This window comes from Bacillus sp. 9.4, assembly GCF_055486415.1.
In genome coordinates this window covers 461,374-576,716 of the sequence record NZ_JBVFMU010000002.1, presented here as the reverse complement: position 1 = coordinate 576,716, position 115,343 = coordinate 461,374, and the positions used below count along the sequence as shown (strand labels likewise).

Annotated in this window: 119 protein-coding genes and 4 riboswitches (2 of these 123 only partly in view); of the genes, 87 read left to right on the top strand and 32 right to left on the bottom strand. The window is 42.2% G+C overall.

Annotated elements, in window-relative coordinates:
* A protein-coding gene (locus tag ACZ07B_RS09450; protein WP_123373476.1) for a DUF6044 family protein crosses the window boundary here: on the top strand, positions 1–540 show its end. Its footprint begins 1,155 nt before the window's first position; the window shows 540 of its 1,695 coding nt (coding positions 1,156–1,695); its start codon lies off the left edge, out of view; it ends in the stop codon at positions 538–540.
* Positions 541–552: 12 nt separating this feature from the next.
* Positions 553–1,566 (top strand): glycosyltransferase family 2 protein, encoded by a 1,014-nt coding sequence (locus tag ACZ07B_RS09445; protein ID WP_123373477.1) that lies wholly within the window; start codon positions 553–555, stop codon positions 1,564–1,566.
* 23 nt (positions 1,567–1,589) lie between these two features.
* On the opposite strand, the gene ACZ07B_RS09440 is transcribed toward ACZ07B_RS09445, so the two are convergent.
* The 3 genes from ACZ07B_RS09440 to ACZ07B_RS09430 form a co-directional block, all read right to left on the bottom strand.
* Positions 1,590–3,425, bottom strand: a complete 1,836-nt coding sequence (locus ACZ07B_RS09440; RefSeq protein ID WP_124059790.1) for a DNA ligase D — start codon at positions 3,423–3,425, stop codon at positions 1,590–1,592.
* A 3-nt stretch (positions 3,426–3,428) separates the two neighbouring features.
* Positions 3,429–4,313: a non-homologous end joining protein Ku gene (gene ku / locus ACZ07B_RS09435; RefSeq protein ID WP_440615922.1), complete on the bottom strand. Its 885-nt coding sequence runs from the start codon at positions 4,311–4,313 to the stop codon at positions 3,429–3,431.
* 87 nt (positions 4,314–4,400) lie between these two features.
* The gene (locus ACZ07B_RS09430; protein WP_464877128.1) at positions 4,401–6,803 is read right to left on the bottom strand and encodes a putative bifunctional diguanylate cyclase/phosphodiesterase; all 2,403 of its coding nucleotides are present in this window, start codon (positions 6,801–6,803) and stop codon (positions 4,401–4,403) included.
* Positions 6,804–6,983: 180 nt separating this feature from the next.
* Here ACZ07B_RS09430 and ACZ07B_RS09425 point away from each other — a divergent pair, with 180 nt between their 5' ends.
* The 4 genes from ACZ07B_RS09425 (at position 6,984) to rsgI (ending at position 10,861) form a co-directional block, all read left to right on the top strand.
* Positions 6,984–7,649, top strand: coding sequence for a DedA family protein (locus ACZ07B_RS09425; RefSeq protein ID WP_041518224.1), 666 nt, complete (start codon positions 6,984–6,986; stop codon positions 7,647–7,649).
* 47 nt (positions 7,650–7,696) lie between these two features.
* Positions 7,697–7,800: riboswitch (yybP-ykoY riboswitch) on the top strand.
* A gap of 105 nt (positions 7,801–7,905) precedes the next feature.
* Entirely contained in the window at positions 7,906–8,700 is a 795-nt protein-coding gene (locus ACZ07B_RS09420) for a TerC family protein (protein WP_418910463.1), read from the top strand.
* Between the two features lie 263 nt (positions 8,701–8,963).
* Complete coding sequence (gene sigI / locus ACZ07B_RS09415; RefSeq protein WP_003245855.1) at positions 8,964–9,719, top strand: RNA polymerase sigma factor SigI; 756 nt, start codon at positions 8,964–8,966, stop codon at positions 9,717–9,719.
* Complete coding sequence (gene rsgI / locus ACZ07B_RS09410) at positions 9,716–10,861, top strand: anti-sigma-I factor RsgI family protein (RefSeq protein WP_216999339.1); 1,146 nt, start codon at positions 9,716–9,718, stop codon at positions 10,859–10,861. Before sigI ends, rsgI begins: the two co-directional genes overlap by 4 nt.
* A gap of 10 nt (positions 10,862–10,871) precedes the next feature.
* Here the strand turns inward: rsgI and sspD are convergent, their stop codons facing one another.
* The gene (sspD, locus tag ACZ07B_RS09405; protein ID WP_003218568.1) at positions 10,872–11,066 is read right to left on the bottom strand and encodes an acid-soluble spore protein SspD; all 195 of its coding nucleotides are present in this window, start codon (positions 11,064–11,066) and stop codon (positions 10,872–10,874) included.
* 130 nt (positions 11,067–11,196) lie between these two features.
* Positions 11,197–11,898, bottom strand: coding sequence for a transcriptional regulator HtpK (htpK, locus tag ACZ07B_RS09400; protein WP_464877127.1), 702 nt, complete (start codon positions 11,896–11,898; stop codon positions 11,197–11,199).
* Between the two features lie 170 nt (positions 11,899–12,068).
* On the opposite strand from htpK, the gene htpX reads away from it, so the two are divergent.
* From htpX to ACZ07B_RS09380, 4 genes are all read left to right on the top strand, one after another.
* Positions 12,069–12,965, top strand: coding sequence for a protease HtpX (gene htpX, locus ACZ07B_RS09395; protein WP_003232513.1), 897 nt, complete (start codon positions 12,069–12,071; stop codon positions 12,963–12,965).
* A 173-nt stretch (positions 12,966–13,138) separates the two neighbouring features.
* Positions 13,139–14,488, top strand: coding sequence for a Ktr system potassium transporter KtrD (ktrD, locus tag ACZ07B_RS09390; protein ID WP_003244672.1), 1,350 nt, complete (start codon positions 13,139–13,141; stop codon positions 14,486–14,488).
* A 144-nt stretch (positions 14,489–14,632) separates the two neighbouring features.
* On the top strand, positions 14,633–14,788 hold the full coding sequence (locus tag ACZ07B_RS09385) for a hypothetical protein (RefSeq protein WP_003232510.1): 156 nt from the start codon (positions 14,633–14,635) through the stop codon (positions 14,786–14,788).
* 2 nt (positions 14,789–14,790) lie between these two features.
* On the top strand, positions 14,791–14,964 hold the full coding sequence (locus ACZ07B_RS09380; protein ID WP_216999334.1) for a hypothetical protein: 174 nt from the start codon (positions 14,791–14,793) through the stop codon (positions 14,962–14,964).
* 43 nt (positions 14,965–15,007) lie between these two features.
* On the opposite strand, the gene ACZ07B_RS09375 is transcribed toward ACZ07B_RS09380, so the two are convergent.
* Positions 15,008–16,030, bottom strand: coding sequence for an acyltransferase family protein (locus ACZ07B_RS09375; RefSeq protein WP_153255971.1), 1,023 nt, complete (start codon positions 16,028–16,030; stop codon positions 15,008–15,010).
* A gap of 252 nt (positions 16,031–16,282) precedes the next feature.
* Between ACZ07B_RS09375 and kinE the strand changes: the two genes are divergently transcribed.
* The 3 genes from kinE to ACZ07B_RS09360 all read left to right on the top strand — a co-directional run bounded on the left by kinE (position 16,283) and on the right by ACZ07B_RS09360 (position 19,208).
* Positions 16,283–18,499, top strand: a complete 2,217-nt coding sequence (gene kinE / locus ACZ07B_RS09370; protein ID WP_216999332.1) for a PAS domain-containing sensor histidine kinase — start codon at positions 16,283–16,285, stop codon at positions 18,497–18,499.
* Positions 18,496–18,993, top strand: coding sequence for a methylated-DNA--protein-cysteine methyltransferase (ogt, locus tag ACZ07B_RS09365; RefSeq protein WP_070548878.1), 498 nt, complete (start codon positions 18,496–18,498; stop codon positions 18,991–18,993). The genes kinE and ogt overlap by 4 nt, the downstream gene beginning before the upstream one ends.
* Before the next feature lie 89 nt (positions 18,994–19,082).
* Positions 19,083–19,208 (top strand): hypothetical protein, encoded by a 126-nt coding sequence (locus ACZ07B_RS09360; protein ID WP_003232500.1) that lies wholly within the window; start codon positions 19,083–19,085, stop codon positions 19,206–19,208.
* Between the two features lie 33 nt (positions 19,209–19,241).
* Here ACZ07B_RS09360 and mtnA read toward each other — a convergent pair whose 3' ends face one another.
* From mtnA to ACZ07B_RS09345, 3 genes are all read right to left on the bottom strand, one after another.
* Entirely contained in the window at positions 19,242–20,303 is a 1,062-nt protein-coding gene (mtnA, locus tag ACZ07B_RS09355) for an S-methyl-5-thioribose-1-phosphate isomerase (protein WP_464877126.1), read from the bottom strand.
* Between the two features lie 7 nt (positions 20,304–20,310).
* Complete coding sequence (gene mtnK / locus ACZ07B_RS09350) at positions 20,311–21,504, bottom strand: S-methyl-5-thioribose kinase (protein WP_021479416.1); 1,194 nt, start codon at positions 21,502–21,504, stop codon at positions 20,311–20,313.
* A 92-nt stretch (positions 21,505–21,596) separates the two neighbouring features.
* A riboswitch (SAM riboswitch) is annotated at positions 21,597–21,753 on the bottom strand.
* A gap of 83 nt (positions 21,754–21,836) precedes the next feature.
* Positions 21,837–22,616, bottom strand: coding sequence for a carbon-nitrogen family hydrolase (locus ACZ07B_RS09345; protein ID WP_003232495.1), 780 nt, complete (start codon positions 22,614–22,616; stop codon positions 21,837–21,839).
* 94 nt (positions 22,617–22,710) lie between these two features.
* On the opposite strand from ACZ07B_RS09345, the gene mtnE reads away from it, so the two are divergent.
* The 5 genes from mtnE (at position 22,711) to mtnD (ending at position 27,190) form a co-directional block, all read left to right on the top strand.
* Positions 22,711–23,907, top strand: a complete 1,197-nt coding sequence (mtnE, locus tag ACZ07B_RS09340; RefSeq protein WP_464877125.1) for a methionine-glutamine aminotransferase — start codon at positions 22,711–22,713, stop codon at positions 23,905–23,907.
* A gap of 38 nt (positions 23,908–23,945) precedes the next feature.
* Positions 23,946–24,046, top strand: a riboswitch (SAM riboswitch).
* 84 nt (positions 24,047–24,130) lie between these two features.
* Positions 24,131–25,348 (top strand): 2,3-diketo-5-methylthiopentyl-1-phosphate enolase, encoded by a 1,218-nt coding sequence (mtnW, locus tag ACZ07B_RS09335; RefSeq protein WP_464877124.1) that lies wholly within the window; start codon positions 24,131–24,133, stop codon positions 25,346–25,348.
* Positions 25,345–26,052: a 2-hydroxy-3-keto-5-methylthiopentenyl-1-phosphate phosphatase gene (gene mtnX / locus ACZ07B_RS09330; protein WP_003232486.1), complete on the top strand. Its 708-nt coding sequence runs from the start codon at positions 25,345–25,347 to the stop codon at positions 26,050–26,052. The genes mtnW and mtnX overlap by 4 nt, the downstream gene beginning before the upstream one ends.
* Entirely contained in the window at positions 26,010–26,639 is a 630-nt protein-coding gene (locus ACZ07B_RS09325) for a methylthioribulose 1-phosphate dehydratase (RefSeq protein WP_464877123.1), read from the top strand. The genes mtnX and ACZ07B_RS09325 overlap by 43 nt, the downstream gene beginning before the upstream one ends.
* A 14-nt stretch (positions 26,640–26,653) precedes the next feature.
* A complete protein-coding gene (gene mtnD, locus ACZ07B_RS09320) occupies positions 26,654–27,190 on the top strand; it encodes an acireductone dioxygenase (RefSeq protein ID WP_464877122.1) in 537 nt (178 codons plus the stop codon).
* A 40-nt stretch (positions 27,191–27,230) separates the two neighbouring features.
* Here the strand turns inward: mtnD and ACZ07B_RS09315 are convergent, their stop codons facing one another.
* On the bottom strand, positions 27,231–27,551 hold the full coding sequence (locus ACZ07B_RS09315; protein ID WP_003232481.1) for a YkvA family protein: 321 nt from the start codon (positions 27,549–27,551) through the stop codon (positions 27,231–27,233).
* Positions 27,552–27,753: 202 nt separating this feature from the next.
* Here ACZ07B_RS09315 and spo0E point away from each other — a divergent pair, with 202 nt between their 5' ends.
* Both spo0E and ACZ07B_RS09305 read left to right on the top strand, forming a co-directional pair.
* Complete coding sequence (gene spo0E / locus ACZ07B_RS09310; protein ID WP_464877121.1) at positions 27,754–28,011, top strand: aspartyl-phosphate phosphatase Spo0E; 258 nt, start codon at positions 27,754–27,756, stop codon at positions 28,009–28,011.
* Positions 28,012–28,096: 85 nt separating this feature from the next.
* Entirely contained in the window at positions 28,097–28,528 is a 432-nt protein-coding gene (locus ACZ07B_RS09305; protein ID WP_029317716.1) for a hypothetical protein, read from the top strand.
* Positions 28,529–28,555: 27 nt separating this feature from the next.
* Here ACZ07B_RS09305 and kinD read toward each other — a convergent pair whose 3' ends face one another.
* On the bottom strand, positions 28,556–30,076 hold the full coding sequence (gene kinD / locus ACZ07B_RS09300) for a sporulation kinase KinD (protein ID WP_072557174.1): 1,521 nt from the start codon (positions 30,074–30,076) through the stop codon (positions 28,556–28,558).
* 192 nt (positions 30,077–30,268) lie between these two features.
* On the opposite strand from kinD, the gene mhqR reads away from it, so the two are divergent.
* Positions 30,269–30,706: a MarR family transcriptional regulator MhqR gene (gene mhqR / locus ACZ07B_RS09295; RefSeq protein ID WP_003232475.1), complete on the top strand. Its 438-nt coding sequence runs from the start codon at positions 30,269–30,271 to the stop codon at positions 30,704–30,706.
* A gap of 39 nt (positions 30,707–30,745) precedes the next feature.
* Here mhqR and motB read toward each other — a convergent pair whose 3' ends face one another.
* From motB to clpE, 3 genes are all read right to left on the bottom strand, one after another.
* The gene (motB, locus tag ACZ07B_RS09290) at positions 30,746–31,531 is read right to left on the bottom strand and encodes a flagellar motor protein MotB (RefSeq protein WP_003232473.1); all 786 of its coding nucleotides are present in this window, start codon (positions 31,529–31,531) and stop codon (positions 30,746–30,748) included.
* Positions 31,503–32,315, bottom strand: coding sequence for a flagellar motor stator protein MotA (gene motA, locus ACZ07B_RS09285; RefSeq protein ID WP_003238984.1), 813 nt, complete (start codon positions 32,313–32,315; stop codon positions 31,503–31,505). Before motA ends, motB begins: the two co-directional genes overlap by 29 nt.
* A 384-nt stretch (positions 32,316–32,699) precedes the next feature.
* A complete protein-coding gene (gene clpE / locus ACZ07B_RS09280; protein WP_464877120.1) occupies positions 32,700–34,799 on the bottom strand; it encodes an ATP-dependent protease ATP-binding subunit ClpE in 2,100 nt (699 codons plus the stop codon).
* A 362-nt stretch (positions 34,800–35,161) separates the two neighbouring features.
* Here clpE and ACZ07B_RS09275 point away from each other — a divergent pair, with 362 nt between their 5' ends.
* The 5 genes from ACZ07B_RS09275 (at position 35,162) to queF (ending at position 38,858) form a co-directional block, all read left to right on the top strand.
* Positions 35,162–36,205: a YkvI family membrane protein gene (locus ACZ07B_RS09275; protein WP_464877119.1), complete on the top strand. Its 1,044-nt coding sequence runs from the start codon at positions 35,162–35,164 to the stop codon at positions 36,203–36,205.
* A 138-nt stretch (positions 36,206–36,343) separates the two neighbouring features.
* A riboswitch (PreQ1 riboswitch) is annotated at positions 36,344–36,388 on the top strand.
* A 129-nt stretch (positions 36,389–36,517) separates the two neighbouring features.
* Positions 36,518–37,177, top strand: coding sequence for a 7-cyano-7-deazaguanine synthase QueC (queC, locus tag ACZ07B_RS09270; RefSeq protein WP_032725593.1), 660 nt, complete (start codon positions 36,518–36,520; stop codon positions 37,175–37,177).
* Positions 37,170–37,619, top strand: a complete 450-nt coding sequence (queD, locus tag ACZ07B_RS09265) for a 6-carboxytetrahydropterin synthase QueD (RefSeq protein ID WP_003232462.1) — start codon at positions 37,170–37,172, stop codon at positions 37,617–37,619. The genes queC and queD overlap by 8 nt, the downstream gene beginning before the upstream one ends.
* The gene (gene queE, locus ACZ07B_RS09260; protein ID WP_124059801.1) at positions 37,612–38,343 is read left to right on the top strand and encodes a 7-carboxy-7-deazaguanine synthase QueE; all 732 of its coding nucleotides are present in this window, start codon (positions 37,612–37,614) and stop codon (positions 38,341–38,343) included. Before queD ends, queE begins: the two co-directional genes overlap by 8 nt.
* Before the next feature lie 17 nt (positions 38,344–38,360).
* Positions 38,361–38,858, top strand: a complete 498-nt coding sequence (gene queF / locus ACZ07B_RS09255; RefSeq protein WP_017417658.1) for a preQ(1) synthase — start codon at positions 38,361–38,363, stop codon at positions 38,856–38,858.
* A 571-nt stretch (positions 38,859–39,429) separates the two neighbouring features.
* Here the strand turns inward: queF and ACZ07B_RS09250 are convergent.
* Complete coding sequence (locus tag ACZ07B_RS09250; protein WP_007410449.1) at positions 39,430–39,798, bottom strand: winged helix-turn-helix transcriptional regulator; 369 nt, start codon at positions 39,796–39,798, stop codon at positions 39,430–39,432.
* Between the two features lie 168 nt (positions 39,799–39,966).
* On the opposite strand from ACZ07B_RS09250, the gene ACZ07B_RS09245 reads away from it, so the two are divergent.
* The 4 genes from ACZ07B_RS09245 (at position 39,967) to ACZ07B_RS09230 (ending at position 43,835) form a co-directional block, all read left to right on the top strand.
* Positions 39,967–40,713 carry an SDR family NAD(P)-dependent oxidoreductase gene (locus ACZ07B_RS09245; protein WP_464877118.1) on the top strand — a complete coding sequence of 249 codons (747 nt, stop codon included), beginning with the start codon at positions 39,967–39,969 and terminating at the stop codon, positions 40,711–40,713.
* Positions 40,714–41,360: 647 nt separating this feature from the next.
* Positions 41,361–42,560 (top strand): spore protein YkvP, encoded by a 1,200-nt coding sequence (gene ykvP, locus ACZ07B_RS09240; protein WP_464877117.1) that lies wholly within the window; start codon positions 41,361–41,363, stop codon positions 42,558–42,560.
* A gap of 15 nt (positions 42,561–42,575) precedes the next feature.
* Positions 42,576–42,803, top strand: coding sequence for a LysM peptidoglycan-binding domain-containing protein (locus ACZ07B_RS09235; protein WP_003245197.1), 228 nt, complete (start codon positions 42,576–42,578; stop codon positions 42,801–42,803).
* A 96-nt stretch (positions 42,804–42,899) separates the two neighbouring features.
* On the top strand, positions 42,900–43,835 hold the full coding sequence (locus ACZ07B_RS09230) for a glycosyl hydrolase family 18 protein (protein ID WP_326213999.1): 936 nt from the start codon (positions 42,900–42,902) through the stop codon (positions 43,833–43,835).
* Positions 43,836–44,161: 326 nt separating this feature from the next.
* Here the strand turns inward: ACZ07B_RS09230 and ACZ07B_RS09225 are convergent, their stop codons facing one another.
* Entirely contained in the window at positions 44,162–44,308 is a 147-nt protein-coding gene (locus ACZ07B_RS09225) for a hypothetical protein (protein WP_268549751.1), read from the bottom strand.
* Positions 44,309–44,563: 255 nt separating this feature from the next.
* On the opposite strand from ACZ07B_RS09225, the gene ACZ07B_RS09220 reads away from it, so the two are divergent.
* Positions 44,564–44,854 carry a YkvR family protein gene (locus ACZ07B_RS09220; protein ID WP_123373498.1) on the top strand — a complete coding sequence of 97 codons (291 nt, stop codon included), beginning with the start codon at positions 44,564–44,566 and terminating at the stop codon, positions 44,852–44,854.
* 120 nt (positions 44,855–44,974) lie between these two features.
* On the opposite strand, the gene ACZ07B_RS09215 is transcribed toward ACZ07B_RS09220, so the two are convergent.
* Positions 44,975–45,160: a YkvS family protein gene (locus ACZ07B_RS09215; protein WP_003232446.1), complete on the bottom strand. Its 186-nt coding sequence runs from the start codon at positions 45,158–45,160 to the stop codon at positions 44,975–44,977.
* A 165-nt stretch (positions 45,161–45,325) separates the two neighbouring features.
* On the opposite strand from ACZ07B_RS09215, the gene ACZ07B_RS09210 reads away from it, so the two are divergent.
* The 5 genes from ACZ07B_RS09210 to pfeT all read left to right on the top strand — a co-directional run bounded on the left by ACZ07B_RS09210 (position 45,326) and on the right by pfeT (position 50,597).
* Positions 45,326–45,520 (top strand): hypothetical protein, encoded by a 195-nt coding sequence (locus tag ACZ07B_RS09210; protein WP_003218622.1) that lies wholly within the window; start codon positions 45,326–45,328, stop codon positions 45,518–45,520.
* 298 nt (positions 45,521–45,818) lie between these two features.
* Complete coding sequence (locus ACZ07B_RS09205) at positions 45,819–46,445, top strand: cell wall hydrolase (RefSeq protein WP_216999304.1); 627 nt, start codon at positions 45,819–45,821, stop codon at positions 46,443–46,445.
* Positions 46,446–46,562: 117 nt separating this feature from the next.
* Positions 46,563–47,900, top strand: coding sequence for a sporulation protein YkvU (gene ykvU / locus ACZ07B_RS09200; protein WP_003245552.1), 1,338 nt, complete (start codon positions 46,563–46,565; stop codon positions 47,898–47,900).
* A 50-nt stretch (positions 47,901–47,950) separates the two neighbouring features.
* Entirely contained in the window at positions 47,951–48,448 is a 498-nt protein-coding gene (stoA, locus tag ACZ07B_RS09195) for an endospore biogenesis thiol-disulfide oxidoreductase StoA (protein WP_216999302.1), read from the top strand.
* 235 nt (positions 48,449–48,683) lie between these two features.
* Complete coding sequence (gene pfeT / locus ACZ07B_RS09190; protein ID WP_268549750.1) at positions 48,684–50,597, top strand: metal-transporting ATPase PfeT; 1,914 nt, start codon at positions 48,684–48,686, stop codon at positions 50,595–50,597.
* A gap of 37 nt (positions 50,598–50,634) precedes the next feature.
* Here the strand turns inward: pfeT and ACZ07B_RS09185 are convergent, their stop codons facing one another.
* The gene (locus ACZ07B_RS09185; protein WP_014476643.1) at positions 50,635–50,838 is read right to left on the bottom strand and encodes a hypothetical protein; all 204 of its coding nucleotides are present in this window, start codon (positions 50,836–50,838) and stop codon (positions 50,635–50,637) included.
* Between the two features lie 165 nt (positions 50,839–51,003).
* On the opposite strand from ACZ07B_RS09185, the gene papB reads away from it, so the two are divergent.
* From papB to splB, 8 genes are all read left to right on the top strand, one after another.
* Positions 51,004–52,098 (top strand): di/tri-peptidase, encoded by a 1,095-nt coding sequence (papB, locus tag ACZ07B_RS09180; protein WP_464877116.1) that lies wholly within the window; start codon positions 51,004–51,006, stop codon positions 52,096–52,098.
* A gap of 281 nt (positions 52,099–52,379) precedes the next feature.
* The gene (locus tag ACZ07B_RS09175; RefSeq protein WP_141949439.1) at positions 52,380–53,345 is read left to right on the top strand and encodes a LacI family DNA-binding transcriptional regulator; all 966 of its coding nucleotides are present in this window, start codon (positions 52,380–52,382) and stop codon (positions 53,343–53,345) included.
* 62 nt (positions 53,346–53,407) lie between these two features.
* The gene (gene glcT / locus ACZ07B_RS09170) at positions 53,408–54,274 is read left to right on the top strand and encodes a glucose PTS transporter transcription antiterminator GlcT (RefSeq protein WP_003218635.1); all 867 of its coding nucleotides are present in this window, start codon (positions 53,408–53,410) and stop codon (positions 54,272–54,274) included.
* Between the two features lie 228 nt (positions 54,275–54,502).
* Positions 54,503–56,602 carry a PTS glucose transporter subunit IIABC gene (gene ptsG, locus ACZ07B_RS09165; protein ID WP_029727001.1) on the top strand — a complete coding sequence of 700 codons (2,100 nt, stop codon included), beginning with the start codon at positions 54,503–54,505 and terminating at the stop codon, positions 56,600–56,602.
* A gap of 97 nt (positions 56,603–56,699) precedes the next feature.
* Positions 56,700–56,966: a phosphocarrier protein HPr gene (locus ACZ07B_RS09160; protein ID WP_003154654.1), complete on the top strand. Its 267-nt coding sequence runs from the start codon at positions 56,700–56,702 to the stop codon at positions 56,964–56,966.
* Positions 56,966–58,678, top strand: coding sequence for a phosphoenolpyruvate--protein phosphotransferase (gene ptsP / locus ACZ07B_RS09155; RefSeq protein WP_003218638.1), 1,713 nt, complete (start codon positions 56,966–56,968; stop codon positions 58,676–58,678). Before ACZ07B_RS09160 ends, ptsP begins: the two co-directional genes overlap by 1 nt.
* 90 nt (positions 58,679–58,768) lie before the next feature.
* Positions 58,769–59,008, top strand: a complete 240-nt coding sequence (gene splA, locus ACZ07B_RS09150) for a splAB operon transcriptional regulator SplA (RefSeq protein ID WP_003218644.1) — start codon at positions 58,769–58,771, stop codon at positions 59,006–59,008.
* 77 nt (positions 59,009–59,085) lie between these two features.
* On the top strand, positions 59,086–60,114 hold the full coding sequence (splB, locus tag ACZ07B_RS09145) for a spore photoproduct lyase (RefSeq protein ID WP_464877115.1): 1,029 nt from the start codon (positions 59,086–59,088) through the stop codon (positions 60,112–60,114).
* On the opposite strand, the gene ACZ07B_RS09140 is transcribed toward splB, so the two are convergent.
* Positions 60,107–60,808 carry a GNAT family N-acetyltransferase gene (locus tag ACZ07B_RS09140; protein ID WP_024571337.1) on the bottom strand — a complete coding sequence of 234 codons (702 nt, stop codon included), beginning with the start codon at positions 60,806–60,808 and terminating at the stop codon, positions 60,107–60,109. The two genes, splB and ACZ07B_RS09140, sit on opposite strands and share 8 nt — an antisense overlap.
* Positions 60,809–60,942: 134 nt before the next feature.
* Between ACZ07B_RS09140 and mcpC the strand changes: the two genes are divergently transcribed.
* The 3 genes from mcpC (at position 60,943) to ACZ07B_RS09125 (ending at position 65,234) form a co-directional block, all read left to right on the top strand.
* Positions 60,943–62,910 carry a methyl-accepting chemotaxis protein McpC gene (mcpC, locus tag ACZ07B_RS09135; RefSeq protein WP_464877114.1) on the top strand — a complete coding sequence of 656 codons (1,968 nt, stop codon included), beginning with the start codon at positions 60,943–60,945 and terminating at the stop codon, positions 62,908–62,910.
* A 137-nt stretch (positions 62,911–63,047) separates the two neighbouring features.
* On the top strand, positions 63,048–63,914 hold the full coding sequence (locus tag ACZ07B_RS09130) for an NAD(P)-dependent oxidoreductase (protein WP_015715802.1): 867 nt from the start codon (positions 63,048–63,050) through the stop codon (positions 63,912–63,914).
* A gap of 429 nt (positions 63,915–64,343) precedes the next feature.
* Complete coding sequence (locus ACZ07B_RS09125) at positions 64,344–65,234, top strand: Vgb family protein (protein WP_464877113.1); 891 nt, start codon at positions 64,344–64,346, stop codon at positions 65,232–65,234.
* Between the two features lie 337 nt (positions 65,235–65,571).
* Here ACZ07B_RS09125 and ACZ07B_RS09120 read toward each other — a convergent pair whose 3' ends face one another.
* On the bottom strand, positions 65,572–66,345 hold the full coding sequence (locus ACZ07B_RS09120; RefSeq protein ID WP_024573418.1) for a CAP domain-containing protein: 774 nt from the start codon (positions 66,343–66,345) through the stop codon (positions 65,572–65,574).
* A gap of 336 nt (positions 66,346–66,681) precedes the next feature.
* Here ACZ07B_RS09120 and ACZ07B_RS09115 point away from each other — a divergent pair, with 336 nt between their 5' ends.
* Complete coding sequence (locus tag ACZ07B_RS09115) at positions 66,682–68,805, top strand: peptidoglycan D,D-transpeptidase FtsI family protein (protein ID WP_464877112.1); 2,124 nt, start codon at positions 66,682–66,684, stop codon at positions 68,803–68,805.
* Positions 68,806–68,968: 163 nt separating this feature from the next.
* Positions 68,969–70,789 (top strand): sporulation histidine kinase KinA, encoded by a 1,821-nt coding sequence (kinA, locus tag ACZ07B_RS09110; protein ID WP_014476652.1) that lies wholly within the window; start codon positions 68,969–68,971, stop codon positions 70,787–70,789.
* A 9-nt stretch (positions 70,790–70,798) separates the two neighbouring features.
* Here kinA and ACZ07B_RS09105 read toward each other — a convergent pair whose 3' ends face one another.
* A complete protein-coding gene (locus ACZ07B_RS09105; RefSeq protein WP_014476653.1) occupies positions 70,799–71,980 on the bottom strand; it encodes an aminotransferase A in 1,182 nt (393 codons plus the stop codon).
* Between the two features lie 201 nt (positions 71,981–72,181).
* Positions 72,182–72,343, bottom strand: coding sequence for a hypothetical protein (locus ACZ07B_RS09100; RefSeq protein WP_130572300.1), 162 nt, complete (start codon positions 72,341–72,343; stop codon positions 72,182–72,184).
* Between the two features lie 203 nt (positions 72,344–72,546).
* On the opposite strand from ACZ07B_RS09100, the gene cheV reads away from it, so the two are divergent.
* Positions 72,547–73,458: a chemotaxis protein CheV gene (gene cheV / locus ACZ07B_RS09095; protein WP_014476655.1), complete on the top strand. Its 912-nt coding sequence runs from the start codon at positions 72,547–72,549 to the stop codon at positions 73,456–73,458.
* Between the two features lie 43 nt (positions 73,459–73,501).
* On the opposite strand, the gene ACZ07B_RS09090 is transcribed toward cheV, so the two are convergent.
* From ACZ07B_RS09090 to ACZ07B_RS09075, 4 genes are all read right to left on the bottom strand, one after another.
* Positions 73,502–73,966 (bottom strand): YkyB family protein, encoded by a 465-nt coding sequence (locus tag ACZ07B_RS09090; protein WP_086343783.1) that lies wholly within the window; start codon positions 73,964–73,966, stop codon positions 73,502–73,504.
* Between the two features lie 125 nt (positions 73,967–74,091).
* Positions 74,092–75,384: an MFS transporter gene (locus ACZ07B_RS09085; protein WP_464877111.1), complete on the bottom strand. Its 1,293-nt coding sequence runs from the start codon at positions 75,382–75,384 to the stop codon at positions 74,092–74,094.
* Between the two features lie 75 nt (positions 75,385–75,459).
* Positions 75,460–75,954, bottom strand: coding sequence for a L,D-transpeptidase family protein (locus ACZ07B_RS09080; RefSeq protein ID WP_072174092.1), 495 nt, complete (start codon positions 75,952–75,954; stop codon positions 75,460–75,462).
* A gap of 56 nt (positions 75,955–76,010) precedes the next feature.
* Positions 76,011–76,871: a metallophosphoesterase gene (locus ACZ07B_RS09075; RefSeq protein ID WP_003232400.1), complete on the bottom strand. Its 861-nt coding sequence runs from the start codon at positions 76,869–76,871 to the stop codon at positions 76,011–76,013.
* Between the two features lie 142 nt (positions 76,872–77,013).
* Between ACZ07B_RS09075 and fadH the strand changes: the two genes are divergently transcribed.
* The 13 genes from fadH to ACZ07B_RS09010 all read left to right on the top strand — a co-directional run bounded on the left by fadH (position 77,014) and on the right by ACZ07B_RS09010 (position 86,777).
* Positions 77,014–77,778, top strand: coding sequence for a 2,4-dienoyl-CoA reductase (fadH, locus tag ACZ07B_RS09070; RefSeq protein WP_014476659.1), 765 nt, complete (start codon positions 77,014–77,016; stop codon positions 77,776–77,778).
* Positions 77,779–77,841: 63 nt separating this feature from the next.
* A complete protein-coding gene (locus ACZ07B_RS09065; protein ID WP_124048358.1) occupies positions 77,842–79,065 on the top strand; it encodes an EAL domain-containing protein in 1,224 nt (407 codons plus the stop codon).
* A gap of 645 nt (positions 79,066–79,710) precedes the next feature.
* A complete protein-coding gene (locus tag ACZ07B_RS09060; RefSeq protein WP_003218671.1) occupies positions 79,711–79,950 on the top strand; it encodes a YkuJ family protein in 240 nt (79 codons plus the stop codon).
* Positions 79,951–80,059: 109 nt separating this feature from the next.
* Positions 80,060–80,578 (top strand): ribonuclease H-like YkuK family protein, encoded by a 519-nt coding sequence (locus ACZ07B_RS09055; protein WP_128737812.1) that lies wholly within the window; start codon positions 80,060–80,062, stop codon positions 80,576–80,578.
* Between the two features lie 133 nt (positions 80,579–80,711).
* A complete protein-coding gene (gene abbA, locus ACZ07B_RS09050; protein ID WP_010886502.1) occupies positions 80,712–80,909 on the top strand; it encodes an AbrB antirepressor AbbA in 198 nt (65 codons plus the stop codon).
* A 137-nt stretch (positions 80,910–81,046) separates the two neighbouring features.
* Positions 81,047–81,490 (top strand): cyclic-di-AMP-binding protein CbpB, encoded by a 444-nt coding sequence (cbpB, locus tag ACZ07B_RS09045; protein ID WP_003218674.1) that lies wholly within the window; start codon positions 81,047–81,049, stop codon positions 81,488–81,490.
* 147 nt (positions 81,491–81,637) lie between these two features.
* Positions 81,638–82,519 (top strand): transcriptional regulator CcpC, encoded by an 882-nt coding sequence (ccpC, locus tag ACZ07B_RS09040; RefSeq protein ID WP_003232387.1) that lies wholly within the window; start codon positions 81,638–81,640, stop codon positions 82,517–82,519.
* A gap of 111 nt (positions 82,520–82,630) precedes the next feature.
* A complete protein-coding gene (locus tag ACZ07B_RS09035) occupies positions 82,631–83,107 on the top strand; it encodes a flavodoxin (RefSeq protein ID WP_014476664.1) in 477 nt (158 codons plus the stop codon).
* Complete coding sequence (locus ACZ07B_RS09030) at positions 83,097–83,990, top strand: WD40/YVTN/BNR-like repeat-containing protein (protein ID WP_088325781.1); 894 nt, start codon at positions 83,097–83,099, stop codon at positions 83,988–83,990. The genes ACZ07B_RS09035 and ACZ07B_RS09030 overlap by 11 nt, the downstream gene beginning before the upstream one ends.
* 15 nt (positions 83,991–84,005) lie before the next feature.
* A complete protein-coding gene (locus ACZ07B_RS09025; protein ID WP_464877110.1) occupies positions 84,006–84,461 on the top strand; it encodes a flavodoxin in 456 nt (151 codons plus the stop codon).
* Positions 84,462–84,565: 104 nt separating this feature from the next.
* Complete coding sequence (dapD, locus tag ACZ07B_RS09020; protein WP_003218680.1) at positions 84,566–85,276, top strand: 2,3,4,5-tetrahydropyridine-2,6-dicarboxylate N-acetyltransferase; 711 nt, start codon at positions 84,566–84,568, stop codon at positions 85,274–85,276.
* Positions 85,277–85,345: 69 nt separating this feature from the next.
* Complete coding sequence (locus ACZ07B_RS09015; protein ID WP_464877109.1) at positions 85,346–86,470, top strand: N-acetyldiaminopimelate deacetylase; 1,125 nt, start codon at positions 85,346–85,348, stop codon at positions 86,468–86,470.
* A 61-nt stretch (positions 86,471–86,531) separates the two neighbouring features.
* On the top strand, positions 86,532–86,777 hold the full coding sequence (locus ACZ07B_RS09010; protein ID WP_003232382.1) for a YkuS family protein: 246 nt from the start codon (positions 86,532–86,534) through the stop codon (positions 86,775–86,777).
* Between the two features lie 36 nt (positions 86,778–86,813).
* On the opposite strand, the gene mscT is transcribed toward ACZ07B_RS09010, so the two are convergent.
* Entirely contained in the window at positions 86,814–87,617 is an 804-nt protein-coding gene (mscT, locus tag ACZ07B_RS09005; RefSeq protein ID WP_464877108.1) for a small-conductance mechanosensitive channel protein MscT, read from the bottom strand.
* A gap of 236 nt (positions 87,618–87,853) precedes the next feature.
* On the opposite strand from mscT, the gene ahpA reads away from it, so the two are divergent.
* The 3 genes from ahpA (at position 87,854) to rok (ending at position 89,954) form a co-directional block, all read left to right on the top strand.
* Positions 87,854–88,396, top strand: coding sequence for a biofilm-specific peroxidase AhpA (gene ahpA / locus ACZ07B_RS09000; RefSeq protein WP_003245371.1), 543 nt, complete (start codon positions 87,854–87,856; stop codon positions 88,394–88,396).
* Between the two features lie 70 nt (positions 88,397–88,466).
* The gene (gene ykuV, locus ACZ07B_RS08995; RefSeq protein ID WP_032725606.1) at positions 88,467–88,913 is read left to right on the top strand and encodes a thiol-disulfide oxidoreductase YkuV; all 447 of its coding nucleotides are present in this window, start codon (positions 88,467–88,469) and stop codon (positions 88,911–88,913) included.
* A gap of 465 nt (positions 88,914–89,378) precedes the next feature.
* The gene (gene rok / locus ACZ07B_RS08990) at positions 89,379–89,954 is read left to right on the top strand and encodes a transcriptional regulator Rok (protein ID WP_003232378.1); all 576 of its coding nucleotides are present in this window, start codon (positions 89,379–89,381) and stop codon (positions 89,952–89,954) included.
* 40 nt (positions 89,955–89,994) lie between these two features.
* Here rok and cse15 read toward each other — a convergent pair whose 3' ends face one another.
* Positions 89,995–90,960, bottom strand: a complete 966-nt coding sequence (cse15, locus tag ACZ07B_RS08985) for a spore protein Cse15 (RefSeq protein ID WP_021479381.1) — start codon at positions 90,958–90,960, stop codon at positions 89,995–89,997.
* A gap of 136 nt (positions 90,961–91,096) precedes the next feature.
* Between cse15 and ACZ07B_RS08980 the strand changes: the two genes are divergently transcribed.
* The 16 genes from ACZ07B_RS08980 (at position 91,097) to sipT (ending at position 107,484) form a co-directional block, all read left to right on the top strand.
* On the top strand, positions 91,097–91,696 hold the full coding sequence (locus ACZ07B_RS08980) for a molybdenum cofactor guanylyltransferase (RefSeq protein WP_014479670.1): 600 nt from the start codon (positions 91,097–91,099) through the stop codon (positions 91,694–91,696).
* A 50-nt stretch (positions 91,697–91,746) separates the two neighbouring features.
* Positions 91,747–92,766, top strand: a complete 1,020-nt coding sequence (locus tag ACZ07B_RS08975; protein WP_041335765.1) for a molybdopterin-synthase adenylyltransferase MoeB — start codon at positions 91,747–91,749, stop codon at positions 92,764–92,766.
* 17 nt (positions 92,767–92,783) lie between these two features.
* Positions 92,784–94,076, top strand: a complete 1,293-nt coding sequence (locus ACZ07B_RS08970; protein ID WP_464877107.1) for a molybdopterin molybdotransferase MoeA — start codon at positions 92,784–92,786, stop codon at positions 94,074–94,076.
* Positions 94,037–94,558 (top strand): molybdopterin-guanine dinucleotide biosynthesis protein B, encoded by a 522-nt coding sequence (mobB, locus tag ACZ07B_RS08965; protein WP_003232370.1) that lies wholly within the window; start codon positions 94,037–94,039, stop codon positions 94,556–94,558. Before ACZ07B_RS08970 ends, mobB begins: the two co-directional genes overlap by 40 nt.
* Positions 94,558–95,031 (top strand): molybdenum cofactor biosynthesis protein MoaE, encoded by a 474-nt coding sequence (locus tag ACZ07B_RS08960; protein WP_015715811.1) that lies wholly within the window; start codon positions 94,558–94,560, stop codon positions 95,029–95,031. The genes mobB and ACZ07B_RS08960 overlap by 1 nt, the downstream gene beginning before the upstream one ends.
* Positions 95,024–95,257 (top strand): molybdopterin converting factor subunit 1, encoded by a 234-nt coding sequence (moaD, locus tag ACZ07B_RS08955; protein WP_014476678.1) that lies wholly within the window; start codon positions 95,024–95,026, stop codon positions 95,255–95,257. The genes ACZ07B_RS08960 and moaD overlap by 8 nt, the downstream gene beginning before the upstream one ends.
* A 223-nt stretch (positions 95,258–95,480) precedes the next feature.
* Positions 95,481–97,238: an ABC transporter ATP-binding protein gene (locus ACZ07B_RS08950; protein WP_212129524.1), complete on the top strand. Its 1,758-nt coding sequence runs from the start codon at positions 95,481–95,483 to the stop codon at positions 97,236–97,238.
* Positions 97,239–97,249: 11 nt separating this feature from the next.
* A complete protein-coding gene (locus ACZ07B_RS08945; RefSeq protein WP_134155353.1) occupies positions 97,250–99,064 on the top strand; it encodes an ABC transporter ATP-binding protein in 1,815 nt (604 codons plus the stop codon).
* Between the two features lie 109 nt (positions 99,065–99,173).
* On the top strand, positions 99,174–99,869 hold the full coding sequence (gene yknW / locus ACZ07B_RS08940; RefSeq protein WP_130572305.1) for a YknW family membrane protein: 696 nt from the start codon (positions 99,174–99,176) through the stop codon (positions 99,867–99,869).
* Between the two features lie 4 nt (positions 99,870–99,873).
* On the top strand, positions 99,874–101,007 hold the full coding sequence (locus ACZ07B_RS08935; RefSeq protein ID WP_217002525.1) for an efflux RND transporter periplasmic adaptor subunit: 1,134 nt from the start codon (positions 99,874–99,876) through the stop codon (positions 101,005–101,007).
* A complete protein-coding gene (gene yknY / locus ACZ07B_RS08930) occupies positions 101,008–101,700 on the top strand; it encodes an ABC transporter ATP-binding protein YknY (protein WP_124059814.1) in 693 nt (230 codons plus the stop codon). It abuts the gene before it with no gap.
* Positions 101,697–102,890 carry a sporulation-delaying-protein transporter subunit SkiZ gene (gene skiZ, locus ACZ07B_RS08925; protein WP_185184304.1) on the top strand — a complete coding sequence of 398 codons (1,194 nt, stop codon included), beginning with the start codon at positions 101,697–101,699 and terminating at the stop codon, positions 102,888–102,890. Before yknY ends, skiZ begins: the two co-directional genes overlap by 4 nt.
* Before the next feature lie 279 nt (positions 102,891–103,169).
* Positions 103,170–103,925 carry a DeoR/GlpR family DNA-binding transcription regulator gene (locus ACZ07B_RS08920; protein WP_014476685.1) on the top strand — a complete coding sequence of 252 codons (756 nt, stop codon included), beginning with the start codon at positions 103,170–103,172 and terminating at the stop codon, positions 103,923–103,925.
* Positions 103,922–104,833, top strand: a complete 912-nt coding sequence (gene pfkB / locus ACZ07B_RS08915; protein ID WP_217002524.1) for a 1-phosphofructokinase — start codon at positions 103,922–103,924, stop codon at positions 104,831–104,833. The genes ACZ07B_RS08920 and pfkB overlap by 4 nt, the downstream gene beginning before the upstream one ends.
* Positions 104,834–104,847: 14 nt before the next feature.
* Entirely contained in the window at positions 104,848–106,758 is a 1,911-nt protein-coding gene (locus tag ACZ07B_RS08910; RefSeq protein WP_217002522.1) for a PTS fructose transporter subunit IIABC, read from the top strand.
* A 144-nt stretch (positions 106,759–106,902) separates the two neighbouring features.
* Positions 106,903–107,484, top strand: a complete 582-nt coding sequence (sipT, locus tag ACZ07B_RS08905; RefSeq protein ID WP_003232348.1) for a signal peptidase I sipT — start codon at positions 106,903–106,905, stop codon at positions 107,482–107,484.
* 34 nt (positions 107,485–107,518) lie between these two features.
* Here the strand turns inward: sipT and ACZ07B_RS08900 are convergent, their stop codons facing one another.
* Positions 107,519–107,788: a hypothetical protein gene (locus tag ACZ07B_RS08900; protein WP_003232345.1), complete on the bottom strand. Its 270-nt coding sequence runs from the start codon at positions 107,786–107,788 to the stop codon at positions 107,519–107,521.
* Positions 107,789–107,968: 180 nt separating this feature from the next.
* Between ACZ07B_RS08900 and ACZ07B_RS08895 the strand changes: the two genes are divergently transcribed.
* Complete coding sequence (locus ACZ07B_RS08895) at positions 107,969–109,591, top strand: ABC-F family ATP-binding cassette domain-containing protein (RefSeq protein WP_003232344.1); 1,623 nt, start codon at positions 107,969–107,971, stop codon at positions 109,589–109,591.
* 56 nt (positions 109,592–109,647) lie between these two features.
* The gene (locus ACZ07B_RS08890) at positions 109,648–110,559 is read left to right on the top strand and encodes a ketopantoate reductase family protein (protein ID WP_217019655.1); all 912 of its coding nucleotides are present in this window, start codon (positions 109,648–109,650) and stop codon (positions 110,557–110,559) included.
* A 33-nt stretch (positions 110,560–110,592) separates the two neighbouring features.
* On the opposite strand, the gene ACZ07B_RS08885 is transcribed toward ACZ07B_RS08890, so the two are convergent.
* The 3 genes from ACZ07B_RS08885 to mreBH all read right to left on the bottom strand — a co-directional run bounded on the left by ACZ07B_RS08885 (position 110,593) and on the right by mreBH (position 113,177).
* Positions 110,593–111,825 (bottom strand): aminopeptidase, encoded by a 1,233-nt coding sequence (locus ACZ07B_RS08885; RefSeq protein WP_024572116.1) that lies wholly within the window; start codon positions 111,823–111,825, stop codon positions 110,593–110,595.
* A gap of 109 nt (positions 111,826–111,934) precedes the next feature.
* Positions 111,935–112,069, bottom strand: a complete 135-nt coding sequence (locus ACZ07B_RS08880; protein WP_003238865.1) for a protein YkpC — start codon at positions 112,067–112,069, stop codon at positions 111,935–111,937.
* Between the two features lie 100 nt (positions 112,070–112,169).
* On the bottom strand, positions 112,170–113,177 hold the full coding sequence (mreBH, locus tag ACZ07B_RS08875; protein WP_024572115.1) for a cell shape-determining protein MreBH: 1,008 nt from the start codon (positions 113,175–113,177) through the stop codon (positions 112,170–112,172).
* Between the two features lie 283 nt (positions 113,178–113,460).
* Here mreBH and abhA point away from each other — a divergent pair, with 283 nt between their 5' ends.
* From abhA to ACZ07B_RS08860, 3 genes are all read left to right on the top strand, one after another.
* Positions 113,461–113,739: a transcriptional regulator AbhA gene (gene abhA / locus ACZ07B_RS08870; protein WP_003244728.1), complete on the top strand. Its 279-nt coding sequence runs from the start codon at positions 113,461–113,463 to the stop codon at positions 113,737–113,739.
* Positions 113,740–113,928: 189 nt separating this feature from the next.
* The gene (gene kinC / locus ACZ07B_RS08865) at positions 113,929–115,215 is read left to right on the top strand and encodes a two-component sensor histidine kinase KinC (RefSeq protein ID WP_217019654.1); all 1,287 of its coding nucleotides are present in this window, start codon (positions 113,929–113,931) and stop codon (positions 115,213–115,215) included.
* Between the two features lie 15 nt (positions 115,216–115,230).
* Positions 115,231–115,343 carry the beginning of a gamma-glutamylcyclotransferase family protein gene (locus ACZ07B_RS08860; RefSeq protein WP_130572310.1) on the top strand. It continues 715 nt past the right edge of the window, so 113 of the gene's 828 nt are visible here — the first part of the coding sequence; it begins with the start codon at positions 115,231–115,233; the stop codon falls past the right edge of the window.

Below are 115,343 nucleotides of genomic sequence, written 5' to 3'. Positions count from 1 at the left end.
CTGATGGTGTTGGCGCCTTTTAATGAAGAATATACGTATGGCGTTCATTACAACGCGCCGACATTCAAGGAGTTTTATGCATCGGAGCAATTCAAAGAGATTAAGGAATATATCGGACGTCCTCAGGATTCGTACAGGGTGGCGAGCATCGGGCTGCATCCGTCTATCGCCCAATATAACGGCTTTTATACGTTAGATACGTATAACAATCTGTATCCGCTCTCATATAAATATGAATTTAGGAAAATCATCGAAAAAGAGCTGGAAAAAAATGCTCGGCTGAAACAATATTTTGATGAATGGGGCAGCCGCTGCTACCTTTTTGTCGATGAACTCGGTAAACGATATGATTTCAAAAAGAACTCGAAGAAAACGATCAACAACCTTCAATTAAATACAGATGTATTTAAAAAAATGGGCGGACGGTACATTTTTTCTTCAGTTCCGATCATGAATGCTGAACAAAACCATCTCGCGCTCGTAAAGACGTTTGACCATAAAGATTCCGCCTGGCGCATTTATTTATATGAAACAAGATAAGGAGGATATCGATTGAAACAGTCACAGCCAGTATTAACCATCGTCGTCCCGTGTTTCAATGAAGAGGAAGTGTTTCAAGAAACAAGCCGTCAGCTGACAGAGGTTGTAGATGATTTAATTGAAGAAAAATTAATTGCTGAAGACAGTAAAATTCTGTTTGTCGATGATGGCAGCAAAGACCGCACTTGGGCTTTAATTGCTATGGAGAGCATAAGAAACAAGAAGGTTACCGGCTTAAAATTAGCCTGTAATGTCGGCCACCAAAAAGCGCTTTTAGCCGGACTGCATAAAGCGAAGAATAGGTCAGATTGCGTCATTTCGATCGATGCTGATCTTCAGGACGATATCTCTGTGATCCGGGATTTTATGATGAAATATCATGAGGGCTGCGAGATCGTTTACGGTGTACGCCGGAGCAGAAAAACCGATACCTTTTTCAAGCGCACGACCGCGTTAGGGTTTTATCGTCTCATGAATAAGCTTGGGATTAAATTAATTTATAATCATGCTGACTTTCGTTTAATGAATAAAAGGTCCCTTGAAGAGCTTGAGCGTTATCCGGAAGCGAATCTGTTTTTAAGAGGTATTGTCCCCATGATCGGCTTTAAATCGGCCGAAGTTTTGTATGACCGCAAGGAACGCTTTGCTGGCAAAACGAAATATCCGCTGAAAAAGATGCTATCCTTCGCTTTTAACGGGATTACTTCATTCAGTGTCGCACCAATTCGATTCTTTACGCTTTTAGGGTTTGTTTTGTTTTTCCTCAGCGCTGTGGCAGGGGTTGGCGCGTTTATTCAAAAGCTGCTCGGCCATACGAATGCAGGCTGGGCGTCTCTCATCATATCCATTTGGTTTTTGGGCGGGCTGCAATTGATGGGAATTGGCATCATCGGAGAGTATATTGGAACGATTTTTTCTGAAGTGAAAAGACGGCCGAAATACGCGATTGATATTGATTTGTATAATGAGCAGCTGAGCCCGCTCCAGCGCCAGGAAAAAGAGCGGTTGGAAAAAAAGTACAGTTAAACGGAAAGAGCTGACTTCATTAGTCAGCTCTTTTTCTTCAACTGATGCAATATGGCGCTAAGCGGCTCGTCTTGCGGGTTGCGGTAAAAATCAAAAAATGGGCAGCCCTGCTTCTTAATTCGATCGATGACCGTATCAATTGTAAACAGAGCGGGTGTTAAAGATGATTGCACCTCATGCCAGTAGAGCGGGGCTGCGACAGTCCCAAGCTCATTTCCTCTCGTCGAATAGGGACAGATAATCGTTTTTCCTTCTGCGTGCTGCAAATAATCAAGATACAATTTGCCGTGTCTGTTTTTAATCAAGCGTTCAGTGGTAAATAGCTCGGGAAATGCATTGGTGCAGTACTCTGCGATCAGCTGTGTAAATTGGCGTGTTTCTTCATACGTAAATGCCTCGGGAGACAAGGGAATATAAAGCTGGATGCCTTTGTTGCCGGACAGCTTCGGGTACGATGTGATGCCAAAGGAATCCAACAGCCGCTTCAGTTCATTTGCGGCCTGCACGGCCATAAGAAAGTCATCTCGCGAAGGAGGGTCTAAATCAATGACAATCTCAGCCGGACGCCTGCTTTTAATGGTTTGAAAAGGAACGTGAAACTCCAAAGCAAGCTGGTTGCAAAGCCATAGCAATGTAGACATATCCTCACAGACAATATGTTCATGGCTCCCATCATAGAAAGATTGAACAAAATCCGGCGCATAGTCCGGCTTGTTTTTTTGGAAAAATGATTCGCTCCTAGATCCATGCGGATAGCGGATGACGGTGACAGCACGGTTTTTCAGAAATGGGAGCAGGTAGTCACTGACTTCAATCATATACTGAATAAAATCTTCTTTTGTTTTTTTATTCTTTTCAAATATGATTTTATCCAGGCTTGTGAACTGGAGCTTTGGGTGAACGGGTTTGGAGTGTCGTATGACTTGCGCATATGTGCATTCGGTCCAGTCCATTTGGAATTCGAAACCGATAAACGATACCTCTCTTAATGTACCTTGGAGAATTGTTAAGTATTGAACAGCTGCACAAATCGAAGGTTCAAGCGTAAACTCGCCTGAGGGTGTTTGATGTCCATGCTGTTCCATAATCTTGCGTATAGCGCTTTTTTCCTCATCGCGCATTCCGTGCGAGACAGAGGCAATCGGTGTCATTATTCCGTTTTTTAATACCGATACCGTCAGAAACCCGTTATTAGGGTTGAATCCTGTTATGCAAACATAAGCTTGTTTAAAGTTTTTATATTTGAGCCAATCGGACGACCGCTTCTTTTCAAGCCATTTGCTGTTTGTTTTCTTCGCTACAATTCCTTCTCCGTCATATTTTATTACCATCTCCCAGAGTTGATCAAAATGATCATAACAGGGAATGGATTGAATGGTTTCTTTTGCGTAAGGATTTGGAGATGCAGGAAGCTTTGCTGCGGATATGAGATCATGCAGCGATTTTTTGCGGTCCAAATACGAAAGAAACGTTACATCTTTTCCGCTTCGCTCTAACAAATCAAAGGCGAGAAAGCAGCACGGCCGCGCGTTTGCCGATTCCTGAATCTTGTCTGGCCTTTTCAAACGCCCCCGCACTTGAAGGTGTTCAAAATCTGCACGACAAGGATTCACCAAACATACGATTTCACCATCAAGTGTCAGCGGAAGCTCTTTTTCCATGTGCTGAAAGGCAGTTTTGGCGAATTGTGTGATTTCAGGGAAGGTGCTGCTGAGCTCCACACCATTTCTGCTGGTTAAGGTCACACCTGAAGAATGGATGCGGAGAATACAGCGGTACCCATCATATTTTACTTCGTAACGCCATTCTGCTCCGATTGGCGGTGACGAAGTTAAGACCGGCTGCATGGTAAACGCCATGGGCTATGACGTGCCGGAGGCTTTTTTTCTAGTTGTTTTTTGTTTTTTATCTCCGGCTCCTTTCGGTTCAGCGGCTTGTGCAGGTGCGGCAGCCGGTGTCTCCCGGTTCGGCCTTCTGGTTCTGTCGATGCTGGCTTGCAGAGCGCTTACCAGGTCAATGACATCTTCACGAGGTGGCGCTTTATCAGGAGTGACAGCCGTTTCTTTATTTTCTAGCTTGTCGTTGACTCTTTGCAGCAGCGCCTGTCGGTACGTGTCTTCATATTTCTCAGGCTCAAACTCAGCAGTCAGTTCATCTATTAATGTGATAGCAGTTTGCAGTTCCTTATCGTTTACATTCGATTGATCAGGTACACCTGGGACATGAGCGGCGCTTCTGACCTCATCCGGATAATGGATAGACTCCATGACGATACAATTTTCATAAACGCGGAGAATCGCCAGCTGCTGCTTTGACCTGATTGTCAAATTGGCGATACCGATCTTTCCGGTTGAGCGCAGCGCCTCACGAAGCAGGGTATAGGCCTTCGTCCCATTATCCCCGGGGCCGACAAAGTAGGAGCGGTTAAAATAAATCGGATCAATTTCCTGAAGCTGAACAAAGTCAACAATCTCAACCGCTTTCTCCTCATGCTCCTGTTTTAAGCTTTTTAAATCTTCGTCCGTCAGCACTACATATTTCCCTTTTACATATTCATATCCCTTCACAATTTCATCAGGACTAAGAGTTTTTTCGCAATTTGTGCAAACTTTCTCGTATTTGATTGGTGCGTGATCCTCTTTATGGAGGCTGCGCAGTTTAATATCTTTATCTTCTGTGGCCGCATATAGCTTGATGGGGATGTTTACTAATCCAAAGCTGATCGATCCCTTCCACATTGTATGCATATCGATAAACCCCTTTTTTTCTTTAGTGTGAAGAGAAGGAGTACGATTCATGTGTAGTAACTTATGGGTGAAAAAAAGCCGGCGCACTTATTGCGACGGCTGTTCAGTAATGAATTGTTCGAGCTGTTCCGGAGGTATTGGCCTGCTGAAAAAGAAGCCCTGCAAATGGTCGCAGCCTTTTTCAAAAAGAAGCTGCTTTTGAGCTGCATTTTCCACACCTTCGGCAATCACCTGCAAAGACAGCTGATGCCCCATGGCAATAATAGCTCCGGTAATTTGCTCTGATTTAGGATGGGTCTGAATATCGTCAATAAATGATTTGTCAATCTTCAGCCTGTGAATCGGGAAGTCCTTCAAATAGCTAAGAGAGCTGTGACCAGTACCGAAATCGTCAATACTGATTCTGATTCCTAATTCTGTTAGGGATGACAAAACCTTTTTGGAGTGATCGAGATTGTCCATTGTCATGCTTTCCGTCACCTCCACTTCAAGAAGCTGCGGAGGAAGCTGGTATTTATTAAGCGTATCCTTGATGAGGGGAATCAGATCTTTGGATTGGAACTGTCTGGCGGAAATATTAATGGCGACAGAAAGATCATAGCCTTTGTCATGCCAAATCCTTGCCTGCTTGCATGCTTCATCTATAATCCACTTTCCGATATCAATAATAAGTCCCGTTTCTTCTGCAACACCGATGAATTCTCCGGGCGGACGCAGTTGCCCGTCTGGTGTCACAAGGCGTATCAGTGCTTCTGCTCCTGTCATTTTTTGTTTTTTCACACTGAATTGCGGCTGATAATGCAAGACAAATCTATCGTTTTCGATTGCTTCTCTGAGTACCATCTCTTGGTTAAGCTTGACGGTTTCTTTGTTGCCGATTGAAAAAGAATAGTATCTGTATTTGCTTTTGTTTCGTTCTTTAGCCGCATACATCGCCATATCAGCCTTTTTCATCAATTCAAGGCCATCCGTCCCGTCTTTTGGAGATATCGCAATCCCGATACTGACAGATGTGACAAGGGTGTGATCTTGAATTTTGAAAGGTTTTTTGAATTTTTGGATAATTTTTCTTGCTAAAACATCTGCTTCGCCTGTTCCTGTATTGGCGTCTGTTAATATAATAATAAATTCATCACCGCCAAGACGGGCGATAAATCCGTTATCAGGGACTACAGATGACAGGCGTTTAGCTGCAAACTGAAGCAGTTGATCACCGACATTATGCCCTAATGCATCGTTAATCACTTTAAACCGGTTTAAGTCGAGAAAGAATACAACGGTGTTATAATGCAAGGAATGCTCGCGATTCAGCACCTTTGTTAGATGAGAGATGGCATGTCTTCTGTTAGGTAAGTCTGTAAGCGAATCATAATGAGCCATTCTATGGATTTCTTTTTCTGCTTTGTACTGCTTCGTCATGTCTTTGCAAATGACATAAATGCTGTCTAGTTCCTGATTGACCTCAACAGGTATGAGCGTAATATTTAAGTGAAACTGGCCTTTTTCAGTGATAAGCTCGCTATCGCTGTTCATCGCTTGTTTATCTTTTTTAACTTGCTCAAAAAGGCGCTTAATCTTCTGTGATGTGTAATTCCTCCAGTCATGCATGCTGAAGCCAAATTTGCTGATCATTTCCTCACCAGCGTGATTGGAAGATATTATGTCTCCTTCTAATGATAAAATAAAGATTGCATCAATATTGTGGACGATTAAAGACTGAAATCGCTGTTCGTTATCCTTTATGCGTTCGCTCTGTTTAATAAACTTTCGATCTGCATGGGAACTGAATAACAATAACGTTTGGATACAGAAAATAATTAAAGTAACAAAAATTGACCAATGAAACGTTTGTACCTCCATATGGCTTCCGGGCGGAGCCATGTCCTTATGGAAAGTTGCCGCAAGCATCCCTGTGTAGTGCATGCCCGAAATCCCAATACCCATTACAATTGAACTGATGACTTTATAGAATATAAGATGCTCAGAATGTTTTTTCACGGCCAAGTCAAAGAATATTTTTAACGAGACGAAAGAGGCTGCAATCGCAATGATAATTGAAACTGTAAATAAAATCGGTTCGTAAATAATCATTACCCGGGAAATGGCAGACATTCCGATATAGTGCATAGAAGCAATAGATGCGCCAAGCACAACTGATCCGGTAAGCAGTCTGTAATATGTAAGAATGTGCCGGCTGACAAAATATAATGACACAAATGATCCCGAAACAGATGCGCCAATGGCTGCCATTAAAGGCATGAATTCATATTCCATCGGCATTTCCATATGGACGGCCATCATCCCTACAAAATGCATTGACCAAATACCGAATCCCATAATAAGTGAGCCGCCGATCAGCCGAATTTTACTTTTTAAGCCTGTATTGATGGTGACTTTCCTGGAAAGTTCAAGGGAAATATACGAGGCGGTACAGGCAATTAGAATAGATAAACATATGAGCGTCGTATTATATGTAGCGTGTATTTCCAAATGGAGATTCCCCCCGTATCGTGTGTTCCAGTCTTGTTGACTCTCTTTATTATCGGCTGCTTAACCGCAGAGTTTCAGCCTTCAAAACGATAGAAATACGAGGGAGATCTATTTTTAGTTCAACTGACCGTGAAAAATGTGTTAAAATCATCTTGACGTTTTCCGAAAAAACAAAAATGTATGATACATAAACATGAAACAAGGGAGTTGGTGGCTATCGAAGAGCTGGTTATGTCATGGATAGAAGCATTTAAAAGCTTATCTTATTTTGGAATATTTCTAGCGCTCAGCATTGAGTTTATCCCTGCCGAAGTCGTCTTGCCGCTTGCGGGCTATTGGGTATCTAAAGGCGATATGACACTTGCCGGCGTTGTTTTGGCAGGATCGCTTGGGGGAGTGGCCGGTCCGCTTACGCTGTATTGGATAGGCCGGTACGGAGGAAGGCCGTTTCTTGAACGTTTTGGAAAGTATCTCTTTATTAAACCTGAAGCGCTTGATAAATCAGATAAATTTTTCAAAAAACATGGGGGCTTTGTCGCGTTCAGCGGGCGTTTCTTGCCTGGCATCAGGACATTGATTTCCATACCGTGCGGAATTGCAAAAATGAATGTTTGGGTGTTTTCGCTTTATACATTCATTGCTATGCTTCCGATTACATTTGTATATGTTTATCTCGGTGTGAAGCTCGGTGAAAATTGGAAGGAAGTCGGCTCTATTCTTGATCAATACATGCTTCCGATCGGGATAGCGATTTTGGCGCTGTTCCTGCTCTACTTACTGTTGAAAAAGAGGAAGAAACGCACGCATTCCGAACAATTATCTGTATTTTTAAAAAATAAACGTTGACAAATCATTGCGCTGCGCATATCATTGACGTATAAAATCATATTTCTTGAAATCCCAAAGGGGAGTAGCGTCCGGAATGTATTCCGGAAACAAAGTCGTCATTTCATGGATTGTATCCATCGGCTTTGTTGGCATGCCTGAATTCATGTCTAGCAAGACCTTTGCCTTATGTCGGCAAAGGTCTTTTTTGCATGGTCCGGCCGGCATAAGATCGGATGAAGAGAAAGAAAACAACTTTTTTGGGAGGGTATCATTTATGGATGCAGCATTATTATTAGAGTATGGTTGGGTTCTTCTCGTCTTGATCGGGCTGGAAGGGATTTTAGCCGCCGATAACGCGCTGGTTATGGCGGTAATGGTAAAACATTTGCCGGAGGAAAAAAGAAAAAAAGCGTTATTTTATGGATTGGCAGGGGCTTTTGTTCTGCGATTTGGCTCTTTATTCGCCATTTCATTTTTGGTCAACGTATGGCAGGTTCAAGCGATTGGCGCGATCTATTTGCTGTATATCTCAGCAAGCCACTTATTGAAAAGATATGTATTTAAGAAAGAAGACACACATAAAGAGACAAAGCAAAGCGGTTTTTGGCCGACTGTTTTAAAAGTTGAACTGGCAGATATCGCGTTTGCTGTTGATTCCATCTTAGCAGCAGTAGCGCTGGCGGTTACACTTCCTGGGACATCACTCCCGAAGATCGGCGGACTTGACGGAGGACAATTTCTCGTCATTTTGGCCGGCGGTATCATCGGACTGGTGATCATGCGGTTTGCGGCTTCCATGTTTGTGAAGTTATTAAAGGAACGTCCAAGCCTAGAAACAGCAGCCTTTGTGATTGTCGGCTGGGTCGGAGTGAAGCTTGCTTTATATACGCTTGCCCATCGCGACATAGCGGTTGTTTCTGAGCACTTTATCCATTCTGGAACATGGAAGCTGATATTCTGGGTAGTCTTAGCAGCAATCGCGGTTTGCGGCTGGTTTATGTCAGGTGGGAAAAAACAGCCGGAGGGCGCACAAAACGAACAAAAAAACAGCACCCGTGAACGGGCGTAATCTGAAAGACTCTGCTTAAAAGCAGAGTCTTTTTGTGTTTGAAGCGTTTTCATAAGCGAAATAAAATAACATTTTTATAACATCTTTGTTACAAAAAACACGCATAAAACCCCCTTAATTCTATAGAAAGGCACGAAATCATGTATAGGACGTCAGAATGGTTTGTCATAATTGAGACATTGGAAATCAATATTTCTTTTTCTCCTTTGCGAATCCCTATCAAATTAGCTATCATTAATGAGTAGTTATAGGGAGGAACTGAGGTGAAACCAGTGCTTAGCCTTTTGTTTAAATTGGGAAAAAAGAAGCAAACACTTGAAAAAGCTGTTGAGAGTATACAAAAAGGCAATAAAGATCTGCAAAATGAATTAATACAGCAATATAAGCCATTTATCGCAAAGACGGTTTCATCCGTTTGTAAACGATATATAGATGAAAAAGACGATGAGTTCAGTATTGGACTGATCGCGTTTAATGAAGCTATAGAAAAATATTCACCTGAAAAAGGAAATTCTCTGCTCGCATTTGCTGAGCTTATTATAAAAAGAAAAGTCATTGATTACATTAGAAAAGAAGCCAGAAGCGCACAAAATATAAATATCGATTTACAGGAAGGAGACGATCAGGAGTCATCACAAAGCCTGATTGAAGCCGAGCTTTCCATAGATGAATACCGCCGTCAGATTGAACAGGAGCAGAGGCGGGAGGAAATCCTCTATTTTCAAAAGCAGCTCAAGGATTATGGTTTATCGTTTAAAGAACTGCTTGAAAATTCTCCAAAGCACACGGATGCAAGACAAAACGCCATAAAGGTGGCAATGACGCTTGTTGAACATGAAGAATTGGCCGCTATCCTGTATACAAAGAAGCAGCTTCCAGTCAAACAGCTTGAACAGCTTGTCTCTGTAAGCCGAAAAACGATTGAGAGAAACAGAAAATATATTATTGCGATGTGTATTATCATTACGGGTGATTATATTTATTTAAAAGATTATCTTAAAGGGGTGCTGCACTCATGAGAAGAGGGATTATAGTAGAGAAAAATAAAAAATTCGTCACGTTGCTGACCCCTGACGGACAATTTTTAAAAGCCAAAAATGATCGACACAGCTATGAAATCGGAGAAGAAATCATGCTTCCGAGTGAAACACGCATGGGCAGAAGGGCCAGCTTTTTTGATTTTTTTAAACTGCGCCCTTTCAAAATGGGGATTTTTACGATGACTGCTATTATGCTTTTTATTTTTATAGTTCTCCCCGTTTTTTCTAATAATAAGGCCTATGCGTATATGACAATCGATATCAATCCAAGCGTCGAAATGGCGTTAAACAGCGATTATGAAGTGATTGAACTGACGCCTCTAAACGATGAGGGACAGAAAGTCGTGAATGATATAGATGATTGGGAGAAGACTGATTTTAAAAAGGTGATTGACGATATTATAACCGACTGCAGTGAACACGGGTATGTAAAGAAATCGAAAGAAATATTGATTTCCACTGTTTATGAAAACACAGAAGACAATACATATAAAAAGGCTGTGAAAAAACAGCTGAATGATGTGACTGAAAAATATAAAACGACATACCGCATGGAATCTCTCGAGTCAGATATGCAAACGAGGGAAAAAGCGAAGAAAGAAGGCGTCTCAACAGGCAGCTACATCAAATCAAATGAAAAGAATGACAATAAAGATTTAAAAGATGACTCCAGCAAACCATCCGGGGAAGAGGATCAAAAGAGTGATGAAAATGAGGATGAAAACACCGATCAAACTGACACCCAGGACAGCAAGCAAGGAGATAATGAACAGCTGAATGATGCGGATTTCGGAGACCAGAAAGAAGATAAAGCGGATGACCAGATTGATGATAGTGACAAAGATAAAAAAATAAAGGAATCAGATGAAAACACAAATACCGAAAAAGATGGGGACCATGAGCAAACCCCAATACAAGATCCTCAAGATAAAGGAAATGAAAATAACGGCGCTGACAAGGGCCAAAGCCAATATCACAGGGACTGGAACAATGGTGAACAAGGCAAGAACCGTTCTTCGTCCAGAAGGGATAACGCTTCAGACCGACGTAATCCAAACGGCTACAGCAGTGATAATAATTCAGCTCAAAATGAAGATTCGCCGAGTGCCCCCGGCGAATAAAGACCTGAATTTATTTAGTTGTGCCATTTAATTGTGATTGTGCTTGCTGTACCAGCCGCTTTGTCATTTCTCCGCCTACAGAGCCGTTAGCGCGTGCGACTGTATCAGAACCAAGGTTCACACCGAATTCTTGAGCCACTTCGAGTTTAAATTGGTCTAGTGCCTGCTCCACCCCTGGAACAACGAGTTTATTTCTGCTCGCCATCTTTTTCATCTCCTTTTTCGATAAAGAAATTCTTAACGCGTATTTAGTTTGAAATATACGGGGTTTATTTATGCTGGCAATTGTTGTGGAGAAAAATAAAACCCCGGCCTCTGAGCCGGGGTGACGCAGACTATAGAATGTCTGCTGTCATTTTATGTGCGGTTGCCTGAATATGGAACGTCAAAATGGAGAGGACTGTAATGGCGATAATTTGTCTGATTTTAAGCCATTGGCTGTCATTCAGTTCTTCAAAACGGTGACGGAGACGCTCTGTCTCCTGTTCGGCGATCTCCTGCAGATTTGATTCTTTCATAGAAGGAGTATCTTGGTGATGGATGGCATCAAGCACATATGCACAGCTTTCATAATAAGCAATCGGGCTGATGACATCATCAGATCTGTCTGAGATTGTGTTAAAGGCCACTTTTAAAATAGCCCGTATGTGTTCAAAGTCATAAATGGATTTTAAATCACGTACAATTAAAAGAATAACTGCCTGTTCAACTGAGTATTTTTTGCCCAGCTCAGGGTGTCCGATCAGATCTTTGATATCACGCTTTACCCAGTTTTGAATCGCGGTTGACTTTAACGAAGTCAGCTCGCATAAGTTGCCAAGCTCTACGATTTCATTTGTAGAAAGACCGTATTCTTTTTTCCGTTTTTTTCGTACATATCTTGTAAGAAATTCAGGAATTTCTAGATGATTGGCTGCTTTTTCTGCTGACATGTTCGCTGATTGGACGAGAATGTCGAGCGGGCTATGTTCTCCTTGTCCTTTTAGGGAATAGAGCAGCCGCACCATATCGGTTCGAGAGAGTTTAAAAATGTTCATTGTTCACCTCTTTAAACAATTTGACGCGGATATAGGTCTATGTATAAGTTCAAAATTCAAGCGTCAGCAAATTACATTAACATCATACGTCGAATTCCTTGCATTTTCAAATGGATGTTTTATAATTTAAATATACGGGTTCTTTTGAACTTAAAATAACGGAGGTTGTTATGGCGAAAAGAATTTTTCTGTTTATTCTAACGAATATTTTGGTGCTTACAACAATCGGGATCGTTTTGTCTGTTTTAAGCTCTGTTACAGGAGTCGGGACGTACTTTACAGCTGATGGCGGTATCGATCCAATGGCGCTTCTTGTGTTCAGTTTAGTCGTTGGATTTGTCGGTTCCTTTACATCTCTTGCGATGTCCAGATGGATGGCAAAGACGATGATGGGCGTCAGAGTGCTGAATCCGAAAAAACACTCGCTCAGCTATGAGGAACAGCAATTGGTTGATCGTGTTCACAGATTAAGCCGCTCTGCCGGTTTAACGAAAATGCCGGAAGTCGGGATTTACCGTTCACCTGAAGTAAACGCGTTTGCGACTGGACCGTCAAAACGCCGTTCACTTGTCGCAGTATCGTCAGGGCTGCTGGAGCAGATGGATGACGCAGCGGTTGAAGGTGTGCTTGCCCACGAGGTCGCGCATATCACAAATGGTGATATGGTAACAATGACGCTTTTACAAGGTATCGTTAATACTTTTGTCGTCTTTTTATCGCGTATCGCCGCTTGGATAGCAAGCCGTTTTGTCAAAGAAGATCTAGCGCCGATCGTTCATTTTATTGCAATGATTATTTTTCAGATTGTCTTTTCGATACTTGGCAGCCTGGTTGTGTTTGCGTATTCACGCCATCGTGAATTCCATGCTGACAGGGGAGGAGCGGATCTTGCCGGCAAGGACAAGATGATTCATGCGCTGCGGACGCTTAAAAGCTATTCTTCCCGGATTATGGAAGACGATCAGACAGCTGTCCAAACGTTAAAGATTAATGGCAAGAAGCGCTCTTCACTTTTCTCTACTCACCCTGATTTAGATGAGCGAATCAGACGGCTGGAAGCTAAATAATACAAACACATTGTTCCTCTGAGAGAATTCTCAGAGGTTTTTTATTTTATCCATTGACTAAAATCATAAAAAAATAAGCAAGTTAAGAAAATGTTTCGTAAAAGCCTTTAAAAATGGACCTAATATCTTTAGAATAATTACCGTACTTAAAAAGAGAGGCAGAAGGATTTTACATGAGATTAAAGTTTGGAAAATTGATACAGGCCTTGTCACCGGCCCAGCTGATCGCATTATATTATTTTCTTGCAGTTACGGTGGCCGTTATATTGCTGAGTTTGCCGGCGGCCCATAAACCGGGGGCGGATTGGACGTTTATTGATGCGCTTTTTACAGCTGTCAGTTCAGTCAGCGTAACGGGGCTGACGGTTGTTGATACAGCTGATACATTCAGCACCATAGGCATTTTTATATTAGCATTTGTTCTGCAATTTGGCGGAATCGGAATTATGACGCTCGGAACGTTCATTTGGCTGATCATGGGAAAACGAATCGGGCTGAAAGAACGAAAACTGATTATGGTTGATCAAAACCAATCCCAGTTTTCAGGAATTGTCAATCTGATGAAGCAGGTTCTTTTTCTGATCTTGTGGATTGAATTTTTTGGCGGGCTGATACTCGGCACATATTTCTTAACCTACTATGACTCCTATCAGGAAGCTTATTTACACGGATTTTTTGCCAGTATCAGTGCAACGACAAATGGCGGATTTGATATTACCGGTAATTCGATGATTCCATTTCGCCACGATTACTTTGTGCAGTTTATTACAATGCTTTTAATTATATTTGGAGCGATTGGATTTCCCGTGCTTGTTGAAGTAAAGGATTTCCTGTTTTCAAAGCATCGGCGTTATCCATTTACGCTTTTTACAAAGATCACGACGATTACGTTCGGCTCACTTGTCTTGTTTGGAGCCATTGGCATCTTTGCCCTGGAAGCAAACCATGCGTTCGCAGGAAAATCATGGCATGATATTTTGTTTTTGTCCCTGTTTCAATCAACGGCAACCCGAAGCGGGGGGCTGGCAACAATCGATATCAGCCAATTATCAGATTCCACACTCTTTTTTATTTGTGCGCTGATGTTTATCGGAGCGTCGCCAAGCTCAGTTGGGGGAGGCATACGGACAACGACTTTTGCTTTGAACCTTCTTGCGCTGTTTCATTTTGCCCGCGGCAATAAGGCCGTAAAGGTATTCAAACGGGAGCTTCACCCTGCTGACTTGATGAAGTCGCTTGTTGTCACGATGATGGCGATCCTGCTCGTTTTTGGCGCGACACTCATTCTGACCATTACAGAAAAACATTCCCTGCTGGAGCTTTTGTTTGAAGTGTGCTCGGCATTCGGTACAACCGGTCTGTCGCTTGGAATTACGGCAGATTTGAGCAGTGTTGGAAAATGTGTCATTATGATTGTCATGTTTATCGGGCGAATCGGCATCCTGACCTTCCTGTATCTGATCGGAAGAAAGGAAATTGAAGCGAATTATCACTATCCGAAGGAAAGAGTGATTATCGGATAGGCAAAACACCGCATATTTTGCGGTGTTTTTTGATTGCCAAAAAAAAGATGTGTGCCTCCTGTTCAGTTGGAGAACCTAACTTCGACAGGTGCAATTTATGCTCCTGCATCTTGAAATGTCTGAAAACTGGCGAGGAGGATTCGTATGAAGCGCAAAGCTGAAGTGAATGAAGCCATTAAAAATAACAATACACCTACCGAGAGCATGGACCCCAATTCATATAAGACACAATATCATGACGACCCCAATTTTAGAGGGGCAAACCGCAATTCCAAACAGGGCCAGCAGGGAGGCATGTAATTGTGAAGAAAAACCGTCATAGCAGAGACATGCAAAATCATAAAAAGCCTATGAATAAAAAGGTGCTGGAGGAAGAATTCTCAAGTGAACTTGGGGATTACAATGCCGGAAAGATCATCGAAACGCTGGAAGTCACCAAGCCTGAAAAGAAAAAAGAAAAAAACAAAAAACAATAATAAAAAAGACCTCTTAGGCGGCGTCCGCTTAAGAGGTGCTTTTCTATTTTAAATAAGCATTTTTGCCCGTTCCTCTGACAAATTGCAATAAGCTGGTCATCCTCAGCTCAATGAAGGGCTGAGCGACTGTCTTAACAAAGTTGCTGGAGAGGACTGATGTCAGGGCTGCTGTTAAAAGCAAGAGGATCACTAAGCTTTGATAGTCAGTAAGCCAATCCTCAAGCCCGACCTGCCGCAATGTTTTAATAATAAACCCGTGAAGCAGATACACGTAAAATGTCCGGGTTCCCCATTTGGTAAAGAAATACCGTTTTTGCGGAACGAGCGCTAAAAAGCTGAAGGTTGCCGCAAAGGCGAGTACATACCAGCCGATTCGGGATAGTCCGCTTACCAGGGTAACGTCTCCAAATGAAGAATACGGTTTTGAACCAAACAGAAAAGAATAGTCAAAATCGATGCCCCAGCAGATGACGAATACTGCGGCAAGCACTCCGAGCGCAATTTGTTTGCCGCGTTTTGATCTCAATAAATCAAAATGATGTTTATTTAAATAAAAACCGACAAGGAACATCGGTAAGAATACGAATGTCCGTGACAAGCTCAGCGTGCTGCTGACAAAGTCCAGATAACCGATTAGCACGGCGATTCCGCAGCTGACAAACAGCGCCCACTGCTTTGAAAGCTTTGAAAAAGGATATAGGAGCAGGTTCCAAAAGAATAAGCTTACAAGAAACCATAACGACCATTGCGGATCAATCGGGTTCACATTTGCCATGCTTTCATCTTGCATAATGTAATAAAAGACGGAATAAATGATTTGGAAAATCAAATACGGAATAATCAGCTTGACCGCCAGCTTTTTTACATATCCCGCCCGTTTAAAGCCTTTCGCGAAATAACCGGATACAAGAATAAATGCAGGCATATGGAATGTGTAAATGAACTTGTAGAGGTAGAGCATAAAATGATTATCATTAATAAAGGAACGAAGGATATGACCGAATACAACAAGGAATATCAATAAAAATTTTGCGTTATCGAAATAACTGTCCCGCGATTTACTCATAGCATCACCTTCTCTTTCATCAGTCACTAAGAGATTATTCCCTGCTGGTACATATTTTAAAATAAAAGATGAAAAAGGAATCTAAAAAAATGCTGATTGTTAGGTCGATGTAAAGTGGCGGTAAGGATCGTAGAAAATGTCTTCGTAATGTAATGGCGCTGAAATTTTCTGAAATTTATAGGGCAAATGAAGGAAGTTCCCGCATTTTGTAGAAATATTGAGGGATAGGTTTTGAAGAAGGAGTGTACATGCATGGAAACTCTTGGTGTCCAGACAAACACGGAGCTGCGAGAGGAACTGAATCGCCTCAAAGAAGAAAACGCGCGACTGAAAAAGGAATTGAATCAGCATCAAGTGATTGTCAACAATACGCTCGATGCTATTTTTATTTGTGATAACGAAATGCGGATTGTTCAAGCAAATGAAGCAACAGAAAGGATGCTTCAAGTTGACTCGGAAGATTTGAAAAAGCGTTCTGTTTTGGATTTTTTGTTTTCAATCCCAAAGGATGAACTGAATCTTGCCGTAAAGAAGTTTTTTAAAAAAGGTTTTCTGTGGAAGGAGGTTCCGATCAGGCTTGATTGCGGGGCAACAAAATACATAGAGTTTCTGGCCAAAAGAGGCATTGGTGAGGATTTCTTTTTTGTTGTCATGAGGGACATATCTTCTAAGAAGATTCTGGAGCGGGAATTCTCTATGAATGAACAGCTTTTTAAGGACTTGTTTGACAGAGCAGTTGACGGAATCGTCCTGTTTGATAAAGATGGCGGTTTTATTGATGCCAATTTGTCCTTTTGTAAAAGCTTTGAAATCAATCATAATGAGCTGTCTCATTTATCTTTGTATGAGTTCATAGACAGCGGCTCACGAAAAGATTTTGACAATATATGGAAGGCTCTCAACCGCAAGGGAAAAGCGAAGGGGGAGCTGCCTGTCAAGCTTCGTTCAGGAGTTCAAAAACTATTTGAATTCACGATTACATCAAACATCATCAGCGGTTTTTATATGTCCATTATGAGGGATATCACAGAGAAGCGGTCTATGGAGCTGCAGCTCTTTAAAAGTGAGGAGCGCTTCAGAGAAATCTTTGAAAATGCGATGGACGCCATAATCATCTGGTCGAATGACGGAAGAATCGTAAAAGCGAATCAATCAGCCTGTAAAATTTTTGAGCTGCCGATGAATTTGCTGTTGAAAAGAAAGCTGTGTGATTTTCTCGTTGACTCGCAGCAAAAATACAGCATAACGAAAAGGAAATACGCAAAATACGGAGAGATCAGAGAAGAGCTGCTGTTTCAAATGGGGAACGGGCAGTTCAAAGAGCTTGAATTTACTTCAAAACGGACAATCCTTGAAAATCAGCATTTGACGATCTTAAGAAATGTAAGCGACAGAAAGCGGATGGAAAAAGAGCTTCGGGAAAGCGAGTTGAAATTCAGAAAAGTGTTCAACGGCTCAATGGACGGCAATGTATTGTTTGACAATCAATACAGGATCATCGACGCCAACCCATTAGCAAGCCATATTTTGGGCCTGTCACATGAAGAGATAAAACAGCACAGCCTGTTAGATATTATTTCTGCTTATGAAATAGAAAATTTGGCATCACCGGCAAGGCAGATTAATTTTGATGAAATGGACAACGAAATTCCATTTTTGCTGAGCAGCGGTGATAACAGAAAACTCGAATTCTCATTTAAACGGAATATTATTCAAAATATGAACTTGGCTATCTTTAAAGACGTAACAGAGCGAAAAGAATTGGAGGAACGCCTGCGCAAATCAGATACCCTTCATGTTGTCGGCGAACTCGCAGCCGGCATTGCTCATGAAATCAGAAATCCGATGACTGCTCTTAAAGGCTTCATTCAGCTTCTGAAAGGGAGTGTCGAGGGAGACTACGCCCTTTACTTCAACGTGATCACCTCAGAACTAAAGCGCATCGAATCCATCATCACCGAATTCTTGATTTTAGCCAAGCCCCAGGCCATTATGTATGAGGAAAAACATGTTACCCAAATTATGAGGGACACGATAGACCTTCTAAATGCGCAAGCCAATCTCAGCAATGTACAAATGCAACTTGATTTAATTGACGACATTCCCCCGATTTACTGTGAACCGAATCAGCTGAAACAGGTTTTTATCAATATATTAAAAAACGCCATCGAAGTGATGCCTGACGGCGGAAATATTTTTGTAACGATAAGGGCATTGGATCCAGATCATGTTCTTATCTCCTTAAAAGACGAGGGAATCGGAATGACAGAAGATAAATTAAAGCGCCTTGGTGAACCGTTTTATACGACAAAGGAACGGGGAACTGGACTTGGGCTTATGGTAAGCTATAAAATTATTGAAGAACATCAAGGCGAGATTATGGTAGAAAGTGAAGAAGGGAAGGGCACCGTTTTCCATATTACGCTTCCTGTCAGACAGAATGCTGAAGAAAGAAGGAATGATGAATGAACTACTATACGACAGCCGAAACGCCGCTCGGTGAACTTATCATTGCCGAAGAGGAGGACCGGATCACTCGTCTATTTCTCAGTCAGGAAGATTGGGTGGATTGGAAAGAAACGGTTCAGAATACTGAGCACATGGAAACACCTAATCTTGCAGAAGCGAAACAACAGCTTCAAGAATATTTCGCAGGCGAAAGGAAGACATTCACCCTGCCGCTCAGCCAAAAGGGCACTCCTTTTCAGCAAAAAGTGTGGCAGGCGCTGGAGAGGATTCCATATGGTGAATCCCGAAGCTATGCGGATATTGCCGCTGCGGTCGGCAGTCCGAAAGCGGTGCGCGCTGTCGGGCAGGCTAATAAACGTAACGACCTGCCGATTTTTGTCCCGTGCCACAGAGTGATCGGCAAAAACAGTGCGTTAACAGGATACGCTGGAAGCAAAACGGAGATCAAAGCATTTTTGCTAAACATCGAGCGAATCTCCTATAAAGAAAAATAAAACATATGGCACGTTCCCTTTTTTCACGGCCGACATATCATTTTATTAAGTTAAAAAAGTTGGTCTGATGAAAAAGGAGGACAAAGCAATTGAAGCCGAGCCGCTCTGAGAAACTTGCCGTTTTTGCCGAACTGTTTGTGAAACTGCATATCTTATCAAGCGCTCAAAAAGATGAAATCATCAATGTTAACAAAAAGAAACAAAAAAACCGCTGACTCGGCTCCAAATGAGCAAAGTCCAGCGGTTTTTTAATGCACCCTTTCTCCTCTAAACAGCTGTTCAATCTCTTCTTCATAGTTTCCGGTCATAATCCCTTTTTCTGTGATGATTCCTGAAATGAGATCATGAGGTGTAATGTCGAAAGCGGGATTAAAGACAGGCACATTGGATGGAGCGGTCCGAACTCCGGAAATCTGCCTGACTTCCTCGGGATCGCGTTCCTCTATCGGGATATCAGCGCCGCATTTGACCTTTGTATCAAATGTAGATAAAGGTGCGGCGACAAAAAACGGAATATCAAAGGCGTTTGCTAAAATAGCAAGACCGTATGTGCCGATTTTATTTGCCGTATCACCGTTCTTTGCAATTCGGTCGGCTCCGACGATAACAGCGGAAATTTGTTTTTCCTTCATCGTATGGGCAGCCATGCTGTCTGTGATCAGAGTGACATCAATGCCCCCCTGCATCAGCTCCCAAGCAGTAAGGCGTGAACCTTGCAGGACAGGCCTTGTTTCACAGGCATAAATGTGTAATCCCAAATCTTTTTGTTTGGCCAAGTAAAACGGAGCTAGCGCCGTTCCATAGCGGCTTGTCGCGATTGAGCCGGCATTGCAGATTGTCATGATCCTGTCGCCTTTTTTGAAAAGCTGCAGGGCGTTTTGGCCGATCAACCGGCACGTTTCCTCATCCTCGACCTGAATCTGAATTGCTTCATGGACAAGGTTTGTTTTTGCTTCATTTACGGAAATCGCGTTTTCGACCGAATGACTCAGTCTCTCAAGCGCCCATGACAAATTAATGGCGGTAGGCCGTGAGCTGTTTAAATATTGTTTGATGTCTTCCAGTCTGCGGCGGAATTCCGTGACATTATCTGTTTCAATGTTTTTGGCAGCAAGCGCTAGTCCGAAGGCAGCCGTAATGCCGATCGCCGGAGCGCCCCTTACTTTTAGCGTGACAATCGCATCAAATACATCCTCTTTCGTCGTCAGCTCTAAATATTCCGTCTCATCAGGAAGCTTTTGCTGATTTAAAATGGTAATAGCTGTTTCTTTCCATTCAACAGAACGTGGAACAGCAAATGAATGGGTCATGAATAGATCATTCCTTTACAAGTAACTTAAATAATTCAATAACATCTGTTATCGTTTTGAATTCCGAACGTTTTTCGATAAAGGCTGTGCCGGTTTCGAGCGCCAAGCGTTTTCTGCCGATTCGTTTATCAAACGGCACGATCGTATCCAGGTCAGCTACATGGGCAAGGCCGATCGTGCGTCGTATCAGCTCACAGCCCGCAAATCCGATTGCTTCTTCAAAAATATGGCTGAGCGTATCAGTGAGGTAACCGTCGATGTTGGCGTAAACATCCAGACTGTCCTTCCGCCAGGCTTCACTAAACGTCTCTTCAAACGTTTCCCAGACCTGGTTGACATGTTCATATAACGGCTCTCTGTCAGCCCCGTCACGGCTGAGTGCGTTCAAAAATAAGTTGGCGATAAATTGCCCTACATCAAAGCCGATCGGTCCGTAAAAAGCAAACTCAGGATCAATCACCTTTGTTTCGTGCTCACTTGCGAAAATGCTTCCTGTATGCAAATCACCATGAATCAACGTTTCTGCAGACGTTAAAAATGACTTTTTCAGCTTAGCGGCTTCGATTTTAACGCTGTCATTATTCCAAAGCTTTTCGACAAAAGGACGAAGCTCTTCTTCAAAATCATTTGTGTCATGGTCGAAGAAAGGATCTGTAAAAACAAGTCTTTCCGTAATGTCGCATAGCTCTGGATTTGTAAACTGTTTAACAAGCTGTTTTTTCACCTTAGGTTCAAGCGCGTAATCTGATGAGTAGAAAAGTGTTTTTCCTAAAAATTCACCGATGTGCTGCGACAGATGAGGATAGTTTTCACCCTCAATGAGTCCTTTTCTTGCGATCTTGAGGTGAGAGAGATCCTCCATGACGGTAACCGCCATTTCCGTATCAGAATAAAACACTCTTGGAACCAGGTGAGGCACATGCTCGCCCTGACGGATGAGAGCGCTGCTTTCGATTCTTGCACGGTCGATTGTCAGCGGCCAGCTTTCTCCCACCACTTTTGCATACGGAACCGCCTGTTTAATGATCAATGCTCTGTCATGTTCTTGATCATAAATATGAAAAACGTAATTTAAGTTGCCGTCTCCGATCTCCTGGCATGTCAGCGTGCTTTTGCTTGGAAATAGGCCAAGCTTCACCGCCAACGCCACAGCGGAGCTTTCATTTAACGTTTCGTATAAAGGTGTTTTTGTGACTCCCATCATCATAACCTCCAATTATGTAATCACTTAATATGTGGCCGTAAAAAAGCCTCCTTCTCAGAGAGAAGGAGGCTTAACATCTATGTCCGCCTCTCTTATCTCTCAGATCAGATCTGAATGGAATTAGCACCGTGCCTTAAGAGACCAGCGTCTCGGCGCGAAAAAGATGCGCCCCATTTCACAATGGAATTACGGTCGGTTGCTGTTGGGGTCAAAAGGCCAAATCCCTCGCCCAACTCTCGATAAGAGAATATATTCACTTGTTTGACAATTCTAATTTATCAGTTGATGAACATGCTAACAGGTAATTTAGTTAGTTGTCAATATATTTTTTAATATAAATCTTTTCTGATATCATCGAAAACAGGAATGCTCTCCCGAACTTCTGCGCTTTCTTGAAGGTCGATTTCCGCTCGGACTATGCCTTCTTCCCGGCCGCCTTCAGCAAGTACACGCCCCCATGGATCAATAATCAGGCTATGTCCTGCAAATTCATTATCCGGATTTGAACCGGTACAATTGCAGGCTGCGACAAAGCATTGGTTTTCAATGGCCCGCGCAATAAGCAGGCTTTTCCAATGATCAAGGCGGGGAAGAGGCCATTCCGCAGAAATAAACAGCACGTTGGCGCCTTTTGTCGTATGTTTTCTGATCCATTCCGGAAAACGGATATCGTAACAGATCAATCCTGAGCTTTTGACGCCGTCAAGCTCAAAGTATCCGTCTTCGGAACCGGCTGATAAATACAGATGCTCATCCATCAGCTGAAAAAGATGGGCTTTTCTGTACTCTTTAATGATTTGCCCTTCCTTATCCGCGATGTACATTGTATTATAAACATCAGAATTCTTTCTGACAGCGACCGATCCGGCGACAATATGAACACCATGTTTTTTTGCCGTTTTCTTCAGCCAGCTCTGAGCGGAGCGGCCGTCTTCATCAGCGAGTTCATCAAGATTGGCCAGATCATATCCGGTCGTCCATAATTCAGGCAGAACAAGAACATCAGCATGTTTGCTTTCTTTTTCGATGAAAAATTCAGCTTTTTTTATATTTTCCGAAGGTTTTCCGTATGAAATATCAAATTGAAGACAAGATATCGTCCATTTCATCTTTTTAACACCCCAAATTTTTCTTTACTTTTTTCATTTAACCATATATGATGATGGACTATCATTTCAAGATTTTTTTAGAAGGTGAGAATAGATGAAATTTGAACAGTCTCATGTATTGAAGGAATTGCCTAAACAATTCTTCGCTTCTCTGGTGCAGAAAGTGAACCGAAAGCTCGCAGAAGGACATGACGTTATCAATCTGGGACAGGGAAATCCAGATCAGCCGACTCCTGAACATATTGTTGAGGAGATGAAACGAGCTGTTGCTGATCCTGAGAATCATAAATATTCGTCTTTTCGCGGCTCATACCGTCTGAAGTCAGCGGCTGCTGCATTTTACAAAAGAGAATACGGCATTGATCTGGATCCGGAAACCGAAGTCGCTGTATTATTCGGCGGAAAAGCGGGTCTAGTCGAGCTCCCGCAATGCTTGTTGAATCCTGGTGATACGATTTTAGTTCCCGATCCGGGTTATCCTGATTACTGGTCGGGTGTCACACTTGCAAAAGCAAAGATGGAAATGATGCCGCTCGTAAAGGACAGGGCGTTTCTCCCTGATTACAGCAGCATAACCGCTGAAGTAAGGGAACAGGCGAAATTGATGTATTTGAATTATCCGAATAATCCGACTGGAGCTGTTGCTACTTCCGAGTTCTTTGAAGATACCGTGCGTTTTGCGGCTGAAAACGGAATCTGCGTCGTTCACGATTTTGCTTACGGCGCTGTAGGATTTGACGGCTGCAAGCCTTTCAGCTTTTTGCAGACTGAAGGTGCGAAGGATATCGGAATTGAAATTTACACGCTGTCAAAAACGTATAATATGGCAGGATGGCGGGTTGGCTTTGCCGTCGGAAACGCTTCGGTCATTGAAGCGATCAATCTTTATCAAGACCATATGTTTGTCAGTCTTTTCGGAGCAACTCAGGAGGCTGCAGCAGAGGCACTGTTAGCCGATCAGACGTGTGTGGCAGAGCAAAATGCCAGATATGAGAGCAGGAGAAACGCTTGGATCACGGCATGCCGGGAAATCGGCTGGGATGTAACAGCTCCCGCAGGTTCTTTTTTTGCATGGCTGCCTGTGCCTGAAGGCTATACTTCTGAGCAGTTCTCAGATCTTTTGCTGGAAAAAGCGAATGTAGCGGTTGCGGCTGGAAACGGCTTCGGTGAATATGGCGAGGGCTACGTCAGAGTCGGACTTTTAACAAGTGAAGAAAGACTTAAGGAAGCCGCTTATCGAATTGGCAAACTGAACCTGTTTACCCAAAAAAGCATTGACAAGACCTTATAACGATGGGATAATTCAAAATAATTTATAAAATCTATATTTTCTTATCAAGAGCAGGCAGAGGGACGAGCCCGATGAAGCCCGGCAACCGACTTATAAAGCACGGTGCTAATTCTTGCAGCTGGCGGCTGAGAGATAAGATTCGGACGAGAAACGAAACCTCTTTAGACGCGATTGCAGTTTGAAGAGGTTTTTTGATATGGATGAAAATGAAAGGAGCTCTGGCATGAGTGAGTTATTAGCGACATATCTCCTGACCGAACCGGGAGCCGATACAGAGAAGAAAGCAGAACAAATCGCAACAGGATTGACAGTAGGCTCCTGGACTGATCTGCCCCTTGTAAAACAGGAGCAAATGCAAAAGCACAAGGGGCGGGTGATAAAAGTTGAGGAGAGAGAGGGAACTGCTGCATCAGAAAAACAAGCGGTCATCACAATTGCCTATCCTGAAATCAATTTCTCTCAGGATATTCCGACTTTGCTGACAACAGTGTTTGGCAAGCTGTCCCTAGACGGAAAAATCAAATTAATCGATCTTCACTTCTCTGAAGCATTTAAGCGTGCACTGCCGGGACCGAAGTTTGGCGTATACGGCATCCGGAAGCTGCTGGGAGAGTTTGAGAGACCGCTGTTAATGAGCATATTTAAAGGCGTAATCGGAAGGGACCTGAGTGATATTAAAGAACAGCTCCGGCAGCAGGCGCTTGGCGGAGTTGACTTGATTAAAGACGATGAAATTTTCTTTGAGACTGGTCTAGCGCCTTTTGAAACAAGAATTGCAGAAGGAAAGCAAATATTGAAAGAAACGTATGAACAAACTGGACATAAAACGCTGTATGCGGTGAATTTGACCGGACGTACGGCTGATCTGAAAGACAAAGCGAGACGCGCCGCCGAGTTGGGAGCGGATGCGCTTTTGTTTAATGTCTTCGCTTACGGCTTGGACGTTATGCAAGGCCTTGCGGAAGATCCTGAAATCCCAGTTCCGATTATGGCGCATCCAGCAGTGAGCGGAGCGTTTACGTCTTCTCCGTTTTACGGTTTTTCTCACGCTCTTTTACTCGGAAAATTAAACCGATATTGCGGTGCTGACTTCAGCCTCTTTCCGTCTCCATATGGTTCGGTTGCGCTTCCAAGAGCAGATGCACTGGCGATTCATGAAGAATGTGTGAGAGAGGATGCTTTTAACCAAACATTTGCTGTTCCGTCAGCAGGCATTCATCCCGGCATGGTTCCGCTATTAATGCGTGATTTCGGCATAGACCACATTATTAACGCCGGAGGAGGCGTACATGGACATCCGAACGGTGCCCAAGGCGGGGGGCGAGCGTTCAGAGCCATTATTGATGCGGTCCTAGAGGCCCAGCCGATTGATGAAAAAGCCGAACAATGCAAGGATCTTAAGCTTGCGCTAGATAAATGGGGAAAGGTTGAAGCCGTATGACGACTCGAAAACCTTTTATTATTTGTGATTTTGACGGAACAATCACGATGAACGACAACATTATAAATATCATGAAAACATTTGCTCCCCCAGAGTGGGTGGCATTAAAAGACGGCGTACTTTCCAAAACGCTGTCGATCAAGGAAGGTGTCGGGCGGATGTTCGGCCTTCTGCCCAGCCGTTTAAAAGAAGAGATTACAAGTTTTGTATTGGAAGATGCAAAAATCAGGGAAGGCTTTCGGGAATTTGTAGCATTTATCAATGAGCACGAGATTCCGTTTTATGTCATAAGCGGTGGAATGGACTTTTTTGTATATCCTTTGCTTGAAGGCATTGTGGAGAAAGACCGCATTTATTGCAACCATGCTTCATTTGACAATGACTATATCCATATTGACTGGCCTCATTCCTGCAAGGGCACATGCAGCAATCAATGCGGGTGCTGTAAGCCGTCGGTCATCCATGAACTTTCTGAACCGAACCAATATATCATCATGATCGGTGATTCGGTTACAGATGTGGAGGCAGCAAAGCTGTCTGACCTATGCTTTGCAAGGGATTATTTATTAAACGAATGTCGGGAGCAAAACCTCAATCATCTTCCGTATCAAGATTTTTATGAGATCAGAAAGGAAATTGAGAATGTAAAGGAGGTACAGGAATGGCTGCAAAACAAGAACGCTGGCGAGAGCTCGCTGAAGTAAAACGGGAATTGGCAGAGAGAGATTGGTTTCCGGCGACTAGCGGTAATCTGTCAATTAAGGTTACAGATGAGCCTTTAACATTTCTCGTCACTGCAAGCGGAAAAGATAAACGTAAAGAGACGGTTGAAGATTTTCTGCTGGTTGATCAAAACGGAGAGCCTGCTGAAAGCGGGCATTCTCTGAAACCGTCAGCAGAAACGCTTTTGCATACACATTTGTACAATAAAACCAATGCCGGATGCTGCCTGCATGTCCATACGGTAAACAATAATGTGATTTCAGAGTTATACGGAGACCAAAAGAAAATCACATTCAAAGGCCAGGAAATTATAAAAGCACTCGGCTTGTGGGAAGAGAACGCAGAAGTGACCATTCCGATTATAGAAAATCCGGCACATATCCCGACGCTTGCGGTACTGTTTGCGGAAGAGATTTCAGAAGATTCAGGAGCTGTTCTGATCCGAAATCATGGTATTACGGCTTGGGGGAGAACAGCATTTGAGGCAAAAAGAGTGCTTGAAGCGTATGAATTTTTGTTTAGCTACCATTTGAAATTGAAAACACTCCAGCATCAGCTGGTTAAATAAAAGGAGGAATTGAAATGGCTACAATTCGAATTCATGATGAGGCAAATACAACGATTGAAAATCAAGAGGAAGTAGCAAGCTTTCTGGACAGTCAAGAGGTTATTTATGAGCAATGGGATATCACGAAGCTTCCGGAACATCTCTCAGAGAAATATGACCTGACAGAAGAAGAAAAACAGCAAATTCTAGATACCTTCGAAACTGAAATTAAAGATATCTCAACCCGCCGCGGCTATAAAGCCCAGGATGTTATTTCATTGTCAGACAGCAATCCGAAACTTGATGAACTGCTTGAAAACTTTAAAAGAGAGCATCACCATACAGACGATGAGGTTCGTTTTATTGTAAGCGGACACGGTATTTTTGTCATTCAAGGCAAGGACGACACGTTTTTTGATGTCCGTTTAAACCCTGGAGATTTAATCTCTGTGCCTGAGAATATCCGCCATTACTTCACGCTTCAGGAGGACCGCAAAGTTGTCGCGGTGAGAATTTTTGTCACAACTGAAGGCTGGGTTCCGATTTATGAAAAAGACAGCGTGAATCAATAAGCATGAGATAGCCCCGTTCATCGAACGGGGCTTTTTATATTTATTGCAAACGCCACTTTTCATACTGTGACAGTTCTTTTTTAATCAGTGTCCAAATCAAACCTAAAACAGCTGCATCGTCAATGAATCCAAGACCGAGGATTACGTCTGGAATGATATCGAGCGGCATGACGATATACAGGATTGCGGCAGTTAACAGCAAAAGTGTTTTAACCTGTGAACGAGGGTAGTCGCCATTTCGCCAATCGCGAAGCATCTGAAAAAAAGTAGTGATGTGCTGAATACATTTTTTTCGGTTTTTCCTTTTCAAAATTGCTTTTCCGCCTGCCGCTCCGAGCATAATTGCTTTCTTTTTCTTCATTGGGCATACCTCCTGCCTGGCGGCGTGTTTAAGATATTCTTCACCTGGGTATTGTTCTTCTAATCCTATCAATATATCTATTATACCTGAAAAATTAACTTATTTAATGAAAATATGTTTACAAATAAAGTATAATCTGTAATAATGCACAATAACCCAATCAAACTTGTTTCCTATTTCTTAGCGGCGAGGGGTGAAGTGAATGGGCGGTTCTTCTGAACAAGAAAGATTGTTGGTGTCTATTGATGAAAAAAGAAAGTTAATGATAGATGTCGCTAGAAAGCAGGGATTTACAGGGCATGACACGATCAGGCACAGTCAGGAGCTGGATTGTTTAATAAATGAATATCACCAGCTTATGCACGAAAACGAACATTCCCAAGGGATTCAAGGCCTTGTAAAGAAATTAGGCTTGTGGCCCCGCAGAGATGTTATGCCAGCATATGATGCAAATAAATAGCGGCCTATCAGATGCATATATAAAGAGAGAGCTTTTCGGAAGCGCTCTTTTTTTCTGGGAAAAATTCATATGAAAGAGGGAACTAATGAAAGAACTGGCGATTCTCATTACCGAAATGGTCAATCAATTTCATGATGCTTTTATTTCCTTATGCGAAATATTTGGCATTCATTTAACTGACAAAGAAATGCATTTTTGGGTGATCGGCATTTTTGGCATATTCTTTTTCGGCGTCACTCACGCTGTGTTTACATGGCTTTCTAAATGGAGTATGACAGCCTTGTCCTTTATCTACACCGTTACAGTCATCATTGTCATCGTATTTGCGATTGAGATTCAGCAAAAGGTCACGGGGAGAGGGAATATGGAGTTTTTAGATGCCACGGAAGGTATAAAGGGTTTTTTAGTATTTTTTATGTTTTTTTTGCTTTTGAAAATGCTGTTGCGTTTCATCAAAATCCTTTTTTCTGGAAGACCAGCAAGCAAATCGAATGGCAATGCCCGATCACGAAGATAAAAAACCCTCCTGACATGGTCAGGGGGGCTATGATGCGGATACGGGGAGGGTGATTGTCACCTCTGTGCCTCTTCGCACTTCACTTTCAATATGAATAGAGCCTCCGTACATCAGCACGATCCGTTTACAAACAACAAGGCCGAGACCGGTTCCTTTTTCTTTAGAAGTAACAAAGGGAAGGAAGATGTGATCCAGCATTTCCTGAGAAATCCCTTCACCGTTATCCACAACTTTGATTATGGCTTTTTTATCTAAAGCTCCCAGGGAAATCGTTAGTTTGCCTCCTTCAGGCATTGACTCGAGGCCATTTTTTGCTACATTTAAAATCACTTGTTTAATATGATCTTTTGTACATTTTACGAGTAAGGGCTGCTCGGTTAAATACTGTAATTCGACTTCAACATTGTATAGATTGCCCTCAGAATAAATGATCGGCATAATCTCTCCGATAATGTCCTGAAGTGAGTTCAGCTCCCATTTTTCAGCTGTCGGCTTGCCGAGAACGAGAAACTCACTCACTATTTGATTGATGCGCTTTATCTCCTGTTCGATAATGGAGAAGTAAAGCTGATCTTCCTCACCTTTATATTTCTTTTGCAACAGCTGAATAAAGCCGCTTATGCCGGTGAGGGGGTTACGGATTTCATGGGCTGTGCTGGCAGCAAGCGTCCCGATCAGCTCTAATTTTTGCGCCTCATTTTCTGAGCGCTCCAGCTGGGTCTGCCGCTTCAGCAAATAATACAGCACGAGAATAAAAAGGATATTCAGCAGAACAATAATACATGAAAGCGGAAGCACTAGGCTTTTCGTCAGTTCTTCTATTGTGACCGGGTTCGGATAGACTTTCATATTCCAGCTGATATCATCCAGATATCCGCTGACAGGTTTCTGATCCTCTGCATGAGAGGCTTGTCCGCTCGCAAAAATCATTTTCCCGTCTTGGTTCACAACTTCAATATAAACATCAGGGCTTAGTAAGTTAATGAGATTTTTCAAATAATCAATTTGAATAGCTGCGACAAGATAATCTGTCACATTACGTTTTGAGTCCAAAACAGGCACACAAATTGTGAAAATTGGCTGACCAGTAATTCTGCTCGAATAACTATCTGAAATGACTGTCTTTTTAGTTTCCTTTGCTTTTGTAAAAAAAGATCTGTCGGCCAGGTTTACTTTCGTTTTTAATTCGGTTGTGCTTGCGGTGACGTCTCCTTTGGCATTGAGAAAATAGAGACCGGAAAATCTCGGCTCTGAATCAAAGGTCTTTTCCAAAATTGATTGCATTTTCTTTATATCAACCGGTCTGTCGATGGCGATGGACAAGGAGGTCATTCTCGCCATTGTTTCTCCGATTAAATAATTGATTTTGTTGCGGTGAAGGTTTAGCAGGACACTTGCTTCTTGTTTATGTTCTGCAGCTATTGTATCTTTTTCTTTTTCATATACGAAAAAGCTGATGACGATTGCCGGAATCACGACCAGTATGATATAAAGTTTGACTCTCCCGCAGGCGCCTTTTAGTATTTTCAATTTGCATCGCTCCAACATACACCTGATTAGAGGTATTATATCATTGTTTCTTCTTCTTTAATAAGAAAAAATAACCAAAAAAATTAGAAAGAGGTGTTGGCAAGCTTACATTTTAAAAAAGAAGAGAAATATTGGAAAGATTTTTATTGACATTTTGGTCTTTGTTTATTAATGTTTCTCTGTAACGGTTTCTAAAAGGATGATTGAGACATGACAGAAAAATCACTGAAGTTATTTATCGTGCTGTCGCGCGCGTATCGGTCTATTAACGATCATATGAATAAGCATATTCATAAGCATGGGCTGAATCCGACTGAATTTGCTGTGCTAGAGCTTTTGTACCATAAAGGCGATCAGCCGCTACAGCAGATAGGAGATAAAATTCTCTTGGCTAGCGGGAGCATCACATACGTTGTAGATAAGCTGGAGCAAAAAGAACTTCTCATTCGGAAAGCGTCTCCTACAGACAGACGAGTGACATTTGCGCAAATTACTGAAAAAGGCATCGGTCTTTTGAACGATATTTTCCCTGATCACGCTGCTGAAATTGATGAAATGATCAGCGTATTAAGCGAAGAAGAGGTAGAGATGTGCACAGAAATGTTAAAAAGAGTAGGATTAAACGCAAAACAGTTTCATAATAAGTAAAAAAAGGAAGCCTGATATGTCACAAGGCTTCCTTTTTTGCTATTTTTCATTTGTTTCCGCTGCGCCTCTCGGCAAAATGAGAACTTCAACCCGCCGGTTTTTGCTTCGGCCTTCCGCAGTTTTGTTGGAAGCCACCGGTTTATACTCGCCATAACCCTTGGCACTGAACACTTTTGCATCGAGCTTGGGGTTTTCAATCAGGAGCCCCATAAAGTTTACCGCTCTCATGACGCTTAAATGCCAGTTTGATTGGAATTCAGAATTTTTAATTGGCATATTATCAGTATGTCCGCTGATAATGATATTCCTTGGCGGGTTAATCACAAGAAGATTTGAAATCTCTTTTGCGAGCGGCACATCTTCCTTACGGATGGTCGCTTTTCCAGAATCAAAGAAGATGCTGTCTTTAATCGTAATCAGAAGGCCTTCACTAGTCATCTTCGTCTCCAGCTGATGTTCCAGCTTTTTATCTTTGATGAACTTTTCCACCTGGCTCTTCACATTTTCAAGTTCTTCTTGATCAGCTGCTTTTTCTTTTTCTTTCTTGTTTTTCTCTTTCTCTTCTTTTTCCTTTTTCACTTCATCGATGCCGTCTGACTCGTTTTCAGGAGGAGTGACACTGGAGTAGTCCAGTACACCGGTGCCGCCTGTAAAAACTTCATTAAATGATTTTGAGAGCATTTGAAACTTAGCTGCGTCAATCGAGCTGCTCGCGTACAGCACAATAAACAATGCCAGGAGAAGAGTAAGGATGTCGGCGTAAGGAACGAGCCATGATTCATCAACGTGCTCGTCCTCATGCTTCTTCTTCTTTTTTCTCGCCATTTTGCGCCTCTCCTTGTTCTGCAAATTTCAAGCGGTCCTTCGCAGGAAGATACATTAAAAGCTTTTGTTCGATGACTTTCGGTGCTTGTCCTTCTAAAACGGATAAAACACCTTCAATCATGACCTCACGCAGTTTTACTTCTTGTTTTGATTTTCGTTTTAATTTATTTGCGAAAGGATGCCATAACACATACCCTGTAAAGATACCGAGAAGTGTGGCAACAAAGGCGGCACTGATGGCGTGTCCAAGCTCATCTGTATTGTCCATATGAGAGAGAGCGGCAATCAGCCCGATTACAGCGCCGAGTACTCCAAGTGTCGGAGCGTACGTTCCCGCTTGTGTAAAAATAGCGGCTCCGGCTTGGTGTCTGTCCTCCATTGCTTCGACTTCCTCTGTCATAATATCTCTGATAAATTCCGCGCTTTGCCCGTCAACAGCCATGCTGAGCCCGTTTTTCAAGAAAGCATCATCTACATCCTCAATGCTTGCTTCTAAAGCAAGCAGACCTTCGCGGCGTGCAAGCTGAGCCCATTCAGAGAACATAGGAATGAGTTCCTCTATTGTGAGCTGTTTATTTTCCTTAAATAACACTCGAAACAGCGCAGGCACTTTTTTAATTTCTTTTGTTGGGAACGCAATAACGACTGCTGAGATTGTCCCGGCGATAATAATTAAAATGGCAGCGGGGTTTGCAAGGGCGCTGAAACTGACGCCTTTCAGAACCATCCCGACGCTCAATGCCACAAAAGCAAGAATAATACCGATTAACGAAGTTTTATCCATAGTTTTTCACCAAATCCTTTTTTACTAGCTTGTCTATGGTTAATATCGGTTTTGGTGCCCGGAACTTTAGGGACATTGTGAATTTGTTCATGAAATATTCAAGGAAGAGGCATAGAAGGGAGAAATAAACAAAAACGGGCTCTCCAAAATTGAAAAGCCCTGGGGTCTACTGAAAATGGCAGCTTTCTTGCAAGCTGTCCTTCAGATGGTATTCATATAATAGTAGAAATACATATTCACTGTATATAAACATGTTCCATCCCTCCTTGAAAAAAGTGTAAAGGATGAAGGGAAGTAGCGCTTCAGGGGAAGGGATGGTAATTTCTAAGTCAAGAGTATGAAAGCATAAAAAAAAGCGGCTTCCTAAAAGGAAACCGCTGATTGTTATTTCGCTCGCACTTTGATTTTATCATCTTCTAAAATCACGTGAAAACTTGTGATCTCGCCATTATCAAGCAGCAGATCGGTCATTTCATCCTCAACCCATTCTTGGATGGTTCTTCTAAGCGGACGTGCACCGAATGAAGGGTGGTAGCCCAGCTCAGCGATTTTTTCTTTCGCTTCAGCTGTCACATTCAAGCTAATGCCCCGTTCAGCCAATGTTTCTTCAAGTTCTCCAAGAAGAAGGCTGACGATTTTGACAAGATGTTCTTTTTCCAATGAGCGGAACTCAATAATGCTGTCAAAACGGTTGAGGAACTCAGGTTTAAAGAACATGCTCAGTGAATCAATCAATGTTTGTTCTTCGATGACACTGTCATCTGATTGGAAACCGACTTTCGTTTGTTTCTCACCAGCACCCGCATTACTTGTCATGATGATCACAGTGTCTTTGAAGCTTACGGTTCTGCCTTGGCTGTCTGTCAGACGGCCATCCTCCATAATTTGCAGGAACATATGCTGAACGTCTGGGTGTGCTTTTTCAATCTCATCCAGCAACACAATGCTGTAAGGATTGCGGCGCACTTTCTCAGTTAATTGTCCAGCTTCCTCATGGCCGACATATCCAGGCGGTGAACCGATGATTTTAGATACGGCGTGTTTCTCCATGTATTCGCTCATATCGAGTCGGATAATAGCGTCTTTTGTGCCGAATAATTCATCTGCCAGTGTTTTAGAAAGCTCTGTTTTCCCTACGCCGGTAGGACCGACGAAGAGGAAGGAGCCGACTGGTCTGTTTTTGGATTTTAATCCGGCGCGGCTTCGTCTTACCGCTTTTGCCACTTTTTGAACAGCGGCTTCTTGTCCAATCACGCGTTCATGAAGTTTTGCTTCGAGCTCTTTCATTTTCGTTTGTTCGTCTGCCTGCAGTTTGCCGACAGGGATGCCTGTTTTTTGTTCAACAATTTCCTGAATGTGCTCAGCTTCCACAGTGACAGCGGTATGAGCGGAGGAGCTGTTCAGTTTTTTCTCCAATGCAAGTTCTTCATCACGGAGTTTTGCCGCCAGTTCGTAATTTTCTTCTTCAAGGGCTTTTGTTTTTTCGGCTTCAATTGCAGTTAAGCGTTCAGCGGCATCCTCATCATTCAGTTCATCAATTAACAGGTTGGCTTTTGAACCTGCTTCATCTAATAAATCAATTGCTTTATCCGGCAGGTGTCTGTCCTGAATGTAGCGGGATGATAAAGTGACACATGCTTTGATTGCTTCATCACTGAATGTTACGCCATGGTACGCCTCGTATTTGTCTTTAATCCCTTGCAGAATGAGGATAGCCTGTTCAATTGAAGGCTCCTGCACCATGACAGGCTGAAAACGTCTTTCCAGCGCGGCATCTTTTTCGATTTGACGATATTCTTTCAGTGTTGTCGCGCCAATGATTTGCAGTTCGCCTCTGGCTAGGGCCGGTTTGAGAATGTTGCCGGCGTCCATTGATCCTTCTGCAGAGCCTGCGCCGACGAGAAGGTGAATTTCATCAATGAACAGAATGACATTTTTTCGTTCCTTCAGCTCAGTGATCAGCTGTTTAATTCTCTCCTCAAATTGGCCTCTGATCCCTGTGTTTGCAACAAGAGATGCAACATCAAGCAAATATAGCTCTTTGTTTTTCAGTTTGTTTGGAACATCACCTTCAGCAATTTTTAAAGCGAGCCCTTCAGCGATGGCAGTTTTCCCTACACCCGGCTCCCCAATAAGAACCGGATTGTTTTTGTTGCGGCGGTTTAGAATTTCGATCACTCGCGCCACTTCATCATCACGGCCGATGACGGGGTCAATGAGACCGGCTTTTGCACCGTTTGTAATATTTTGAGCCAGCTCATCAAGCAACCCTTTTTTTCCGCTTTGTTTTGCTGCGCTCTTTTCTTTCGGCTGGAATGCCTGTTCAAACGGAAATCCGAAAGGTTGAGGACCCATACTCATTGAAGGTTTACGGGTCAGTTCGTTATAGCAAGTTTCACAAAGAACCATCTGTTTATGAACGGAATTTATTTGCATGTTAAGGCGAATCGTCGCCTCGTTTTGATGACAATGTTGACAACGCATTTGCCAAAACCTCCTTAATAATTTGATCTTCTTTGACCAATGAAAGTGAATAAAAAGGTCTATTGGATTTGACCTTCTTTGACTATTAGTATACGGCAAACTTAACGGCATTCAAACCAATATGCTCAAAGCAGACTGAATATTTGACTATCTTTGACCAATTGATTTTTAAAAAAGGCCGGTTTGTTTGACCTTTGATTAATAGTATACTCTGACTATCTTTGACTTTCAAGTCTTATGCACAAAAAATTTTTGATTTGTTACAAAGTAAAACATGTTTTCTTCGTCTTTTCAAGGAACTTGTCTCATAGGTTATAAAAAGGCATATATGGACAAAACTGCGGTTCGTTCGGAGGGAAGAAATGGAACAATCAAAAGGGTCTGCAAGTCAGCTTGCTTTTGTGTATGTCGGCACAGTAGTCGGAGCTGGATTTGCGACTGGGAGGGAAATTGTTGAGTTTTTTCTGAAGTTCGGCTGGTTCGGTTTATTCGGCATTCTCGTCAGCGGTGGAATGTTTACGTTACTGGGGGCCAAGCTGATGATCATTTCAAAGCGAATCAATGCCAAGTCATATCAAGAAATGAACATATTTTTGTTCGGGGCGACGGCTGGGCGGATTATCAATGTATTTATGCTGTTTGTTCTCCTTGGAGTTACATCTGTTATGCTTTCAGGGGCAGGGGCGCTTTTTGAGGAACAGCTGGGGATGTCCGCTCAGATTGGGATGCTCATTACAATCGGTCTGAGCTTAATTGTAATGACTAGAGGAGTAAAAGGCATTTTCGGTGTCAATGTGTTTGTTGTTCCTCTTTTAATCATCTTTTCAATGATTGTGGTGGCCGACTCTTTTATATTCAGCGAATCACGAAACGCAGCTCAGTGGGTCTGGCCGCATCGCTGGGATTGGCTGTTATCAGCCGTTTCTTACGGGGCTTTGAATTTATCGCTTGCCCAAGCAGTTTTGGTTCCGCTGGCGAATGAAATGTCATCGGAGAAAGTGATAAAAAAAGGCGCTTTAATCGGAGGCACGATGCTGACGATTGTGCTGTCCGCGAGTTTTCTGTCTTTGTCGACTCTTCCGGATGTATTTTTGTATGATATACCGATGGCGCAAGTGGTTTATCTCTTTGCACGATCTGTCCATTTGATTTATTTACTCATTATTTTCGGAGAAGTATTCACATCAGTTATCGGTAATCTATATGGATTAGAAAAACAAGTGCAAAGCTTTCTTCCATTGAAAAGCAAATATATCTTTGCGGCCATTATGATCACGGCTTATATTACGAGCCAAATAGGGTACGGCAAGCTTATTTCAACGATTTATCCCTTGTTTGGCTATGTGAGCCTGGCCTTCATTGGCGCTTTGCTTTGCAAAAAGGCTCCTCGGCGGCGCAGTTTATAAATATATATAATGAAACGAACCGTCACTATAGAGCGATAATTGATCTAGGAACCGGGGACTGACTTTTTTATTGTCAAGAAAAACAACATTATGGTAAGATAGCAGAAGTGAAAAAATTGAAGAAAATCCGTGCGATATGCGGGAGAGGTTCTAGCTACACCCTCTATAAAAAACTAAGGACGAGCTGTATCCTTGGATACGGCCTTTTTTATGTTTTTCTAGAGCACCTTCCGAAAAAAGGTGTTTTTTTGCGTGAATTAGCTGTAGCGATGTCTCTCGCCGACGTTTTTATTGCGGAGAAGGAGAGGAATCATGAAAAAAGAAAAAGCAATTGTCGTATTTAGCGGCGGTCAAGACAGCACAACATGCTTACTGTGGGCCTTAAAAGAATTCGAAGAAGTCGAAACGGTGACTTTTCATTATAATCAGCGACATTCGCAGGAAATTGAAGTGGCAAAATCCATTGCGGAAAAGCTTGGTGTGAAAAATCATTTGCTTGATATGTCACTTTTAAATCAGCTTGCACCGAATGCCCTGACTAGAAATGATATTGAGATAGAAGTAAAAGACGGCGAACTGCCATCCACATTCGTTCCAGGCCGCAATTTGGTATTCTTATCCTTTGCGTCTATCCTGGCTTACCAAATTGGCGCGCGCCACATTATTACAGGAGTTTGCGAGACAGACTTCAGCGGTTATCCTGACTGCCGTGACGAATTCGTGAAATCTTGCAATGTCACGGTAAATCTGGCAATGGAGAAGCCGTTTGTGATCCACACGCCTCTCATGTGGCTCAATAAGGCGGAAACGTGGAAGCTTGCAGATGAGCTTGGCGCGCTGGATTTTGTGAAAAACAACACGCTGACATGCTATAACGGCATCATCGCAGACGGCTGCGGCGAATGTCCGGCATGTCACCTTCGTTCAAAAGGTTATGAAGAATATATGATGATGAAAGGAGAGCGTGCATAAATTGTTATCTCAAATTTATCCGCAGGCCCAGCATCCTTATTCGTTTGAACTGAATAAGGACATGCATATCTCAGCCGCTCATTTTATCCCTAGGGAAAGTGCGGGAGCGTGCAGCAGGGTTCACGGACATACGTATACCGTAAATATAACCGTCGCCGGCGACGAACTTGACGATTCAGGCTTTCTTGTCAATTTCAGCGTACTCAAAAAACTGGTGCACGGAAACTACGATCACACGCTATTAAATGATCATGAAGATTTTTCTCAGGACGACCGGTATTCGCTGCCGACAACTGAAGTCGTGGCGAAAACGATTTATGACAACGTACAGGCTTATTTAGACACTTTGGAGAATAAGCCAACCTGTGTACAGGTGTTTGTCCGTGAAACACCGACAAGCTACTGTGTCTACCGTCCGAAAAAGGGTGGTTTGAATGGCTAAAGGAATTCCTGTATTAGAAATTTTCGGCCCGACGATTCAAGGAGAAGGCATGGTGATTGGACAGAAAACGATGTTCGTCCGGACAGCCGGCTGCGATTATTCCTGCAGTTGGTGTGACTCCGCCTTCACTTGGGACGGGTCTGCTAAAAAAGATATTCGCTGGATGACGGCGGAGGAGATTTTTGCGGAGCTTAAGGACATTGGAGGAGACGCGTTTTCTCATGTGACGATCTCAGGCGGTAACCCGGCTCTGTTAAAACAGCTGGATGCTTTTATTGAACTGCTGAAGGAAAATAACATCCGTGCAGCGCTTGAAACTCAAGGGACCGTTTATCAGGATTGGTTTACGCTGATTGATGACCTGACAATTTCTCCAAAACCGCCAAGCTCAAAAATGGTAACGAACTTTCAAAAGCTTGACCACATTTTAACTTCACTTCAAGAGAATGATAGACAGCATGCTGTCAGCTTGAAGGTTGTCATCTTTAATGATGAAGATCTGGAATTTGCCAAAACTGTGCACAAGCGGTATCCGGGAATCCCGTTTTATTTACAAGTCGGAAATGATGACGTGCATACGACAGATGATCAGTCACTGATTGCACATTTGCTTGGGAAATATGAAGCGCTTGTTGATAAGGTAGCTGGCGATGCGGAGCTGAATCTCGTCAGAGTGCTCCCGCAGCTGCACACCCTGTTATGGGGCAACAAACGCGGAGTATAATAGAAAGGAAGATGAACATGACGACAAGAAAAGAATCAGAATTAGAAGGTGTAACATTACTAGGCAACCAAGGTACAAATTATTTGTTCGAATATGCACCGGACGTGCTGGAATCCTTCCCTAATAAACATGTAAACCGTGACTACTTTGTAAAATTCAATTGTCCGGAATTCACATCTTTATGTCCTAAAACAGGGCAGCCTGACTTTGCGACAATCTACATCAGCTACATTCCTGATGAAAAAATGGTTGAAAGCAAATCATTAAAGCTGTATCTATTCAGCTTCAGAAACCATGGTGACTTCCACGAGGACTGCATGAACATCATCATGAATGATTTGATCGAATTAATGGACCCCCGCTACATTGAAGTATGGGGCAAATTCACGCCTAGAGGCGGAATCTCGATTGACCCGTATACAAACTACGGCAGACCGGGAACAAAATATGAAAAAATGGCCGAACATCGGATGATGAATCATGATATGTACCCGGAGACGATTGATAATCGGTAATTATTCCGTTGTGTGATACGGAGTGTGAAACGAAGTGGAGTCACAGTAAAATCCGAACATTCAGTGCTGATTTTCAGCGGAATTGTGACCGAGTCACAGCGAAGTGTGACCCGCACTAAGCTCAATAAAAGTGTGACCCGGTCACACTAAAAGTGGGAAAAGTCACACCTGAAAATGGCTCTACTCATGGGAATTGTATTAAAAAGTGTGACCTGAGGTGCAACCTGAACTGTGACTTTTATGCAGTGAAAAATTGATAGTACAGAAGCAGATTAAGGCGTACAATTTGTACGTCTTTTCTTTTTTATCCGAAAGAAAAAATGCCTATCTAGAGATCATAGGCATTAAATATTATTATCAATATCTTCATTTATTTTTTGGCTAAGTTTCTGAACCTTCTCTTTAACATTTGAAACAGCTCTTTTTTGAATTTCATCAAAGTTTTCCTGAATATAGTCCGTGACACTTCTTATTAGAACTTCACTTTCAAAATTGAATATCTCATTTATTTCTGACTGTTCTTCATCTGTTAGGTGATGGTATTGAAGTTGTTTAGCATTTACTTCAGCAACTACATCAATCCTAACTTTAGTTGTTCTGGTTGTACAATTTCATATTCACCTTCTGCATACTTTTGCTCCGCATAATGGCTTCCCCATTGACAGAGCTCCTGCAAGATAGGTTTAAGAGATTCTCCAAGTTCAGTGGATGAATATTCAACCTTCGGCGGTACTTGATTATACATCTTTCTGCTCACAAGTCCACTGGCTTCAAGCTCTCTAAGTGTTTGAATCAGCATTTTCTGAGTTATATTTGGGATCATGCGCTTTAATTCACTCGTTCTCTTTGGTCCATTCATTAAAAAGTATAATACAAGGCCTTTCCATTTTCCGCCAATAACTTCCTTTGTCACTTCAAACCCACAGCTAAATTTTTTCATGTCTAAAGCTCTCCATTCCGCATTTATTACTTTTTAGTTACTATATCACAAAAAAGTGGGTACTTCCGATAATGTGCTTACTGAAGGATACTATATCTTGTAAGTTGTTCTTCAAGTACTTAAAGGTACTAGACATAAAATAAAATCAATTCTAAAGGAGTGTTAAGTATGGGTAAATTTGAAGGTAAAATAGCGCTTGTAACGGGTGGAACAAGTGGGATTGGTCTTGCTACAGCACAAAAATTTGTAAACGAAGGTGCATATGTTTATATCACGGGACGTAGACAAAACGAACTTGATAAAGCTGTTAACCAAATTGGCAAGAACGTAACCGGTGTTCAAGGTGATATTTCTAAGCTTGAAGACTTAGATAAACTATATGACATGATAAAGCAGGAAAAAGGTAAGTTGGACATTCTTTTTGCTAATGCAGGCACCGGCAACTTCCTTCCATTAGGTGAAATTACTGAAGAGCAGGTTGATAGAATGTTCGACATTAACGTTAAAGGAACCATCTTTACTGTTCAAAAAGCGTTATCACTATTCCCGGACAAAGTAGGTTCTATTATTGTAACGGGCTCTACTGCTGGATCAATTGGCAACCCAGCGTTTAGTGTATATGGAGCATCTAAAGCAGCATTAAGAGCACTAGTTCGCAACTGGATTCTTGACCTAAAAGGTACTGAAATCCGTGTAAATGTGGTGAGTCCAGGAGCTATTCTTACACCTGCATACGATGAGCTTTTTGGTGATGAACTTGAAGGAGCAATGGAAAATACCAGAAATACTGTTCCAGCTGGAAAAGTTGGGACACCTGAAGAAGTAGCAAACGCTGTATCTTTCCTTGCTTCAGACGAAAGCAGTTACTTGACGGGTGTTGAATTGTTCGTAGATGGCGGGCTAGCACAGGTATAATTCCACTGCGCAGAGATTACAAATAGTCCTCAAAAAAGGTTAATGGGGATTTACTTGAAGAAGTCGTATAAAAAAGTCGTTTTCCTTAAAGGACAGGGAATTCGACTTTTTTATGTTTGAATTTGATTAACGTTGTAAATTCGCATTCTCCTGGGGCTACCACTAAATGACCTGTAAAAAAGATTACACTGTGAATAAATGTACTTAACGGGGGCGTTAGTTGAAGAACAAACAACACCGTTGTTGTAGTAAATGAGGTCATTTGTTGTACAAAAAAAGGATAGTTGAATACAGGCATTTTCACCCTGTTCATCTATCCTCTCTTTTTGTTTATAAAATATGTGGCGTTTTATTTGGTTGCTTAATTATTAATAATATTAAACATTTTCTTGACTTTTAATAAAAAATAATATCCCTGTCCTTGTATTCTAATACTTTTAAAAATATTTAAAGGAATCCTTATGTCCTGAATAACCACATAGGAAAATATGTTGTAGGTTGCTTTCTTTTTTTGTGGGGCATCCCACACAAGCTATCTCGTGATCTCACACCTGAACGTTTTTTATAGACTAGTACCGCGACAAGTTATATTACATATACATACCAATAAAGTAGACATTAAAAAGTGAAAGAGAGGATGGAAATGTGTGAAAATTCTTTTCCTTGAGAGTCATCCCATGTGGCTCTATGGTTTACCGAATGGGTTTAGGGAAGCAGGACATACCGTAATGATTTCCGGTCCTGTAAGTCGGGAAAATATAACTGAAATGATAGACGAATTTAAACCAGATCTAATAGTATCTATGGGATGGACACCAGAGCATTCAAGGGAAAAGCAGGCCTGGATTCGCAACGCTACTAAAAAGGTGAATATCCCTCTCGTTTATTGGGCAACTGAAGACCCGCTGCACACTCAAAACTTTACTATCCCGTTAATTAAAAAGATGAAACCGGATTTTGTTTTCACGGTTACGCCTTCTCTGTGTAAAACTTATGAAAGCATGGGGATTAAAGCAGCTCACTTAGACTTTGCATTTCACGAAAGTATACATCACCAGATTAAACCATTAGCGAAATACAGTTGTGATATAGCAGTGGTGGCTAATGCTTACCCTAATTTTCTTGAAGAACATCCGGAAGTGTTCCGTTCGTCCTCTTTGAAAACGCTTATTCGTCCACTTATACGGAAGGGTATTCGCATTGATTTTTGGGGGAGAAATTGGGAAAAAATGAGTAAATATATAGGAAGAGAAATTCCCCGCAATTGGATCCATGGATACCTTGATTATACTGAAGCATATAAAGTTTACAGTTCAGCAAAAATCATTATCGGTTTGCAAAACTGTGAAAGCCAACTTACGCAACGCACCTATGAGATTCTTGGTTCCGGGGGGTTTTTATTGACATCGGATACACCAGCAGTTCGAGGTAAATTCAAACCTGGCCGCGATCTCATCGTTTCTTCCTCCCCAAAAGAAACTTTGGAAAAGGTTAAATACTATTTGAATCATGATAGCGAGAGAAAAAAGATTCAGATAAACGGTAAAAAGGCTGTAAAGAATGATTCCTATCGGCATAGAGCCGAGAGAATGCTTGAGGTGCTAAAAAGCAGAGGAATTATAAGAAACTTAGGGGAAACTATTCATTATGTAGATGTTCTCAAAGAAAAATACCTGATCCATCATGTTACTCCCGGTGAAACATTATCAATAATTGCCAGGAAGTATAACGTTTCCCTGCAGCAACTCATGGAGCTTAATCATTTCAAATCAGATCAAATATATGCTGGACAAATCATTAAGATTAGAGAGAAACTGTTTAGAAATATGAATAACAAATTTTTCTAAAGGAGAGTAATATGAATGAAGGGGAAAATACCAAAAATAAGAAATCAAGCGAATAAAGTAAAAAGAACGCCTCGTTATATGGAATTTCCCGTGACATACGAAGTATATCATGTGGAATCCGGTGATACATTATGGACGATTGCCAAATCCTTTGAAATTCCGGTACAACAACTTATGAATCTTAATAAGCTTTCTTCAGATAGAATTTATCCTGGACAAATTATAAAGATAAGAGAAAGATAATCTTTGAGGTTTCGGAAACGAATCAAATTGAAATGACAATCCTCATTTTTTTATTTGTGGGGAACTTGATATTTTTGGGGATGAAGGGGTTATGAGATGTTTCAAATGAGCTATTTCTATTCTGGATTAGGATGGGATTTTATTCAACACGTTGATCAAACGAACGGAGTATTAAATGTTGTGTCTCCTGATTTTTTCTATATCAGAAAAGATGGATCATTACTTCTCCGTTCAGCTAATCCCGATGTGATTAAAGCTCTTCATAGAAGAAATTTAAAAGTAGTTCCTTTTCTAAGCAATCATTGGGATCAGGATTTGGGACGTTTTGCATTAATGAACCGAGTTCTTTTAGCTAAACAAATTTCTCATGCAATAGAAGAACTGGATTTGGACGGAGTTAATATCGATATAGAAAACCTTACAGAAAAAGATCGGAATTTATTTACAGATTTTGTTAGATTGGTAAGAAAAAGTATTCCTAGACATAAAGAAGTATCAGTTGCAGTGGCGGCAAATCCTTTTGGCTGGACGAAGGGCTGGCACGGATCATATGATTACGAGTATTTAGCTAAATATGCAGATTACCTTATGATTATGGCCTACGATGAAAGCCACCTTGCTGGACCTACTGCAAGTGTAGGATGGGTGGAAAAGTCCATTCAATATGCCCTGACCCAAAAAATCTCTCCTAAAAAACTAGTTTTAGGATTGCCATTCTATGGCCGCTGCTGGATGAAAGGCCAATCTGCCTCTCAAGCCATTCCCCTTTACCTTGTTGACTCATTAGTAAAAAGGCATAACGGGACAATTATTTTTGACACAAAGAGTCAATCTCCAAAAGCTATTTTTACTGTCAATCACGATAACAAGGGGCTGTTGCCTTCGGGAACATATACATTATGGTTTGAAAATGAACAGTCACTCAGAGCAAAAATAAAACTCGCTCAAAAATATAATCTGAAAGGTCTTGGCAGCTGGAGTCTTGGACAAGAAGATGCATCAGTCTGGAATACAGTGTTTAAAAATATATAATGATTTATAGTTCAGAACAAAATTCGAAGAAAATTGCATTGAATCTCTAAATGGACATACTGAAAGGAGTTTATTACGAGTGCGGGTAAAACAGTGAGGGCATTCCATAGGCCCTTCTCCCGAAATGTTCTATACGAGGCATTACATTGGGCTTGAAATACACATTCAAACTTATGTTATAGTACGCATTTCAAGTAATTACGGATGTGTTGAATTTATTCTGCTTCCATGATTCAAGTCATACACATACTACTTGATAGCAGGATTATTGCATTTCATTCAGATTTGTTCAGGATCGATATGGAAGCGCACGAATAACTAGAACTTTAAAAACTTACCTCATATACTTCCTGAATGGATGCTGGTTTATCTAAAAAACATGATGAGAATTGATTGACCGCTCTCATTAAAGGATGGGGAAATTCAAGGCGCCAAGGTACGTGGAGAACCATGACTTGTTGATAATCGACCATATAGTTTCTCCTCAGAAATGAGGGGGTTTTACATAAAAAAGACGAGCGAATCCGGGGGGAATTCCACTCGCCGCTTTCTAATGAAAAGACGGGATGCTGGATGGCAGCTCGTCTGTTTTATTATAATTTATCGAACATATGTTTGTAAAGGTGTCTTTTCGAATGAATTGGTTCATATAACCGTTAAGAACAGATTCATTGTAAACACTCGCTAAGGTATGCTAAGATGCATGGACTATAAAGGAGTGATATGAAGTGAAGACATTGCGGTTAAACAATGTAACGTTAGAAATGGCTGCATATCAAGAGGAGAGCGAGCCGAAGCGTAAAATTGCATTTACCTTAAACGTTACGAGTGAGACTTACCATGATATCGCTGTCCTGTTGTATGAAAAAACGTTTAATGTCGAGGTTCCGGAACGCGATCTTGCCTTCCGGGGGGAAATGACAAATTATTCAACATCTTTGACCAACCTGTACGAACCAGGGTCCGTCAGCGAGTTCTATATAGAAATAACGGAAATAGACAAAAACGCCGATTCATGATCGGTGTTTTTTATGTAAAAAAGCTGCCGGCCGGCAGCTTTTGAGAAAGCGAATTTCATATGTAAGGTGTTAAATTGTCCGTCTTGCAGTTTTTTGAATAAATGTGGAAATAAGGAGGTTTTAATAGGAGTCTCTTATGATCTTATAATTTTTATGATTAACAACTGTCAATGAATCTAACTCAAGATCCCGATAGTTATCCATGATCGTCACATCAACGATAACAGAATTCTCATTTACTTTTTCAACAACACCGGTTAATCCGTTTTTAAATTCAATGACATTCCCAACCTTAGCGATTTTCACAAGCTTCCTCTCCTTTAAACATAATAATGCCTTTTGAAAGTATTTTGCAGTATTTTCATTGAGAAGTAAAGCGATAAGGAGTTTTATCTCCCTTATGAATTGTCCTGTCGCTATAAAGATGATATATTGATTTTCGTCAATAGAAAGAAAAGGGGGGAATTTTTGTTGCGTCCCGAAGAAATAACAGAAATGATTGAACAGCTGCGCACCGGCGCCATAAACGAACTGAGAGTCCAGAAAGAGCATTTTCTTGATTTCAGGGCCGTGTTATCTAAACAAGATGATTTTAAACATTTCCGGGGAATTGCCCAGCAAGGCGGAGATGTTATCTTTCAATACTTAGAACAGCCAAGAAGCTGAAGGTTTCTCATACGTGAGAAGCCTTTTTATCATATATGACAGAATACAAGCCTTTTATTACAGCTGTCTGTAACAGGTGTAAATAAAATGTAAAGTGCCAAATATGGATAAACACGTTTTAATTTGACAATATTTATAGAATTTCAGACTGTTTTTTTGCCATTAAGCAGTGAGTCATCCTCTTTATTCCATCCTGATACCTCCTTGGGAGAGTTGGAAAATCTTTTTCCGTGAAAATGAATGAATCTCTTGTTAAGGTTATGAAGTGTTTTTTGGAGCACTTTAAGGAGGAAACTGTATGACAACGAAATTCACTGCTCTGGCTGTTTTTCTTCTTTGTTTCATGCCTGCAGCCAAAATTGAGCATACACAAGCTTCACTACTGAGCGCAAAGAAGACAAAACATGAAGAAGCGAAATGGCTTACACATATAGATCGAAATACGAATGAATCTTTCCCTTCACTGTCTGCTGATAAGGACAAGAAAATAAAACCGATTAAGCTATCAGCACACACTGAAAAGAAAGAGAAAGGTAAACCGGACAAAACAAATGATGAGAAAGAAACATATACACAGTCTGAAAAAGAGTTGCTGTCCCGTCTCGTTCACGCAGAGGCCAAAGGAGAATCATATAAAGGCAAGGTCGCTGTAGCAAGCGTTGTACTGAACAGAACGGAGAAAAAAGGTTTTCCTGATACGATAAGAGGAGTTATTTATCAGAAAAACGCCTTTGAACCGGTCGCAAACGGGAGCATTAACCAAAAGCCTGATAAAGAATCGATTGAAGCTGCCGAAGAAGCGCTGTCCTCAAAAAATAGAGAAACAGATGCCATATTCTTTTATAATCCGAAAACAGCGTCAGATAATTGGATTCGTTCAAGAAAAATCGTAGAAAAAATCGGCAGACACGTTTTTGCCGTCTAAGCATAGAAGAGACAATTTGTCTCAGCTGTGCTTTTTTTCATATAAAGAGTAAAAATAAAATAATTTTTGAACTTGTCTCATATGATGTTGGTAGTACAAGAGACAAGGAGAGACATCATGAATCGATTTGTGAAAGGGATCATTCTTTTATCCATTGCCGCCTTTTTCGCTGAATGCCTTGAATTTGTCGTAAATATGATTTTGGCGCGGGAGCTTGGCGAGCATGGGATGGGGCTTTACATGAGTATTTTGCCCACGATCTTTTTAATTATTGTCATCGCGAGCCTGGAACTGCCGATATCCATTTCTAAATTCATTGCCGAGTCAAATCCTAAGCTTCATGAAAGCATGCTGAGGCACGCTTTCAGAATGACAGCCATTTTTACTGCTTTTTCTACTGCCGCCGCTAGTATTGCGCTTCCGTTTATTCCGGTATTTGATACATACCATCCGTTTATTAAAGGGATTGTCATCGGCTTAATTCCTGTTGTCGCCTTTACTTCAATCGCCAGGGGCTACTTTATGGGTGTGCAGAAAATGGGGAAGATCGCAATTGCCAATGTGCTGAAAAAAATCATCCAGCTCTTGTGCTTATTCCTCTTTTTTCAATGGTACTCATTTGAATTGGACATGGCTGTGCTGATTTCCTTGTTTGTTCTAGTCGTGAGTGATGTGGTCGTGCTTGTTTATTTATATTCACAATTTATCATGGCAAGGCGGGCGTTATCCGGCCAGCAGCACATTCATTTGCGCGGAAAGGATGTAAGGAAAAGACTGCTTGCTGTTTCAATTCCTACAACAGGACTGCGCATTTTTCATGCGGTTGTCAATGCAATTGAACCCTTTTTAGTAAAAGGAGCTCTTTTGGCTGCGGGCGTTGCCGGGACAGCGGCGATCGATCAATACGGAATGCTGGCAGGAGTGGCTGTGACGATAGGGTCGTTCCCTGCTTTTATTGCCCATTCGTTAATGGTCGTCATGATACCGAGTATTTCGGAAGCTTATGCACTTTCTCAGTATGACATCGTGTTAAAAAGGCTGAAGCAGTCGATTTTCATTACATTGGGTTACGGTATACCTGCCGTCTGGGTCATGTTCCAGTTTGCGGGACCTCTCACGCATTTGTTTTTTCACTCTCCTGAAGCGCAGTATTACTTGCAGCTGTTGTGGCCTTACTTTCTCTTTCATCTGTTTGTCATGCCGCTCCAGGCGTGCTTAATCGGGATGGGTTTTGTGAAAGAGGCTTTTTATCACAATGTATGGAGCCATATCGTTGCGCTAAGTATGATGTATGTACTGGGATCAATGGAGAATCTGCAAATGCTCGGGATTATCCTTGGAATGAACACTGGCATGATTCTTTTGACGAGCTTGCACTATGCCACGATCTGCAAAGCATTGAAGGTATCCGTATTCCTTACGGGAGGGACCAGAACGCCGCGAATTGAAGGATGATATAGGAACAGCAGGGGCAAGCTAATTGAAAAGCATGAAAGGAAGATTCCATGTTGACGAAGCGCTTGCTTACTATATACATTATGTTATTAGGGTTGATTGCATGGTTTCCAGGTGCGGCACAAGCTGAGGAAAAACAGCCTGCTGTTCCCGCTGTTTTTCTTATGAAAACGATAGAAGGGGAGGACATCTCGATTCCGAATAAAGGGCAAAAAACAATTCTCCATTTTTGGACGTCATGGTGTCCGCCCTGCAAAAAGGAGCTTCCCCAGTTTCAATCGTTTTATGATGCCCATCCATCCGACAGTGTAAAGCTGGTAACGGTGAATTTAGTGAATTCGGAACAAAATCAGCAAGTCGTTGAAGACTTTATTAAAGCAAAAAAGCTGACGTTTCCGATTGTCCTTGACTCAAAAGGGGAATTGATGAAGGAGTATCATATCATCACGATCCCAACATCATTTTTGCTGAATGAAAAGGGAGAAATTGAAAAAACAAAAATTGGCCCGATGACAGCGGAACAACTGAAGGAATGGACGGAAGAATAGCTGAGAGCATAGACTCTCAGCTTTTTTCATAAAGAGAAGAAGTGAATAAACATTAATGATAATTATTATCAAAAAGAAATTAAAATAATTATAATTGAAATTCTCTTCTTGCATGCTATAATAAAGGAAGACATCGAGAAATAACTGACGATAAAGCTGCCTTTTGGGCGGCGATTTTGTTTTTATAAGAGAAATGAAGATGATTTACGTTCTCAATTAGAGAGGAGAATTCGATATGAATGAACAAGTTATCGTTCAACGCGACCCGCACGAGCCATTGAAAACAGACAAGAGGGAAAAAAATTGGGCACAGCACGCGGAGCTTGTTGCAGCACTTGTATCAGGCGCTCTTATTTTGGCAGGCTGGCTCTTATCCGGATATCAGGTATTATCCATAATACTTTTCTTGCTGGCTTTTGTGATCGGCGGATTTGCTAAAGCAAAGGAAGGAATCGAAGAAACACTCGAATCCAAAACGCTGAATGTAGAACTTTTAATGATTTTCGCTGCCGTTGGTTCCGCCTTGATAGGATACTGGGCAGAGGGTGCTATTTTAATATTTATTTTTTCCTTAAGCGGAGCTTTAGAAACATACACGATGAATAAAAGCAGCAGAGATTTAACGTCTTTAATGCAGCTTGAGCCTGAAGAAGCGACATTGATGGTCAATGGTGAAACCAAAAGAGTTCCGGTTTCAGACTTGCAGGCCGGTGATATGATTGTGATCAAACCTGGAGAACGCGTAGCGGCAGATGGTATCATTGAATCGGGCTCGACAAGCCTTGACGAGTCGGCTTTAACAGGTGAATCAATGCCTGTAGAAAAAAACACAGGCGACACTGTATTCACAGGAACGGTGAATCGCAATGGCTCCTTGACTGTCCGTGTCACGAAAGCGAATGAAGATTCGTTATTCAGAAAAATTATCAAACTGGTTGAATCAGCGCAAAATAGTGTTTCACCCGCGCAGGCTTTCATCGAACGATTTGAAAATGCTTATGTGAAAGGTGTGCTAATTGCGGTGGGGCTCCTGTTATTCGTCCCGCACTTTGCGCTGGGCTGGAGCTGGAGTGAAACCTTCTACCGCGCAATGGTGTTTATGGTTGTCGCGTCACCTTGTGCGCTTGTCGCCTCTATTATGCCGGCGGCGCTGTCCCTGATTTCAAATGGCGCCCGCAACGGTATGCTTGTGAAAGGAAGCGTCTTTCTTGAACAGCTGGGCTCTGTGCAAATGATCGCCTTTGATAAAACCGGAACTGTAACAAAAGGCCAGCCTGCCGTAGAGACGATCAGAATAGCAGAAGGATTCAGTGAAGCGGAAGTTCTTGAGGCTGTCTATGCCATCGAAACGCAATCAAGCCATCCGCTCGCCCAAGCCATAACGGCGTACGCTGAAAGCCGCGGCGTGAATCAGTCCGGCTACATATCTATAGAAGAAACCTCAGGGTTTGGCGTTATGGCAGAAGTGTCGGGTGCGAAATGGAAGGTCGGTAAAGCAGGTTTTATCGGCGAGGAAATGGCAGCACAATTTATGAAACAAACAGCATCAGATGTCATTCAAAGCGGTCATACAATTGTATTTGTGAAAAAGGATGATCAAATAGCAGGCTGTATCGCACTGAAGGACCAAATCAGGCCTGAAGCAAAAGAGGTCATGGAAGAACTGAACCGACTTGGGATTAAAACGGCCATGCTGACAGGAGATCACGAAGACACGGCTCAAGCGATTGCCAAGGAAGCCGGCATGACAACTGTCGTAGCAGAATGCCTGCCTGACCAAAAAGTGAATGAAATCAAACGGTTAAAAGAAGAATTCGGAACGATTGCAATGGTGGGTGACGGAATCAATGATGCGCCGGCACTCAAAGCGGCGGATGTCGGCATTGCGATGGGCGGCGGAACAGATGTAGCACTTGAGACCGCTGATATGGTCCTCATGAAAAACGATTTGAAAAAGCTCGTAAACATGTGCCGCTTGTCTCGGAAAATGAACAGGATCATCAAACAAAATATCGTGTTTTCTCTAGCTGTAATCTGCCTGCTGATTTGTGCAAACTTTTTGCAGGCGATGGAATTGCCATTTGGCGTGATTGGTCATGAGGGCAGCACGATTTTGGTCATACTAAACGGTTTAAGACTCCTAAAATAAAACCAGCAGCCTAATCAGGCTGCTGGTTTTTTATGTATCAAGCTTTCCCTTCATTTTTGTCTTTATCAGATCTTTTCATAACCAGGATGAGAGCGAGGATGCAGCAAAGGAAACCCGCTGCACAGCCTATGATAGAGCTGTAATAATAAAAGCCCACCATCTTCATCCCGATAAAAGGAGCGGAAATTCCCAAAACCGTTAAGAGCATAACTGCTTTTCGTCTGAAAAAATTCATCAGCAAACGGAACAACCCCCCTGCGATTGAACGTTACTGTCAGTATACAGGAAGAGGAGCAGGAAATAAAATGCATTAGAAAATGAAGGCGTCGTGAAAGGCAAACACCGGTAAAACCTGTTACAATGGAAGACAGAACAATGCATTGCAAATGGCAGGGAGGAACAAGAAGTGAATAGAATACAACGCGTCTCTTCATGGCTGAAGGAAGCGGGGCATACTGCCGCATTTATTCATACAAAAGAAAATGTTTTTTACTTAACCGGTTTTTACACAGAGCCGCATGAAAGATTAATGGGGTTATTTATTTTTCAAGAAGAGGAGCCTTTCTTTGTTTGTCCAGGAATGGAAGCAGGACAGGCCCGCAACGCAGGCTGGAATCATGAAATCATTGGCTATGCGGATCACGAAAATCCGTGGGAGCTGATAGAGAAGGCCTTGAAAAAGCGAAATATCAGCATACATACGCTTGCGGTAGAAAAGGATTCAATCTCGCTATCACGTGCAGACCAGCTGAAGCATGCGACGGGCGGGGCTCAATTTGTTTCAGCAGAAGAAACACTCAATCAATTTCGCCTGATTAAAGAAGACAATGAGATTCGTTTGCTGAAAGAGGCGGCAAAGCTTGCAGATTACGGTGTTGAAGTCGGTACAGCCGCTTTGCGTGAAGGCATCAGTGAAGTGGAAGTGCTCGCTCAAATTGAGTACGAACTGAAGAAAAAAGGAATTCAGGGCATGTCTTTCTCTACAATGGTTTTATTCGGAGAAAAATCTGGCCAGCCTCATGGAAATCCTGGTACAGCCACGTTGAAGAAAGGTGATTTTGTTTTATTTGATCTCGGTGTTATTCTTGATGGCTATTGCTCTGATATTACAAGAACGTTTGCATACAAAACCATCAATCCGAAGCAGGAGGCCATTTACGAGACTGTGCTTCAAGCGGAAAAAGCCGCGATTGAGGCAAGCAAACCCGGTGTGAGAATCGGAGATCTGGATTTAACTGCCCGCGGAATCATTGAAAAAGCGGGATACGGTGATTATTTTCCTCACCGGCTTGGGCATGGACTCGGAATTTCTGTCCATGAGTATCCATCAATGAGCCAGGCCAACGATACACTGTTGCAGGAAGGCATGGTCTACACGATCGAACCGGGGATTTATGTGCCTGAGATCGGCGGCGTGCGCATTGAGGATGACGTTCACGTAACAAAGGACGGAGCAGTTGCTCTGACCCAATATCCAAAGGAATTAATCATACTGCCGTAATAGAAATAAAAAAGGACTTTGTTCTCGACATCGTCCTTTTTTATCTGCATTAAATAAAAAAATCATCAAATGTTCGAAAGGGTTTAATTTCATGTTTTTGGTTGAGAGGTTTTACAGCAAGACAGCTGCCACCGAGAACAGTGAGACATAACCCAATTAAAATGAAGAAACCCATGTGATCTTCTCCTTTCAGCTTAAAACACAAAAAGATATCTGGTACGTCCATATCATATTGTATGAAACGCATTCCAGATCAAGGGGATTTAGAAAGAAGGGAATCTATGGCTAATATTAAAGACATTGCAGAAAAAGCCGGTGTCTCTGTTACAACGGTTTCCCGAGTCATAAACAATCATCCATACGTCAGTGAAGACAAACGAAAAAGAGTGTTTGAGGCAATGGAATCATTGGAGTACACGAGAAATATTCACGCTGTACATTTGTCGAAAGGATTTTCAAACATGATTGGTGTTGTCTTGCCAACGGTTAATCTGCCATATTTTGCAGAGCTGATTGCAGGAATAGCCGACGCAGCCGCGGAATCCGGGGTTCACCTCTCTTTATTCCAAACAAACTATGAGGTACAAAAAGAAATCTTTGCGCTGTCCCAATTAAAGCAGCGCCAGGTTGACGGCCTGATTTTTTGCTCAAAGGCGCTTGCTGATGAGAAACTCATGGAATGGGAGGGCCCGATTTTGCTTTGCCAGAATTCAGATAATGCCCGCTTCCCAACCATCAGCATTCCTCATCGAGAAGCATTTCGGAACGGCTTGGACTATTTAATTGCCAAAGGGCACAAAAAAATAGCCATCTGTTTGGCAAGAAAAAAAGGCATGAACAGTCATTTTCGAATCAAAGCCTACAAAGAGGCATTGGAAGAGATCGGCGAGGCATTTCGTGAAGACTGGGTAATTGAGAAAGCGATTACAATCAATGATGGGAAGGCGCTTTTTCATAAATGGAATACGTGGAAGGAAAAGCCGACGGCTATTTTTGTTGCCAATGACCAAGTCTCAGCAGGGCTTTTTCTTGAAGCAAAGAACCAGCGGGTGTCAGTACCGGATGAGCTTGCAATCTTAAGCGTTGATAACCACGAAATCAGCCAAGCGCTTGGAATCACAACGATCGATATTCAGACAAGGGAAATGGGAAAGCAAGCATTTGCCATACTGGAAAAAAGAATTCAAGGACAGCCGATTGAAAGGAAAGTTCTGGATTACCGTCTCATCGAAAGATCGACTGTTTAGTGAATGCATTGAAAAAAGGTTTGACGTGCATTCTGTTCGTTATGTACGATATGAGGTATTGAATGACAAAGGAGCTGAGGATCGTGAATGGGTCCTTCACAGTGAAAAAGGTACTGAATAATAACGTATTAATTGCTTCTCATCATAAATACAGCGAAGTCGTTTTAATCGGAAAAGGTATTGGTTTCGGAAAAAAACAAGATGATGTCATTGAAGATAAAGGCTACGATAAAATGTTCATTTTAAAAGACGAGAAGGAACAAAAGCAGTTTAAAAAGCTCCTTGACTATGTTGATGAAAAGCTCGTTGATATTTCAAACGATGTCATCTATCACATAAGCAATAGGACTAATCACTCATTAAATGAACATATTCACATTGCGTTGACAGACCATATCGCATTTGCGATCAAAAGGCAGCAGCAGGGATTTGATATGAAAAATCCATTTTTAATGGAGACTCAGTCACTATATCCTGAGGAGTACCAAATTGCCAAAGAAGTCATAGATATGATCAATGAAAAAGCGGGAATCTGCCTTCCTGAAGGGGAGATTGGTTTTATCGCTCTGCATATCCATTCAGCGTTGACAAACCGTCCGCTGTCCGAGGTCAATCAGCACTCTCAGCTCATGGCGCAGCTTGTCGAGGTGATTGAAGACTCATTTCAAATGAAAGTAAATAAGGAAAGTGTCAACTATTTGCGGCTGATCAGGCATATCAGATTTACAATAGAAAGAATTAAAAAAGAAGAACCGACTAAAGAACCAGAAAAATTAATGTTGTTATTGAAAAATGAATATCCGCTATGCTACAATACAGCTTGGAAATTGATTAAAATCTTGCAGCAAACATTGAAGAAACCAGTTCATGAGGCGGAAGCGGTTTATCTGACGCTTCATCTGTACCGATTAACCAATAAAATTTCATAAATTCAGTTTATCCTTATAACGTGTTACTGATTCGATCAGGCATGAGTGATTGAGGGAAAAAAACGGGAAGCTCATTCTCGTTCTTTTGCGCACCCAATTTTGCTCATGCCTTTTTGTTGTGTAAAAGGGCAAATGTAAACGGTTAAACTGGAAGACTTACGCCTGTGAATTCGTTGTCATGATTTTTAGCTGTAAGGTCAGACTAGTAAAAAGAGGAGGTCAATTCTTATGTTTAAAGCATTATTCGGCGTTCTTCAAAAAATTGGGCGTGCGCTTATGCTTCCAGTTGCGATCCTTCCGGCTGCGGGTATTTTGCTTGCGATCGGGAATGCGATGCAAAATAAGGACATGATTCAGGTCCTGCATTTCTTGAGCAATGACAATGTTCAGCTTGTAGCAGGTGTGATGGAAAGCGCTGGGCAGATTGTTTTCGATAACCTTCCGCTTCTTTTCGCAGTAGGTGTAGCCATCGGGCTTGCCAACGGTGATGGAGTTGCAGGGATTGCAGCAATTATCGGTTATCTTGTAATGAATGTATCCATGAGTGCGGTTCTTCTTGCAAACGGAACCATTCCTTCGGATTCAGTTGAAAGAGCCAAGTTCTTTACGGAAAACCATCCTGCATATGTAAACATGCTTGGTATACCTACCCTGGCGACAGGGGTGTTCGGCGGTATTATCGTCGGTGTGTTAGCTGCATTATTGTTTAACAGATTTTACACAATTGAACTGCCGCAATACCTTGGTTTCTTTGCGGGTAAACGTTTCGTTCCAATTGTTACGTCAATTTCTGCACTGATTCTGGGTCTTATTATGTTAGTGATCTGGCCTCCGATCCAGCATGGATTGAATGCCTTTTCAACAGGATTAGTGGAAGCGAATCCAACCCTTGCTGCATTTATCTTCGGGGTGATTGAACGTTCGCTTATCCCATTCGGATTGCACCACATTTTCTATTCGCCGTTCTGGTATGAATTCTTCAGCTATAAGAGTGCAGCAGGAGAAATCATCCGCGGGGATCAGCGTATCTTTATGGCGCAGATTAAAGACGGCGTACAGTTAACGGCAGGTACGTTCATGACAGGTAAATATCCATTTATGATGTTCGGTCTGCCTGCTGCGGCGCTTGCCATTTATCATGAAGCAAAACCGCAAAACAAAAAACTCGTTGCAGGTATTATGGGTTCAGCGGCCTTGACATCCTTCTTAACGGGGATCACAGAGCCATTGGAATTTTCTTTCTTATTCGTTGCTCCAGTCCTGTTTGCGATTCACTGTTTGTTTGCGGGACTTTCATTCATGGTCATGCAGCTGTTGAATGTTAAGATTGGTATGACATTCTCCGGCGGTTTAATTGACTACTTCCTATTCGGTATTTTACCGAACCGGACGGCATGGTGGCTTGTCATCCCTGTCGGCTTAGGGTTAGCGGTCATTTACTACTTCGGATTCCGATTTGCCATCCGCAAATTTAATCTGAAAACACCTGGACGCGAGGATGCTGCGGAAGAAACAGCAGCACCTGGGAAAACAGGTGAAGCAGGGGATCTTCCTTATGAGATTCTGCAGGCAATGGGTGACCAGGAAAACATCAAACACCTTGATGCTTGTATCACTCGTCTGCGTGTGACTGTAAACGATCAGAAAAAGGTTGATAAAGACCGTCTGAAACAGCTTGGCGCTTCCGGAGTGCTGGAAGTCGGCAACAACATTCAGGCTATTTTCGGACCGCGTTCTGACGGGTTAAAAACACAAATGCAAGACATTATTGCGGGACGCAAGCCTAGACCTGAACCGAAAACATCTGCTCAAGAGGAAGTAGGACAGCAGGTTGAGGAAGTGATTGCAGAACCGCTGCAAAATGAAATCGGCGAGGAAGTTTTCGTTTCTCCGATTAGCGGGGAAATTCACCCGATTACGGATGTTCCTGACCAAGTCTTCTCAGGGAAAATGATGGGTGACGGTTTTGCGATTCTCCCTTCTGAAGGAATTGTCGTATCACCGGTTCGCGGAAAAATTCTAAATGTGTTCCCGACGAAACATGCGATCGGCCTGCAATCCGACGGCGGAAGAGAAATTTTAATCCACTTTGGTATTGATACCGTCAGCCTGAAGGGCGAAGGATTTACGTCTTTCGTATCAGAAGGAGACCGTGTTGAGCCTGGACAAAAACTTCTTGAAGTTGATCTGGATGCAGTCAAACCGAATGTCCCATCTCTCATGACACCGATTGTATTTACAAACCTTGCTGAAGGAGAAACAGTCAGCATTAAAGCAAGCGGTTCAGTCAACAGAGAACAAGAAGATATTGTGAAGATTGAAAAATAAGGGTGTTAGTACGCCGTGCTTGTCAGATGACAAGTACGGTTGTATGATATAATATTGTGAAGTAATTAAGCTTTAAGTTAAAAGGAGAATGATAAAAATGGCACAAAAAACATTTAAAGTAACTGCAGATTCTGGAATCCATGCTCGTCCTGCGACAGTTCTTGTACAAACTGCTAGCAAATACGACGCTGACGTTAATTTAGAATATAACGGCAAAACAGTTAACCTTAAATCTATTATGGGTGTTATGTCTTTAGGTATCGCTAAAGGCGCTGAGATCACAATCTCTGCTTCCGGAGCTGACGAAAACGATGCTCTTAACGCTTTAGAAGAAACAATGAAAAGCGAAGGACTCGGCGAGTAATGCAAGAATTAAAAGGGATTGGTGCTTCAGCCGGCATCGCGATTGCAAAAGCATACCGGCTTGAAGAGCCAGATTTAACGGTTGAAAAGAAAAACATCTCTGATTCTGAAGCGGAAGTAAGCCGTTTTGATGAAGCGATTGCACGTTCAAAAGAAGAGCTCGAAAAAATCAAAGAGCACGCTTTGAAAGAACTGGGTCAGGATAAAGCTGATATTTTTTCTGCTCACCTTTTAGTTCTCAGTGACCCTGAGCTTCTGAACCCTGTGAAAGAAAAAATCAGCACTGATTCAGTGAACGCTGAATTCGCTTTAAAAGAAACGTCTTCTATGTTCGTTACCATGTTTGAATCTATGGACAACGAATATATGAAAGAGCGTGCGGCAGATATCCGCGATGTAACAAAACGCGTAACCGGCCACCTGCTTGGCGTCGAAATTCCAAACCCAAGCATGATCTCAGAAGAGGTTATTATTGTAGCTGAAGACTTAACACCGTCTGACACAGCTCAATTAAACCGTGAGTTCGTAAAAGGATTCACTACTGATATCGGCGGACGCACATCTCACTCTGCCATCATGGCACGTTCTCTTGAGATTCCAGCAGTTGTTGGAACGAAAGCGGCTACAGGCACGATCCAAAACGGCGTGACTGTTATCGTTGACGGTATCAATGGCGATGTCATTATTGACCCATCTGCGGAAACTGTAAAAGAGTATGAAGAAAAACATAATGCTTATTTGGCTCAAAAAGCTGAGTGGGCGAAGCTTGTCAATGAACCGACTGTCTCAAAAGACGGACATCATGTAGAGCTTGCAGCGAACATCGGTACTCCTGATGATGTAAAAGGTGTTCTTGAAAACGGCGGAGAAGCAGTTGGCCTTTACCGTACAGAATTCCTTTACATGGGAAGAGATCAGCTGCCTACAGAAGATGAGCAGTTTGATGCTTACAAAACGGTTCTTGAGCGTATGGAAGGAAAATCAGTCGTCGTGCGGACACTTGATATCGGCGGAGACAAAGAGCTTCCTTACCTGCAGCTTCCTAAAGAAATGAACCCGTTCCTGGGATATAGAGCGATTCGTCTTTGCCTTGAAGAGCAAGAAATCTTCAGAACACAGCTTCGCGCGCTGCTTCGTGCAAGTACATACGGAAACTTGAAAATCATGTTCCCTATGATTGCGACAGTTAACGAATTCAAAGAAGCAAAAGCGATCCTTCTTGAAGAGAAAGAAAAGCTCGTAAAAGCGGGACAGGCTGTATCTGACGATATTGAAGTCGGAATGATGGTTGAGATTCCGTCAACTGCAGTCATCGCTGATCAGTTTGCTAAAGAGGTTGATTTCTTCAGTATCGGAACAAACGATTTGATCCAATACACAATGGCAGCTGACCGTATGAATGAACGTGTATCTTACCTGTATCAGCCATACAACCCGGCAATCCTTCGCTTAATTACACTGGTAATTGAAGCAGCACACAAAGAAGGAAAATGGGTTGGCATGTGCGGAGAAATGGCAGGAGACGAGATTGCGATTCCGATCCTTCTCGGCTTAGGCTTAGATGAGTTCTCAATGAGCGCAACGTCTATCCTTCCGGCAAGAACACAAATCAGCAAATTGTCTAAACAAGAAGCTGAGTCATTCAAAGAGAAAATCTTATCTATGAGCACGACAGAAGAAGTTGTCGCGTTCGTAAAAGAAACATTCAAGTAATGTACAAAAACCAGACGGCCTCCGGCCTGTCTGGTTTTTTTCATAAGTAAGGGTATAGAAGGACACAATAACATGGCTAGGAGGGATAGTATGTCAAACCAATTTAACGCAGGAGATACTGTTTATGTGATCTACAGAAATCCGCACGCCGCCAATGTAGCCCACATAAAGGAAGCCGAAATTGTGCACCATCCATACCATGAAGGCGAGCTTTCCCTGTTTATTTATGAAACCTATCATCCGTTCGCAGAGGACGATGCTGTGTTTGCAAGCTATGAAGAAGCTAAATCGCTTTACAAAGAACTCTTTGATATTGATCCGTATGAGTAACAAGGAAATCATTACAACTCATATCCTTTCCGCCTAGTGAGAAAAGTAACGTTAGTAAAGGAAAAGGATGTGGCATCATGCAGAACCCATTTGTTCCGCAGCTTGTATATATAGAACCGAGGGCGCTGGAATATCCGCTAGGCCAAGAATTACAAGATAAATTTGAGAATATGGGCATTGAAATCAGAGAAACAACATCCCACAATCAGGTGCGTAATATTCCTGGGAAAAATCATCTTCAGCAATATCGCAATGCGAAATCAACTTTAGTTATCGGTGTCCGGAAAACATTAAAGTTTGATTCATCCAAACCCTCGGCCGAATATGCCATTCCGTTTGCAACAGGCTGTATGGGGCATTGTCATTACTGCTACCTGCAAACAACCATGGGATCAAAGCCGTATATCAGAACTTATGTAAACGTCGAAGAGATTTTGGATCAGGCAGATAAGTATATGAAGGAGCGCGCACCAGAGTTCACAAGGTTCGAAGCATCATGTACGTCAGACATTGTAGGAATTGATCATCTGACACACACGCTGAAGCGCGCCATTGAACATTTTGGACAAAGCGAGCTCGGAAAGCTCCGATTTGTAACGAAATTTCATCATGTCGATCACCTATTAGACGCAAAGCATAACGGGAAAACGAGATTCAGATTCAGTATTAATGCCGACTATGTGATTAAAAACTTTGAGCCGGGAACTTCACCTCTTGATAAGCGGATAGAAGCGGCAGTAAAAGTTGCAAAAGCAGGCTACCCGCTAGGCTTTATTGTTGCTCCGATTTATATTCATGAAGGCTGGGAAGAAGGATACAGACATCTGTTTGAAAAGCTTGATGCTGCTTTGCCGCAGGACGTTAGACATGACATAACGTTTGAATTAATTCAACACCGTTTTACAAAACCGGCCAAACGAGTGATAGAGAAAAATTATCCGAAGACGAAGCTCGAATTAGATGAAGAAAAGCGCCGTTATAAATGGGGCCGTTACGGGATCGGAAAATATATTTATCAGAAAGACGAAGAGCATGCACTTCGAGAAGCACTTGAATCCTATATTGATACCTTTTTCCCTAACGCGAAAATTGAATATTTCACTTAAACGGGCTGTTGTGATCAACAGCTCTCTTTTTATAAAAAGGATTTTTCCATTCCATCAAAACACCGTAATTCAATGATTCTTTATCCTCTACATAATTGCTGACTACACGAATAGGTGAACGCCCGCAACGGAGGAGAAAGGACAGCACAGGGTCGTTTTTCCTGCCTTCCATCACATCTTCAACGTACTGAACAGCGCTGATCTCGTGTGCGTATTTATGATATAAAGGAATGCGGCCGCCGCCGAGAAGGCGCTCGAGTCTCTTATCAACAGTCAGCTCATACATCGTATTCATCAGCCATTTTCCGATTCCAAGCTTTCGATAATGAGGAGAAACAGAAATATCCACTACATATAAAGTATTTCCATGAGGTTCATGGTTTTTAATCGATCCGTTGTCTGTTGCTTGTGCCCATGTATGATCAGGAGATTCAGGCTCAAATTGTACAATAAGAGCAGTCATGGAACCGATAATTCTGCCATTGATGAGCGCGCATAAAGCGCCTTCTGGAAAGGTTTTGATATGGCTGGCAAGCTGGTCCTCTGACCACAGCAATTCCTGGGGAAACGGAGGAGGGAAACATTCTTTTTGAAGAGAAATCAGCCTCTCGATGTCAGTCTCAGTGTAGTTTCTGATGGTCAGAGCCTCAAATTTTCTGCCGTCATGCACATACATTTGTTTTAGTATGATCATCACTCTCCTTATGTTGTTTCATTATAACGAAGATTGAATTTTCAGTAAATATATTCCGATTTTCTTATAATTTATTTTTTGATTATTCATTTTTCAAACGAAAGGGCCGATATAGAAATTAGGAGGGGATTGGTTTGTTTAAAAAACTTCACATGAAGATTGCTGTTTTTGTTTCGATTATGTTAATCGTCACAGTTGTTCTTTTAATGCTGTCTTCTTATTTGACGCTAAAACCGATGATTACAGAGGATGGGAAAAATACAACTCAAAATGTGACGCAGTCACTTGAACAAAATATTGAATTGCAATTAAAGAGTTATGCCATTTCGTTATCAAGATTGGCTAATGGGGAATTAACGCATACATTTGTAACGAAACCAAGTAAAGAAGCTTCTCGGCTGTTTCACGATGACATTAAGCAAATCAAAGATAACGATGATTATGTTGCGATGGCTTACATAGGCACCGCCAAAAAAGAAATGTTTACATATCCAAAAGCGGATTTCGCTGAGGATTATGATCCAACATCAAGACCATGGTATAAGCTTGCAGCTGAAACCCCGGATCAAGTTGTTTGGACGGAACCTTATAAAGATGTCGTGACAGGAGACATGATTGTTACTGCATCGAAAGCGATCTTAGACGGGCAAAAAGTGATAGGGGTTGCCAGCTATGACTTGAAACTCTCTGCTATCCAGAGTATGGTCAATAAACAAAAGGTGCCTTACAAAGGATTTGCCTTTTTAGCTGATGCGAGCGGCAATCTTTTAGCCCATCCGTCAAATCAAGGAAAAAATATATCAAAGGATCAAACACTGCAAACCATCGCATCCGAGAAAAAAGGGATACAAGATGTGAATGGGAAAATGGTTGTGTACCAAACGATTGGCGAGACAGGCTGGAAGGTCGGAACGCAATTTGATACCGATCAATTAATGTGGATTTCAGATAAAATGAATCGGGCAAATCTTTGGATATCATTGCTTGCGCTTATCATAACAATTATTCTCAGCTACTTCCTGGCCAAAACGATAACCGGTCCGATACAGCAGCTGATCGCAAAAACGAAAGCTGTTTCCGCAGGCGATTTAACAGTGCGCGCGGAATCTAAATCCAAGGATGAAGTCGGTATTTTAACAAGAGACTTCAATCTGATGGTTGAAAATATGAAGGAGATGGTTGAGCAAGTGAGACTCTCTTCAGGGAAAGTATCTGACACCTCTGAACAATTAACGGCTGTCTCTGCCGAAACAAATGAAACAAGCGGACAAATTGCAAAAGCGATTGAAGAAGTAGCCGCAGGGGCATCGGAACAGGCTTCTGAAGTTGAAACCATTAATGAAAAATCGGAAAGCCTGTCAACGAAAATCAGGCAAATCGCTGAGGAGGCAGGCGGAATTAAAGAACGCTCAAAATCGTCCGAGGATGCAAGCTATAAAGGACTTGACGCGCTCGGCCAGCTTCTGATGAAATCAAACGAAGCCAATATGGAAACGAAAAAGGTTGAAACGATGCTGCTGGATTTGGAAAATCAAACTAAGAATATTGAAGAAGTCGTTACAGCGATTTCAAACATATCTGATCAAACCAATTTGCTTGCCTTAAATGCCAGTATTGAGGCAGCCAGAGCCGGAGAAAGCGGGCGCGGTTTTGCCGTCGTAGCCGATGAAGTGCGGAAGTTAGCTGAGCAATCAGCCCTTTCTACAAAGCATATCAGCGAGACTGTGAAGCTTATCCAGCTTGAGACAAAAGAGGCCTCTCACGCAATGGTTGAGGCAAGCAGAATGAATGATGAACAAAATAGTGCCATTCACGAAACTGGAGAGGTATTAAATACGATAACTGCAGAAATGCAGTCACTGGTACAAGGTATTGATCACATTTACGCGGAAATTCAAAGAATGAGTGAAGAACAGCTTGCGATATCTGAAGCTATTCAAAGCATTTCAGCCATATCACAGGAATCAGCTGCCGCAGCAGAGGAAGTGAACGCATCAACCGATGAACAGCTTGTCACCCTTGATAAAGTCAAACACTCAACGGAAACACTAAAACATGCAAGCCAAGAGCTTATGAACACAATTGCAAAATTCACATTGTAATCCAATTACATCCCCAAACATCATTTGTTTTGGGGATTTTTTATTTTATAAGATGAATAGATATGGTAGTCTAGAAAATGAAGGAAAAATGATAAATTTTAACTAAAATCTAAACGAAACATCTGGGAGGAATGACCTTGAAAAAAACAATTGGTTTTATCGGTCTTGGAGTAATGGGAAAAAGCATGGCATCACATATTCTGAATGACGGCCACCCTGTTTTGGTGTACACCCGGACAAAAGAAAAAGCAGAAAGCATACTTCAAAAAGGCGCGATCTGGAAAGATACGGTCAAAGATCTTTCGAAAGAAGCGGATGTTATCATCACAATGGTCGGCTATCCCAGTGATGTTGAAGAAGTGTATTTCGGAAGCAATGGAATTATTGAAAACGCAAAAGAAGGCGCATATCTTATTGATATGACGACATCTAAGCCTTCGCTTGCGAAGAAGATTGCTGAAGCGGCCAAAGAAAAAGCATTGTTCGCTTTAGACGCTCCTGTTTCCGGTGGAGACGTCGGTGCACAAAACGGAACACTCGCGATTATGGTCGGTGGAGAAAAAGAAGCTTTTGAAGCCTGCATGCCGATTTTCTCTTTAATGGGAGAGAATATTCAGTATCAAGGACCGGCTGGAAGCGGACAGCATACCAAGATGTGCAATCAGATTGCAATTGCAGCCGGTATGATCGGTGTTGCTGAAGCGATGGCTTATGCTCAAAAATCAGGCCTAGAGCCGGAAAATGTTCTGAAAAGCATCACAACGGGCGCAGCCGGAAGCTGGTCATTGTCAAATCTTGCTCCCCGTATGCTGCAAGGCAACTTTGAACCGGGATTTTATGTGAAGCATTTTATTAAGGATATGGGAATTGCACTAGAGGAAGCAGAATTAATGGGGGAAGAAATGCCAGGCTTGTCGCTCGCAAAATCCTTATATGACAAGCTAGCTGCTCAAGGTGAAGAAAACAGCGGAACACAGAGTATATATAAGCTTTGGGTGAAATAAAAAGACTGCTTGTATCCTGCAGGCAACCATCAGGCTGTCGTGAAAATCTCGACAGCCTTTTTTTGGACTATAAGTGCGTAAAAGAGAAAAATACCACTTGTTTTAAATAATTGACAAAAAGGAGACAGTATTTTACTGTTGCCTTAACGAAAAACGAAAGGGTGAAAATAAGAACATGATTCTATAATTCTAGCTTTAAGAAAGAATCAATAGCTTAACCTATACATTCAACATCAGTGACTATTTTTCTGATGATCTGAATGGCTTATTTGTTTTGTTTATTGATTTATTCTCTGAGATAGGATTATGGGGTAATGTTCTTATTACTAAAGCGGCTTTGGAGTGAAGTCGATTTAGCATTGCCTCCTATCTCAGAAAAGTGAGTATAGGAGGCTTTTTTTGTAGATTATTATTGATGGGGGTATTGATATGAAGCTTGAACAGCAAGAAATAAATATTTTACATTCTGATTCTGGTCCATACGGGATAGCCATTTCACCCGAAGGAAAGGTATGGTTTACTCAACATAAAGCTAACAAGATCAGCTGTCTTGATAAGACGGGCCAAATTCAAGAGTATATTGTTCCGACACCTGATGCTGGAGTCATGTGTTTAACGGTGTCTTCAAAAGGTGATATTTGGTTTACAGAAAATAGGGCTAATAAGATAGGGAAACTGACAGCAAAACGGCAATTTATAGAATATCCATTGCCGCATCAACATTCAGCCCCATATGGGATTACGGAAGGTCCAGGCGGAGATATCTGGTTTACTGAGATGAATGGAAATCGTATAGGTAAATTGACATCAGAGGGCAAAATTCATGAATACGAACTGCCTAATGAAGGATCGTACCCTTCTTTTATTACGTTGGGTTCAGATCACTCACTTTGGTTCACTGAAAACCAGAATAATGCTATCGGCAAAATAACTGAATCAGGTGAGTTAACGGAGTTTCCAATTCCTACACCAGCAGCAGGACCAGTAGGCATTACAAAAGGGCATGATGATGCACTTTGGTTTGTAGAGATAATGGGTAATAAGATAGGTAAGATTACGGTTTCCGGTGAAATAACTGAATATGATATCCCTACATCAAATGCACGACCTCACGCTATCGCTGCAGGTGTAAAATCTGATTTATGGTTTACCGAATGGGGGGGGAATAAAATCGGAAGGCTGACAAGTGATCAAACAATTGAGGAATATACAATCAACACACCTCATGCTGAGCCTCATGGAATAGGATGCGATAATGATGGCACAGTTTGGTTTGCATTAGAATGTAACAAAATAGGGAAATTAAAATTAACTAAATAATGGGAAATGAGCTCCTTTGCACCTCATGCGAAACCCTAAGTTGCTCAACCTGACTCAAAAATTTCTCCTTTATTATAAAAAGTCAAATCTATCAATGGCATAAATCTATTGCAGCAGCTTTGCTATTGAAGGTGAAAGAAAAACGGATTTAGTGAACAAGTTCCCCTCACAGCCGGGTGAAGAAGACTGCCTTAACTTAACCTTGCTTGGCTGGGGGTCTGGCAGCTTTTTTCTGTTTCTCCATACATTTAGATGAATACAACAAAAAAGCTTGTAGAAAAAACATGGTTTTCTCTACAAGCTGAAGATTACCTGTATCGTACAGGGAATTTTTTTATTATTTTCCGATGAATTGTTGTGTCCAGATGCTTCCAGACTCAACGTAGCCAACACCGATGTGAGTAAAGTTAGGGTTTAGAATGTTTTTTCTGTGTCCTTCACTGTTCATCCAAGCTTTTACTACTTCTTCTGGTGTCTTTTGGCCCTTCGCAATGTTTTCACCTGCTGTTTTGTAGCTGATTCCGAAAGATTTCATCATATCAAACGGTGAGCCGTATGTTGGGCTTTGGTGATCAAAGTAGTTTTTGTCCTTCATATCCTGAGATTTTGCGCGTGCAGATTTGCTTAACGTTTCATCAATTTGAAGCGGCTTTAATCCTTGTTTTTGTCTTTCTGCATTTGTAAGTTCAACAACTTTTTTCTCATATGCACTTACAGATGAAGGTGCAGATGTTGTTGTGTTTGTTTTTTCAGCAGTTGCAGGTGCTTTAGAAGCAGTGTTTTGATCAGCAGCTGCTTTTTCAGTAGTCTTTTGTGCAGGTTTTGCCGTTTCTGTCTTTTGAACATCCTGAACTTTCACGTTAGATTGCTTCGCATGTTTTTGAAGAAGCTGCTTAATCTCTTTTTCGTTTGCAGCGTTTAACGTTTTGATATTTGTGTTAATATGCAGTTTTTTCACTGCATCGTTAAGTGACATGTTTTGTACTGTGTTCCCCGTTTTTACTGTAACCACAGGCTGGCAGGAGAGTTCTTTCGCTGATGCTTGCTGTACGCCCCCGAATGTGAATAATCCAACCGCAGCGGCAGCAGATAAAATAAATGCTTTCTTCATTAGTTCGTAACCTCCTAGAGTTGTTTGTTTCTACAGAAAAATCATAACATAGCTTTTTTGTCATAAAGGTTCCAGCACTTTCCTTTGACAAATAGAGATTGTCATTTTCGTAAAGTAAATCCGTTGAATCACTAAGAATAAGGGAATCAGCGGTATATATGATTTTATCGTACCGTTACATATCTTCCTTTTTTTTGAACCGTTAGTTATATTTTAATGTGTTTTTATATTGACAGCTTTTTTTACTCCTTTTCGCTGTAACAACTATTACAAAGGTGTTACAATTAATCTCAGTATATGTAAATATATTGAATGATTTGAGAGGGGTAACCAGAAGTGACTGAAATAGGACGTGAACCAAAGAAAAAGAGCAAAGGAAACAGAGCAATCAGAATGAACCTTTTTTTCCTAGCTGTCTTTGTTCTATTCACTGCATTAATTTTTAAGCTCGGGGTTGTTCAAATTGTTGAAGGCGAACAGCATGAAGAAGACGCTGAGAAATCAAATGCAAAAACAGCTTACTATCCTGCGCCTCGCGGGAAGATGTACGACAGAAACCAGAAAGTTGCTGTCGACAACCAGAGCGTTCCAGAAATTGTGTATGTATCAACATCTAGCACAAAAACAGAAGATAAAATCAAAACAGCGAAGCGGCTTGCTTCTTTCATTCATATTGATACTGAATTTTTGAAGGAAAGGGATCTTCGTGATTACTGGATCGCAGCTCATCCGAAAAAAGCCGCCGCTCTGCTTAAGGAATCAGAAAGCAATCTGAAAGGAGACCAGGCTTACAAGCTTCAAATAGAGCGTGTTCCGGATCAAGAATTAAAGGCTATTCAGCAAGATGACGAAGAAATGGAAACTGCTGCGATATATACAAGGTTTTCAAGCGGAAATGCTTACGAACCTCAAATCGTAAAGGCAATGAATCCAAATAAGAGCAATAGCAATGGAAAAAACGGAGCGCTGCTTGATGAGAAGAAAAACTCCTCGCAAAGACCAAAAAATGACTTAACATATGATGAAATTTCCATTGTTTCTGAGCATTTAGAAGAACTTCCGGGAATCGATATCGTAAACGATTGGACACGAAAATATCCTTATGACAAAACCCTTTATTCTGTTTTCGGGGGCGTCACGACACCTGATCAGGGCCTGCTGAGCGACCGGAAAGATTTCTACTTAACAAGAGGCTATGCGAATAATGACAGGGTGGGAAAAAGTTATTTAGAGTATCAATATGAAGAATATTTAAATTCGCATAAAGAAAAAGTGGAATACGTAGAAGATAATAAAGGAAATGTCGTCAGCCAAAAAACCATTGATAAAGGCAGCAGGGGATACGATCTTCAGCTTGCTTTTGACATGGAGCTTCAGGCAAAGGTAGAAAAGATCATTGAAGAAGAAGTAAGAAACAGCCGTGCACGCGGAAATTACATGCTTGACAGAGCCTTTGCCGTGATGATGGACCCGAATAACGGCGATATTTTATCGATGGCAGGGAAAAAGATAGATTTAAAAACCAACAAAATTGAAGATTATGCGATAGGGGCATTTACCACCCAATATGAAATGGGATCAGCAGTAAAGGGGGCCACCGTGCTAGCCGGCTATCAGGACGGGATCCCGCATTATAAATATTTTGTTGATACACCTCTTTATTTAGCAGGATACGGTAACAAACCGAAGAAATCCTACATGAACATGGGAACCATCAATGAATTAACCGCTCTTCAAAAAAGTTCAAACGTATATATGTTTAATGTTGCCATGCACATTGCCGGTGTCACATACAAGCCGTATGGACCTCTTCCTGCTGACCAGAAGGATTTAAACAAAATGAGAAATTACTACAGCCAATTTGGCCTGGGAGTAAAGACAGGTATTGATCTTCCGCAGGAATCAGCCGGAATGCAAACTACACCTGATGCGGTAGGGGGGTTAATTTTAGACTTGGCCATTGGACAATACGATACATATACACCGCTTCAAATGGCACAGTACATCTCATCAATTGCCAATGGGGGGTACCGCATTCAGCCAAGAATTGTTACAAGTGTTCATGAGCCCAGCAAAAAAGAAGGCCTTGGGAAGACCATTGAACAAAGAAAGCCAAACATTCTCAACAAAATTAACAACTCAGAAAGTGACATTCAGCAGGTGAAGACTGGAATGAAGCTAGTTACCACTTCGGGAACAGCTAGAAATACGTTTGCAGAGGATGTTTCCGGAAAAACAGGAACTGCTCAAACATTTTATTACGGAACAAATCGTAATTGGTGGGGAAAAAGCACGTACAATCTAACATTTGTCGGCTATTATCCATCAAAAAATCCAAAAGTAGCATTCAGTGTTGTTGTCCCTTCTGTAGCGAACGACCACGACCCGATCAACAAACTCATTGCCAAAAGAGCTATCCACGCCTACGCAGAGCTCGAAAAAAAACACAGTAAAAAATAAAAAACAGGGTGCACAACGAAAAGATTGTGTGCCCTTTCTTTTATTCAAAAATTGACGTTCACCATAAGAATAGAAGGAGAATACTCATTTTCTAGCGAATCATACTAGGTAAAAGTCAATCTGTATATGTCGAAACACGATGATCATGCAAAGGAGGGATTCTGTGGAACAGGATACGCAGCATGTTAAACCACTTCAAACAAAAACCGATATTCATGCAGTCTTGGCCTCTAATGGACGCATCATTTATATATCTGCCAACTCCAAACTGCATTTGGGCTATCTCCAAGGAGAGATGATCGGATCATTCCTCAAAACGTTTCTGCATGAGGAAGACCAATTTTTGGTTGAAAGCTATTTTTATAATGAACATCATCTGATGCCGTGCACCTTTCGTTTTATTAAAAAAGATCATACGATTGTGTGGGTGGAGGCTGCGGTAGAAATTGTTACGACAAGAGCTGAGCGGACAGAACGGGAAATCATTTTGAAAATGAAGGTTCTTGAAGAAGAAACAGGCCATCAATCCCTAAACTGCGAAAAACATGAAATCGAACCTGCAAGCCCGGAATCGACTACATATATAACGGATGATTATGAACGGTTGGTTGAAAATCTCCCGAGTCCGCTATGCATCAGTGTCAAAGGCAAGATCGTCTATGTAAACAGCGCGATGCTCTCAATGCTGGGAGCAAAAAGCAAGGATGCTATTATTGGTAAATGGTCCTATGAATTTATTGAAGAAGAATATCATGATATCGTGAAAAACAGGATTATACGAATGCAAAAAGGAATGGAAGTCGGAATGATTGAACAGACGTGGAAAAGGCTTGATGGCACACCTGTTCATTTAGAAGTGAAAGCATCCCCGACCGTCTACAAAAAACAGCAGGCTGAGCTGCTGCTGCTGATCGATATCTCTTCAAGGAAAAAATTCCAAACCATCCTGCAAAAAAGCCGTGAACGATATCAGCTGCTGATTCAAAATTCCATTGATACCATTGCGGTGATTCACAATGGAAAATGGGTGTTTATGAATGAATCGGGAATTTCCCTGTTTGAAGCGGCTACCTATGAGGACTTAATTGGCAAAAACATATACGATCAGCTGCATCCTTGCGATCACGAGGATGTAAAAGAGAGAATCCAAAATATCGCCGAGCAAAAAACAGAATCTGAAATTGTCAAGCAATCCTGGTTCACCTTTCAGAACAGGGTCATCTATACGGAGATGGTCTGCATTCCGACGACCTTTTTTGGTGAAGCGGCCGTCCAGGTCATTCTTCGGGACATCTCAGAGAGAAAACAAACAGAAGAATTGATGCTGAAATCGGAAAAATTATCAATCGCAGGGCAGCTCGCGGCGGGAATCGCCCATGAGATCCGCAACCCTCTTACAGCGATCAAAGGATTTTTACAGCTGATGAAACCGACAATGGAAGGCAACGAACATTACTTTGATATTGTGTTTTCTGAACTCAGCCGTATCGAATTAATACTCAGTGAATTGCTCATGCTGGCGAAACCTCAGCAAAATGCTGTCAAAGAATATTTGAACTTGAAAAAATTAATTGGTGAGGTTTCAGCCCTGTTAGAAACGCAGGCGAATTTAAATGGCATTTTTATCAGAACAAGTTATGAAAAAGACAGCATTTATATAAACGGGGATCAAAACCAATTAAAGCAGGTATTCATTAATTTAATCAAAAATGCAGTTGAATCAATGCCTGATGGGGGAACAGTAGACATTATCATAACCGAAGATGAGCATTCTGTTCATGTTACTGTCAAAGACGAAGGGGAAGGTATACCTGAAAAGGTACTAAACCGGATTGGAGAGCCATTTTTAACAACAAAAGAAAAAGGTACGGGGCTTGGATTAATGGTGACATTTAATATCATTGAAAACCATCAGGGAGTTATACATGTGGACAGCCATCCTGAAAAAGGCACAGCGTTTAAAATTTCATTTCCAAAAAAATAAAACAACGGCTTAAACGCCGTTGTTTATCGTCTGCATTGCTTCACGTTTTTTTAATACAAATAATTCTAAACGGTCCAGGCCTTCTCTCAGTGTGTCCAGCGAGTACGCAAAAGACAATCTTACATATCCTTCACCATATGTTGAGAACGAGCTGCCCGGCACGAGTGCCACACCAGCGTCTTCCAAAAGAGCCATACTAAAATCAAATGAAGTCATTCCAAATGATTTAATAGAAGGGAAGATATAAAACGCACCGGACGGTTTAACTACGTCAAGTCCCATGGAAACAAGACGGTCATAAACATAGTCCAGACGTTTTTTGTATTGTTCTCTCATAATCAATGCATCGTCAAAGCCGTTTGTGACAGCTTCAAGCGCGGCTTTTTGAGAAATGGATGAGGCGCACGACACATTGTATTGATGAACCTTTAAAATGTGCTTTGCAATGTCTTTCGGTGCGAATAAAAATCCAATTCTCCAACCGGTCATGCTGTGTGATTTTGACAAGCCGTTAATGACAATTGTTTGATCCCGCAAATGGTTTGCGATGGAGTAATGCGGTCTGTCATATGTTAATTCACTGTATATTTCATCAGACAATACGAAGACATTTCTGCCTTTTAAAAGGGCTGCGATGCTTTTCAGTTCTTCTTCAGATAAAGTCACGCCGGTAGGATTTGACGGATAAGGAAGCACGACACACTTGGTGTTGGGTGTCAGAGCATCTTCAATCAGCCGGGCGGTAAGCTTAAAGCCGTGTGACGTAGTATCAACAATGACAGGCTTGGCCCCGCACAAATTGATAATAGGTTCATAGCCTGGATAAATAGGCCCTGGCATAATGACTTCATCACCGGGAGATAAAATCGTCCGGAATGCAGCATCAATGGCTTGGCTTGCGCCTGTTGTGATGATAATTTCAGATTCAGCATCATAGTTGAAATCCGCTTTTTTCTTCATATAAAGCTGCACAGCTTGTCTCAGCTCCAGGTAGCCGGCATTCGGAGTATATGACGTCACGTTTTCATCAATGGCTTTTTTTGCGGCAGCTTTCACATGATGCGGTGTGAAAAAATCAGGCTGGCCGATTGTAAGTGAAATGACGTCTTCGTGTTGGGCTACAAGATTCGAGAATTTGCGTATTCCTGAAATTTCGATCTCTCTTGCTTTCGGATTCAGCAAATGTTCCATAATTCATCACCTTAACAAATATAATGAGTTTATCCTATTTTACCACTAGCTGATCATTTGTCACCTTTTTAACTGATATATTTCGATTGTATGCGCCTTTTTTCTAAACATACCTTTCTTTTCAGAAAAAAAGAAGACAACCAGCGATTTGATTGTCTTTATTGTAACATGTTCTATTATTGTTTATATGTGCCAATTTCATTAATAGCCATAATCAAAATGAAGGTCTTCGTGCCAAATCAGATACTGAGGATGCTCTTCTTGAAGGTCAGCTGATTCTTTCTTCATATTCAGGTAAGTTTCTTCACTGATATCCTCTAAAACAGTCATTTCGTTTTCTTTAAATATTACTAAGGTACCCATTATTTACACCCTTCTTTGGAAAAATCCTTGACTATTTTATCACTGTTAGTTGGAAAGTCAATGGTTATTAGGAAAAAAGTTTCTTTTTTGAGGAACGCGGCTTGTTGCCTTCGGAATTCGATTTTGAAGAGCTGCCATTCACTTTTTACAAATTACGCCGATATATACAGTACAATACTGAATGCGAATAGCGAGGGATTGAATTGTCGTTACAACAATACGAAATTTTATTGGATTCTGGTACAAATGAATTAGAAATTGTGAAGTTTGGCGTGGGTGAAAATGCTTTCGGAATTAACGTCATGAAGGTAAGAGAAATTATTCAGCCTGTCGAGGTGACATCAGTGCCTCACTCCCATCAGCATGTAGAAGGAATGATTAAACTCAGAGGAGAAATCCTCCCTGTGATCAGTCTCTTCTCATTTTTTGGAGTAGAGCCTGAAGGATCAAAAGATGAGAAATATATCGTGACTGAATTTAATAAACGGAAAATTGTTTTTCATGTCGGCTCTGTTTCTCAAATTCACAGAGTATCCTGGGAAGCGATTGAAAAGCCGACATCGTTAAATCAAGGAATGGAGCGGCACCTTACCGGGATTATTAAGCTCGAAGACCTGATGATCTTTTTGCCTGACTATGAAAAAATTATTTATGACATTGAATCAGATTCAGGTGTTGACACGTATAATATGCATACCGAGGGCTTCGATGAAAGAAGAACTGATAAAAAGCTAATCATTGTAGAGGACTCACCGCTTTTGATGCGCCTCTTGCAGGATGAATTAAAAGAAGCAGGGTACAACAATATCGCTTCGTTTGAAAATGGAAAAGAGGCATATGAATACATTATGAACCTTGCTGAAAACGAAACTGATTTATCAGAACAGATTGATATGATCATCACTGATATTGAAATGCCAAAAATGGACGGACACAGGCTCACAAAGCTGCTGAAGGAAAATCCGAAAAGCTCAGATGTGCCGGTTATGATTTTCTCATCGTTAATTACGGATGATCTGCGTCACCGCGGCGAAGTTGTAGGCGCAGATGAGCAAATCAGCAAGCCTGAGATCAGTGATTTGATTAAAAAAGTGGATACGTATGTTATTGAATAAATAAAAACAGCCGTTGCCAGAAAGAGGCACGGCTGTTTTTATTTTAAAAGTAACTCTCGCCAAGTTTTTTAAAGACCGGTTTATGGTAAGCTGGCTGCTGGCGATTTGGCACTAGCGGCTTTTCTTTCATGCCGACATATTCTTGCAATAGGTGTTTCGCTTTTGTTAAAGACATTTGAGCTTTAGGATTTCGGTACGATTGATTAAGTGTACCTAAATGCGGAAGATGTTCGAAGTCTTCTTTAGTTGGAGGCATGTGAAAATAGTAGTCTCCGATTGAGATAAGCACGTCCGATTGCTGTTGGCTGAACCTTGGATTTTTTGAAAAATGAAGCCCTATTTTCTTTCCTTTACCTTCTTTGACAAGCTTTTGCAAAGCCCGTTTTTTCAGCAGATATAGGTATTTAGGGTTGGGGGCGGTTTTTGCATGGCGGTTCACAGTGTAAACTGCTTTTGAAAGATTTTCTACGGTTGGCTGCAGATCTTTCGCATATGCATGGTCGTCCATTATTTCTCTCCTTTGCTCTTATCAATTTCTATATGTTTAGATTATACTTTTTTAAAGTTGAAATGCAAATATTGAATGTAAAAATGCGCTTTTTTCTAAGAAAAAAAGCGCATTTTTAACCTGCATTATACAGATCTTGCCTTCTTTTTCGGCTGTTCTTGAAATGCTTCCTGAACATTTACTTCCACAGCCTGAGCACTGTATTTTGGCAGTGCAATAAAATAAAAAATAAAAACGAGCAGGATAATAACACCCATGCCGTAATAAAGATAATCAATGTTTGAAACAAACTTAGGGAATAACAGTGCGACTAAGCCAAGTGTCAAAGACTGTGCAAACATCATAAAAGGGTCCTGCATGCCGCTTACACGTCCCATCAGTTTTGGATGAACAATTTTGGGCATCCACCCTCCGATTGCAATGTTGATCGGTCCGATGCACATTCCCAGTGCAAAAGCTGCCGCGTAATACACCCATAAAATATTGGTGTAGCCGAGGACGAAGATCAGCAAACCTGCAATGAAAATCGGTATCGACATTAAAAAGTGCGGCTTCACTTTTTTAGAGATGATCGTGCCGATTACGCTGCCTGCCAGCAGCCCAAACCCGAGTGCGATCGTAAATACAGACGTATGCCACTCATAACGGTCAGGCGCCAATCCATATTTCATTGTAAACATCGGCAATACGGCGAATCCTCCATTGACAAATCCAAAAATGAAGAAGCCAAAAATAAGAGATGCCAGCAATTTGTTTTTTAAAATATAGAGGATGCCTTCTCTAAAGTCATTTATTGAATCCTTAACAGAAGTCTTTCTCCAGCTGAATGCACCGTTTGGCTGTCGGGCTTCTTTTGGAATCCGGCAGCTGCGGATCAGCAGCCCGGAAATGATAAAGCTGACAAAATCAAGAATAATGGCGCCTTCAATACCGATGCTGTTGTACATAAACGCGCCTATACCGACTCCAAACACCATAAAAATGCTAAAAAGCATCTGATTAAGCCCTGCCGCTTTCGCATAATGCTCCTTCGGCAGAATGGCTTGTACCAAACTGTTTTCTGCCGGAAAGAAAAACTTTGTTACAGCGCTTCTGATAAATAAGATACAAAAAACAAGAGGAATATTGCCGGTAAATAAAGTGAAAAAAAGCACGACAGTCAGGCCTGCTCTGATCCAATCACAATTTTCTGCCACCTTTTTTCTGTCAAACCGGTCCGCGACGACTCCCACGATCAGAAATACAAATATGGTCGGAAGAGAATACATCAGCTCCGCCAAGGTCGTATATGAAGGCTGGCTGCTGAATCGGTCCAGCAAAAAAAAAGCAAAGGCCATGTTGCCTACTGTCGTGCCCATTTGAGAAGCGAGTGCTGCGAAAAATAGACGAACAAAATTACGATTTTTAAATATATCCATAAAAACGCTCCTTACCCTAAAGGTCCCACTTTATCATATTATAAACCGCCTGTTTTTGAAACAAATAAGAAAACATTACCGGTTAATCGTGACTCTTGTTCCGTTTGGCACAATTGAAGCAAGTTCGATCACGTCTTTGTTATGCATGCGAATGCAGCCTTTAGAAACAGCCTTACCAATCGAAGCGGGATTATTCGTCCCATGTATTCCGTAGTGCTGCTTTGAAAGGCTCAACCAATAAGCGCCAAATGGGCCGCCGGGATTGCGCTGGCGGTTAATAATGTAAAACTCGCCAGTAGGCGTTTGCGTTAGTATTTTACCAACGGCGATGGGATAGGTTTTCATTACCCGATTATTTAGGAACAGCGTAAGGGTCTTCGCTCCGATTGAGACTGCGATATGATACGGAATTGTATAAGGGTCAGGCAGTCCGGGGATGACTATGGACTGTCCCGCTGTGAGCCCTGCCTGCAGTGACGGATTAGCCTGGAGTAATGCAGCCGTGCTGATTCTGAAATCAGCCGCGATGCTGTTCAGTGTATCACCTTGCTTCACCTGGTACGTAAGCAGTTTCCTCATCCTCCTTTTTTACTTATAAGTATTGATGAGGAGCCCATCCTGCTACATTAATTTGTGCTTTTTAAGGTGAAGACAGTGATTTCAGGCTTGGCCAGAAACCGCAAAGGCAGCCTGGTCATCCCGAGGCCTCGGTTTACGTAAATATGAGTGCTGCCCGTTTGATACATTCCCTCTGTGTAGACTTTTCCATATGGAGGCGTAATAATCGGTCCGTAAAAAGGCAGCTGAATCTGGCCGCCGTGTGTATGGCCGGAAAGCTGAAGGTTCACGGGATAATCTGTTGTTTTCAAGGCCGCATCAGGTTCATGGACGAGAAGAATGGAAAAAAGTCTGTCGCTCAGCCTTGAAAGGGTGCCTTCATAATCTGGGTTTCCCAGCATTAAGTCATCAAGCGAAGCAATTTCGATTTTGCTGCCATCTGCGAGTGACAATGTTTGATAGCCATTGCGATATACCGTGAAACCTCCGGCCGTCATCAGGCTTTTGTAAACGGCAGTTCCATAGCCTCCGTGATCATGATTGCCGTAAATACAAAGCTTGCCGAAGGGAGCATTAAGCTTTCTCAATAATGGAATGACTGCCTGGTGGTGCTGGTACGTATCAGGATTATCGATAATATCACCTGTAAAAACAATGAGATCAGGTTTAGATTCATTAATTGTAAGAATGACAGTTTTTAAATCTTCGAGAGTAAAGTAATCACTCAAGTGTGCATCGCTGAACTGCACGATTTTAAAACCGTCAAATCCGTGCGGGATGAGAGAGCTTTTTATTGTGTGTTCGGTTGTCTCGATCATATGCGGCTCGAGATACCTGGCATAGCCATATCCCCCGCCGGCCGTTAAAGCCCCGGCAGCAAGAGCGCCGAACATTCCTTTTAGAAATTGTCTTCTGGACATCTTTTTCATTTCAAACCAACCTTTAATAGAGTTTTTCTATTATATCATCTGTATCTGATAAAAATCTCATATGAGCATGTGCTGACAGAGGCAGGGATATAATGATAGAATATTATTGAATGAATACTCATTCACAATTGGAGGGAGAAACATGGAAAAAAAGGCGGTTATCATTACCGGCGGGTCAAGCGGCATGGGAAAAGCGATGGCAAAAAAACAGGCTGAATTAGGGTGGCACGTTATGGTGACAGGGAGGAACCATGAAGCACTTGAGGAAACAAAAAAAGAAATTGAGACCTTTGAGGGGCAGGTCGCTTGTTTTCAAATGGATGTCCGTTCCGATTCCGCCGCTTCAGACATGATAAAAGAAGCGATAAAAGCCTTTGGCCGGCTTGACGCGCTGATTAACAACGCGGCCGGAAACTTTATTTGTCCGGCAGAAAAGCTGACGCCCAATGGATGGAAAGCCGTTATTGAGATTGTTTTAAACGGCACATTTTTTTGCAGCCAAGCAGCGGCAAGGCATTGGATTGACCAGAAGCAGCAGGGTGTCATTTTAAATATGGCAGCCACGTACGCTTGGGGAGCGGGAGCGGGGGTCGTTCATTCCGCTGCAGCCAAAGCGGGGGTATTGTCATTGACAAGAACGCTGGCCGTTGAATGGGGGAGCAAATACGGAATTCGTACAAACGCGATAGCCCCCGGACCGATTGAACGAACAGGCGGTGCGGAGAAGCTATTTGAATCGGAAAAAGCGATGGCCCGCACGATGAACAGTGTGCCGCTCGGCCGATTGGGCACACCGGAGGAAATCGCCGCTTTGGCAGCGTTTTTGCTTTCTGATGAAGCATCCTATATAAACGGGGATTGTATCACAATGGACGGGGGGCAATGGCTGAATCCTTATCCGTTTTAAAGAATATTAATCTTTGGATTCAATGTGGTATAATCAGACAAAGATAGAGAAGCAGGTGATAACATGTTGGATCCACTTGATATTTTAACGAACATTGATGATGTCCTTCCATATTACCAGGCGATTTTTAGTGCCGAGGAGCAGAAGGTTGTCGGATATGAGGTGCTTGGACGAATTTTGGCAGATTCAGAAATCCAAAGTCTCGGGCCCTTCTTTTTAGATGCGGGGATACCCGAAGAATATAAACTAGAGGTTGATAACAGAATTATCCGCCAGGCTCTAGACCGCTTTTTAGATGCGGATTCTGATCTGCTGATTTTTATGAATCAGGATGCCAATCTGCTGATGCTGGATCATGGTGAAAGCTTTCTGGAGCTTCTGAAAGAATATGAAGCGAAGGGAATCGAACTCCACCGTTTTGTGCTTGAAATTACAGAGCACAATTTTGAAGGGGATATTGAGCAGCTCTACCATATGCTTGCATACTATCGTACATACGGAATTAAAATCGCAGTTGACAACATCGGAAAAGAAAGCAGCAACTTGGACAGAATCGCGCTGCTCTCACCAGATCTGTTAAAAATCGATTTGCAGGCGCTGAAAGTGTCACAGCCGTCACCGTCATATGAGCATGTGCTGTACAGCATATCTTTATTAGCAAGAAAAATCGGTGCGGCGCTGCTGTATGAAGACATTGAGGCGAACTTCCAGCTTCAGTACGCCTGGAGAAACGGAGGCCGTTATTTTCAGGGCTATTACTTGGTGTCTCCATCTGAAACGTTTCTAGAGAGAGATGTATTGAAACAAAGACTTAAAACTGAATTTCACCAATTTATCACACATGAGAAAAAGAAACTGGAGACCGTCTATGAGCACTCTGAACAGTTTTACAAACGAGTGCATCAGGCTGTGACCTCTTTGAGAAAAAACAATCTGTCTTCTGATGATGACTTTATTAAAAAGCTGGCGGAAGAGCTGACAGATTGCAGCTTCAGGATTTACATGTGTGATGAAGAAGGCGATCAGCTGACGGGAAATGTGTTTAAGCAGGATGGAGAATGGATTTATCAGCCGGAATATGCGGAAAAGAACTGGAGCTGGCGTCCTTATTTTCTGGAGAACATTATGCGAATGAGAAATCTCAGAAAAGGTTTTTTCAGTGATCTGTACAGTGATTTGGAAACAGGTGAAATGATCAGAACGTTTTCATATCCGATGGATGATCAAATGTATTTATTTATAGACTTGCCTTATTCTTATTTATATGAGCAGGACGGACTGATTTAACGGCTGAAAGGCCGTTTTTTTTATGAAATGAAAAAAATATCAAAAAACGATTGACATTGATACTGAGAATCATTATCATTTAATTATAGAGAGAAGCTACTCTCTGTTCCCCAACCCCTCTATCAGATCAAGATCCGAAAAAACTTGGCGCTACCCCCGCCAAGTTTTTTATTTGTCAAAGCATAGGACAATCCAATGAAACAATAAACCTAATTAGTGGTAAACGTTTAACACGGGGAGAAACATTCAGTGCCGAACACCCCTGACACTGCTGCACGGGTGAGGAGGAAAATCCGTTCCGAAATGTTTATTTCAGTTCCGTTGTTTACCTCTATCCAGCATGACTCCCATTGATTATGGCCACGCGGGACTTCACCATAAAAATCAAAAGAAGGTTTTGACAAAGTTGCAAAAAGGCATTCTTAATGCTGCCAAAGATTCGAAAAAAATTATAATTGTGTGCATGACATTCAAAAAAAGCCTCAAACTAAAGAAAAATAGTTTTTTTCACTTTTTTTCTTTGCTTAAATTCAGCAGTGAAAATGCCATCCTGTCCGACTTTATGGTATGATGCTCAATAGAACTTGTATTATAATAAATACTTGTTGATTTGAAGTTGCTTTTTGAAAGGAGTCTTTTTTTAGAATGTCACAATTAATGGGTATCATCACACGGCTGCAAAGTCTGCAAGAAACAGCGGAAGCGGCTAACGAGCCAATGCAGCGTTATTTCGAAGTGAATGGTGAGAAAATATGCAGTGTTAAATATTTCGAAAAAAATCAAACGTTTGAACTGACGGTTTTCCAAAAAGGTGAAAAACCTAACACATATCCGTTTGATAATATCGACATGGTTTCCATCGAAATCTTTGAACTTCTTCAGTAAGATTCCTGAAATAGGGGGAACAAGCTTCCGCCTTTGCAAAAGTAATCGAAATAAACGGTAAGGAACATACTTGTTTCATGGTTGTAAATCCTTGAAAAGGAGTGTCGTGATGGCTGATTCTTTTCTGTTTTATAATCTTTCAGAAGCACAGATGACCTTTCAAGATGTGATGGAACGGCTTAAAGCCTTTGTTCAAAAGGACCCCCGTTCTTCTTATGTGTTATCGATCGGAACCGATTCACAGGTTTACCGCGATTACACAAAGTTTATTACCGCATTGCATTTGCATCGTACAGGCAAGGGAGCTTGGGGCTGCTTGAAAAATCATACAGTCGACAGACCCATACATAGCCTTCGGGAGAAGATTTCGTTAGAAACGGCGTACAGCCAAGAAACGGCCGCTCATATTCTTGATGGACACTTAATGGATATTACCGATCTGCTCCTGCCCTTTACCGGTGAGGGGGCGGATCTTAACTTTGAAGTTCACTTGGATATTGGGAAAAAAGGGCTTACAAAAGATCTGATCCAAGAAATGACTGGACGTATTACCTCCATGGGGATTGAGGCCAAAATAAAGCCGGATTCATACACTGCCTTCAGCTATGCAAATCGTTTCACAAAATAATTTGGCTGAAAAAGCCAAGGTAAATGTCGAATTATGCGGTTGACGTTTGTTATCTGATTACTTATTCTAGCGGTAGAGCTGAAAGTAAGTTGTCTTGCTTTCAGAGGTATTCAGTATAAAACAGGGGGCCTGATTGCGAATGAGTCTTATCGGTGAACGATTTACAGAAGAAGAACAAAAACTTCTGCTGAATATCCTGATCAACCATGAGTATGCCATCGAGCTATTAAGCAGTGAGATCAACGATATAGAGACAGGGACCAAAAACGTTGACGGAACCACCTACAAAAAACTTGTAACGCTATACGACCGATTTCGATTTGAAAATTAATGGGACACCCTATAATTGATACTCCACAAAGAGTATCTTTTTTATTGAAAGGAAACTTTTCGACAAATACTGATAAAGTTTATATTATTGCAATATAGGGAATGTATTGATGATGAAAATGAAAAGGGGTCGAAAACATGATAAGCTTACAATCAGATCAACTTCTTGAGGCAACAGTCGGACAATTTATGATTGAGGCGGACAAAGTAGCGCACGTGCAAGTTGGAAATAACCTTGAGCACGCATTATTAGTATTGACAAAAACCGGATACACAGCCATCCCGGTTCTGGATCCTTCCTATCGTTTACATGGCTTAATCGGGACAAATATGATCATGAACAGTATTTTTGGACTTGAGCGAATTGAGTTTGAAAAGCTTGACCAAATCACTGTTGAGGAAGTCATGCTGACCGACATTCCGCGCCTTCATATCAATGATCCGATTATGAAGGGATTCGGCATGGTCATTAATAACGGATTTGTCTGTGTTGAAAATGACGAGCAGGTATTTGAAGGGATTTTTACGAGAAGAGTCGTTTTAAAGGAATTGAATAAGCATATACGCTCGTTGAATAAGTAGGCTGTACGGCCTATTTTTATTATATAGCCAGAGCGAAAAAAGAAAGCGCATACATAATTTAAACGAGAATAGGGCTTGAATAAGAAACTAAGATTTTATTAGAATGGGAGATAAGAAAAACTTATTGATAACAAAAAGGAGGACGACATGCAGCTTCAAGAGCTTCATATGCTCGTAGTTTTAGCTGAGGAATTAAATATGAGAAAGGCGGCAGAACGACTTTTTGTATCTCAGCCGGCTTTATCTCAGCGCTTACAAACCATTGAAAAGGCGTGGGGAACAAAAATCTTTTTAAGATCCCAAAAAGGATTAACGGTAACGCCCGCCGGTGAGAAAATCATTCAGTTTGCGAATGATGTGACATTAGAGCAGGAAAGAATAAGAGAAAATATTGACGAGCTTGAAGGTGAAATTCACGGCACATTGAAGCTTGCCGTCGCCTCCATAATCGGTCAGCATTGGCTCCCTAAAGTCCTGAAGACGTATGTGGAAAAGTATCCGAATGCAAAGATCTCCCTCATAACCGGGTGGAGCAGCGAAATGCTGAAAAGCTTGTATGAGGATCAGGTTCATATCGGCATTATAAGAGGCAACCCTGAGTGGAAGGGGCGCAAAGATTACTTAATGACAGATCATCTGTATTTAGTGGATACTGAAATTTCCTGCATCGAAGATATTGCCCATACAGAACGGCCGTTTATCCAGTTTAAAAGTGACAGTACTTATTTTCAGGAAATTCAGCACTGGTGGCATCAAAAATTTAAAACGTCGCCGAAACAGACGATATTGGTTGATCAGATTGAAACGTGCAAACAGATGGCGCTGCACGGAATCGGGTATGCCATTTTGCCGTCTGTTACCCTTCAAAATGAAGATAAAGTGAATAAAATGCCTCTTTTAGACATGAAAGGGCATCCGATCGGTCGGGATACATGGTTATTAGGCTATGAGCCTGCCTTTGAACTGAAACAAGTTCAAGCTTTTGTACAAGTGATAAAGGATATGCTGGATCAGGAAAATCCATTTTAAAGACAGCGAGGTGCTGTCTTTTTTTTATTTATCTGTTGACAATGAAAATCATTATCATTTAAAGTGATACATATGATATTGAAAATCATTATCAATTAATGGGGTGATAACATGGCTAAAGCCTTGATTACATATGCCAGCATGTCAGGAAATACAGAAGACATTGCCTTCATAATAAAAGATACGCTTCAGGAATATGAGTTGGATATCGATTGTGTCGAGATAGATGATGTGGATGTGTCTTGTTTAACCTCCTATGATTACGTACTGATTGGCACCTATACGTGGGGGGACGGCGATTTGCCCTACGAAGCGGAGGATTTTTTCGAAGAGGTCAAACAGCTTCAGCTTAATGGTTTAAAAACAGCCTGCTTCGGGTCTGGCGATTATTCTTATCCAAAGTTTTGCGAAGCGGTGAATTTGTTCAATGCCATGCTGCAAGAGGCGGGAGCTGCTGTTTACCAGGAAACACTAAAAATTGAATTAGCGCCTGAAACAGATGAAGATGTGGAAAGCTGCCGAGCGTTTGCGAGAGGTTTTCTTGCATGGGCAGATTATATGAACAAGGAAAAAAGCCATGTTTCATAAAGGAGCAACTGCTGTTACGGCATCGGCGTTTTCTGGATATTTTGTGGCGGTACAAAGAGAAGGCATTTTTCATTATTCTTTGGAGCAGGGCTGGAGAAAGCTTTTTCGTTTGAAAAGTAAGATACACTGTATCAGCTACATAGGGCCTTACTTATTTGGCGTCGGTGAAAAGGGAACAGTCATTCGTTCGGCTGATGAAGGGAAAACCTGGACGATGTCGAGCTTTCCGACAAATGCAACAGTGTGGGCGATTACCGGCAGAAACAACGGGTTTGTCTGCGCCCACGGTAAGCATTGTATTTATGTATCGGATGATTTTGGTGTCTCATGGCGCGTAGCCAAACCTTTTGCCGAATTTCATAATCCCCCTGTTATCCGGTCGCTATGCCTTCACGGGGGCAATCTTTTTATCGGCACGCAAATACACGCATATTTTGGCGGCATTTGGGCTTACGACATTAAGCGTGACACTGTCCAAGTTGTCAAAAAAGAAAAAAACCGGATGACGGCATCCATGCTCGTGTTCAATGAAAATTGGCTGGTGGCGGCGATGGGTTCTGTGAAAGGAAAGCACGGTGCTGTCACTGTACGGAATCTTTTGAATGGTGAAGAATTTATCATTCAATCCAGCATGATCAGAAAAGAAGAGTCATTTCTTGATCTTTCAGAGGATGATGGCATTATATATGTCACTACAACACAAGATGAAAACGGTTTTTCGAGAATTTACCAGGCTGATCTCGAAGCCCGGTCGTTAAAATGGTTCGATACCATTAAGGGACATGGATGGAGAGTGGCCAATCAGAAAGAGAATTTCTTTTGCGCAGGCTTGTATGAATGTAAATTTGTCCAGCCGTATGAAGTTTCAGCAATGATTCATTAGAGGAGGAACAAGGAATTGGCGAAGATTTTGCTCGTTTATGCAACAATGTCAGGCAACACTGAAGCTATGGCAGATTTGATTGAAAAGGGGCTTCAGGAGGCGGAAGCAGAAGTAGACCGTTTCGAAGCAATGGATATTGATGATGCCCAGCTGTTTACCGATTATGACCATATCATAATGGGAACCTATACGTGGGGAGACGGAGATCTGCCTGATGAATTTTTAGATCTTGTTGAAGACATGGAGGAGATTGATTTTTCCGGTAAAACATGCGCTGTATTCGGTTCTGGTGATACAGCATATGAATTTTTCTGCGGAGCGGTTGATACGCTCGAAGCAAAAATAAAAGAACGCGGTGGCGACATTGTGCTGCCTTCGGTAAAAATCGAAAATAATCCAGAAGGTGACGAAGAGGAAGAATTAATAAACTTTGGGAGACAATTCGCAAAGAAAAGCGGATGCGCTGTCTGATCACTCACTGGGAACTGCTAAAACGGCTGTTCCTTTTTTTCTTGTCTTTGTATCTTTCCTTTGATACAGTAATGAGGTAGAAAATCAGGAGGAGGACTATACATATGAAAATGATGGACGCAAATGAAATTATTTCATTTATTCAAAATAGTACAAAATCAACACCTGTAAAGGTTTACGTGAAAGGTGAGCTGGAAGGAATCAATTTCGGCGAATCTGCGAAAGCTTTTATCAATGGAAACACTGGTGTCGTTTTCGGTGAGTGGAGCGAAATCCAAACAGCAATCGAAGAAAACCAAAGCAAAATCGAAGACTATGTGGTTGAAAATGACCGCCGCAATTCTGCGATCCCAATGCTTGATCTTAAAAACATCAAAGCGCGTATCGAGCCGGGCGCGATCATCCGCGACCAAGTTGAAATCGGTGATAACGCAGTCATCATGATGGGTGCTTCTATTAATATCGGTTCAGTCATCGGCGAAGGCACAATGATTGATATGAATGTTGTGCTTGGCGGACGAGCTACTGTCGGAAAAAACTGCCATATCGGCGCGGGTTCTGTACTTGCGGGCGTTATTGAGCCGCCATCCGCTAAACCGGTTGTGATTGAAGACGACGTCGTAATCGGCGCAAATGCTGTTGTGCTTGAAGGTGTAACAGTAGGTAAAGGAGCTGTTGTTGCTGCGGGAGCGATCGTGGTAAACGACGTTGAGCCATACACTGTCGTTGCAGGCACACCAGCTAAAAAAATCAAAGACATTGATGAAAAAACAAAAGGCAAAACTGAAATCAAGCAGGAATTACGCCAGCTGTAAGGAAAAGTTTGATAAAAAAGGCGTGGATAATATATCCACGCCTTATTCGTATAGGCAGGAGGAATAGAAATGAAGAAAGAGGAGCTCATCGCAATTCGCAGAGATCTGCATCGTATACCGGAGCTTGGATTTCAGGAGTTCAAAACCCAGCAGTATTTATTAAATGTCTTGGAACAATATCCGCAAGACAGAATTGAAATTGAGAAATGGCGAACAGGGCTTTTTGTAAAAGTGACCGGGACGGCGCCGGAAAAAATGCTGGCGTACAGAGCGGATATCGATGCGCTTTCTATAGAAGAGCAAACTGGTCTTCCATTCGCATCAGAGCATCACGGCAACATGCACGCCTGCGGTCACGATTTGCATATGACGATTGCACTCGGCATTATTGATCATTTTGTTCACCACCCAGTCAAACATGATTTGCTTTTTCTGTTTCAGCCGGCAGAGGAAGGGCCTGGCGGTGCGGAACCAATGCTTGAGAGCGATGTATTAAAAAAGTGGCAGCCTGATTTCATCACTGCGCTTCATATTGCTCCAGAGCTTCCGGTAGGCACCATTGCGACAAAAAGCGGCCTTCTATTTGCGAATACATCAGAGCTAGTCATCGATCTGGAAGGCAAAGGGGGACATGCGGCATATCCGCATTTGGCTGAGGATATGGTTGTAGCAGCAAGTACACTTGTCACCCAGCTGCAAACGATTATCTCTAGAAACACAGATCCGCTAGACAGTGCTGTTATTACAGTTGGTACCATTACCGGAGGCTCGGCACAAAATATCATTGCGGAAACGGCCCACCTGGAAGGCACGATCCGCACGCTTTCTGAAGAATCGATGAAACAGGTAAAGGAGCGGATTGAAGATGTAGTGAAAGGAATCGAAATCGGATTCCGCTGCAAAGGAAAAGTGACATATCCGTCTGTATATCACCAAGTTTACAATACGAGCGGATTAACAGAAGAATTTATGTCTTTTGTTGCTGAACATCAACTGGCGACAGTAATTGAAGCAAAAGAAGCAATGACTGGAGAGGATTTTGGCTACATGCTGAAAAAATATCCCGGCTTCATGTTCTGGCTCGGCGCTGATTCTGAACATGGGCTTCATCATGCTAAGCTGAATCCCGATGAAAATGCGATAGAAACAGCGGTTAATGTCATGACAGGTTATTTTTCTGTTTATGCCAATTAAGTACAAATGAAAGAATAAAATTCCATAAAATGAGCACTCTAGTAAACGGAGGTGTTCAAAAATGGCTAAAAAAATTGGAATTGAACAATCATTATCAGATGTAGAAGCTGCTTTAAAAGAAAAAGGATATGACGTTGTAATGATGAAAAGCCCTGCTGATGCTCAAGGCTGTGACTGCTGTGTCGTAACAGGTCTTGATAATAATGTGCAAGGGATAGCCGATACGGTAACACAAGCACCTGTCATTACAGCTTCCGGGATGACGGCTGAAGAAATTTGCAGCGAAGTTGAAAGCAGAATTCAGTAATATAAAAACCGAAGCAAAAAGCTTCGGTTCTTTTATTTATTCTGTTTCTTTAGGGAAAGCGCGGTCGAACGTGTTCTTTATTTCTTTTCTCAACACTCGTTCGACTCGCCACTGTTCCATATTTTCTGTTTTGGCAATGACCCTGATCACAATTTCAGAAGTCCCCAGTTCTTGAATCCCGATGACATTTGGGCCTTCTTTTATTTGTGGAAGAGCCGCTGCCGTCTCATCACAAACCTGCTGTAAAATATGAATCATTTCATCAATGTTTCTTTCAGCCGGCACTTTAATATCAACAAGAGCCTGCATGGTACCACGAGAATGATTACTCACGTTTGTGATGTTTCTGTTGGGGATGTAATGCAATGTTCCGTCAAAGCTGCGGATTTGAGTTGTTCTTAAGCCAACCTGCTCGACAATTCCGTCAAAGGTGGAAACGGTAATATAGTCTCCGACATCCAATTGTTTCTCAAGCAAAATAAAAAAACCTGTCACGATGTCACTGACAAGCCCTTGGGCGCCAAATCCGACAGCCAGGCCGACGATTCCTGCCCCCGCTAAAAGAGCGCTTGGATCATAATGAAACAAATCTAGAACCATGACGAAGAATATAAAAATCAAAGTATAAGCAAATATGTTAAGAGTCAGGCTTCGGAGCGTATGTGCACGTCCGATAGACAAGCTATTCTGCTCCTCGAATTTTGCAAACAGATGTTTAATGATTTTCATGCCTAATGATCGAACGATAAAATAGAGCAATATCATAATGGCGAGTTTAATGAGCAGAACACCGGCATTTGTAATCAGTCCCGCCCAATCATATTGTTTAATAAAGTCCATGTTGAGCTCCTTTTCTAATTGATTGCTGCACATTGAGGCTAGTTACCCTGTACATGACCATGTTAAACGTTTTATTCAAAAATGTCGAAGCCAAAGACATGCATGATTTGTTAAAAATTGACTCAGGAAATCTACTTTTATATAATGGCATTGCAATATAACTAAAAATGGTTAATAACCCTTTATTTTCAAGCTATTTCGACTTTTAAGCCAAACAATAAATTGGAGGGATACATATGGCAGAACGTATGGTAGGTAAACAAGCTCCTCGTTTTGAAATGGAAGCAGTCCTTGCAAGCAAAGAATTCGGCAAAGTAAGTCTTGAGGAAAACATGAAAAACGACAAATGGACAGTGCTGTTCTTCTATCCAATGGACTTCACTTTTGTTTGTCCGACAGAAATTACAGCAATGTCCGACCGCTATGACGAGTTCGAAGATCTTGATGCAGAAGTCATCGGGGTTTCAACTGATACCATCCATACTCATTTAGCTTGGATCAATACAGACCGCAAAGAAAACGGTCTTGGCCAGCTGAAATACCCGCTTGCTGCTGATACAAACCATGAGGTATCCCGGGAATATGGCGTTTTAATCGAAGAAGAAGGTGTGGCTTTGCGCGGATTGTTTATTATTAATCCTGAAGGGGAGCTCCAATATCAAACTGTTTTCCATAACAATATTGGGCGTGATGTTGATGAAACGCTGCGTGTTCTCCAGGCGCTGCAAACTGGCGGACTCTGTCCGGCTAACTGGAAACCAGGCCAAAAAACACTTTAATTCTTTCCAAGAACGAAAAGCGGTCTAGCATATTCGTTAGGCCTCTCTGTTAAATAGGAGGGAAAAAGCAATGAAATTACGTCAGCCCATGCCGGAATTGACGGGAGAAAAAGCTTGGTTAAATGGTGAAGTGACGAGAGAGCAATTGATTGGGGAAAAGCCGACGCTTATTCATTTCTGGTCCATCAGCTGCCACTTGTGCAAAGAAGCGATGCCGCAAGTGAATGAATTTCGTGATAAATATAAAGATCAACTGAATGTTGTAGCTGTGCATATGCCCCGTTCCGAAGATGATCTTGACCTTGGTAAAATTAAAGAAACAGCCGCTGAACACGATATCACTCAGCCGATTTTTGTTGACAGTGACCATGCTTTAACCGATGCATTTGAAAATGAATACGTACCTGCGTATTATGTGTTTGATAAAACAGGACAGCTCCGTCACTTCCAAGCCGGCGGGAGCGGTATGAAAATGCTTGAAAAACGTGTGAACCGCGTTCTAACTGAAACGGAATAGGTATCTGACTAAATAGTATTTCCTAAAAACCTGATCACATCAGGTTTTTTATTTGTGCAAAAAGCAATGGAAGAAGAGTAAGAAGCTTATTTTTCCAAATTTGGGTATAGGAATTGATGGTTTGTTTGATTGATACGCTAGAAAACACAGCTAATTTTTGATGTTTTTCCTCAATTTTAGATAAATCTCATATCTCATAACTCGAAAATTGTAGATATTACACTAAATTTCTTTAAAGAAGTAAGTAAAATATATATTTTCAACATTATACCAAATAAACTAGAAAGCCCCTTAATCCCTTGAGAATAAAGGACTCTTTTGAAAAATAAAACATTTTCAGAAAATAAGGAATTTTTCATAGAGTAAATATAATAGTAAAATGCTAAAATAATAGTTGATAAAATTACTTTTGTAATCTAATATCTTAATTAAAGATGTTAATTTTGATAGGGGGTACATTGAGGAATGTTTAATGAAAGAGAAGCTTTGCGCTTGCGGTTAGAACAATTAAATGAAGCTGAAGTGAAAGTCATTCGTGAATATCAAATTGAACGTGATAAAATATACGCAAAATTAAGAGAGCTGGACAGAAATGGAAGCCCTTCCGAAATCAAAAAGGATTTCCGTTCTGAAAAAAAACCTGACTCTCTGCCGGTTCTCGCTGAGCTTGCGGCTCAGGAAATCAGAAGCTATCAGCCGCAATCACAGCAGCAGTCTGTCCAGCCTCAGCTTCAATCTATTTCCTCTCTTCCTGCCGGTATACCAGACGGAACAACACGAAGAAGAAGAGGAACGGCAAGACCGGGATCAAAAGCAGCTAAGCTGCGTGAAGCTGCTATTAAAACATTAAAACGCCACAACGCGGCGATTAAGAGCTCCGAGCTTCAAAAAGAGATTGAAAAAGAAAGCGGTCTTGAAATCCCTAATATGACAACGTTTATGCAAAGCTTAATTAAAATGTACCCGGAAGTGAAAAAACCATATCGCGGGCAGTACATTTTAGAGGGTGAAATCGAATCTGCAGAATCAGCTAATGAATAAATATAAAGAAAAACTGCTTGGCATCGCTCAAGCAGTTTTTTTATTGAGGTTTTTTCTGTGAAGGTTTGTTTTCTTTTTCAAGATTAAGCTTATACACCCACTTTTGATAAGGCTTTTCTTCAGCGGCTCTGTTTTTCAGCTCTTCGATTGTATGGCTCTTGGCCTGGTCTGATGATTGGGCGCGGGCAAGCTGTTTTTGGAGCACATGTATCTGTTTGGTGACATCTTCAAGGATGGTCTCTACATGATATGGCTGCGCGTAGGCCGCTGGAGCTTCTTCTTCCGTTTTTTCTTTTTGTTTTGTGCCGCCATCAATATCGGCAAAATGAGAAGCAATCCAGGCATCGCTTTCATCAAGCTGCCGTTTATACGATATAATAGTTTCGTGAAATAATTTTTCTTTCGTTTTTTCTATGTCTAGCAGTCTTTCTTTCGTTTCTATGATTCGATCTTTCATATGATCAACTTCTATTTTAATATGTTTTAGCTGATATTCTTTTTCTACCATTTGCTCTTTTAGACGCCCATTTTCGGCTTTTATCAATTCGGCTTGCTGTTTTGCCTGAAGCAGTGCATTTTGTTCTTGCTCAATTGAGGCTTGAAGTTCGCTGATCCGTTTATGAAGATTTTTATTTTCTTCTTCGATTTTGACTTTAGCAATATGAAGTTTATGTTTTTCTTCGATTTCGGCTCTGCGTTTATAGGTTTCAGCAGATAGAAGCTCCTGCAAAACAACGATTTTATCAAGCAGTTCAGCTCTTATTTGGTGCAGGGTTTGGCTGGTGTGGGAGGCATGTTTTTCTTTTGTTGACATATGTGTTAATTCGGCAGACAGCTGCTGGAGTTTTTCTTTCATATCGGTATTTTCTTTGAGCAATTTGTTATTTTTCTGATGAAAGTAGCTTGCTTCAAGTTCAGAAATCAGCTTATGGCACCTTGAAAGCTCGGATTTTAAATAAAGGTTCTCCTGAGACACGTCGTGGAAAAAAGGACCTGATCTTTTCATTCGAACCATCTCCCTCATGATGTTAACACTACAATATGCAAATACTGAACAGCTATTCCTCTTTAATAAACAGACAAGCAGTAGCGTTGAGCCTTTGCTTTTGCTATGCTTTTAACGAAACTAGAGGTGAGATGATATGAAGCATGTAAACGTACTGCTGGCAGGGGGAGCCTCGCGGCGATTTGGAGAACCGAAGGCGTTTGTCAAATGGAAGGGCAGGATGCTTTACGAATGCGCTAAAGAGGCACTTGGAGAACAAACGGTTATCATCAGCCGTCCCGAATTTATTGATAGATTTCAAGAAAACGGTGAAAATGAAGTGTATCAAGATGCTGAGCCATTTCAAGGCATGGGGCCATTGGCTGGTATATATACCGCTTTTAAAAAGACAGACGGTGATCTTTATACTGTTCTTTCCTGTGACACACCGCTGATACAAAGAAGGACGATGCTGGAGCTCAAACGTCTGATGACTGCCGGTGCTGACGCGGTAGTCCCAATTTCTGACGGACAAGTGCAGCCATTGATTGCGATTTACCACAAACGTATCATGCCAGTTCTATACGATCAGCTTTCTGAGAAGAGGTTGAGAATATCAGATTTATTAGGGAGAATTTCGGTTTGTTACGTACAGGCTGAAAATATCGGAGCAAACCCGGCAGAGTTTATCAACATTAATACACGTGATGATTTTAGCTGTTTGGAAGAAAAATCGAACTCCCTCAAGCGGGACTGACGGGGCAATAACATGATAAGATGACATAAAAGATAAGGAGAACAGGTTTGATGGAGGAACGTTATTCACGGCAAATCAGATTTAAGCAAATTGGGGAAGAGGGCCAGAAAAGACTGGCAGACAGCCATGTGCTGATTGTCGGAGCGGGAGCGCTCGGCACTGCAGGAGCTGAAGGGCTTTCGAGAGCGGGAGTCGGTACTATTACCATTATTGACCGTGACTATGTGGAGTGGAGCAATCTTCAAAGGCAGCAGCTTTATACAGAAAGCGATGCCAAACTCCGCATGCCGAAAGCCATGGCTGCCAAAGAGCATTTATCAGCGATTAACAGCGAGATACATATTGAGGCGTATGTTACCGAAGGAACAGCCGAAACGCTTGAGCCGCTGATTGAAAAAGCAGATGTCGTGATCGACGCGACAGATAATTTTGAAACCCGCATGCTGATAAACGATCTTGCCCAGAAAACAAAGACACCTTGGGTCTATGGCGCCTGTGTAAGCAGCCAGGGAATGTTCATGACTGTCATTCCCGGAGAAACCCCTTGTCTGTCTTGTTTGTTTGAGCAAATTCCTGTTGGCGGGGCGACGTGTGATACTGCCGGCATTATTCCGCCTGCTGTGCATATCGTTTCAGCATATCAGCAGGCTGAGGCATTAAAGCTGTTAACCGGCCAAATAGAAGCAATACAGCGGGGTTTTGTGACATTTGATGTCTGGAACAATTCGCATATGAAGATTAACGTTAATCATGTACGCCGTGAGGAATGCCCATCTTGCGGAGCAAATGCGGTATATCCTTATCTTCAGGATTGGAACACACCAAAAGCTGCTGTACTATGCGGCCGTGATACAGTGCAGGTAAGGTCAGAATCATTAAAAAGAATCCCGAAACAGGAGCTCATTAAGCGGCTGAAAGCAATCGGCAAGGTCGAGGCTAATGCGTTTTTGCTGCATATTTTTTACGAGGATTTCAGAATTGTCATTTTCAATGACGGACGGGCACTGGTGCATGGAACAAATGATGTGAAAGAAGCCAACTCCGTGTTGGCAAGAGTGATTGGACTGTAACAACAGGAGGGGTCAGAATGCTGGAGAAACGAACACCGATACCGGTAGACGAGGCAGTTCGGCGTGTCTGCCATTTTCAAAAACAAGGTGAAACAGAATGGGTGGCGCTGGAAGAAAGCCTTCATCGGTTTTTAGCCGAAGATATAACTGCGGATCACCACGTACCTGCGTTTGACCGTTCGCCATACGATGGTTTTGCTGTCAGAGCGTGCGATACGGCAAAAGCTTCACGTGAAAACCCAGTTCGGTTTGAAGTTATTGACCATATTGGAGCGGGAGCAGTATCTGAAAAAAAACTTGGCCAGTTTCAGGCCGTGCGGATTATGACTGGCGCGCAAATCCCTGAAGGGGCAGATGCAGTCGTCATGATTGAACTGACTCAAACTTTTGAGGAGAATGGGAAGTCATTTATGTCTTTAAAACGCCGCTTTCAGACGGGGGATAATATTTCAAAGACAGGTGAGGACGCTCAAAAAGGGAGTGTTTTACTGACAAAGGGCACCCGGGTGACACCAGGAGTGACGGCTCTTTTGGCAACATTCGGATACGCATCTGTGCCTGTCGTGAGAAAGCCTGTAGTCGGGATTATCGCAACCGGTACCGAATTGCTGAATGTCAGTGATCCGCTGGAACCGGGAAAAATCCGCAACAGCAATGCGAGTATGGTATATGCGCAAGCGATAGAAGCAGGCGCAACACCGCTTTATTTAGGGAAAATCTCTGATGAACTGGATAAAAGCTTTGCTGCAGTTAAAGAAGCGATGAAAAAGGTGGACTTCCTGATCACAACTGGAGGTGTGTCAGTCGGTGACTTTGACTTTTTGCCTGCGATCTATGAAAAACTCGGAGCGGACGTGCTGTTTAATAAAGTTGCCATGCGCCCGGGCAGCGTGACAACGGTGGCGCATGCAAACGATATGCTGCTGTTTGGCCTTTCAGGTAATCCGTCGGCATGCTATGTCGGTTTTGAACTGTTTGTCAAACCGATAATCCAGACATGGCTGCTCAATGAAACACCGCATTCAATTTGTGCGGAAGCTGTTTTGACCAAGGATTTTCCGAAGCCGAACCCATTTACCCGATTTGTTCGTGCGCTCGTGCACCATCAGGAAGGGAAGCTGTTGGCGACACCCGTTGGCTTAGATAAGTCGAGCTCTGTCACATCACTTGCAGATGCCAATGCATTTATTATCCTGCCGGGCGGCACGCGAGGCTACGAATCTGGCAGAACGGTTCAAGTACTGCTCATCAGAGAAGAGAATGGAAGTGAATGGCCTTGGTCCGTCCTTTCCCGATCGTCCAAGTTGTAGGATTTCAAAACAGCGGGAAAACAACGTTTATTGAGCGCATTCTTGAAAAAGCCTCTGAACAGGGAGTCCATTTGGGCTGCCTGAAGCATCATGGTCACGGCGGTGAACCGCAAACGCTCACGGAAGGAAAAGACACGGACCGTTACAAGGCGGCAGGTGCTGATGTAACAGCGGTAGAAGGCGCTGGTGTGTTACAGCTGACTGCCCGCCGCAATTGGGATTTGGCACGGCTGATCGAGTTATACCAATTTCTCGAAACAGATTGTCTTCTGATTGAAGGCTTTAAAAAAGCCCCTTATCCTAAAGTGGTTATCCTAAGTGAAAAGGAAGATCTGGAAGCGCTGCAAGCAGTAAATATAATCGCCATCATCTATAGAAAAAAAGAGCATATGACAGAGCATCAGGGATTACCCGTTTTTCATGCGGATGATCCGGTTGCCGTGGATTTTGTGCTTTCACAGCTGAAGGGGGAATCTGCATAATGGAACGGTTTGAGATTACGAAAACACCCATTAATACTGAAGACATCATCAAAAAAGTGGAGAAACGGGAAGCAGGGGCAATTACGACATTTATCGGTACGGTTCGGGAATGGACAAACGGAAAAAGAACGGTTCGGCTTGAATATGAGGCATATGAACCGATGGCCGTGCAAATGCTTGCTCAAATCGGCGCTGAAATCGAAGAAAAATGGGAAGGTGCCTCAGCTGCGATCACGCACCGTATAGGTGTGCTCGATATCGGTGAAGCAGCGGTGGTGATTGCTGTATCTTCTCCCCATCGAAAAGCCGCATATGAAGCCAATGAGTATGCGATTGAACGAATTAAACAGATTGTGCCGATTTGGAAAAAAGAAATTTGGGAAGACGGTGAGCAATGGATCGGCGACCAGCTAGAAACAACAGCTTATCCGAACGGAAAACCAGACCTAAGCGAGGGAGAGCAGCATGATTAAAATTCTTTTATTTGCAGGACTGGCTGAACAGGCCGGTACACAAGCAATAGAAATAGATGTGGAACAAGCAACCACAGATGAAATAAAAGCGAGTCTAAAAGAACAATACGGTCTTGAATCTATTGATACGGCTATGATTGCCGTTAACGAAAGCTATGTAAAAGAAAATACCTCTGTATCTTCGGGTGACACGGTAGCCATCATACCGCCGGTCAGCGGGGGATGAAAACCGGACGGCATTTCAGCCGTCCGGTTTTTCTGTATTTCATTGGCATATCCCCAAGTATCCCCAGCATACAATGATTTTCTGTAAGCGTTTATTCTACATATGGTACTCCCTATAAAGTAAGAGACTCATTCCATAATTAGACTGAAATTTTGAAAAATAATAGAAATTTATTTCGGGTATCGATATAGTAAAGATGATAAATGTTGGAAAGGTGCTGGATATGGAGACATTTAAAAGATTAAAAATGTATTATTGGCCGTATAGAAAAGTGTTTATGTGGTCGCTTCTAGCCATGCTTTTGATGACTGCAATTACTGTCGTTTATCCGATTATCCTGCAAATTACGATTGATGAGATCGTGCTTGGAAGGCAGTATCAGCTTGCGGCGTGGGTCAGCTTAGGATTTATTGCGGTAATGGTTTTGAAAGGAACGGCTACCTTTTTTCATCAGTATTTAGGTGATATGTTCGGGATCAAATCCGTTTATCGGCTGAGAAATGGTCTGTATGAAAAACTGCAGCGGCTTTCTTTTTCTTACTATGATAACGCGAAAACAGGAGATTTGATGTCCAGGCTGACTGCTGATGTTGAAGGGCTTCGTTTTTTCTTATCATACGGTCTCGCTGAGCTCATTCGCTTCGGCCTGCTGGTAGCCATCAGCCTGTCGGTTATGTTTTACTATTCTGTTCCTCTCACGCTTGTGACAATAGCTGTTCTGCCATTTCTCGCGGTTGCGGTATACCGGTTTGACAAAAGGGTCCATCCCGCCTTCAGAGGCATCCGCAAATCGTTTGCGAAACTCAATACAAAAGTCCAGGAAAATATCAGCGGCATTAATACGGTTAAATCTCTTTCCAGGGAAGATTTTCAGATCAGCACTTTCAATAAAGCCAATGCAGAATACAGGGCGCAGTATTTACAAACATCATCCATCTGGTCTGCGTATTTCCCTTTAATGGAGTTCATTGGTAACATTTGTATTGTAGCTCTCCTCTCATACGGCGGTTACTTGGTTATGCAAAATCAGCTCAATCCCGGCGAGCTTGTTGCTTTCTTCAGCCTTGTCAATTATATGATGTGGCCGATTATGAACTTAGGTTTTGTCATCAATATGTTCTCTCAAGCAAAAGCGTCAGGGGAACGCCTGCTCGACATTCTGGAAAAAGAAGAAGACATTACAGATCATCCTCATGCTTTGCATAAACAAAAATTAACCGGAGATGTCCATTTCAAAAATGTTTCTCTTGCATACGGAAAAGAACAAACAAACGCGCTGTGCAATGTAAGCTTTGAGGCAAACAGCGGGAAGGTAATCGGACTGTTGGGCCCGACAGGTTCAGGCAAAAGCTCAGTGACACAGCTTCTCACCAGATTTTACAGTCCTGTTAGCGGAATGATTACCATTGATCACAAACCCATCACAGATTATTCGTTAAAAACCCTTCGTTCCAATATCGGGGTCGTACTTCAAGAATCCTTCCTGTTTTCATCTACGATTAGATCAAATATTTCGTATGGGCGGCCGGATGCCTCAATGGAAGACGTCATCGAAGCGGCAAAAAGGGCGCAGGCCCATAACTTTATTATGGAGCTTCCTGATGGGTATGACACCATGCTGGGAGAGAGGGGAATGGGGCTTTCCGGCGGACAGAAACAGCGTATTGCCATTGCGAGAGCCATCTGCTTGAACCCGAGCATTTTAATATTGGATGATGCCACAAGTGCAGTAGATATGCAAACGGAGCACAGCATACAGCTTGCCTTAAAAGAAGTCATGAAAAACCGCACAACCTTTATCGTCGCTCACCGCATTTCTTCACTGAAACACGCCGATGAAATTCTCGTTTTTAATAAAGGACGCATTCGTGAAAGGGGAACACATCATGAGCTTCTTGAAAAAGGCGGCTACTATAAAAAGATTTACGATTTGCAATACCGTGATGTCAAAATCATTAATGAACCGCATGAGGTCGGATAGGGAGGGGCCAAATGAAACAAGCGAAAAAACAGGGGATTTTAGAGCGTTTCTATTACTCTTCAGATGAAATCATTGAAAAGCCGTTTAACTGGGCTCAAATGTGGCGGCTGCTGAGCTATGTCAAACCATATCGAAAAACAATTTTGCCGCTTTCTTTTCTCACCGTATTAATTGGCACTGCTGTGAAGCTTGTGATCCCCATTCTGATCGGCGTTTATGTTCTTGATCAAGCGATTACAGGGAGAAACTCGGAGCTGCTGATTCAGCTCATTTTTATTATTAGCGGTTTATATGTCCTCAATTACGCCGCCAATGTGTTAAGAATCAGGTGGATGAATCAGCTTGGCCAGCATGTCATTTACGATTTGCGACAGCATTTATTTACCCATGTGCAGCGCTTATCCCATCGATTTTTTGATCAGCGGTCGGCGGGATCGATCTTAGTCAGGATCATGAATGATATTAACTCTCTTCAGGAGCTCTTTACAAGCGGAGTCATCAATTTGTTGACCGACTTGCTGCTCCTGGCCGGCGTGATTATCATTTTGTTTACGCTGAGCCCTGAGCTGACTATAGCCATCATGGTGACATTGCCGATTATGTTTTTTATTTCAACAAGTCTCAGAAAAAAAATACGCCGATCCTGGCAAACGGTACGGCTGAAGCAATCGAAGCTCAACTCTCATCTAAATGAAAGCATTCAGGGCATCCGGGTCACACAGGCATTTACGCAGGAAGAAGAAAACATGGCGTATTTTGACGGTGTCAATCAGGAGAATTACGAATCTTGGCGGGAAGCAACTAGAAAAAATGCCATGTTCCGTCCGCTGGTAGAAATGACGAATGCGATTGGGACGGCTGTCTTGATTTGGTATGGAGCCACACTCATCATGAATGAAACCATCACGATTGGCGTCTTCGTTTCTTTTGCTTTCTATCTGGGTATGTTTTGGGAACCAATTTCGAGACTGGGTCAGGTCTATAATCAGCTGTTAATGGGGATGGCATCATCAGAACGGATTTTTGAGTTTCTGGACGAACAGCCAAATGTCAAGGAGAAGCCCAATGCCGTTCATAATGAAAAGATAAATGGGGAGATCAGTTTTGAAGAGGTTGAATTTTCGTATGATGAAAAACGAAAAGCCCTTCACGCCGTTTCTTTCTCTATTCCGGCGGGCTCGACGCTTGCGCTTGTCGGGCATACAGGGAGCGGGAAGACGACGATTGCCAATTTAATCAGCCGTTTTTATGATGCGACCGGAGGCACCATTAAAATAGACGGTATACCGATTAAGGATCTTTCCCTTGCCAGTCTGCGCTCTCAAATCAGCATTGTCCTGCAAGATACATTTATTTTCTCTGGGACCATCATGGAAAATATTCGTTTTGGAAGGCCAAATGCTTCGGATGAAGAGGTGATGAAAGCGTCCCAAGCGGTCGGAGCGGATGAGTTTATTTCCGATTTAGCGGAAGGATACGCAACAGAGGTAGAGGAAAGGGGCAGCGTACTGTCTGCCGGTCAGCGTCAGCTTATTTCCTTTGCAAGAGCATTGCTCGCTGATCCGGCTATTATCATCCTTGACGAAGCAACGGCAAGCATTGATACAGAGACAGAAGTAAAAATTCAGCAAGCGTTAAAAACGCTTCTGAAAGGGCGTACAGCAGTGATGATCGCTCACAGATTGTCTACGATCCGCGACGCCGATCGGATCATTGTTCTTGATCACGGCAGGAAAATAGAAGAAGGGAACCATGATCAGCTGCTCGCTAAAGGAGGCATTTATGCCGGGCTTGTGAAAGCGCAATACAGCACAGCGATAGAATAATATGAAAAGCCTTTAATATTGAAGGCTTTTGGAAATTTATTAGAAAAACATGAAACTTTTTGATATCCTTCCCGTACTATTTGTTAGATATTCTCAAGGAGGTTTTGAAATGGAAACGAATGTAGAAAAAAACAGCGGAACGGCGACTGAAAAGCCTTCACTTTTAGGAGTAATCACAAGTCCGTCCGTTCAATTTGAAAGAATAAGAGAAAGGCCGGCTGTGTGGGGACCGCTTTTGATTGTTGCAGCAATTATCATCGTCGGTGCCGTGCTGCAATCACTCGGTACGGATTATAGTGAGCTTTTGAAAAGCCAGGATACGCAAGGGCTATCTGCTGAACAAATGGAAACTGTCGCAACAATAACCAAAGTTGGCGGAATGGTAGGCGCTATTATCGGCGGTATCGCAGCATTATTTATTGCTCCTCTTATTTATTGGCTCTGTGTAAAAGTATCAGGCGGTGTTACGACATATAAAAAAATGCTTTCTCTCGGTCTGTTTGTCTCTTTGATTAGCAGTCTCGGATTATTGGTTAATGGAATCGTTGCTTTTACGACTGACGTGAATCCTCTTTACAGCACGACGTCACTGGCAGGGATTATCCCATCTGACGGGGCTCTTGCCAGCGTGTTAAATACCTTTGAAATTTTCAGCATCTGGAGCTTTGTATTATTAGCAATCGGACTTCACAAAACGGGAGGCATCTCCAAAAAAGCCGGGTGGATTTCAGCAATCATTCTATTCGGAATTTTAGTTGTATTTTCGCTCTTTTCAGGTTTAATCAATTCTGTGGCGGGTGCATAGGCTCATGAAAAAAGTCTGGATCGGAATTGGAATCGCAGTTATAGTCGCTCTTTTTGTTGGAATCAATATATACCGGTCTGCCGCTCCAACAAGCGGCAGCGCCGGCAAGGAGATACAGACGGGGAGCGTTGAAGAAAATGAAATCTCATCAACGGTTATGGTTCCTGGCACGCTAAAATTTTCAAATGAACAGTATGTTTTTTATGAAGCGGATAAAGGGACATTAGAAGACATTAAAGTAAAGGAAGGTGATAAAGTTAAAAAAGGCACGCCTTTAGTCATCTATACAAATGAGCAGCTGAGCCTGGAAAAAGAACAGAACCAGTTAACGTCTGAATCCAACCGGCTTCAAATTGACCAAATTCAAGAAAAGTTAAAAGCCTTAGACAGCAAAGAAAGAGAACTGGAAAAACAGGTAGGAAAGAAAGAAGCAGAAAAACAAATCGAATCTGAACGAACAGAGCTTCAAATGCAGAAAAAAACAGCGGAGATCGAATTAAAACAAACCGAGCTTCAGCGGCAGTCACTTGCCAACCGGGTATCAGATCTTGAAGTGAAAAGCGAAATTGAAGGCACCGTTATTTCTGTCAACCAAGAAGCGGCATCCAAAAAGTCAGATATTCAAGAGCCTGTCATACATATCGGCAACCCAAAAGACCTTGTCGTCTCAGGGAAATTGTCTGAATACGATACATTGAAAGTCAAAAAAGGCCAGAAGGTCACACTCACTTCAGATGTAATACAGGGTAAAACATGGAAAGGCACGGTTTCCGCAGTCGGGCTTGTTCCGGATCAGCAGGAGAGCGCTGCGGCACAAGGAACAGAACAGGCGGTCCAATACCCGCTTCAAGTGAAAATAAAAGGAAATCTTCCAGAAGGAAAGCCAGGCTTTAAATTTATCATGAATATTGAAACAGATAAGCGGAAAGCAAATACGCTTCCTTCAAAGGCAGTCAAAAAAGAAGATGACCAATATTATGTGTATACAGTAAAAGACGGAAAAGCAAAGCGAGTTGATGTCAAAATCGGCGAAGTGACAGATGACCTGACAGAAATTAAAGAGGGGCTTTCCCAAGATGATCAAGTCATTTTGAATCCATCTGATCAGGTGACTGACGGAATGGAAGTGAAATCTTAAATGATTCAGCTTTCTAATGTGCGAAAAAGCTACCAGATCGGAAAGGAAACGTTTGATGTTCTCCATTCTATTGATTTGGACATTCATCAAGGTGAATATGTCTCGATTATGGGGCCGTCAGGATCAGGGAAATCGACGATCATGAATATTATCGGCTGTCTTGATCGGCCGACTTCCGGTACATATAAATTGGACGGCGAAGACATTTCTTCATATAAAGATAAAGAACTGGCGGCAGTCCGTAACCGGTCCATCGGTTTTGTATTTCAGCAATTTCAGCTTCTTCCGCGGTTGAACGCAAAAAAAAATGTCGAGCTGCCGATGATTTATTCCGGGATAGGCAAAAAAGAACGTCAAGAGCGGGCTGAGAGAGCATTGGAAAAGGTCGGGTTAGCCAATCGAATGCTCCACATGCCCAACGAGCTGTCGGGTGGGCAGAAGCAGCGGGTGGCGATTGCGAGGGCGATCGTGAATGAGCCGAAATTGATTTTAGCTGATGAACCGACCGGTGCGCTGGATACGAAAACAAGCGAGGCGATTATGGATCAGTTTACAGCATTAAATGCCGAGGGAACGACAATCGTTCTGGTTACTCACGAGCCTGAAGTAGCTGATTGCACGAATCGGATCGTCATGGTGCGTGACGGAAACATTGTTCCTGCCAGCTCCGGACAAAGGAGTGTGGGAGAATGAGCCTGTTAGAAAACATCAGAATGGCTCTAAGCTCTGTCCTTGCCCATAAAATGCGTTCGATCTTAACGATGCTCGGCATTATCATTGGTGTAGGCTCTGTCATTGTTGTCGTTGCGGTAGGACAGGGCGGCGAGCAAATGCTGAAGCAGTCGATCAGCGGCCCAGGAAATACTGTGGAGCTGTACTATATGCCTAGCGACGAGGAGCTTGCAAGCAACCCGAACGCCGCAGCTGAATCTACGTTTACAGAAAACGATATTAAAGGTTTAAAAGGAATAGAAGGTATTAAACAAGTCGTTGCTTCGACTTCTGAAAGTATGACAGCGCGTTATCACGAAGAAGAAACCGATGCTACGGTTAACGGAATGAATGATGGATACATGAATGTCAATTCTTTAGAAATCGAAAGCGGCAGAACATTTACCGACAATGACTTTCTCGCGGGGAATAGAGCCGGAATCATCTCTCAAAAGATGGCTGAAGAACTGTTCGATAAAACCTCCCCTTTAGGTGAAGTTGTCTGGATAAACGGACAGCCCGTTGAAATTATCGGCGTGCTGAAAAAAGAAACAGGCTTGCTTTCTTTCGATTTAAGTGAAATGTATGTGCCATTTAATATGATGAAATCCTCTTTTGGCACAAGTGATTTCAGTAACGTATCATTGCAGGTCGAATCAGCAGACGACATAAAATCGGCTGGAGAAGAAGCGGCACAGCTGGTAAATGACAATCATGGCACAGAGGATTCGTATCAAGTGATGAACATGGAAGAGATTGCGGCCGGAATTGGCAAGGTAACGGCAATTATGACGACGATTATCGGCTCAATTGCAGGTATTTCCCTTTTGGTCGGCGGAATCGGTGTCATGAATATTATGCTCGTATCAGTCACAGAACGGACGCGGGAAATCGGAATCAGAAAATCACTTGGTGCGACGAGAGGACAGATTCTGACTCAGTTTTTAATTGAATCAGTCGTATTGACGCTGATTGGCGGACTGATCGGGATTGGTATTGGATACGGAGGGGCCGCGCTTGTTTCAGCCATTGCGGGCTGGCCGTCACTCATATCCTGGCAGGTTGTATGCGGGGGCGTGCTGTTCAGTATGCTCATTGGTGTTATTTTCGGCATGCTTCCTGCAAATAAAGCCGCAAAGCTTGATCCCATTGAAGCGCTGCGTTATGAGTAGCCTCATGCAACATGCATGAGGTTTTTTTACGTTTAGTGATTTCTACTATGAATATAAAAGACTTTTTTCATTAAAATAAGAAGAAAATGTCGTACAATTGTCCTTATTTTTGTCGAATTTACAGTTTACAAACCCTATAGACATACGTTAATATGGATAAACGTGAAAGATTTTGATAGTTATTGAATGAATTTGAATGATTTTAGTTACCTAAACCGAAAATAGCGTTTACAATGAAATTGTATTCAAAATGAATACGTTTTCATTAGGAGGTGAAGCATGCTAACTCCTGAACGGCATCAATTGATTATTGATCAAATAGAAAAGCATGATGTGGTAAAGATTCAAGAGCTTATAAATCTGACTAATGCTTCTGAATCAACAATCAGAAGAGATTTATCGACACTTGAAGAACGCGGTTTTTTAAAGCGCGTTCATGGTGGAGCGGCCAAGCTTTCCGATATCAGACTTGAACCCGATATGCTTGAAAAATCATCCAAAAACCTTCACGATAAACTGAAGATTGCTGAAAAAGCAGCTTCTCTTTTAGAAGAAGGGGATTGCATTTACCTTGATGCAGGCACGACGACATTGCACATGATTGATTTTATGGATAAAACCAAAGATATTGTCGTTGTCACAAACGGGGTAATGCATATCGATGCATTAATAAGGAAAGAAATTTCTTTTTATCTGCTTGGAGGATACGTAAAGCACAGAACGGGCGCGATTATTGGAGGCGCTTCACTGATTGCCATGGACCAGTACAGATTTGACAAGAGTTTTCTGGGGACAAACGGTGTCCATACAGAGGCTGGATTCACAACGCCGGACCCTGATGAGGCCCTTTTAAAACAGAAAGCGATCAAACAGGCAAAACACGCTTACGTCTTAGCAGACCCTTCGAAGTTCGGAGAAATTTCATTTTCGGCATTCGCCGGAATAGGCGACGCAACAATCATTACGACTGACGCTGAAGAGCTTACATTCGATAATTACCAAGAAAAAACTGTCGTAAAGGTAGTGAAACCATGATTTACACTGTAACACTTAATCCATCTGTCGATTATATTGTTCACGTTGAAGATTTTACTGTAGGAGGCCTGAACCGTTCTTCGTATGATACCAAGTATCCAGGGGGCAAAGGCATCAACGTATCGAGACTGCTGAAAAGACACCATGTGGCGTCTAAAGCGCTCGGATTCGTCGGCGGATTTACCGGAGAATATATCAAAACATTTTTACGGGAAGAAAACCTAGAAACAGCTTTTTCTGAAGTAAAAGGGGATACCCGTATCAATGTAAAGCTGAAAACTGGTGATGAAACTGAAATTAACGGGCAGGGACCGACAATTTCGGATGCAGATTTCAAAGCCTTTTTAGAGCAGTTCCAATCTTTGCAAGAGGGAGATATCGTTGTTCTTGCAGGAAGCATTCCATCTTCACTCCCTCACGATACTTATGAAAAAATCGCAGAGGCCTGCAAACAGCAGAACGCACGAGTTGTTCTGGATATCTCAGGCGAGGCTCTTTTGAAAGCAACAGAAATGAAACCATTTTTGATGAAGCCAAATCATCATGAGCTTGGAGAAATGTTCGGCACGACCATTACATCTGTTGAGGAAGCCGTTCCTTATGGGAAAAAGCTTGTAGAACAAGGCGCTGAACATGTAATCGTATCAATGGCCGGAGACGGAGCGCTTCTGTTTACGAACGAAGCTGTTTATTTTGCTAACGTGCCAAAGGGGAAATTGGTAAACTCAGTCGGAGCAGGGGATTCCGTTGTTGCAGGTTTCCTTGCCGGAATTTCCAAACAGCTGCCGCTTGAAGAAGCATTCCGCTTAGGAGTTACTTCAGGCAGTGCTACCGCGTTCTCTGAAGAACTTGGAACAGAAGAATTTGTCCAGCAGCTTCTTCCTGAAGTTAAGGTCACACGTCTATAGAGGAGGAAACACAAGTGAAAATAACTGAGCTTTTAACGAAGCATACGATAAAGCTTAATATTGAGAGCAAAGAAAAAGAAAATGTTATTGACGAAATGGTCACTGTTCTTGATAAGGCTGGAAAGTTAAATGACCGACAAGCCTATAAAGAAGCCATTTTAAATCGCGAAAGCCAAAGCTCCACGGGTATCGGTGAAGGAATCGCTATCCCCCATGCGAAAACGGCAAGCGTTATCAACCCGGCGATCGCGTTCGGACGTTCAAAAGACGGCGTCGATTATGAATCATTAGACGGCCAGCCGGCTCACTTAGTGTTCATGATCGCGGCGACTGAAGGCGCAAACAACACTCACCTTGAAGCATTGTCAAGACTTTCAACGCTGTTAATGCGTGAAGAAATCCGTAAGCAGCTCCTTGAAGCTGAGTCTGAAGATGCCATCATCGACATTATTAATCAGCACGATAAAGATGATGACGAAGAGGAAGAGGAAGAAGAAGAAGCGGCACCAGCACCTGCCGGAAAAGGAAAAATTTTAGCGGTTACTGCATGCCCGACAGGAATTGCCCATACATTCATGGCTGCGGATGCCCTTAAAGAAAAAGCGAAAGAGCTTGGTGTGGAAATTAAGGTCGAAACAAATGGGTCAAGCGGCATTAAGCACAAGCTCACTGCCCAAGAAATCGAAGATGCACCTGCAATCATTGTCGCAGCGGACAAGCAGGTTGAAATGGAACGTTTTAAAGGCAAGCGCGTACTTCAAGTTCCTGTAACGGCGGGTATCAGACGTCCGCAAGAGCTTATCGAAAAAGCGATGAATCAAGATGCGCCGATTTATCAAGGCAGCGGCGGCGGTTCAGCAGCTTCAAACGACGATGAAGAAGCGAAAGGCAAGTCTGGAAGCGGTATCGGAAACGCGTTTTATAAGCACCTGATGAGCGGTGTCAGCAACATGCTTCCGTTCGTAGTCGGCGGCGGTATTCTCGTTGCGATTTCATTCTTCTGGGGAATTCACTCTGCTGATCCGAATGATCCTAGCTACAACACGTTTGCAGCAGCATTAAACTTTATCGGCGGCGACAATGCATTAAAACTGATTGTTGCAGTTCTGGCCGGTTTCATTGCGATGAGTATTGCAGATCGTCCTGGTTTTGCGCCTGGTATGGTCGGCGGATTTATGGCAACTCAAGCGAATGCTGGATTCTTAGGCGGCTTAATTGCCGGATTCCTTGCCGGTTATGTCGTGATTTTACTGAAGAAAGTATTTACGTTTATCCCTCAGTCACTTGATGGATTAAAACCTGTTTTGATTTACCCGCTGTTCGGTATTTTTATCACTGGCGTATTAATGCAATTTGTCGTTAATACACCTGTAGCGGCATTTATGAATTTCTTAACAAACTGGCTTGAAAGCCTTGGTACTGGAAACCTTGTGTTAATGGGTATTATCTTGGGCGGCATGATGGCGATCGATATGGGCGGCCCGCTTAATAAAGCAGCCTTTACGTTCGGTATCGCCATGATCGATGCAGGCAACTATGCGCCTCATGCAGCAATCATGGCCGGCGGTATGGTTCCTCCGCTTGGTATCGCACTTGCAACAACCATTTTCAGAAACAAATTCACTCAGCGTGACCGTGAAGCTGGTATTACATGCTATTTCATGGGAGCTGCTTTCGTAACAGAGGGAGCGATCCCATTTGCTGCGGCTGATCCGCTTCGCGTCATACCAGCTGCTGTAGTCGGTGCAGCTGTTGCCGGCGGATTAACTGAATTCTTCCGTGTAACGCTTCCAGCCCCTCATGGAGGAGTATTCGTAGCTTTCATTACAAACCATCCGATGCTTTACCTTTTAAGTATCGTGATCGGTGCTGTCGTGATGGCAATTATCCTCGGTATCGTCAAAAAACCTATTACAGAAAAATAAGAAAAAAAGCGTCCTTGGTTCGAAAGGACGCTTTTTCTTATCCGGCCGGCAGGGAGCGCGGTTAAGTTATGTATTTTATTCTTTTTTATGATAAAGTAAAAGAAGAGAAACAACTGACATAGCAATTGTCTAGGAGGAAACACTTTGACCGAGGAAAAAAATACGAATACTGAGAAAACGGCGAAGAAAAAAACCAATACGTACCTGGAATGGGGTAAAGCGATTGTCATCGCTGTTCTGCTGGCTCTCCTGATCCGTCACTTTTTGTTTGAACCGTATTTAGTTGAAGGTTCATCTATGTATCCCACATTACATGACGGAGAAAGGCTGTTTGTGAATAAAACAGTTAACTATATCGGCGAGCTGAAGCGCGGAGATATCGTTATTATCAACGGTGAAACTTCTAAAATCCATTATGTAAAAAGATTGATCGGAAAGCCTGGAGAAACCGTTCAAATGAAGGATGACACGCTTTATATAAACGGTAAAAAAGTAGCCGAGCCTTACTTGTCTAAAAACAAGAAGGAAGCAGAAAAACTTGGTGTCAGTCTGACAGGAGACTTTGGACCGGTTAAGGTTCCGAAAGGCAAATACTTTGTCATGGGAGATAACCGGCTGAATTCTATGGACAGCCGAAATGGGCTGGGACTGATCGCGGAAGATCGAATTGTCGGCACATCGAAGTTTGTCTTTTTCCCGTTTAACGAAATGCGTCAAACAAAATAAAAACGCCTTGCTGGCCTTTGGACAGCAGGCGTTTTTATTTTGAAAAAGAAGCGACTAATGCAATGCATAAAACCGTGATGAACACTGAACCGATAATAGCTAGCACACTGAAGAAAAGGTGAACCTGTTTGTTCTCTTTTCCGCGCTTTTCTAAAAGCCGTTTAGAAAAAATGTGCGAAAATATGTAAATAAGGGCTATGCCTATATATAAGCCGATATCTTTGGCGGTAAAGCCTGTTACGGCAAGGTAAAAGCCCGTAAAAAAGATCAGTAAGCAATATTCAGTAAGTGTTAAAAGCCTCAACGTGTTCCTCCATGAGAGTGTGTAATTTTCCAGGCGGATGCATTCTCTCTCTTTAATTGTAACACAGCTGGCTGGTTTGGGTGTATAAGTGTTTTCTCTCTGTTTTATCAGGGAATCATTTCTCTTGCCCTGCATTCATGGTATACTTTTATTGATGATAGACATGATGGAGGATAATAAATGATTGCTGTAAATAATGTAAGCTTGCGGTTTGCGGATCGCAAGTTATTTGAAGATGTTAATATTAAATTTACCCCAGGCAACTGCTATGGGTTAATTGGTGCAAACGGTGCCGGTAAATCAACGTTTCTAAAGGTGCTGTCAGGCGAAATCGAGCCTCAGACAGGCGACGTGCATATGAGTCCTGGCGAGCGTCTTGCCGTCTTGAAGCAGAACCATTTTGAGTACGAAGAGTATGAAGTGCTGAAAGTGGTCATTATGGGCCACAAACGCCTGTATGAAGTCATGCAGGAGAAAGACGCTATTTACATGAAGCCTGATTTCTCAGATGAGGATGGGATTCGTGCTGCTGAGCTAGAAGGTGAATTTGCGGAACTGAACGGTTGGGAAGCGGAAAGTGAAGCTGCGATCCTGTTAAAAGGTCTTGGTATCTCAGAAGATCTGCACACAAAAAAGATGGCAGACCTCGGCGGTTCGGAGAAGGTAAAAGTTCTCTTGGCACAGGCATTATTCGGCAAGCCGGATGTTCTGCTGCTCGATGAGCCGACGAACCACCTGGACCTTCAGGCAATCCAGTGGCTTGAAGAGTTTCTGATTAACTTTGAAAACACAGTTATTGTCGTATCCCATGACCGTCACTTCTTAAATAAAGTATGTACGCACATTGCCGACCTTGATTTTAACAAAATTCAAATCTATGTCGGAAACTATGATTTCTGGTACGAGTCAAGCCAACTGGCGTTAAAGCTTTCTCAAGAAGCGAACAAGAAAAAAGAAGAGCAGATTAAACAGCTTCAAGAGTTTGTCGCTAGATTCAGCGCCAATGCGTCTAAATCTAAGCAGGCTACATCAAGAAAGAAACTTCTCGAAAAAATCACGCTGGATGATATTAAACCGTCTTCCCGCCGCTATCCTTATGTTAACTTCACGCCGGAACGGGAAATCGGAAATGATGTTCTTCGCGTGGAAGGCTTAACAAAAACAATCGATGGCGTAAAGGTGCTTGACAATGTCAGCTTTATTATGAATCGAGAAGATAAAATTGCTTTCACTGGCCGAAACGAACTTGCTGTTACTACGCTGTTTAAAATCATTTCCGGGGAAATGGAAGCTGACAGCGGAACGTTTAAATGGGGTGTTACCACATCTCAGGCATATTTTCCAAAAGACAACAGCGAATATTTCGAAGGCAGTGATCTGAACCTTGTAGACTGGCTTCGCCAATATTCTCCGCACGACCAAAGTGAGAGCTTTTTACGCGGTTTCTTAGGACGCATGCTGTTCTCCGGAGAAGAAGTCCACAAAAAAGCAAATGTACTTTCCGGGGGAGAAAAGGTCCGCTGTATGCTGTCGAAAGCGATGCTTTCTGGCGCCAATATTTTAATTTTGGATGAGCCGACTAACCATTTAGACCTAGAGTCCATTACAGCGCTCAATAACGGCTTAATCAGCTTTAAAGGCGCTATGCTGTTTACTTCCCATGACCATCAGTTTGTGCAGACCATTGCCAACAGAATTATAGAAATTACACCTAACGGCATCGTCGATAAGCAAATGAGCTATGACGAGTTCCTTGAAAATGCTGATGTGCAGAAAAAATTGACTGAACTATACGCGGAATAAAAAAGCAGAGATTTCTCTGCTTTTTTTGATACCTAAATATGAAAGGAGATCACAACATGAAATTTTTGGTTGTCGGAGCAGGTGGAGTAGGCGGGTATATTGGCGCACGGCTTTCGGAGAAAGGAAATGATGTGACATTTCTTGTGCGCCAAAAAAGAGCTGAGCAGCTGAAAGAAACCGGGCTTGTCATCCATAGTGAAAAAGGGAATGTATCATTTCAGCCCGAACTAATCAGTGCTGGAGAAACAGGGCAATTTGATGTCGTTATCATTGCTTCTAAAGCATACTCACTTGGTCAAGTGATAGAGGATGTTAAACCATTTATCCATCAGGAATCTGTCATTATCCCTTTCTTAAACGGGTACCGCCACTATGAGCAGCTATTTGTGGCATTTTCAAAAGAACAGGTGCTGGGCGGCCTGTGTTTTATAGAAAGTGCTTTAGACAACAAAGGAGAAATTCATCATACGAGCGCATCACATCGTTTTGTATTTGGAGAATGGAACGGCGAGCGTACGGAGCGAATAAGAGCGCTTGAAGAGGCATTTTCAGGTGTGAAGGCTGAAGTCATCATTAGCGGGCATATCGAGAAGGACATGTGGAAAAAGTATCTCTTTATTGCAGCGCAAGCGGGGATCACAACGTTATTTCAACGACCGCTTGGCCCAATCCTCGCCACAGAAGCCGGACGTCACACGGCTCAAACTCTTATTGGGGAAATTTGCGCTGTTTTACGAAAAGAAGGTGTTCCGGCTGATCCGGCTCTTGAGGAAGAGAGCTTTCGTACGATGACCAGCATGTCTTACCATATGAAGTCCTCCATGCTTCGGGATATGGAAAACGGCCAAACGACAGAAGGCGACCACCTGCATGGATTTTTGCTTGAAAAAGCAAAACGTCTATCTCTTGCAGTACCAGTATTAGAAACCGTTTATGCGAATCTGCAAATGTATGAAGCAGAAAAATAAAAAAAGGAGGCGAAAAAGCCTCCTTTTATTTACTTAAAAAGCCCAATTTCCGTTTCTGAAGATAGGCTCTCTTTTCCCGTCTGCCGTAATTCCGTCAATATTCATATCCTTAGAACCGATCATAAAGTCTACGTGTGTAATGCTTTCATTTAGGCCTTCTTTGACAAGCTCTTCACGAGACATCTGCTTTCCGCCTTCAATATTAAAGGCATAGGCGCTTCCGATCGCCAAATGATTTGACGCGTTTTCATCAAACAGCGTGTTATAGAAAAGAATGTTTGATTGTGATATAGGCGAATCGTAAGGAACAAGTGCCACTTCACCTAAATAGTGAGAACCTTCATCTGTTTCCACCAGTTCTTTTAAAATATCCTCACCTTTTTCAGCTTTAATGTCGACTATACGGCCATTTTCAAACGTCAGGGTGAAATTTTCAATAATATTTCCGCCGTAGCTTAATGGTTTTGTGCTTGATACCACTCCGTCAACCCCGTCTTTTTGCGGCAGCGTGAACACTTCTTCTGTCGGCATATTGGCCATAAACTCATGGCCGCTTTCATTCACGCTTCCCGCACCTGCCCAAACATGCTTCCTAGGCAGCTTAATTGTTAGATCAGTTCCTTCTGCTTGATAATGTAAGGCAGCGTAATGTCTCTCGTTCAAATGGTCAACTTTTTCATGAAGATTTTGGTCATGATTGATCCACGCCTGAACCGGGTTGTCTTCATTTACGCGCGTCGCTTTAAAAATTTCTTCCCACAGAAGGTGGATCGCTTCCTCCTCTGATTTGCCAGGAAACACTTTGTGAGCCCAGCCTGCTGATGCCGCACCTACGACAGTCCAGCTGACTTTGTCTGATTGAATATATTGTCTGTATGTATGTAATGCTTTGCCTGCTGCTTTTTGGAATGCCGCAATCCGTTTGGAATCTATACCTTTTAGCAAGTCTGGGTTTGACGACACAACTGAAATGAAAGCAGCTCCATTTTTGGCAAGCTCTTCTCTGCCTTTTGCTTCCCATTCAGGATATTCTTCAAATGCTTCAAACGGCGCTAATTCGTATTTTAATTTGGCGACTTCGTCATCCTGCCAATTCACGGAGACGTTTTTTGCGCCCTTTTCATATGCGTGTTTTACAATTAAACGAACAAAATCCCGGACGTCTGTTGAAGCATTGACGACTACATACTGGCCTTTTTGGACATTAACGCCGACTTCTACCGCCAGCTGTGCATATGTATTTAATTTCTGTGAAAATGAATCCATGAATCATTCCTCCAAGCTTTTTTCTCATCATATCAAATATGATCCTATAAAGGAAAGAAGGAGCCCAAAGTGAAAAACCCAAAACGACACGTCTTGGGTTTTTTCAATATTATGGATGATTCAGTTTTACAGTGCCGCCTGCAGGCGAATGGGGCATATTTGCCAAAGAAATGCTCATGCCTCCAAGAATAATTCCGCTTAAAATGGCTGCGATCGCTACTCTTCTTCCTAAATCTCTTAGCATCTGTTTCCTCCTTAACGTTTCTCCATTTCCCACAATATGAAGGAAGTGAGGAAAAAAGAAGCAAGAAATTTGCCGCGTGTGAGAATTTTGCGGGTAAAGACTATTTAATTGCCTTTTGCAGCTTATCAATCACTTCTAAAGAACGGCCCGTGCCGATTGCTACAGATTCAAGCGGGTTTTGCGCCACGTGTACAGGCACGACAATCTCTTCTGTGAGCCATTCTTTAATTCCATTAAGGAGCGCGCCGCCGCCTGTTAAAATAACGCCGCGATCAACAATATCTCCGCTCAATTCAGGCGGGCAGTCCTCAAGTGTCGCTCTGATGGCTTCAAGGATATGCAGAAGGGATTCACGCATTGCATCTTGAATTTCGTTGGATTGAAGCATAATGGTTTTTGGAAGACCTGTCACGAGGTCGCGTCCCCGAATTTCCATTGCCTCTGGTATATGTTCAATCAGAGCATGGCCAATTTCCATTTTTACCTGCTCAGCTGTGCGTTCGCCGATCAGCAAATTGTATTTTTTACGGACGAAAGAAACGATATCCTCATCAAGCTGGTCTCCGCCGATCCTGATAGAATGGCAGGAAACAACGCCACCGAAGGAAATAATAGCGACCTCTGTCGTCCCTCCGCCGATATCTACTACCACATTGGCAACCGGCTCATCAACCGGTAAATCCGCTCCGATGGCAGCTGCGACTGGCTCTTCGATTAAATGAACGTTTTTCGCGCCGCAATTTTTCACTGCGTCACTGATGGCGCGGCGTTCTACTGCTGTTGAGCCTGACGGTGTGCAAACGACTACGTTCGGTTTTCTGAACGACATGCCGATGCTTTTTGCGGCTTTTTTCATAATGTGCTTTAGCAGATCAGTTGTCATATCATAGTCTGCGATCACGCCATCTTTCATCGGTCTGACAGCGACAATTTTTCCCGGTGTTTTACCGATCATGTTTTTCGCGTCAGCTCCGATTGCAAGCACTGATTTTGTAGTCGTATCCACTGCGACAACAGATGGTTCATTTAGGATAATCCCTTTATTTTTGCTGTAAACAAGTATATTAGCTGTTCCTAAGTCAATCCCGATTTCAGTTGATTGAAACATGTTTTCACCCAATCTCTATCCTAATTTAATATGATTCTACATTTAAAGTTTCTCAGAAATACTGCGATTTTTGGGGGTGTGCGTCGGTAAAGAAATGTTTTTGTAAAAAATCAAGGAACTGTGTAACAGAAGTAATACATTTTTCGGTTTTATGGAAAAAATATCTTGTAATTCTTATAGAAAGCGGGAAACTTTTTCAAAGTTTCATTCGTCTACGATATATTGAGGTACATCCTTAAAACATTACATGAGAAAAGAAACATTTAAAGGAAGAAGGGTTTTTATGAAATCAATAGGTGTTGTGAGAAAAGTAGATGAATTAGGCCGCATTGTCATGCCGATTGAGTTGAGACGGGCATTGGATATTGCCATAAAAGACAGCATTGAGTTTTTTGTTGACGGAGATAAAATTATCTTGAAAAAGTACAAACCTCATGGCGTTTGTTTAATGACTGGAGAAATCACTTCAGAAAATAAAGAATACGGCAACGGTAAAATTACGCTAAGCCCTGAGGGGGCACAGCTGCTTCTCGAAGAAATTCAAGCCGCTTTAAAAGAATAAAATCATGCTAAAAAAGGCGGAGCGATATCATCTCCGCCTTTTTTGCGTGCCAATTTTTGATTACCGCCGCCTAAGATAAGACATCAAGATATTTGGTAATGAATGATTTGGGATACTTTACATATTTTACTCAATTATTTGTCGAAGAATGGTACAATAAGTAGAGAAACACAAGCGGCAGGTGGTCATATGAGAAAATATCAAGCTCGTATCATTTCCATCATTTTGGCAATGATTTTTATAATGTTTTGGGATTATTTATTTTATTTTATAGGCAAAAACCCGATTAATTGGCCTGTTGATATTGTGTATACTGCAGTCACGCTGGTAAGTGTCTGGATGTTGGCTTATTATATTGATGAGAAACAGCAGCTGGTTAAGAAAATGAAGGATAACGAATGGAAGTATAAACAGCTTTCTGAAGAAAAAAACCGCATCATGGATAATTTGCAGGAAATCGTATTTCAAACGAATGCAAAAGGCGAAATTACATATTTAAACCAAGCGTGGGCATCAATAACCGGCTTTTCAATCAGTGAATGTATGGGAACAATGTATAACGATTACTTCATAAAAGAAAAGCACGTAGCCGACCACATTAACACCCAAATCCAAAACAAAGCGTCTTCTGGCATGTTTACGGCAAAATACGTGACAAAAAACGGCACGATTTTTTGGGGAGAAGTTCATTATAAACTTTACTATGACCGGGATGACCAATTTACAGGCAGCCTGGGTACAATGTCAGATATCACTGAGCGGAAAGAGGCTGAAGATGAGCTCATTGAGATTAATGAACGGCTGGCGAGGGAATCCCAGAAACTATCAATCACAAGTGAACTTGCCGCAGGTATTGCTCATGAGGTCAGAAACCCTTTAACATCTGTCAGCGGTTTCCTCCAGATTATGAAAACACAATATCCGGACAGAAAAGACTATTTTGACATCATCTTTTCAGAGATTAAAAGAATCGATTTAGTGCTCAGCGAGCTGCTGCTGCTTGCAAAACCGCAGGCAATCACATTTAAAATACACCAGCTTAATGAGATCTTGAAACAAGTCACGACATTGCTTGATACCAATGCCATTCTGTCCAATATCGTCATAGAGAAAAATTTCAAAGAGACAGATGGCTGTATGATTAATGGAGACGAAAATCAGCTGAAGCAGGTCTTTATCAACATCATTAAAAACGGAATTGAGGCAATGCCAAAGGGCGGTGTCGTAACCATTTCAACTGCTAAAACCGCCTCTCATGCAGTGATAAGCGTAAAGGATGAAGGAAACGGCATGCCGCAGGAAAAGCTGAAGCAGATTGGCAAACCTTTTTATTCAACAAAAGAAAAGGGCACTGGACTGGGACTTCCCATTTGTTTGAGAATCCTGAAGGAACATGACGGGGAATTGAAAATCGAAAGTGAAGCTGGAAAAGGCAGCGTCTTTCAAGTGGTTTTGCCTTTAAAATCAGACAGCTGAGAGGAGAAAAATAAAGTGAACTCGCTTCTGTTTGTATACGGGACATTAAGAAAGCATGAAAAAAACCATCATTTGCTGGCACAATCGGCATGTATCAATGAGCAGGCGAGAACAAAGGGAAGTTTGTT

What these genes read in the sequence shown, in the direction of transcription:
- ACZ07B_RS09440 (WP_124059790.1), bottom strand. Translation starts at nt 3,425, where the DNA reads ATGGCGTTTACCATGCAGCCGGTCTTAACTTCGTCACCGCCAATCGGA.
- ku (WP_440615922.1), bottom strand. Translation starts at nt 4,313, where the DNA reads ATGCATACAATGTGGAAGGGATCGATCAGCTTTGGATTAGTAAACATC.
- ACZ07B_RS09425 (WP_041518224.1), top strand. Translation starts at nt 6,984, where the DNA reads ATGATACATAAACATGAAACAAGGGAGTTGGTGGCTATCGAAGAGCTG.
- ACZ07B_RS09420 (WP_418910463.1), top strand. Translation starts at nt 7,906, where the DNA reads ATGGATGCAGCATTATTATTAGAGTATGGTTGGGTTCTTCTCGTCTTG.
- rsgI (WP_216999339.1), top strand. Translation starts at nt 9,716, where the DNA reads ATGAGAAGAGGGATTATAGTAGAGAAAAATAAAAAATTCGTCACGTTG.
- sspD (WP_003218568.1), bottom strand. Translation starts at nt 11,066, where the DNA reads ATGGCGAGCAGAAATAAACTCGTTGTTCCAGGGGTGGAGCAGGCACTA.
- htpK (WP_464877127.1), bottom strand. Translation starts at nt 11,898, where the DNA reads ATGAACATTTTTAAACTCTCTCGAACCGATATGGTGCGGCTGCTCTAT.
- htpX (WP_003232513.1), top strand. Translation starts at nt 12,069, where the DNA reads ATGGCGAAAAGAATTTTTCTGTTTATTCTAACGAATATTTTGGTGCTT.
- ktrD (WP_003244672.1), top strand. Translation starts at nt 13,139, where the DNA reads ATGAGATTAAAGTTTGGAAAATTGATACAGGCCTTGTCACCGGCCCAG.
- ACZ07B_RS09385 (WP_003232510.1), top strand. Translation starts at nt 14,633, where the DNA reads ATGAAGCGCAAAGCTGAAGTGAATGAAGCCATTAAAAATAACAATACA.
- ACZ07B_RS09375 (WP_153255971.1), bottom strand. Translation starts at nt 16,030, where the DNA reads ATGAGTAAATCGCGGGACAGTTATTTCGATAACGCAAAATTTTTATTG.
- kinE (WP_216999332.1), top strand. Translation starts at nt 16,283, where the DNA reads ATGGAAACTCTTGGTGTCCAGACAAACACGGAGCTGCGAGAGGAACTG.
- ogt (WP_070548878.1), top strand. Translation starts at nt 18,496, where the DNA reads ATGAACTACTATACGACAGCCGAAACGCCGCTCGGTGAACTTATCATT.
- mtnA (WP_464877126.1), bottom strand. Translation starts at nt 20,303, where the DNA reads ATGACCCATTCATTTGCTGTTCCACGTTCTGTTGAATGGAAAGAAACA.
- mtnK (WP_021479416.1), bottom strand. Translation starts at nt 21,504, where the DNA reads ATGGGAGTCACAAAAACACCTTTATACGAAACGTTAAATGAAAGCTCC.
- ACZ07B_RS09345 (WP_003232495.1), bottom strand. Translation starts at nt 22,616, where the DNA reads ATGAAATGGACGATATCTTGTCTTCAATTTGATATTTCATACGGAAAA.
- mtnE (WP_464877125.1), top strand. Translation starts at nt 22,711, where the DNA reads ATGAAATTTGAACAGTCTCATGTATTGAAGGAATTGCCTAAACAATTC.
- mtnW (WP_464877124.1), top strand. Translation starts at nt 24,131, where the DNA reads ATGAGTGAGTTATTAGCGACATATCTCCTGACCGAACCGGGAGCCGAT.
- mtnX (WP_003232486.1), top strand. Translation starts at nt 25,345, where the DNA reads ATGACGACTCGAAAACCTTTTATTATTTGTGATTTTGACGGAACAATC.
- ACZ07B_RS09325 (WP_464877123.1), top strand. Translation starts at nt 26,010, where the DNA reads ATGGCTGCAAAACAAGAACGCTGGCGAGAGCTCGCTGAAGTAAAACGG.
- mtnD (WP_464877122.1), top strand. Translation starts at nt 26,654, where the DNA reads ATGGCTACAATTCGAATTCATGATGAGGCAAATACAACGATTGAAAAT.
- ACZ07B_RS09315 (WP_003232481.1), bottom strand. Translation starts at nt 27,551, where the DNA reads ATGAAGAAAAAGAAAGCAATTATGCTCGGAGCGGCAGGCGGAAAAGCA.
- spo0E (WP_464877121.1), top strand. Translation starts at nt 27,754, where the DNA reads ATGGGCGGTTCTTCTGAACAAGAAAGATTGTTGGTGTCTATTGATGAA.
- ACZ07B_RS09305 (WP_029317716.1), top strand. Translation starts at nt 28,097, where the DNA reads ATGAAAGAACTGGCGATTCTCATTACCGAAATGGTCAATCAATTTCAT.
- kinD (WP_072557174.1), bottom strand. Translation starts at nt 30,076, where the DNA reads ATGTTGGAGCGATGCAAATTGAAAATACTAAAAGGCGCCTGCGGGAGA.
- mhqR (WP_003232475.1), top strand. Translation starts at nt 30,269, where the DNA reads ATGACAGAAAAATCACTGAAGTTATTTATCGTGCTGTCGCGCGCGTAT.
- motB (WP_003232473.1), bottom strand. Translation starts at nt 31,531, where the DNA reads ATGGCGAGAAAAAAGAAGAAGAAGCATGAGGACGAGCACGTTGATGAA.
- motA (WP_003238984.1), bottom strand. Translation starts at nt 32,315, where the DNA reads ATGGATAAAACTTCGTTAATCGGTATTATTCTTGCTTTTGTGGCATTG.
- clpE (WP_464877120.1), bottom strand. Translation starts at nt 34,799, where the DNA reads ATGCGTTGTCAACATTGTCATCAAAACGAGGCGACGATTCGCCTTAAC.
- ACZ07B_RS09275 (WP_464877119.1), top strand. Translation starts at nt 35,162, where the DNA reads ATGGAACAATCAAAAGGGTCTGCAAGTCAGCTTGCTTTTGTGTATGTC.
- queC (WP_032725593.1), top strand. Translation starts at nt 36,518, where the DNA reads ATGAAAAAAGAAAAAGCAATTGTCGTATTTAGCGGCGGTCAAGACAGC.
- queE (WP_124059801.1), top strand. Translation starts at nt 37,612, where the DNA reads ATGGCTAAAGGAATTCCTGTATTAGAAATTTTCGGCCCGACGATTCAA.
- queF (WP_017417658.1), top strand. Translation starts at nt 38,361, where the DNA reads ATGACGACAAGAAAAGAATCAGAATTAGAAGGTGTAACATTACTAGGC.
- ACZ07B_RS09250 (WP_007410449.1), bottom strand. Translation starts at nt 39,798, where the DNA reads ATGAAAAAATTTAGCTGTGGGTTTGAAGTGACAAAGGAAGTTATTGGC.
- ACZ07B_RS09245 (WP_464877118.1), top strand. Translation starts at nt 39,967, where the DNA reads ATGGGTAAATTTGAAGGTAAAATAGCGCTTGTAACGGGTGGAACAAGT.
- ACZ07B_RS09235 (WP_003245197.1), top strand. Translation starts at nt 42,576, where the DNA reads ATGAAGGGGAAAATACCAAAAATAAGAAATCAAGCGAATAAAGTAAAA.
- ACZ07B_RS09230 (WP_326213999.1), top strand. Translation starts at nt 42,900, where the DNA reads ATGTTTCAAATGAGCTATTTCTATTCTGGATTAGGATGGGATTTTATT.
- ACZ07B_RS09225 (WP_268549751.1), bottom strand. Translation starts at nt 44,308, where the DNA reads ATGGTCGATTATCAACAAGTCATGGTTCTCCACGTACCTTGGCGCCTT.
- ACZ07B_RS09205 (WP_216999304.1), top strand. Translation starts at nt 45,819, where the DNA reads ATGACAACGAAATTCACTGCTCTGGCTGTTTTTCTTCTTTGTTTCATG.
- ykvU (WP_003245552.1), top strand. Translation starts at nt 46,563, where the DNA reads ATGAATCGATTTGTGAAAGGGATCATTCTTTTATCCATTGCCGCCTTT.
- stoA (WP_216999302.1), top strand. Translation starts at nt 47,951, where the DNA reads ATGTTGACGAAGCGCTTGCTTACTATATACATTATGTTATTAGGGTTG.
- pfeT (WP_268549750.1), top strand. Translation starts at nt 48,684, where the DNA reads ATGAATGAACAAGTTATCGTTCAACGCGACCCGCACGAGCCATTGAAA.
- ACZ07B_RS09175 (WP_141949439.1), top strand. Translation starts at nt 52,380, where the DNA reads ATGGCTAATATTAAAGACATTGCAGAAAAAGCCGGTGTCTCTGTTACA.
- glcT (WP_003218635.1), top strand. Translation starts at nt 53,408, where the DNA reads ATGACAAAGGAGCTGAGGATCGTGAATGGGTCCTTCACAGTGAAAAAG.
- ptsG (WP_029727001.1), top strand. Translation starts at nt 54,503, where the DNA reads ATGTTTAAAGCATTATTCGGCGTTCTTCAAAAAATTGGGCGTGCGCTT.
- ACZ07B_RS09160 (WP_003154654.1), top strand. Translation starts at nt 56,700, where the DNA reads ATGGCACAAAAAACATTTAAAGTAACTGCAGATTCTGGAATCCATGCT.
- ptsP (WP_003218638.1), top strand. Translation starts at nt 56,966, where the DNA reads ATGCAAGAATTAAAAGGGATTGGTGCTTCAGCCGGCATCGCGATTGCA.
- splA (WP_003218644.1), top strand. Translation starts at nt 58,769, where the DNA reads ATGTCAAACCAATTTAACGCAGGAGATACTGTTTATGTGATCTACAGA.
- splB (WP_464877115.1), top strand. Translation starts at nt 59,086, where the DNA reads ATGCAGAACCCATTTGTTCCGCAGCTTGTATATATAGAACCGAGGGCG.
- ACZ07B_RS09140 (WP_024571337.1), bottom strand. Translation starts at nt 60,808, where the DNA reads ATGATCATACTAAAACAAATGTATGTGCATGACGGCAGAAAATTTGAG.
- ACZ07B_RS09125 (WP_464877113.1), top strand. Translation starts at nt 64,344, where the DNA reads ATGAAGCTTGAACAGCAAGAAATAAATATTTTACATTCTGATTCTGGT.
- ACZ07B_RS09120 (WP_024573418.1), bottom strand. Translation starts at nt 66,345, where the DNA reads ATGAAGAAAGCATTTATTTTATCTGCTGCCGCTGCGGTTGGATTATTC.
- ACZ07B_RS09105 (WP_014476653.1), bottom strand. Translation starts at nt 71,980, where the DNA reads ATGGAACATTTGCTGAATCCGAAAGCAAGAGAGATCGAAATTTCAGGA.
- ACZ07B_RS09100 (WP_130572300.1), bottom strand. Translation starts at nt 72,343, where the DNA reads ATGGGTACCTTAGTAATATTTAAAGAAAACGAAATGACTGTTTTAGAG.
- ACZ07B_RS09090 (WP_086343783.1), bottom strand. Translation starts at nt 73,966, where the DNA reads ATGGACGACCATGCATATGCGAAAGATCTGCAGCCAACCGTAGAAAAT.
- ACZ07B_RS09085 (WP_464877111.1), bottom strand. Translation starts at nt 75,384, where the DNA reads ATGGATATATTTAAAAATCGTAATTTTGTTCGTCTATTTTTCGCAGCA.
- ACZ07B_RS09075 (WP_003232400.1), bottom strand. Translation starts at nt 76,871, where the DNA reads ATGAAAAAGATGTCCAGAAGACAATTTCTAAAAGGAATGTTCGGCGCT.
- fadH (WP_014476659.1), top strand. Translation starts at nt 77,014, where the DNA reads ATGGAAAAAAAGGCGGTTATCATTACCGGCGGGTCAAGCGGCATGGGA.
- ACZ07B_RS09065 (WP_124048358.1), top strand. Translation starts at nt 77,842, where the DNA reads ATGTTGGATCCACTTGATATTTTAACGAACATTGATGATGTCCTTCCA.
- ACZ07B_RS09060 (WP_003218671.1), top strand. Translation starts at nt 79,711, where the DNA reads ATGTCACAATTAATGGGTATCATCACACGGCTGCAAAGTCTGCAAGAA.
- ACZ07B_RS09055 (WP_128737812.1), top strand. Translation starts at nt 80,060, where the DNA reads ATGGCTGATTCTTTTCTGTTTTATAATCTTTCAGAAGCACAGATGACC.
- cbpB (WP_003218674.1), top strand. Translation starts at nt 81,047, where the DNA reads ATGATAAGCTTACAATCAGATCAACTTCTTGAGGCAACAGTCGGACAA.
- ccpC (WP_003232387.1), top strand. Translation starts at nt 81,638, where the DNA reads ATGCAGCTTCAAGAGCTTCATATGCTCGTAGTTTTAGCTGAGGAATTA.
- ACZ07B_RS09035 (WP_014476664.1), top strand. Translation starts at nt 82,631, where the DNA reads ATGGCTAAAGCCTTGATTACATATGCCAGCATGTCAGGAAATACAGAA.
- ACZ07B_RS09030 (WP_088325781.1), top strand. Translation starts at nt 83,097, where the DNA reads ATGTTTCATAAAGGAGCAACTGCTGTTACGGCATCGGCGTTTTCTGGA.
- dapD (WP_003218680.1), top strand. Translation starts at nt 84,566, where the DNA reads ATGAAAATGATGGACGCAAATGAAATTATTTCATTTATTCAAAATAGT.
- ACZ07B_RS09015 (WP_464877109.1), top strand. Translation starts at nt 85,346, where the DNA reads ATGAAGAAAGAGGAGCTCATCGCAATTCGCAGAGATCTGCATCGTATA.
- ACZ07B_RS09010 (WP_003232382.1), top strand. Translation starts at nt 86,532, where the DNA reads ATGGCTAAAAAAATTGGAATTGAACAATCATTATCAGATGTAGAAGCT.
- mscT (WP_464877108.1), bottom strand. Translation starts at nt 87,617, where the DNA reads ATGGACTTTATTAAACAATATGATTGGGCGGGACTGATTACAAATGCC.
- ahpA (WP_003245371.1), top strand. Translation starts at nt 87,854, where the DNA reads ATGGCAGAACGTATGGTAGGTAAACAAGCTCCTCGTTTTGAAATGGAA.
- ykuV (WP_032725606.1), top strand. Translation starts at nt 88,467, where the DNA reads ATGAAATTACGTCAGCCCATGCCGGAATTGACGGGAGAAAAAGCTTGG.
- rok (WP_003232378.1), top strand. Translation starts at nt 89,379, where the DNA reads ATGTTTAATGAAAGAGAAGCTTTGCGCTTGCGGTTAGAACAATTAAAT.
- cse15 (WP_021479381.1), bottom strand. Translation starts at nt 90,960, where the DNA reads ATGAAAAGATCAGGTCCTTTTTTCCACGACGTGTCTCAGGAGAACCTT.
- ACZ07B_RS08980 (WP_014479670.1), top strand. Translation starts at nt 91,097, where the DNA reads ATGAAGCATGTAAACGTACTGCTGGCAGGGGGAGCCTCGCGGCGATTT.
- ACZ07B_RS08975 (WP_041335765.1), top strand. Translation starts at nt 91,747, where the DNA reads ATGGAGGAACGTTATTCACGGCAAATCAGATTTAAGCAAATTGGGGAA.
- ACZ07B_RS08970 (WP_464877107.1), top strand. Translation starts at nt 92,784, where the DNA reads ATGCTGGAGAAACGAACACCGATACCGGTAGACGAGGCAGTTCGGCGT.
- mobB (WP_003232370.1), top strand. Translation starts at nt 94,037, where the DNA reads ATGGCCTTGGTCCGTCCTTTCCCGATCGTCCAAGTTGTAGGATTTCAA.
- ACZ07B_RS08960 (WP_015715811.1), top strand. Translation starts at nt 94,558, where the DNA reads ATGGAACGGTTTGAGATTACGAAAACACCCATTAATACTGAAGACATC.
- moaD (WP_014476678.1), top strand. Translation starts at nt 95,024, where the DNA reads ATGATTAAAATTCTTTTATTTGCAGGACTGGCTGAACAGGCCGGTACA.
- ACZ07B_RS08950 (WP_212129524.1), top strand. Translation starts at nt 95,481, where the DNA reads ATGGAGACATTTAAAAGATTAAAAATGTATTATTGGCCGTATAGAAAA.
- ACZ07B_RS08945 (WP_134155353.1), top strand. Translation starts at nt 97,250, where the DNA reads ATGAAACAAGCGAAAAAACAGGGGATTTTAGAGCGTTTCTATTACTCT.
- yknW (WP_130572305.1), top strand. Translation starts at nt 99,174, where the DNA reads ATGGAAACGAATGTAGAAAAAAACAGCGGAACGGCGACTGAAAAGCCT.
- ACZ07B_RS08935 (WP_217002525.1), top strand. Translation starts at nt 99,874, where the DNA reads ATGAAAAAAGTCTGGATCGGAATTGGAATCGCAGTTATAGTCGCTCTT.
- yknY (WP_124059814.1), top strand. Translation starts at nt 101,008, where the DNA reads ATGATTCAGCTTTCTAATGTGCGAAAAAGCTACCAGATCGGAAAGGAA.
- skiZ (WP_185184304.1), top strand. Translation starts at nt 101,697, where the DNA reads ATGAGCCTGTTAGAAAACATCAGAATGGCTCTAAGCTCTGTCCTTGCC.
- ACZ07B_RS08920 (WP_014476685.1), top strand. Translation starts at nt 103,170, where the DNA reads ATGCTAACTCCTGAACGGCATCAATTGATTATTGATCAAATAGAAAAG.
- pfkB (WP_217002524.1), top strand. Translation starts at nt 103,922, where the DNA reads ATGATTTACACTGTAACACTTAATCCATCTGTCGATTATATTGTTCAC.
- ACZ07B_RS08895 (WP_003232344.1), top strand. Translation starts at nt 107,969, where the DNA reads ATGATTGCTGTAAATAATGTAAGCTTGCGGTTTGCGGATCGCAAGTTA.
- ACZ07B_RS08890 (WP_217019655.1), top strand. Translation starts at nt 109,648, where the DNA reads ATGAAATTTTTGGTTGTCGGAGCAGGTGGAGTAGGCGGGTATATTGGC.
- ACZ07B_RS08885 (WP_024572116.1), bottom strand. Translation starts at nt 111,825, where the DNA reads ATGGATTCATTTTCACAGAAATTAAATACATATGCACAGCTGGCGGTA.
- ACZ07B_RS08880 (WP_003238865.1), bottom strand. Translation starts at nt 112,069, where the DNA reads ATGCTAAGAGATTTAGGAAGAAGAGTAGCGATCGCAGCCATTTTAAGC.
- mreBH (WP_024572115.1), bottom strand. Translation starts at nt 113,177, where the DNA reads ATGTTTCAATCAACTGAAATCGGGATTGACTTAGGAACAGCTAATATA.
- abhA (WP_003244728.1), top strand. Translation starts at nt 113,461, where the DNA reads ATGAAATCAATAGGTGTTGTGAGAAAAGTAGATGAATTAGGCCGCATT.
- kinC (WP_217019654.1), top strand. Translation starts at nt 113,929, where the DNA reads ATGAGAAAATATCAAGCTCGTATCATTTCCATCATTTTGGCAATGATT.